A 115,343-nucleotide genomic window follows, 5' to 3' on the forward strand; every position below is an offset into this window, starting at 1 on the left:
ATAGGCATAGCACAAACCGCGTTTATGCCGCCTTTTCGGTGGCCATGATCCAGAACAGGGCACAACCGACAGCATGGTGCAAATCGCGCCCGAATTCGGGCAAAAAAATGGAACCCGTTGATACCGTCATCATTGGCGCCGGTGTGGTGGGCCTTGCCCTTGCTCGGTCGCTTTCTGCGGATCGCTCTGTAATCGTGCTCGAACAGGAACACCAGCCCGGCAGCCACCTGTCCTCCCGCAACAGCGAAGTCATCCACGCGGGCCTCTATTACCCTCCCGGCTCACTCAAGGCGCGTCTGTGTCTGGCTGGCAGTGATGCACTCTATCGTTACTGCGAGACAACAGGCGTGCCTTACCGGCAGTGTGGCAAGTTGCTGGTGGCGCAGAAAGGAGAGGAAACCCGGCTGCAGCAACTTCACGACAATGCTGCAGCGGTGGGTGCCCCCGCACTCAAACCTCTGGCTCGCCGGGAATGGCAACAGCAGGAGCCTTGGCTGAACGCCAGTGAAGTCCTGCTCAGTCCGGGTTCCGGGATCATCGACAGCCACGCATTGCTCTATCAGCTGCAGCAGGATGCGGAAAGCAACGGTGCCGTGGTTGCACTGCATCACAGGGTGGAAAAGCTCCAGTGCGAAACTGACCGCTACATGCTGCGCGTACACGCCAGCGACCACCAACGCTTCACACTCCGCTGCCGACAACTGATTCTCGCAACCGGGCTGTTCACCACCCGGCTTCTTGAGAATGCCGCTGGTTTTCCGGCCGAGCAGATACCGCAGCAACGCCTGGCCCGAGGCAATTACTTTGCCCTTGACGGGCGCAGCCCGACCCGCAGACTGGTTTATCCCATGCCGGAAGCCCACGGCCTGGGTATTCACCTGACAGTGGATATGGCCGGCCAGGCCCGCTTCGGGCCGGATGTGGAGTGGATTGAGCCCACGCTGCCACCGGATTACCGACTCGATGTGGAGCGAAAAGCGACTTTTGTTGAGGCCATCCAGCAGTACTGGCCCGACCTGAACCCGGATCGGCTGCAACCGGGCTATTCCGGCATTCGGCCCAAGCTCTTCCGGCAAGGCGAAGCAGTAACAGATTTTCTGATACAGGATGTGGGCAGTCACGGGCTCAGCGGGATGATCAATCTGCTGGGTATCGAATCGCCAGGGCTGACGGCGGCATTGGCAATAGCTGATGAGGTAAAGGGGCGTCTGGGATAGCGAGTTGCCGCGCAGGCTTTCGAGCAGTTGAAAGTTTAAAGTTCAAAGTTGAAAAGCGCGGGTAAGCTCCCGGTTTTTGGAAGGTCGTGCCCGCGCCCTTACCGGCGCCCGCGGGCACGGCCTTGCAAAACCTACAACCTGATCCGCGTTTCAACTTTGAACTTTAAACTTTCAACTCGATTTACTCATGCCTGCCCATCACCGCACCGGCGAGGCGCACTACCCAGCTGTCGGGAAGGAAGCGGGTCAGCAAGGTCATGGCCCGATAGAGTCGTCCCGGTACCACCACTGCCCTGCCTTTTGCCAACCCCTCAAGTCCTGCGCGGGCCACCGGCGCCACCGGCATCATGGCTTTTTCCAGTGAGGGATCCATCTGCCCCCTGGCCTTGCTGGAAAACTCTGTACGCGTGCCTCCGGGGCTCAGGGTGGTCACGGTGATGCCGGCGGGTTTGAGTTCTTCATGCAACGCCCTGCCAAGCGTCTGCACAAAGGCCTTGCTGGCGGCATACACGGCCATACCCGGAATCGGAAACCAGGCGGACACGGAACTGACATTGAGTATCCACCCCTCGCCTCGCACTGCCATCGGCGCGGCGAAAAGACGGGTCAGTGCCAGCAAGGCACGATCATTCACCTCCACCATGCCCACCTGGTCATCCAGATCCATCTCCAGCAAGGGTTTCTGGAAACCGAAGCCGGCATTGTTAATCAGGATATCCACCTGCCGCCCCAGAGCGGAAACCTGATCGAAAATCCTGGCGGGGCCTTGTGGATCAGCCAGATCCGCCGTGATGACATCCACAGTCACCGCAGACAATTGTGTGGCCAATGCATTCAGGCGCTCAGTACGCCGTGCCACCACAATCAGATGACATCCCTGCGCCGCCAGCTGACGGGCCATTTCTTCACCGATGCCGCTGGAGGCGCCAGTGATAAGCGCGGTTTTTCCTGAAAACATGCATTCTCCGTTTCTACCTAAAGTCGCTGCGGCAGCGTAGCGTAGTGGAGTAACGCACGCGGTCCGGCCCGAAGGAACGAGCGTAGCGAATAACGTGCTTGCACGCGATCCGGGCATTGGCGAGGAGAAGAAGTTTCGAGTTGCGAGGAACGAGTTTCGAAAGGCAAAACCTGATACTCGAAACTCGCTTCTGGAATCCTTACCTCGCCTGGGCTCGGATCGCCCAGGCAAGCTGGGCTCCTACAGCGTCCCGAGGCGTTATTTGTAGGAGCCCAGCTTGCCTGGGCGAATCCGGCCTCAAATACAACCGCGCCTTGTCGGAATTTTTCAGCCTTTCTTAATCCAATCTTGTAGCTTGTAGCTCATAGCTCATAGCTCATAGCTCATAGCTCATAGCTAAAAACAAAAAACCCGGCACAAGGCCGGGTTTTTGGGGTCGGATAGCGCGCTGTTTTTACAGCTTGCCGTCCAGCTCCGGTACTGCTTCGAACAGGTCAGCCACCAGGCCGTAGTCAGCCACCTGGAAGATCGGGGCTTCTTCGTCCTTATTGATAGCAACGATGACCTTGGAGTCTTTCATACCGGCCAGATGCTGGATGGCACCGGAGATGCCCACAGCAACGTACAGGTTCGGAGCGACGATCTTACCAGTCTGACCAACCTGCATGTCGTTCGGTACGAAGCCTGCGTCAACGGCAGCACGGGATGCACCCACGCCAGCGCCCAGCTTGTCAGCCAGCTTATAAAGGATTTCGAAGTTGTCGCCGTTACCCATGCCACGACCACCGGAGATCACGATCTCGGCAGAGGTCAGCTCAGGACGGTCAGACTTGGCCAGCTCTTCACCCACGAAGGAAGAAGTGCCCGCGTTCTTGGCAACGTCCAGGGCTTCAACAGCAGCGGAACCGCCTTCTGCAGCTACAGCATCAAAGGAGGTACCACGCACGGTGATCACTTTCTTGGCATCAGCGCTCTTCACGGTAGCGATAGCGTTACCGGCGTAGATCGGACGCTTGAAGGTATCCGCGTCGATAACTTCAGAGATCTCGGAAACCTGAGCCACGTCCAGCAGAGCAGCAGTGCGCGGAGCAAAGTTCTTGCCTGTGGTGGTGGCAGCAGCCAGAACGTGGGTGTAATCGGCAGCCACTTCAGCAACCAGATCACCAACGTTTTCAGCCAGCTGGTGCTCGTAGGCTTCGTTGTCAGCACACAGGACCTTGGAAACGCCATCAACCTTGGCAGCTTCTTCGGCAACAGCGCCACAGCCTTTACCGGCAACCAGTACGGTGATGTCGCCACCGATAGCTTTGGCAGCAGCAACGACGCTCAGAGTGACCTTGTTGAGCGCGGCGTTATCGTGTTCGGCGTAAACTAATACACTCATCAGATCACCTTCGCTTCGTTCTTCAGTTTCTCGACCAGCTCGTCTACGGAGCCAACGATGATGCCAGCCTGACGCTCGGCGGGTGCTTCAACGCTAACGGTGGTCACACGCGGAGTCAGGTCAACGCCCAGATCAGCAGCGGTCTTGGTGTCCAGCGGCTTTTTCTTGGCTTTCATGATGTTCGGCAGAGACGCGTAACGCGGCTCGTTCAGACGCAGGTCAGTGGTAACCACGGCCGGCAGGCTCAGTTCTACAGTCTGCAGACCACCGTCGATCTCACGGGTTACTTTCACTTTGCCATCGGCAACATTCACTTCGGAAGCGAAGGTACCCTGCGGCATGCCAGTCAGAGCAGCCAGCATCTGGCCAGTCTGGTTGTTGTCACCATCGATGGCCTGCTTGCCCAGAATAACCAGCTCAGGCTTTTCTTCATCAACGATGGCTTTCAGCGCCTTGGCAATGCCCAGCGGCTGAACGTCTTCGTCAGTTTCTACCAGGATGGAGCGGTCAGCGCCCAGAGCCATGGCAGTACGCAGCTGTTCCTGAGCGGTCTTGGGACCGATAGAGACAGCAACGATTTCAGAGACCACACCCTTCTCTTTCAGGCGCACCGCTTCTTCTACAGCGATTTCACAGAAGGGGTTCATGGCCATTTTGACGTTTGCGAGATCAACACCAGAGTTGTCCGCCTTCACGCGAACCTTGACGTTGTAGTCAATGACTCGCTTGATGGGTACAAGAACCTTCATAGGATCCTCGGAATGTTCCATTGGGTGACTTGTAGAAGGAGGCGACATGACGCCGTTGCCGGGTCCACCCCCGCGAAAGAGCCGCTATCTTGAACGCTCGGCCACATGAGGTCAATAGGCCGAAAATCTGTAAGCAGATGATTTTGCTGCAAATAGGTCACTTTTGTTGTGACTTCCCGGTCGGCCATTTTCTTGAAAATCAAGCATCTAGCAAGAGATAATCCAAACGGTTGTTTGAAAAAGTCGCTGATCACGGCCCCATGACACCCGCTTCATATATATAGAAGCTGCCTGTCCTGACAGGATCAACGGTCATCAGGGTCAATCAGAGAAACCCGAGCAGTGGTGCGAAATCCTCTATCTCTATATACTCCGCGCCACCCCAAGTCCGGCCACGGTCGGCTGCTGAGAAAGATTTTCTGTGACAAGGGATGTTTCCCCTCTCCAGAATCTCTTTCTCAGTGGCTTCCGGGCCGAAACGCAATCCGATAGCGAGGAGAAGGCTGTGGAACGCGAATCTATGGAAGTCGACGTAGTCATCGTCGGCGCCGGTCCTTCCGGTCTTGCAACCGCCTGCCGTCTGGGCCAGATCGCCCAGGAAACCGGTCAGGAACTCAGTGTTGTAGTTGTAGAAAAAGGCTCCGAAGTCGGTGCCCATATTCTGTCCGGTGCCGTTCTCGAGCCCCGCGCCCTGAACGAACTGTTCCCCAACTGGGAAGAGATGGGCGCCCCGGTTAACACCAAGGTCACCGGTGACGAGATCTACTACCTGACTGGCGCGGAAAAGGCACAGAAAGTGCCGAACCTGTTTGTCCCCAAGACCATGCACAACGAAGGGAACTACATCATTTCCCTGGGTAACCTGTGCCGCTGGCTGGGCGAGCAGGCCGAGGGTCTTGGCATCGAGATCTTCCCGGGCTTCGCTGCCAACGAGATCCTCTATAATGAAGACGGTTCCGTTAAGGGCATCGCTACCGGCGATTTCGGTATTGGCCACGATGGCGAGAAAAAAGACAGCTATATGCCTGGCATGGAGCTGCACGCCAAGTACACCATCTTCTCCGAAGGTTGCCGTGGTCAGCTCGGCAAGGAACTGATGGAGAAGTACAACCTGCGTGAGGGCACCGATCCCCAGCACTACGGTATCGGCGTCAAGGAACTGTGGGACATTGATCCGGCCAAGCATCAGGAAGGTCTGGTGGTACACACCGCTGGCTGGCCCCTGAGCGAGTCCGGTTCCCCGGGTGGTGCGTTCCTGTACCACATCGAGAACAACCAGGTGGCCCTGGGCCTGATCACCGATCTGGCCTACTCCAACCCGCACGTTTCTCCCTTCGACGAGATGCAGCGCTGGAAAACCAACCCGGAAATCAAGAAGCACCTGGAAGGCGGCAAACGCGTTTCCTACGGTGCCCGTGCCATCGCCAAGGGCGGCCTGCAGTCCCTGCCGAAGATGACCTTCCCGGGTGGTCTGCTGGTGGGTTGTAACGCCGGCACCCTGAACTTTGCCAAGATCAAGGGCACCCACACTGCCATGAAGTCCGGCATGATTGCTGCCGAGATTCTGGCTGAAGCCCTGAAAGGCGGCCGCGGCAGCGACGAACTGACCGAGTACAAGGAAGCCTTCGACAAGAGCTGGGTTTACGAAGAACTGCACGCACAGCGCAACTTCGGCCCTGCCCAGCACAAGTTCGGTAACTTCATCGGCTCGGCCTTTGCCTTCGTGGACATCAACCTGTTCAACGGCAAGCTGCCGATCACCATGCACGACACCACCCCGGATCATGAAACCCTGAAGCCGGCGGACCAGTGCAAGAAGATCGACTACCCGAAGCCGGACGGCAAGATCACCTTCGCCAAGCTGGACAGCGTATTCCTGTCCAACACCAACCACGAAGAAGATCAGCCCTGCCACCTGACGCTGAAGGATCCGAACGTACCGCTGCAGGTCAACCTGCCCAAGTGGGACGAACCGGCCCAGCGTTACTGCCCGGCGGGCGTGTACGAAGTGGTCGAGGACGAGAACACTGGCGACAAGCGTTTCCAGATCAACGCCCAGAACTGCGTACACTGCAAGACCTGTGACATCAAGGATCCCACCCAGAACATCAACTGGGTGGCGCCGGAAGGTACCGGTGGCCCGAATTACCCGAACATGTAATTCGCCACGGCTTTCGTGTCACCAAAAGGCGCCCTTCAGGGCGCCTTTTTTGTGGGTCATCGCGGATTTCCGGAAAAGCCCCACCTTTCCGCAGGAGCGTCGCTGGCGGCGCGATTTCAGACCAGGATCAAAAACGTTTTCACCACAGGGATCACTGAAACCTCCCAGGATACTCATTGTTTTAACCCAGTGATCTGCTGCCTCTGTGGTAAAACCGGCTATGCTGCTTGTGTGGCAAGTTCAGCTTGCTGAACGAATGCAACCTCGGATCGGGACCTGTTGCCTGAACCTTCGTTCAACAAGCTGAATCTCCCACCAGACACGGGTTTCGCCCGTGCGAATAACCCGCTGAACCTTTTTTGTGGCCGCTCTGCGGCTGTAACATGTTTCACGCTGCACACCAAAGGCTACACATCCCCTTTCCTCTGCCATCCTTTTGCAATAGTGACGGCTAATCGACTGCCGCACCCCGCCTGGCAACCCGGATCCAGGCAATTTGTGTGGATCGGTTACACTCACCAAAGTTCAGAAGAAAGGGCTTGTGGTTACTGAGCCAAAATAATGGGTTAGCAGGGCCAACAAATTGCCTTCATATATGTTTTTGTCGACAAAAATATATATGAATACATTCCGTATACTCTTTTAAATTCATCGAAATGAACGACATTTGAGCCGAAAACCCACCAAATAAGGCATAAAAAACAAAAATAAAACCACTCTAACCCCGCGGATACATAAGATTGTTTTTGTATCATTGTGTGATGGAAGCGTCCTCGCTAGCATTCAAATCAAACGAGCGTATGACCGACCTGTCGGCCTTCGAGGAACAAGAGTATGAATGCACAAGCCTCTCCTATTCAGCAGAAGACCCGCATTGAGAATCAATGGCCTGAGCCACTGACAGCCAAGCAACTCGATCAGAGATACCCGGGGATCATGGACCTGACCGTTTTCCTCTCTGCTGGCGCCAATATCATCATGCAGCTGGCAAACCCTGCGGTGGGACATGGCGTGGCTGAAAGCCGTGTACTAAGCGGCTCCATTATGCATCGCCCTTTAAAGCGCACACGGACCACATTTACCTACCTGGCCGTGGCCATGATGGGCACAACGGAAGAAAAGCTGGCCTATCGCCGGGCCGTGAATGGTTCACACCGGCACGTTCACTCCACCGAAAATTCGAAAGTCCAATACAATGCTTTCGACCCTGACCTGCAGCTGTGGGTTGCCGCCTGCTTGTATTGGGGCTTTGTCGATACCTACCAAAAGGTGCATCGCCCTCTTACCCGGGCTGAGCAGGAAGACTTCTACAGAATGGCCCATCCGCTGGGCACTACCCTTCAGGTACGCCAGGACATGTGGCCCAAGGACCTGGATGCTTTTGAGGAGTATTGGCAGGAAGGGCTCAAAAAGCTGCACATTGACGACACCGTGCATGAATTTCTGATGATCATTGCTGATCTGAAATTCCTTAGCCCGGTTAGCCAGTTCCTGTTTGGTCGTTTCAACCGTTTTGTCACAACGGGTTTTCTGCCAGCGGACGTTCGGGAAAAGATGCGCCTTGACTGGGACGATGAACGCCAGCGCAAATTTGACAAGACCGTGAGATTCTTTGGCAAGCTCATGAAGTTCCTGCCTCGCCCGGTTCGTCAGCTGGCGTACACAGCGCCTCTGCGCGATTTCCGTCGCCGCCTGGCCAAGGGTCAGCCGCTGGTCTGATCGGCGATCGTTTGCACCTCATGTTCCGTTAGCGCCCGGCATTCGCCGGGCGCTAACGTCTTATCCAGTACCAGATTCCCCACCGCGACACGGTGCAGGGTTTTCACCTTGTTGCCACGCTGCGCGAACATCCGCCGGATCTGATGGTAGCGCCCTTCCTGCAACCACACGTCCGCCTCTTGCGGGGCCCGTATCAACAGACGCGCCGGTCGCGTAACCAGCCCCTCGAATTCGAACCGCATGCCGGCCGCAAAAGCCTCTACATCACGCTCATCCAGCGGCATCTCCAGCGTCACCCGGTAATGTTTCCAGACCCCGGTTTCCGGCTCACTCAAGCGTCGTGACCAGCTGCCATCATTGGTAAGAATCACCAGTCCGGTACTGTTGAAATCCAGTCGACCGGCAAGATGGAGCTCACCGCGATCCGGGCCGGGCAACAAATCCACCACCGTGGTATGCCTGTCATCGCGGGTCGCACTGACTACCCCGGCAGGTTTATTCATCATCAGATAGCGTGCTTCGCGCTGCTGCAGCACCCTGCCAGCCACCTCAACACGATCGAACGGGCCAATACGGCATTGTCTGTCGCGCACCACCGCGTCGTTCACACGCACCTGCCCCGCCGCCAGCAGCCGGCGTAATGATGAGCGGCTTTGCTGCAAAGCGTTACTGAGAAAACGATCCAGTCGGTGATAGCGGGAAGTCATCCGGCCATGATAACCGAGAACCCGATACCAGAAGGAGGCATTGTTGTTGGCTATCGCGCTCTTCGTTGATAACTATCAACAAAGATAACGATATTGTTTCTCATTACGAATCATATATTTATAATCACCTTCCCGTATTTCAACAAGAAGTGACGTTATGTCCATGCTGCCCTTCCGACTCACCGCCCTGGCGCTCGCCTGCATGGGCGCCAATGCTGCCTTTGCCGAGACCGGCACCACCGCATCGGTCAATGAACTGGAAACCATCACCGTGGAAAGCAGTGCCGATGCCTCCAAAGAAGGTCTCAGCAAGGCCTACGCCGGCGGGCAGGTGGCCGAAGGCGGCTCGCTGGGCATTCTCGGCAAGCAGGACAGCATGGAAACGCCCTTCAATTTCACCAACTACACCGAGGTGCTGATTGAAGACCAGCAGGCAGAAAGCGTGGCCGACATCCTGCTGAACGACCCCGCCGTGCGTGTGGCCCGCGGCTTCGGCAACTTCCAACAACTCTATCTGGTGCGGGGCCTGCCGGTGTACTCCGATGACATGAGCTACAACGGCCTCTATGGCTTGCTGCCACGCCAGTATCTGGCCGCCGAGTTCATCGAGCGGGTGCAGGTTTTCCGTGGTGCCAACGCCTTCCTGAACGGCGCGGCCCCCGGTGGCAGTGGTCTGGGTGGTGCGGTGAATGTGCTGCCCAAGCGCGCCCCCAGCTATGACGTCAACCAGTTCACCCTGGGCGTCCAGACTGGCGGCCAGGCCTATACCGCCGTGGATCTGGCACGGCGCAGTGAAGATAACCGTGCAGGCGTGCGCATCAACGCCGCCCGCCGTGACGGTGACACTGCTGTGGACGGCGAGAACCAGAAGATATCCATGGCACATATTGGTGCCGATTTCCGCGAGGAAAACCTGCGCCTGTCTGCAGATTTTGGTTTCCAGAAATTCAGCATGGATGCCTCCATGCCCAGCATCACCTTTGCTGACGGGGTGCCCATCCCCAAGACACCCGATGCAGACAAAACCGTGGCCCAACCCTGGACCTACTCCAACTCCGAGGACATTTTCGGCACCCTGCGTGCCGAGTATGACTTCACGGACAACATCACCGCCTGGCTGGCGGCCGGTGCCCGCCAAGGGGAAGAGGAGGCCATTTTTGCCAATCCTGTAGGCACCACTGCCTCAGGGGACTACTCCGCCAACAGCTTCGAGAATGTGCGCGAAGATACCGTGGTTACCGGCGAGGCCGGCGTACGCTGGAACATTGACACCGGCTCGGTAGGCCATTCCTTCAGTCTGTCCAGCGCGACCTATGAACTGGACTCCAAGAATGCCTACATTTTCGGTTTCGGTGTGCCCGGCAATATCTACAATCCCACCTACTCCCCCATACCCGCACCCGGCCTGATTGGCGGAGACCTGAACAGCCCGAAAACCACCATCAAAACCCGGATGCGCAGCGTGGCGCTGGCTGACCAGCTAAGCATGATGGATGACAAACTGCTGGTCACCCTGGGTGGTCGCTACCAGGAAATCGAAGACACCAGCTATGACTACAACACCGGCAACCGCGGCAACAAGTATGAAGACAACGCGGTGACCCCTTCCGTGGGCGTGCTCTATCGACTGACCGACTCGGTCTCCCTGTACAGTAACTATATCGAAGGGCTTGTGGCTGGCGGCAATGCGCCAACTACAAATAGCGATAGACCCGGCGATCTGGTTGTTAACGACGGTGAAACCATCGCCCCGTTCAAGACCGAACAGGCTGAAGTTGGCATGAAATTCGATGCCGGCACCCTGGGCGGCAGTGTCTCCCTGTTCCAGAGCCAGAAACCCATCACCGGTTTCGACAGCAACAACAAGTTTGAAATCGTGGACGACCAGACCAACACCGGCCTGGAGTTGATGGCCTACGGCAAGCCGCTGGACAGCCTCACCGTGCTGGGCGGCGTTAGCCTGCTGGATACCGATGTGGACGGAGAAAAAGCCATCGGCGCTCCGGAAACCCAGGCAAACCTGAACGTGGACTGGGCGGTGCCTGGCACCGAAGGGCTGTCTCTGGATGGTCGTATTATCTACACCAGCTCCCAGTACGTGGATGCCGACAACACCACCAAAATCCCTGACTGGACCCGCCTGGATCTGGGCGCCCGTTACCTGATTCCCGTCGGTGAAGCGCAGATGCTGACCCTGCGAGCCCGGGTGGAAAACGTGGCTGATGCCGATTACTGGGCCTCTGCCGGTGGCTTCCCGGATTCCAGCTATCTCACCGTTGGCGCACCGCGTACCGTCGTGCTCTCCGGCACCTACGAATTCTGATACCAGGAAAGCGTCCCGGCCACGGCCGGGACCTGCCAGCCCTATGAAAGCCAGCACTCTGCGTACCTGGTCCGCGTGGCACACCTGGACCAGCCTGATCAGCACGGTTTTCCTGCTGATGCTCTGCATCACCGGACTACCGCTGATATTCCACGATGAACTGGACAGTGTTCTGCACAGCGACAACTGGCAACCGGCCAATCCCGGTGGCGAGCTGTTGAGCCTGGACCAGATTCTCGATCATGCTGCCGCCAACCGGCCCGGCGAAGTCCCACTGTACATGAGCTTCGATATCGACCGGCCGGTGATCAATGTGACCACCGGCCCGGCGCCGGACTCTCCCGGCAGCGACATGCTGATGAGTTCCTTCGATCGTACCAGCGGCGAGCTGGTGCCCTATCACGAAGGCTTCGACATCATGCACTTCCTGCTGCAGCTGCATACGGACATGTTCCTCGGGCTGCCCGGCATGTTATTTCTGGGTGCCATGGGCCTGCTGATGATCATCGCCATCGTTTCCGGGGTGGTGTTGTATGCGCCATTCATGCGCAAACTGGAATTCGGTGCGCTACGCACGCAACGCTCCAAACGCATCAAGTGGCTGGACTACCATAACCTGCTCGGTATCGTCACCGTGGCCTGGCTCACCGTGGTCGGCCTCACCGGAGTCATCAATACCCTGGCCGACCCCATTACGGCCACCTGGCGCAGTCAGGCCCTGGCGGATCTCACCGCCGGTTATGAGGATGCCACCGTGCCCACACCTAACGAAATGGCCTCCCTGGACGACGCTGTAGCACAGGCCGTTGCTGCTGCCCCGGACATGACATTGCAGTTCGTGGCGTTTCCCGGTGGCGACTGGTCCACGGATTATCACTACGCCATCTTTCTCCACGGCAATACGCCACTGACATCGCACATCATCACTCCGGTACTGGTCGATGCACGCACCGGTGAGTATGCCGATATGCGGGAAATGCCCTGGTACAACAAGGCCCTGTCCCTGTCTGGCCCGTTGCACTTCGGTGATTACGGCGGCACGCCGTTGAAAATCATCTGGTTCGCGCTGGATCTATTCGCCATCGTGGTGCTCGTGACCGGCCTGTATCTCTGGTGGGTACGCCGCCGCAACAACGTACCGGGAGAGGCATGATGGGTCACACCTTCGCCCTGCCCCTGCTGATCGCCATCACCAGCATCGCAGGCCTGTTGTCAGCCTTGCTGGGGGATGGCGTCTATGACTGGGTGTCCTGGCTGGGACTGGGCATCCCGGTGGCCGCGGTCATTCATGCGTTCGTCAGGCGCACCTGATACTCACTGCTGTCCCACAGTTTCCTGAATGTCCTGAGGAAGCGGGGGGCGCTTTCTCTTGTGGGAGCTTGCTTGCAAGCGAATAGCCCTTGTCGCACCAACATTCGCTTGCAAGCAAGCTCCCACGAGACAGGCATCTGCGAGCGTCAAAATGCGCCGGTGAATTCCTGTTCCACTAAACAGAAAAACCCGCCGGCTTGCGAGCCTGGCGGGTTCGGACTTCGCTAAGTCAAACGGTAGGACAGCAGCGACCTGATACTGGGCTTTATCGGCGTCAAGAAACAGGGGTTGCAGCTTCTGGCAACGCATTTCGAGTTTCGAAGACCCAAGACAGGGAGAGGATTGTGGTCCAGCGTTTTTTCGTGGCTTGCTTTATGGCTTCTTCGTTCACCCGCAGCCGCTTTCATCCGCCACTGTGGGAGCTTGCCTGCAAGCGATGAGGAACGCGCTCATGGCATCATGAAAGGGAGCCGTCGCAAAGCGCGATGACGTCAATATCCCGGTCTTGGCGCCGGAACAATCCAAACGCGTGCCGCCAAACTCAACCAGCAGCCACATTCCCACACTTCAGCTGCAGAGATCAGAACCGTACTGTCAGTGCCGAGATAAAGGCATCACGGCTGCCTATGAAACCGTCGTATTCCAGCATCAGGGATAAACGTGGTGTGATGTCCCAGTTGGCGCCCGCCACCAGGTTCCAACGATCGGAATTCTTTTGATCTACTTTGTAATCCAGTATCTGTTCTGTGCCCGGGATGGCAAGACTGCCCGTAATCACCGTGCGCACATCAAGATAATTGCCACCGGCAAACAGCGTCACTCGCCCTGCCCGATTCATGGCGAAGCCCCGGCCCAGACGCGGGCTTATGGTAAGTGCCCGCCCTTCCAGTACCGCCTTGTCCGAATCGGTCCACGTCACATTGAAAGGGATCAGCAGGAACCAGTCATGCCAGCCGGACGCGACTACCCCCCCTACCCCATAGTTCATTGGACTGAGGTCGGCGGTCACAGGAAAACGCACCTGCTTGTTCTCAAACAGATAACAAACAGGTGGCCTGATGATGCCGGTACAGTCCTTGCCGATCTGATCAAGCATGGCGTTGCCATCTATCGCGATATCCAGATCCAGATCGCCGTTCACCTGTCCGAACGTACCGTACAGATTCAGGAACGGCAGCACCCAGGCATCCAGTTTCACCTGTTCAGTGATCAGATCACTTTCGGCACCGAAGAAGACAAAGTCATAGGGACGGGTGCCATTACCGTTGAAGCCCACTTCCAGGTGCTCGATGCGCATCTCCTGCCGCACATCAGCGCGCACTACACCAACCCCCAGAGGCATGGGCAAGTTAAAGCCCCGCTCCACCGCCCGCTTGCCCAGAAAAGGGAGGGTATGCCCCCAATATCGGGGCGCCTGCTGGTTCTGTGTATGTGCAGAATTTTTACTGGGAAAGTTGTAGCTGGACTGCGCGGTGTTGCTCAACCGTTGATTGACACTGACCTGGCTGACCTTCATGCCAGCCCCGGCTGATACACCGGAATCACTGGACACAAACAGGGCCAGTTCATCGTTGCGATAACGCAGAGCCCCGTTCTGCGCTCCCACATTGGAAGACGCACCAGGCTTGATCAGCCACTTGCCATGGCGCAACTGAGCTAGCAGATCGGGATCATGGATAACGGCCAGAAACCGGCCGCCCTTGGCCCCCAGGCCAAAACCCATACGCAGGGAATGCACATCAAGGTAAAGGCGACTTTGCTCCCGGTTGTCGTGCAGGACAGCAACCGCGTTACTCCCGCCAAGAGGCCCCAGCAACAAAACATCGCTGGTACCAACCACATAGCCAACCGACTGCTCGAGCTCCTGTTCCAGGCCCGGCACATCCTTCAGGAACTGGTCCAGTGCCTCCCGGGTTTTCCAGTCGACTTGCTCGCGAACCTGCTGCAACTCATTGGCAGGCAGACTCGAGCAACCCGCCAGCACCAACAGCAACAACCCGCCACACCACTTTGTCACCACTGACATAGACGCGATTTCCACAACCGGTTTTGCCCATGGTGGACGCAATACCGAGCGCTGTCACGCAACCAGGAACGATCAGGATTGCAGCAAAGCCTCCACTGCACGGGCCGCACTCTGACAGGCCCCTTCCATGGTGGTGGTCCATTCGGTATCGGTCCAGTCACCGGCAATGGCCAGTCCCTTTACAGAGGTTTTCTGCTGCGGGCGCACTCCGGCCGTACCGGGACGCTGGGCGAAGGTGGAATTGGGCATCCGCACGATATGGCTGTGGATGACCTGCGCGTCTTTGGCCTTCGGGTAGTAGCGGCGCAGCATGTCCATCTGGATAGCGATAATCTCGTCATTGGACTTCTTGATCAGCTCATAGGACGCCGACACCGTGGTCGAGAAGAACCAGTTATCTTTCGGCTGTCGGCCATGCATGCGCTGGCGATCCCATACCTGTTCGAGAATCCCTTCCCCGTTGTAGAGAATCTCACCCCAGTCTTCCATACCGATATCGCGATCCAGATACAGGTTCACGCTGACGATGGGTACCGGCGTCAGGGCGTCTACCGCCTGTTCGATCTTGTGGTACTCCGGCATCTGTACCAGCAGGTCCTTCACCTGCCACACCGGAACCGCACAGATCACCGCATCGGCTTTCAACAGCTCCCCATCGCGAAGCGTAACCCCTGTTATTTTGCCGTTGTTGATGTCCACACTTTTCACCGGCGCACGGGTGCGAACCTTGACGCCATGTTCCCGGAAAAACCGCTCTGCGCTGTCCACGAACAGAGTGTCCAGATCGACGGTGGGATAACCGATGGAAACCGGGGTGCGCATCTTGATGCCTTTGCGAATGCCGGTGACTAACAGATCCGCCGGCACCTTGGCCGAGGAAATATCGGTCTTGTCTCCGGTAAGGCCAATCACGATGCCATCCCACATGGCGCGACGAGCAGACTGCGGAAGGCCACAGCGATCAAACCATTGCTCAGCGGTAATCTGATCCAGATCTGCCGGTTGTCTGAGTGCCTCACGGAACAAGCGGGCCTGAGCACGGGCTGTACGCAGTTTGTCCAGGCCACGAACCCCCGGCAGATCACCTACCATGGCGCGCAACCCTTCCACGCCCCAGAAGCCCGCCCGGCGCGTTTTACCACCGGGCATCCTGGCGGTCATGTGGCCGGGAAAGGCCACATGCTGCCGTGTCCCAACGCTGTCCAGATAGCGAAACAGATTTTCATAACCACTGGCGAAAACATGCTGGCCATTGTCAGGCACATCGTTGATTTCCTTCTGGGGAATGGCAATGGTACGCCCACCCAGAGCACCCCGACGCTCAAGCACCGTCACCTCATGCCCCGCTTCAGCCAACCACACGGCCGAGGCCAGACCCGATAATCCGCCACCCACCACAATGCATTTCATCTCGACACATCTCCGCCACTGTTGTTATCGAAAACAGGGAGGGTATCAGGGGGATATTCAGGCGGGGACACACAAAATTACGGTAGATGAACACCCTGACTGTAATGGCCCCACATGACTACGAGGCCGTTACGTTCTCAAGTGCGCATAGACGACCTGAGACATAAAAAAGGTTCATCGCGGATTAGCGGGAAAGCAGATTGGTCAGACGCCTGAAGTCGGACGTCTGACGCAAAAGACAGAAAACCGGCAGCCCCCAAGCTCTTGCGCAATGCACCTGCCACTACGCTCACAAGCACTGCAAACCCGCAATGCTGTTCACTTAAGCTCAAGGTCTCTGTGGGAGCGTGCTTGCACGCGAATGGCGCGCTCTGAAATAAAGGCTTCGCGTGCGAGCACGCTCCCACAAAAAACCAAAATCACGACCTAAATGAACAGCATGACAGCAAACCCGGGGTTTGATTTGGGCGTCAGACTTCTGACGTCCGACCTTCGACCAGGCCGCTTAACTTTCCCGCCATTCCGCGCTGAACGATAAAAAAAGCCAGGAAAATGCCCCCTGCTCGACTCAACTTCCCGTAGCTCGCAGACGCCACCAGGCCCAGATACCCAATATGGCCGCAATCGCTTCCATGACCAGATAGAGCAGCATGTAACCATTGGGATTGCCGTCTACGGCAATTCCGACACTCCGCCCCAATGCCATGGCCACCATCAACACCGACACGCCCAGGGCTCCGGTCCGCAGCGTGGCTGCACTGCCGGCCAATACCCACAGTATCACCCCCACCCCAACCGAAAGACCGCCATAAGTGGCGCGCAGGTCAATCCAGGCAGAAGATGCAACGGGCACCTCGCCCACAACCTGAGACATCAACACGCCGGGGGCAACGATAAACCCCAGACCATAAAGCAGAAAAACCGCTGCCACGAGACGAACCAGCAACATGGGCATAGATAACTCCAAACAGGATTGAGATGATGTCAATACAATGACTACGTCAAGGTTTCAGTCAACGTGGCAAAGTCACGCCGCGGAAGATTGGCTTGATCCCTGTCTCGCACCCGCCAGGCATCCACTTTCAACACAACCTCGCCCTCGTTATTTCGATGAAATGCCGCGGTCATGAAGTGCTCAGTGGTGCGGTCTCTCGGATAGGCAGACAGCCACCAGCCCTGACGCACACTCACCGCATCCGGGCAATCGACCGGATAGGATGACCAGCCTTGTGGGCGCACTGACGCATGGGGGAAAGGCTCGGGATTTCGCTCCGGGGTTGAGGTGGCAATACCGTCAAGGAATGTGAGGTTGGACAAGGGTGACGCGATCACTTCCACCAACTTGCCGCCGTTGGGCCCCAGCGTGGTGGTAGCAATACGGCCGAAATGCACATCACCACTCATCACCACAACATCGTGACCGGTTTCACCCAGAGCCTCCAGCAAACGGGCGTACTGGCCACGATAGCTCAACAGGTTTCGCTCCAGCGGATTGGGTGCCACGATCAATGGCTGGGGAATCACCAGCACCCCCGGGCCCGTCAAGCCCTTCGCCCAACGGATTAGCCTGTCGAAGTCCCGCTCCGGCAGAAAACGATCGTCACCCCTGTAGGATCGTAAATCCGCAAGACAGAACGACAACACATCAATATCGAACGTTTCCACCCGGGGGCTCTGCTGAATTCGCCGCACTCCATCTTCCGATGCCTTGGACCAGGTCTCACGGACATCATCGATCTTCAGTGCCAGCAAGGTCGGGATCAGCGAATCGTAGAAGGGATAATCGTTCCAGTATTCGTGATCGTCCGGCAGCATCCAGGTCGCCCCCCGATTGAGAATACTGCCCAGCAACTGCCAGTGATGCGCATAGTCATCCGCTACCCGCTCACGGATTTCACTTCGCACAAACGACAGGGAATCGAAACCGATATCCAAATAGACCTGATCCCCGGTGAGAAAGGTCACATGGGGGCGCACCGCTAGCGGACCGCGTTCGTACAGCGCCCGGTAGGAACCCGCCGCCTGGCCGCCATCGCGGTGGGCGTAGAAACAACTGCCCAGCGCCACCGTAAAGGGACGCTCCCCTTCATTGGGCAATCCCGCCGGCAAGGTATCGAACTGGCCATGACGCAACACCTGCCATTCTTCCACCTCCCGGTATATGGCATCGGTACGGCGAATGAACTCCACCTCATAGTGAGTATCTGGCTCCAGATTCTCAAACTCGACGGTGGTGTAGAAACGCTGATAGACATAACGGAAGGGCCGCTGCCAATCCTTCCTCACGATGTCCTTACGAATACGGGTACCGTCCGGGTGGATCAGTTCGACACAGGCCTGGTCTGGCTTTCTCAGCGTATGGAACAAGGTTCCGACCCATACCTTAGCCGTGGTTTGCGACACCCGCAGTACCGCCAGAGACCACTTTCCCTTGCTGGTATTCAACCCCTCAGTCATACCTCATCCTTCCTGGAACTTATTATGATTGTTGATTCCTGGAACAAGATTGCCCTGATCGGCAGAATGCTACAAGCGACCCGGTTGCAGGTTTTATGCTAGCGAATCTCACCACCCTGCCATGTAACCCAAACCATGGGTTTTGCAAACGTCCAAAAAGTCATCGTAGGAGCCTGCCTGCAGGCGATCTCTTTTTATTCAAAGCTGCATCGCCTGCAGGCAGGCTCATACGGCGAGGTGTCTCGTCCTCAGATCGAGAATAAGGGTTCATCACGTATTAGCGGTATAAAGATTGGCCGAAGGCGATTTCCGATCCTGATGCGGCAACGTAGCGGAGCGGAGTAACGCACGGAGTGCGGCCCGAAGGGTGAGCGAAGCGAATAATTTGCTGGCAAGCGAAGCCTTTCCCTGGCTCGACCAAAACCGCTTCGCGTGCAAGCACGCTCCCACAATGTTCCCCTTCCCCGCTTGCCTTTCGCATGTTGCGTGTTGCCTGATGCGTGAAGCAGCCGCAGAGCGGCAATAAAAAGGGGCCGAAGCCCCTCTGATAGTTACTGCTTGATGCCTCAAGCACACTCAGGCAGAAACCGCTTGTTTCTCGGTTTCCTCCACATGCACAAACTCGTAATCGGTACTGCGTACCTGTCGGGTGCGCAACCAGTAACGCCAGGTGGAACCGGGCCAGAGGGCAAAGTTCTTGCCGTCTTCCTGCTGGTACCAGCTGGTGCAGCCGGAAGTCCAGGTGGTGCCTTGCAGGCGGCGTTGTACATCATCATTGAAGGCTTGCTGGGCGGCAGGTTTCACATTCAGATAGTCTGCCCCTTCGGCTTTCAGCAGCTGCATACACTGCATGATGTAGTTCACCTGGCACTCGATCATGAACACAATGGAGTTATGACCCAGACCGGTATTGGGCCCCACCAGCATGTACAGATTTGGATAGCCGCTAACCGTCATACCGTAATAAGCCTCGGAAGACTCCGCCCAGTCCTTGTGCAGATCCCGACCCGGCAGGCCGGTCAACGGGAAGTCCTTCATGTAGATACGTGGGTCCACCACAAAGCCGGTGCCGAGAATGATGCAGTCCGCCTCGTGCTCCACACCATCATCGGTGACCACGCTGTTAGCTTTCACTTCCTTGATGCCGGCGGTCACCAGCTCCACGTTGTCGCGGTTGAACATGGGGTACCACTTGTTGGAAATCAGCACCCGCTTGCAGCCAAAGGCATAGTCCGGGGTCAGCTTTTCTACCAGATTCTTGTCTTTCACCTGGAAGCGGATGAACTGCTTGCACAGCGTGCCCAGCAGTTTTGCTGCACGAGTGCTGGAGGCTGGCGCGACACGGGACTCGTTACTCCAGTAGAGCCTTGTCCGATGCAGTTTGCGCAGGGCGGGAAAGCGCTTGAACAAACGCTGTTGCAACTTTGGGTAGCCACGCTCGTCCCGGGGAATCACCCAGGCCGCAGAACGCTGAAACACCGACAGCTTCTTCACCTTCGGCGCAATCTCCGGGCAATACTGAATGGCACTGCCACCGGTGCCGATGGACACCACCTTTTTGCCCACCAGGTCATAGCCGTGATCCCACTCGGCGGAATGCATCACCTTGCCCTTGAAGCGCGTCAGCCCTTTGATCTTCGGCTTGTTGGGCACGTGCAACGGACCCGAAGCCAGCACAAAATGACGACAGCGGATGGTGGAACCGGCTGCAGTTCGTACCGTCCACTGGCCACTGCCATCATTAAAGTGCGCTTCGTTCACTTCCTCCTGAAAACGGATAAAACGGCGCAGGTCATACTTCTCTACCGTATCGAGGATATAGTTCTCGATTTCGTCCCGGGGAGCATAACGCTTGCTCCAGTTCGCCTTGCCCGCAAAGGAGAAAGAATACAGGTGCGATTGCACATCACAGGCCGCCCCGGGATAACCATTGAAGTACCAGGCCCCGCCCACCTCGCTGGCCTTCTCCAGAATGACAAAATCCTCATTGCCGGCTTCCAGCAACTTGATGGCCATGCACAGGCCACCAAAACCGGCACCGACAATGGCCACTTCCTTGTTCAGGGTTTTCGCACTGATCTTGACTTTACTGTTCATGATTCGCTCCCTGCTCAGGCGGCTTTGGCCTGGTTCACGTCAAAGTTGGCAACTTCATCCATCAGGTCATCGGCCTGTGCAAGAAAATGACGGTTGTCATGCATCCAGGGGTGAAAGCCCGGGCGGAAGAAATCCAGCCAGTCCGGCAAGGCCCGACGCAGAACCCCGGGGCGCCCCAGAGTCAGGTTCAGCACCTTGCCCCAGCCTTTCAGCTTTAGCAGCCCCCCGCCCTTCGTCACCATCACCGTGTAGAACGGTACATACAGACTCCAGAACAGCAGGTTGGCAATCAGGAAGGCCGCCACGCGCAGCCCATAGGCCTGCACGCCTTTTCCCATCACCTGCTCGTAGGCATCGAAGCACACCGCCTTGTGCTCGGTTTCTTCGATGGCATGCCAGCGCCACACCGCGGAGTAATGCGGCTCCACCTGCTCCAGCAGGGTATCGTTACGCAGTAGCACATCCCCCAGTACTGCAGTGAGGTGCTCCAGCGCAACGGTAGCGGCCAGCTGAAAGGAACGTGGGGTTTTCTTGACCAGCTCCAGCAGCTTAACGACCAGCTTGTCCATGGCTTCCACCGGCATCCCTGCAGCCACCAGCGCCTCGTTGTACTCCTCGTGCTCGCGGGTATGAAAGCCTTCCTGGCCGATGAACGCAGAGATCTGTTCCTTCAGTTCGTCCCCCACGATCTCCTTGCGGTAATGACGCACACTCTGGATAAAAAACCGCTCCCCCGCCGGGAAGAAGATGGACAGGGTGTTGAAGAACTGGGTGACATGCAGTCCAGCCGGATTCCAGCTGAGCGCCTGGTCTTTGGGTAAGCCGAATTTGAGGTTTCGGCGGACGGGATCTACCTGAATTGTCATTATCATGCCCCTTCAAAGAATCGGAATGCCCCGATCCTAGAGCGGCAACAATGACACCATCAACAGTTACACTGGTCGATGTCATCTTTTATTGATTCAGGTCAAATTGCGGTCCCCTGAGCCCCGGTTTCCAGGGCGCAGCGTGCACAGATCACTTACCGTAGACCGCACCACCGGCGGTCATTGACCAGAATTCGTCTTGCTGACATCGTGTCCGCATCGCTTAACCCAGAGGAAAACAACAAGATGCGATATATCGGCATACTGATCGCCCTGCTGGCCGTGGGCTGGCTGGTGATGACCCAATTGCAAAGCTCACCAACCGGCCTGAGCACCGACACCACCGAAGCGGTAGAAAGCGTGGATGCCCCGGCCAATGTGCCTGACCAGGTACCGCGTAACACTGAAGAAATGAATGAGTTCGAGGCCAAGATCAACAGCCTGAACCAGGGCCAGAATGCCCGTAATCAGGACGCCTATCAGCAGACCCAGTAACAGACTAGCGGCTCTCGCAACCCGGGAGCCCCTCGCCCGCTCTACTGACTGGCTGCCAGATAGACGATGTACAGGCAACACCCCATCCCCACCACAAAGACCCCAGAGCGAAGCCAGGCCAGATTGGCAATATACAAAACAGGATGCAGCACCCGGGTCGCCAGATACAGCAACGCCACCCCATCCAGCCGGTTCAGATCCAGCCCTGAGGCGTAAGCGATAAAGCACACCATGGTAAAAAGCAGCAATGCCTCCCAGGCATTGGCCTGGGCCGCCTGCACCCGCCCCCCCGTGCCGGTCAACGCCGCCTGTTGCTGACGGGGATGGTGATTATCGAACGTACCAAACTGATTGATGCGGAAGTAAATCGCTGTCCAGGCCATGACAAACGGCAGGAAGGAAATGGCGAAAAGAACGTAGAGAATGATTGGCATGGTGAAGCCCTCGCGTCACATACGGCAAGCTCACAGTTTGAGCGGCCTGTGATAATGAATGCTACAACTTCTGGACAATCATATAGGCATGCAGCTCGGGATACTGATCAAATTCCAGGTGTCTGAGCTCACATCCCAATTCTCCTGTCAGCCGCACGAACCCTTGGGTACCCAATGACGAGTAATACATCTCAGGGCTCATGAAATCATCGTGATGCTCCCCTGGCCCCTCGGTACCGCCGAAGGAGAATATCAGCACACCGCCGCCAACAAGACTTTCAACCAGCCGTGTAATCACGCTTCTCTGCTCGGAAAGAGGAACATGCCAGATGCTGTCCCAGGCTGAAATCAGTGAAAATTCACAAGGCTGCACCCATTGGCAAATGTCTGCATGGTGAAAGGTCACATGTGGATGTTTTTTCCTGGCCAGGAGCAACATCTTTTCAGAAATATCCAGGCCTTCCGGGAGGAAGCCCTCTTCACTGAACAGATCAATGAGGCGCCCGGTACACCCACACCCTACATCCAGAGCCTTGCCCTTTTGGCCGACAAACTGAATCGCCCGGCGGTGCTGCTCGATGCCGTTCTGCCGATTGAATTTAGCGTTATCCCAGAGATGGGTAAGGGTGTCGTAATGTTTGCCTGTATCAACCGGATTCATGCTTTGCCGCGTGGCTAGCTGTCATGAAAGCCCAGGCGAAGAACAGCATGAAGGCCAGGTCGTTCAAACCGTAGATACTGTAGAAAATACCGGCAAACAGATCCATCTCGTACACGGACGCCAGGTCATGGCGTGACAACCACAGCAGCCAAACCACCACATAAATCAGTTTCTCAATCGCAAATACCGCTGCCAGCCAGCGAACGTTGCCGTTGACAAAAGCCGCTCCCAGATAAGCCAATCCCCACACCATGATCATCAGCAGACCAAAATTGGACATCACCACAGGGTCAGCCTGATTGATAGCCTCATTGGTAAAGGCCCGTGAGAACAACAACACACCACTGATATTCATTAGCGCGGCGGCAATAAAACCATTGCGGATAAGATTCGATTTCATGCTTTCTCCCTGTTGCTTACACAAGCACCGCTAGTTTTTCTTCCAGTCCAGGCGGTATAGATCTTCTCTGCGATCACGCAGATTGGTGACCGAGCCTTCCCGATGCAACAGTTTCAATTTCTCAAGATCCACATCCGCAAACATCAGCATCTCGGTATTGGGCACCGATTCGCTGATGATGGCGTCGTGGGGGAAATAGAAATCACTGGGGGAAAACACGGAGGATTGGGCGTACTGGATGTCCACTGCATCCACCCGCGGCAGGTTACCCACCGAACCAGAGATTGCCACGTAGCATTCGTTTTCGATGGCGCGCGCCTGGGCACAATGTCGCACTCGCAGGTAACCATTCTTGGTATCGGTCCAGAAAGGGACGAAGAGAATGTCCATCTTCTCCTCTGCAAGAAGACGGCCCAGTTCCGGGAATTCCACGTCGTAGCAGATCAGGATACCGACACGGCCGGCATCGGTTTCGAATACCTGCACCTTGTTGCCGCCCTGAATCACCCAGTCCCGGCGTTCATGGGGGGTAATGTGAATCTTGTATTGGGACTCCACGGAACCATCGCGACGCATCAGGTAGGCCACGTTATAGACTTTGTCGTCTTCAATCACCGGCATGGAGCCTCCGACGATATTGATGTTGTAGCTCACCGCCATGTCGGCCAGGGCATCACGGACCTGCTCGGTAAAGCTGGCCAGGAAACGCACCGCTTCCACGGAATTGAGTTCCGGACGCAGCCCCATGAGTGGTGCGCTGAAGAATTCTGGCAGCACGGCAAAGTCGGCCCGGTAGTCAGACAGCGCATCAATGAAGAATTCCACCTGATTGAGCAGATCTTGCACATCCCGCGCTTCCCTCATGCGACGCTGCACCACCCCGACCCGGACAACGGTACGGCGGGGCCATTCCGCTTCTTCGTCTTCCGGTTCATAGAGGATGTTGTCCCACTCCAGCAAGGTGGCGTAGCCGTGGGAATCTTCGTCTTCCGGCAGATAGGCCTTCATCAGACGTTTGACATCAAAACCGTTGGACAACTGGAACGACAGGATCGGATCGTAGATGGCGCGAGCTTCCACCTGTTCGATGTACTCGGTGACCTGCATCTGATCCGCGTAATTGGTGTAGCCCGGCAATCGGCCGCCAGCAAGGATGGCGCGCAGGTTTTCTTCCCGGCACAGTTCCTTGCGGGCCTCATAAAGCCGACGCCCCAGCCGGTAGCCGCGATATTCCTTGTCCACGAACACATCCAGCCCGTAGAGCGCATCCCCCTTCTTGTCGTGGGAGCGGACCTTGTCATCGGTGATCAGGTCTTCATAGCGGTGCGGGTTGGAGAAACGGTCGTACTTCACCTTGATGGTGAGCGCGGTGGCCACCAGCTCGCCATTATCTTCGATCACCAACTGCCCTTCCGGGAAAATCCGGATCAGGGTACGGATGGTGTCTTCCGGCCAGGCGCCACCAATATCGTGATATACCTGATCCATGAGTTTGGCCAGTGCGGGGTAATCGTCCTCAGTGAGGGTACGAAGACGAAGGCGAGTGGTTTCTTCGGCCATAAAAAACTCCGTTTTACGCTGCACGCATCACGTGACAGGCAAATAAAAATTTTTGTCGGAAGTCTGAGGTCGGACGTCAGACGCTAAATCCGCAACACCTTTACTAACTGCTCAAGGGGGGAAACGGGATCAACCAGCTCATGTCCCGATTCTGTAGTGCATCCGGGCCGGTGGGATAGAGGGCAATGCCATCGGGGCGGATAAACAGCACCCCGCCTGCGTTCAACCCCACGTATCCGGACTGGTGCTCTCGGACATAGCCACACTCACTCCCCCATTGCGGCTGCAGGGAGGGTGGAATGGTTTCGTAGCCAATGACACCATTAGCCAGGGGGTCGTCAATGGCGATGCGATCACGGTAGAGCCCCACCGCATCCTCCCCTACCAGCAACACCATGCCCTGATGAAAATGCAGCAGGGTGACAGTGCCACGGCCGTTGAGTGTCAGATTTTCCTGGCGATCAATAATGGTATCCATGAAGACGGACTCGAGAACAAGTAAATGGCTGAAAACATTGTAATACTTACCGGCGCGGGAATCTCGGCGGAATCCGGGATCAAGACCTTCAGAGCAGCCGACGGGCTGTGGGAAAACCACCGCGTGGAGGATGTGGCCACGCCGGAGGCCTTCCTCCGCAACCCCCTGCGGGTACAAAACTTTTACAACCAGCGGCGCGCCCAGCTGCTGACGCCGGCCATCAAGCCCAACGCGGCTCATCGGGCGCTGGCAAAACTGGAGGCGGCCTACCCCCGTGGGCATGTGCTGGTGGTCACACAGAATATCGACAATCTGCACGAACGAGCCGGCAGCAGCAACCTGATTCATATGCATGGCGAGCTCCTCAAAGGCCGCTGCCAGACCAGTGGCGGTCTGGTGGACATCGACCACGACCTGACCCCGGCACTGCCCTGCCCCCTGTGCGGCAAGCAAGGCTGCCTGCGGCCCCATGTGGTGTGGTTTGGCGAGATGCCCCTGCAGATGGAAACCCTCTACCGGGCGCTGGCCCAGTGCGACCGCTTCATCAGCATCGGCACCAGCGGCAACGTCTACCCGGCAGCGGGCTTCGTGGAAGAAGCCAATCGCCACGGCGCCCACACCATCGAGCTCAATCTGGAGCCCTCCCAGCGCCTCACCGCCTTCGCCGAACACCGCCATGGTCTGGCCACGGAGCTGGTACCCGGGTATGTGGAGGAGTTGATCGGGCTTTTGTAGCGGCAAGCTGCAAGCCTCAAGCTACAACGCGAGGCCGGGCTTGGGATTAACCGGATAGCAAGCAGTTCCGCGTTGAAAAATCAGGAAAAAAGGAGCGTTACGGCAGCTACCCACGCCTGAGCGCGGGCACGACGCTCGAAACACTTACCGAGCACCCCGCGCCTTGTAGCTTGTAGCTTGAGGCTTGAAGCTGGCAACTTGCTCCTCATAACCCCTACCTATCCTATCAACAGCCCCGCCCGTATTTCTCTGGCGGCCCGTTTCCGCTAGACTCCTGAACCTCTATATATAAGGAGTGCCCGCTATTGCAGCCCGTCACAGAGCGGGCCGGGGGCTCCGGCAACGACAGCTAGTCAGGAACAACATGACCGATAAACAGGTAGACGATCTCAATATCGCCTCGCAGGAACTGCTGATCACTCCCAACGCGCTGAAGGAAGAGCTGCCGCTTTCCCAGAATGCGCGCCAGACCGTGATCGAAGGGCGCGAGACCATCCGCAACATCCTCGACCGCAAGGACCACCGTCTGTTCGTGGTGATTGGCCCCTGCTCTATCCATGACACCAAAGCTGCCATGGAATACGCCCAGAAGCTGAAAGCCCTGGCCGAGGAAGTGAAGGACACCATCTACCTGGTGCTGCGTGTCTATTTCGAGAAGCCGCGTACCACCACCGGTTGGAAGGGGCTGATCAACGACCCCTACATGAACGATTCCTTCAAAGTACAGGACGGCCTGCACATTGCCCGCAAACTGCTGCTGGACGTGGCTGAACTGGGGCTGCCCGCTGCCACCGAGGCACTGGATCCCACCACCCCTCAGTACGTGCAGGACCTGATTGCCTGGAACGCCATTGGCGCCCGTACCACCGAAAGCCAGACTCACCGGGAAATGTCTTCCGGTCTGTCCAGCCCGGTGGGCTTCAAGAACGGCACCGACGGCAGCCTGGATGTGGCTGTTAACGCCATGCTCAGCGTGAAGTCCCCGCACCGCTTCCTGGGTATCGACCCGGAAGGCCGGGTGGCTCTGACCACCACCAAGGGCAACCAGTATGGCCACGTGGTACTGCGTGGCGGCGGTGGCAAACCGAACTACGATTCCGTTTCCGTGGCCCTTGCCGAAAAGGCCCTGGAGAAAGCCGGTGTGTCCACCAACATCATGGTGGATTGTTCCCACGCCAACTCCAACAAGGACCCGGGCCTGCAGCCCCTGGTGATGGAAAACATTGCCAACCAGATTCTGGAAGGCAACCAGTCCATTGTCGGTCTGATGGTGGAATCCCACCTCAAGTTCGGTAACCAGAAGATCCCGGCCAACCTGGACGATCTGGAATACGGTGTGTCCATCACCGATGGCTGTATTGCCTGGGACACCACCGAGAACGCCATCCGCGACATGGCCGACAAGCTGCGCGACGTGCTGCCCAAGCGTAACGGTTGAACCGCAGCACACCCTTCAAAAGCCCGGTCTGTTACCGGGCTTTTTTGTGGGGTTCATCGCGGAATTTCGGGAAAGGGGGCTGGCCAGGGTTGGCTGAAGCCGATTTCGATCTTGATGTGGGAACGTAGCGTAGCGAAGTAACGCACGGAGTGCGGCCCGAAGGGTGAGCGAAGCGAATAACTTGCTTGCAAGCGAAGCTTTTCCCGCAATCGACCTAAACCCCTTCGCTTGCAAGCAAGCTCCCACAGTGACAGTCGGGCAGCGCTTGCGGATACGGGGGCTCAACGGGCTTCCCCGCTAACCCGCTATAAGCCAAAAAGGTTCATCACGGATCATCGGGAAGTTGCGATTACCAAGGCCTTCCCGTAGGAGCGTCGCTGGCGGCGCGATTCAAGACCAGGATCAAAAGCGTTTTCACCACAGAGAGCACAGAACGCCTCACTGTGGTAAGCATGCCTTTAGAGACATAGATTATCGCGCCGCCAGCGACGTTCCTACGGGACAGGCTTTGTGTATAGCAGTCCCGCAATTCCGCGATGAAACCCAAAAAGCCCGGCACTTGGCCGGGCTTTTTAGGGTTGGTTTATCCTGAGGTGCTTACATGAAGGCACCAAACAGGGAGTCAAACAAATCAGTCAACGGGTTGTCTTCCAGTGACGGCGCCTCGCCCTCTTCCTGGTTGAGCAGACAGCCCAGGCCCAGGGTCAGGGAAAGATTGCCTTCCTCATTGAACGCGCTGAGCAGCGGACAGCCCGGCAGGAGACCAATGGCTTCCGTATTGAGCAGCTCGATGCGATCCAGCGTTTCAATAAAGCAGACCGTCGGATCCACCATGCCGGAGGCAGAGGTCTCGGGACACACCTGGTCGGTGAGCGGGTTGGGTTCTGTCAGCGGACCGAGCAGCTCTTCCAGCGCGGCCAAACCGGCACCGGCTTCCGCCAGGCAGTCAGCAGGGGTGGTCGGGCCCAGCGGCAACGCTGCGGTTTCCGGACAGAACTGTTCCAGCGCCGGAGCAAAGGGGTTGTCGCCCCCCATGCCGCCACCGGCTACCGCGTCTTCGAAGCAAGCGGCCGGGTCCACGGTACCCTCTGCTGACGCCATGGGGCACAGGGCTTCGGTCAGCGGGTTGCTGCCACCCAGGATATCTTCGATGTTGCCGAAGGTGCTGCCCGCTTCTGCCAGACAATCTATCGGCGTGGTCGGACCAATCTCGGCGTCAGCCGTGTTGGGGCAGAACTGCTCCAGTGCCGGTCCGAACGGGTTATCGCCGCCCGGCAGCTCACCGCCCATGGCGATGGCTTCCTGGAAGCAAGCCGCCGGATCCACAGAACCATCTGCAGATTCTACCGGGCAAAGCTGCTCGGTGAGCGGATTGGAACCGGAAATCAGATCCTGTACATCACCAAACGCTGAGCCCGCCTCAGTCAGACAATCAATCGGGGTGGTCGGACCCAGCTCACCGGCCGCTGCCTCCGGACAGAATTGCTCCAGTACCGGCGCGAACGGGTTGCCGCCACCCGGCAGCTCACCGCCCATGGCGATGGCTTCCTGGAAACAGGCCGCCGGATCCACAGAACCATCTGCAGATTCTACCGGGCAAAGCTGCTCGGTAAGCGGGTTGGAACCGGAAATCAGATCCTGTACGTCACCAAAGGCAGCACCGGCCTCAGTCAGACAGTCAATCGGGGTAGTCGGGCCCAGGTCCGCCATGGCCGCTTCCGGACAGAACTGCTCCATGACCGGGGCGAACGGGTTACCTTCACCGCCGGGCAAACCGCCGTCACCAAAGTCCGCTGCGGCTTCTTCGAAACAGGCCGCCGGATCCACCGGGCTCTCTTCAGACGCCACCGGGCACAGGGCCTCGGTCAGCGGGTTGCTACCCAGCAGCAGGTCCTGCACGTCCTGGAAGTTGCCGCCGGCTTCGGTCAGACAGTCGATGGGAGTAGTCGGGCCCACGTCACCCGCAGCGGTTTCCGGGCAGAACTGCTCCAGAGCCGGGGCAAACGGGTTTTCCATATCGCCACCGCCCGCGGTCGCTTCCATGAAGCAGGCCGCCGGATCGATCGGCGTGTTCTGGGACGCTTCCGGGCACAGGGCTTCGGTCAGTGGGTTGGCGCCACCGATCAGCTCTTCCACATCACCAAAGGCAGCACCGGCCTCAGTCAGACAGTCAATCGGGGTGGTCGGGCCCAGGTCCGCCATGGCCGCATCCGGACAGAACTGCTCCATGACCGGGGCGAACGGGTTACCTTCACCGCCGGGCAGACCGCCATCACCAAAGCCTGCTGCGGCTTCTTCGAAACAGGCCGCCGGATCCACCGGGCTCTCTTCAGACGCCACCGGGCACAGGGCCTTGGTCAGCGGGTTGCTACCCAGCAGCAGGTCCTGCACGTCCTGGAAGTTGCCGCCGGCTTCGGTCAGACAGTCGATGGGAGTAGTCGGGCCCACGTCACCCGCAGCGGTTTCCGGGCAGAACTGCTCCAGAGCCGGGGCAAACGGGTTTTCCATATCGCCACCGCCCGCGGTCGCTTCCATGAAGCAGGCCGCCGGATCGATCGGCGTGTTCTGGGACGCTTCCGGGCACAGGGCTTCGGTCAGCGGGTTGGCGCCACCGATCAGCTCTTCCACATCACCAAAGGCAGCACCGGCCTCAGTCAGACAGTCAATCGGGGTGGTCGGGCCCAGGTCCGCCATGGCCGCATCCGGACAGAACTGCTCCATGACCGGGGCGAACGGGTTACCTTCACCGCCGGGCAGACCGCCATCACCAAAGCCTGCTGCGGCTTCTTCGAAACAGGCCGCCGGATCCACCGGGCTCTCTTCAGACGCCACCGGGCACAGGGCCTCGGTCAGTGGGTTGCTGCCCAGCAGCAGGTCCTGCACGTCCTGGAAGTTGCCACCGGCTTCGGTCAGGCAGTCGATGGGCGTAGTCGGACCTACTTCACCGGCTGCAGTCTCGGGGCAGAATGCCTCCAGAGCCGGGGCAAACGGGTTCTCCATATCGCCGCCAGGCAGTTCACCACCCGGGAAGGCTTCTGCCGCTTCCATGAAACAGGCAGCAGGATCGATGGGGCTGTTCTGTGCTGCTTCAGGACACACGGCTTCCGTCAGCGGGTTCGGACCGGTAATCAGGTCCTGCACATCCTGGAAATTGCCACCGGCCTCGGCCAGGCAATCAAAGCCGGAGGTCGGGCCCAACGGGGCATCGGCAGTTTCCGGGCAGAATTGTTCCAGCAGGGGGGCAAAGGGGTTGCTGGCATCGCCACCGGCACCACCGTCACCACCATCACCGCCATCGCCACCGCCGTCACCGGGGAAGCCACCCTGGCCCATCAGTGCTTCAGCAAAGCAGGCCGGAGGATCGATTCGGCCATCCGCCGCATCTTCCGGACAGATCTGCTGCGTCAGCTGATTGGACTCAGTGAGCATGTCGTAGATCGCCACATAATTGCGGCTGGCTTCGTTCAGGCAGTTGACCGGTGTTTCTTCATTGAATTCACCGGCACCGGTTTCCGGGCACAGCTGCTCGGTGATCTGGTCAGCACCCGGCAGACCACCACCATCACCGCCCGGCAAGCCACCACTCTGCGCGGCTTCAGCGAAACAGTTGGCCGGATCCACTTCACCGTCTGCGGATTCTTCCGGACAGATCGCGTCGGTCAGCGGGTTGGCGCCACCAATCATGTCACCGAATTCACCAAAGTTACCTGCGGCTTCCTGCAGACAAGCCGCCGGGAAGGTCGCACTGCCATCAAACGAACTGTCGGTGTCGTAGATGAAATCCTGATCCAGCAGCTCACCGTTGAAGGTCAGCGTGGCATCGAAGACTTCCGCCGCTTGCGGACAGAATTGCTGCACCACAGGATTCAGAGAAAGCTCGTAGCCGGTATCTTCCTCGGCATCCTCTTCAGCCTCGTCCATACAGGCTTCTGAATTGATATTACCCAGCTCATCCGGGGCTGCGCTGGTCAGCGGACACAGTGCCTCGGTAAGCGGGTTTTCCTGATCGATGATTGCTGCGATCTCAGGTGGCAGCGCGCGCGCGCTGGCACTTGGCTCCAGAGCCTGAGTGGAGCTACTTCCCCCACCTCCACAGGCTGTCAGCAGTGCCGCCAGGGCGCTGGTGCCGACCATGAGTTTGATTTGATTGGCCAAGATGAACCCCTCCATCATGCTTTGTCGTTATTTCTTCCCCCTACTGTCGGTTATTCGCCTATATGGGGAAGCGTGCATGGTGGACTATGCGGCCGATGTGCAATCTACTGTAGAGCATGGCAGTTGACGGTGTGTAACCAAGCGTAGTCTTCGTAACCACTTGGTGTCTTCCAAGCGCTCAAAACTACACACTGCAAATAAAAGGTTCATCGCGAAATTTCGGGAAAGGGGCCAGGCCAGGGTTGGCTGAAGGCGATTTTTGATCTTGATGTGGGAACGTAGCGTAGCGAAATAACGCACGGAGTACGGCCCGAAGGGTGAGCGAAGCGAATAACTTGCTTGCAAGCGAAGCTTTTCCCGCAATCGACCTAAACCCCTTCGCTTGCAAGCAAGCTCCCACAGTGACAGTCGGGCAGCGCTTGCGGATACGGGGGCTCCACAGGCTTCCCGCTATGAACCAAAAGCGTGCATGTCGGGAATATCAGTTAACACCTGGATTTGAGCCGTTTCCGTACCTGCAGCTGTCATGACTATTACAGGTTTTCCGCGTATCGACGGGCAGGATTCACTGCCGGCCGCGCACGACCTGGGCATGGGCACGGACATGCCCTTCATCATCACGCTGGCTGAGGTGATCATGAACAAAGGCGCCAATTTCCTGCAACGCCCTGCCCGCCTCGGGGACAAACGACGCCAATGCATGAAACACATGGGGCATGTTTTCCCAGATTTGAAGCTCGCAGGGAACTTCAGCCATTCTTGCCTGTTCCGCCACACGCTCCGCATCGCTGAGCAGCACTTCCGTGCTACCCACCTGAAGCAGTATGGGGGGCAAACCCGTGTAATCAGCATAAACCGGTGATATCAGAGGGGATGCCGGATCATGCTCGCGGCTGTAGGAACCGGAAACAAAACGCAAGGCGTCCATGGGAATCATGGGGTCGCGGTCGCCGTTGCTGATTACACTCTCCCCACTGCAGGTGAGATCAGCCCAGGGGCTGATCAACACTGCACAGGAGGGTTGAGGCAAACCCAGCTCACGCAGACGTAACATGGTGACCAAAGACAAATTGCCACCGGCAGAATCCCCGGCAAAAACGATGTGAGCCGGATCGTAGCCCAGCGCCAGCAATGCCTTGTAGGCCTTCACGGCATCATCGATGGGTGCCGGGTAGGCCCAATCCGGTGGCTGGCGGTAATCCAGCGCCAGCACCTTGGCCCTGCAATACTGACTCATGCGCCAGGTCACTGCCCGATGGGAACGGGGTGAACCGAAAAAATAGGCGCCGCCATGGAAATACAGCACCACACGATTGGAACGCACGCCCCTGCCAGCGATCAGCCATTCACCGGGTACTCCGCCAACCAGCGCAGGAGAGATGTGCACATCGGAATGCACCGGTAGCGCCAAGGTCACGGTATCGAATCCCAGCTGGGAGAATTTCATGAAACGACGACTGAAACGAAGCCGGTTTACCACCGGCTTCACAAAGGTACGCAGGGTGCTGGTCACGAGCTTGCCCTGCCAGCTGTTACCTTCGAAACGGGTGTTGTTGTTTTTCTTCATTGCACACTACGCTCACTGGCCTGCTCTTCAGACTAAGTGGTCATCCTGCCGCTAACAAGCCACAATACGCACAGCTTTGTTGATGAAACGAGATCAGAGACCGGCTATGGAAAGTCTGCGACTGCGCTGGCGACATATTATCTTCGGCACCGACACACCGTCTGGCCAACTGTTCGATGTGATCCTGATTGTGGCGATCCTGGGGAGTGTGGTGGCCGTGATGCTGGACAGCGTCGCCAGCCTGCACAAGGACTATGGCACCTGGCTGTATGCAGCAGAATGGTTTTTCACCCTGCTGTTTACTCTGGAATACGGAGTACGACTGTGGGTCAGTGAACGGCCCCTGCGCTATGCCCGCAGCTTCTACGGTATCGTGGACCTGCTCTCTATCATTCCCACCTACCTGAGTCTGGTGGTCGCCGGCTCCAACTACCTGCTTACCATCCGTGCGCTGCGGGTATTGCGGGTTTTCCGGGTAATGAAGCTGGTGAAGTTTATGGGCGAAGCCAACCAGCTGGGCCTGGCGCTGGTGCGTACCCGTCGCAAAATCGCCATCTTCATGTTCTCAGTGTTTGTGGTGATCGTGATTTTTGGCAGCATCATGTATGTGGTGGAAGGACCAAAGAACGGTTTCACCAGTATCCCACGAAGCATTTACTGGGCCATCGTCACCATTACCACCGTCGGCTATGGTGACATCTCCCCGAATACGCCGCTGGGTCAGTTGATTGCCTCCCTGGCGATGATCACTGGCTATGCCATCATCGCGGTACCCACCGGTATTGTGACTGCGGAAATATCAGCCGCCCGCACCAGCATGCAGTACGAGCGCGAGTGCACTGGCTGCCACCGACATTCTCACGACCCGGATGCGAGATTCTGCAAGCAGTGCGGGACAGAATTGCCGAAGTTGTCGTTGAAGGGGAAGGAATGACAGCTGGGAGCTTCGAGCTATTGGCTACGAGTTTCGAGAAGCAGCGTTCAGGAGGGAGTCTAGATTTAAAAAGCGCGAAGTGATGCCATGACAAGCTGCCCTACGCACTTCCAGGTGTGGTCGGGATTACCCGATCTCGTAAGCGGATAGCGGCGCGGAGTTGGATCTTTACGGATGGAACCAACCCTTCCCGCGCCTTTCAACTTTAAAGTTTCAACTCATTCCTCATATCAAACCATGCTCTATGAGCACCTCAATAAACAACGAGGGCTCCGGGCGGACCCGGTAATTGTCTGTCAAGTGCTGATAGATCAACCGCCCCTCCCCATCCAGAATCAGTACCGTTGGCATCGAGGTATCGCTGTCGTATCCCAATACTTCCAACCCGGCCGGGGTACCACCACTGTCGAGAATGCCCAACATCTTTGCCGCCCGGTTGTTGTCATCGCGAAGGAAATCGAACTCCACGGAAAACTGTTTGGCCAATGCCGCAGACTGGGCATGGGACTGCGGGCTCACCAGCGCCACCCGCACCCCTTTTTCCTGCAGGAACTGATACTGCCCAGCGATTTCCCGAATCTGTGCCATGCACAGCGGACACCAGTTGCCGCGATAGAACATCAGTATCACGGGATTACCGGCGAATGCTTGCGGGGTGACATGTTTTCCTTCGAGATCGGTAAAGCTGACACCAGGTAACGGTTTACCCACTTCAGTAGCGATGGAGCGTTGTTGGTAACGGCTGTACCAGCGGATATACAAATGCACACCCACCAGGTTCAGCACCGCCAATGTACTCATCAGCCAGCAGGCTTTACCCACAGCGAACAGAGCGAGCACTACGACCGTGCCCAGCAAGGTTGGCCAGAATACCCACGGCAGGTCAGCGCTGGTACGCGCTGTAGGGAACAGGAAAAGACGCGCCAGAAAAAGAATCAAGGGCACGGCAGGCAGCAGCAGCGTGACCCCATAAGGATTACTACTGACCGTCAGCCAGACGGCAACCAGCACAGTGATCACCGCAAGGGAAATCTGTGCGGAAATAAACAGAGACTTGAGACTTTTCATGGAGACCCCGGCAGACATTTGCAGATTGGATGCCTGCCGGGGCGGGATGTTACAGGGTTATACTGTGCTGGTGGCGAGCAGATCTTTCAGCTCAGGAATACAGGAGCCACAGTTGGTGCCGGCCTTGCAGCATTGGCCTATGGCGTCCACCGAGTCTGCCCCCTCTTCCACGTGGGCTTCGATGGTCTTTTGTCTTACCTGATGACAACTACAGATCACCGGCCCCAGATCCGGGCCGGCGTCTGCGGGTTGCCCTGCCAGGATGGACAGGGGTTGCACGTCCTGTTCATCGGCAAAGCAGCTTGCCAGCCATTCCACATCACACAGCGGCAATTGCTCACCAATCGCCAGCCAGGCGATCAGCTTGCCATCGGCATCCAGCGCTGCACGGCGGAAATGGCCCGTTGAAGGATCATTGAGGGCCAGCCATTGCGCCGCCTCCGGCATCCATTCATGGAGCTGTTGTTCGGTTAGGTCCGCATCGCCGGCCAGCCGATAGCGCTGTACCTGGCCCGCCTGCAAGAATGCATCGACGGGAACTCGGGCCCAGTACTCCACGGCAGGCGGGGTAGCCGCCGTGAACAACCAGCCATGCCAGCGGGGTTGCCAGTCGCTGACATTGACCGGCGTATGCTTGAACGCCGGCTGGCCGGAATGCGGATCCAAACGTGCCGGTACCAGGGCATCCACCCTGGCCCGGCGAGAAAACTGATCAGTCCAGTGCATGGGCATGAAGGCAGTGCCAGGACGTTGCCCGGCATCGCTCTTCACCCGCACCAGTGCATCACCGACCTTGCTGGTGAGACGCACAAAGCCGCCTTCGCTCAGTCGATAACGCTCGATGTCCTTGGGGTGCAGTGCCGTAAAGGGTTCGCTCAGGTGGGCAAACAAGCGCCCCGCACGACCGGTGCGGGTCATGGTGTGCCACTGGTCGCGAATACGGCCACTGTTAAGGATGATCGGAAAGGCTTCACCGATCTTGTGTACCACCGGGTTCTCGCAGACGATGAAACGGGCACGATGATCCGGGGTGGAAAACTGGCCGTCGCCAAAACAGCGGGCGCCACCATTCAACGGCCACTGCTGTGGCTGCCAGTTTTCATATTGGTCGGCGCTCAGTGCCGCAGCGGCAGTCAGGTCGAGCCGCTTGCCATACCGGCCTGCCAGCGCGGTGAGCGCCGAATACTCGGCAAAGATTTCATGTTCGTGTTGGTAGCCAAATGCATTCTCATAACCCATCCGACGGGCGACTTCAGTGATGATCCACCAGTCGGCTTTTGCGTCACCCGGTGCCTGCACGAAAGGCCGCTGCCGCGACACACACCGCTCGGAGTTGGTGACCATGCCGGATTTCTCCCCCCACCCCAGCGCTGGCAGACGGATATCGGCACAGGCCAGGGTATCGCCACTGGCCACACAATCGGACACCACCACGGTATCGCAGGCCATCAGGGCATGGCGCACACGGTCCGCTTCTGGCAGGGAATCCACCGGATTGGTAGCCATGATCCAGACCGCTTTCACCTGACCACTTTCCACCGCGTTGAACAAATCCACAGCGGTGAGACCATTCTCTTTGGCCAGATTTTCGGTCTGCCAGAAGTCGGCTACCGCTGCGTGGTGTTCAGGATTATCAATATCCAGATGCACCGCCAGCTGATTGGCAAGGCCGCCCACTTCCCTGCCCCCCATGGCGTTGGGCTGGCCGGTGATGGAGAACGGACTGGCGCCCGGCTTGCCTACCCGGCCGGTGGCCAGGTGAGCATTAATAATGGCATTACCCTGATCGGAACCATTACGCGCCTGGTTAACCCCCTGGGAAAAGACCGTCACGGTTTTGTCGCAGGCCGCAAACCAGTGATAGAAGGTGGTCAGGTCAACCTTGGAAACGCCGAGATGTGTGGCCAGCGCATCCCAGTCATTGCCCTGTTGCCTCGCCGTAGCCAGCGCAGCATCAAAGCCGTTGGTATGCTCGGCAATGTAGTCGTTGTCCAGAGCGTTGTGATCATCCAGCCAGGTCAGCAGACCATTGAACAACGGCACATCTTGCCCCGGGCGTACTGCAATGTGCAGGTCGGCAAGGTCACAGGTGGCAGTGCGACGGGGGTCAATCACCACCACTTTCATTTCCGGCCGCGCCTGTTTGGCTGCCGCAATACGCTGGTACACGATGGGATGGGCCCAGGCAGTGTTGGAACCGGTGAGAATCACCAGATCGGCAATTTCCAGATCTTCATAACAGCCTGGCACCACGTCTTCGCCAAAAGCACGCTTGTGCGCCACCACCGCGCTACTCATGCACAGGCGGGAATTGGTATCGATATTGGCACTACCGATGTAGCCCTTCATCAACTTGTTGGCGACGTAATAGTCTTCCGTGAGCAGCTGACCGGATACGTAGAAGGCCACCGCATCCGGACCGTGCTCATCGACAATACGGCGAAAACGGCTGGCCACTTCATTCAGGGCATGGTCCCAGCTGGCACGAAGGCCATCGATTTCAGGATGCAGCAGGCGATCCTGATCGCCCAGGGTTTCCAGCACGGAGGAGCCCTTCACACACAGGCGGCCACTATTGGCGGGATGAATCTCATCACCCTGCAGGCTGCTGCCATCGGTACGGATACCGCAACCAACACCACAGTAAGGACAGGTGGTACAGATACTACTCATGCGGCAATTTCCTCCTCGCCGTCACCGCGCTTGCCTGCTGCCTTGCAGAACGCCTCCCCCATCAACAGGATCTGGCGCAACGAGGTAATGTCGGTGCGTTCCCGCCACAGGTTTTCGTAAAAGGCTGCATCGGTGACATCGCCATACAACACCATGCCGACGATCCGGTTTTCCACCACCTGCAGGCGACGATAACTGCCCGGCAGCGCCAGCTGCAGGGTCTCGCCTTCGCCTTCAAAATCGCCGAATGACACCAGGTCGATACCGGAAATTTTGAGTCGGGTAGCACTGTCGGCAAACAGGTAACGACGGTGCCCCAGTTCTGCCAGGTGGCTGGCACAGACCGCTGCCTGTTCATACAGCGGTGCCACCAGACCAAAGGTGCGGTTACGGTGCTCCACGCATTCGCCAATGGCATAAATGGCAGGGTCGAACGTTTGCAAGGTGTCATCCACACGCACACCTTGGTTAACGCTCAAGCCTGCCTGAAAGGCCAGTTCAGTCCGCGGGACAATACCCACGGCCTGAACCACATAGTCGGCTGGCAGGCGCTGGCCATCAGCTAAAATCACTGCCGACACCGCTCCCTGATTGTTTCCTTGAAGAGACGCGGTGCGCGCCTGCATGACGAATTTCACGCCACGCTGTTCCAGGTCGGCCTGCAGACGATGCCCGGCGGCTTCGTCCAGTTGCTGATTCAGCAGATGGCCGCGGCTGTGCACCAGGGTCACATCGTGTCCCTGCTTCACCAGCGCGTCGGCGGCCTCCAGCCCTAAAAAGCCGCCGCCCACGACCACCACACGGGCAACCGGGAGCGACAACAACTTGCGGACGTCATAGAGATCGCGAAAGCTCATGACGCCCTGTAATTCGACACCCTCAACGGGTAACTTGCGGGGCGCAGCCCCGGTAGCCAGCACCAGGCGGTCGTAGTCCAGCTTGTGGCCGGCGGCGGTGACCACCTGACGACGGTGGCGGCGGATAGCCACCACCGGTGAACCGGTTATGAGTCGAATATTCCGGTCCCGGTACCACTGGTGCGGGTGGGTGGTGATAGCGGTTTCATCCGTTCCACCACCCAGCAAGGGCGACAGCATGACCCGGTTGTAACCGGCAAAGGGCTCCTCGCCGACGACGGTGATCTGATACAGATCCGGCGCCAACCGAGTGACCTCTTCCAGCAGGCGGATCGCCGCCATACCGTTGCCGATAACTACCAGTTTCTTCATTACTGCCTGGCCCTCAATGGTCAGTTAGCTGCCGAAGTGGCAACTTCGATGACGTCGCCTTCCACCCGAACCGGATAGACATTCAAGGTGACGGTTTCATCTTCGAGACACTGACCGGTTTCCAGATCAAAATGCTGCTTGTAGATCGGAGAGGCGACCACTTTCCTGTCGCCCAATGATCCCAGCAGCCCACGGCTCAGCACATTTGCGTGGCTGAACGGGTCCATGTTGTCCAGCGCAAAGAACTGGCCATCACGGGTGCAGAACAAGGCGGCCTGACCACTGGGCAGGCGCACACCCACCCCGGTTCCCGGCAACACATCACTGACATGACAAACGGCTTTCCATTCCACCGCTACGGAACTGTTCATGATCAGGCCTCCTCGACCAGTTCGATGCGCTCGTTCTCGTAGGCCGGACGACGCTGGCCACGCTCACGCACATACTTGAGGTTGTCATCGGTGGCATCATCGTTGACGAAGTGCTTGAAGCGTTTCACCGCTTCTTCGTCTTCGATGGTGGTCTTCCATTCGCACTGGTAAGTGCCGATGACATGCTTCATCTGCGCTTCCAGTTCTTCACCGATTCCCAGGGAATCATTGATGATCACGTCTTTCAGGTAATCCAGACCGCCTTCCAGGTTTTCCATCCATACGCTGGTGCGCTGCAGGCGGTCAGCGGTCTTGATGTAGAACATCAGGAAACGGTCGGTGTACTTGATCAGCTCTTCGTCGCTGAGATCGGACGCGAACAGATCCGCGTGACGGGGGCGCATGCCGCCGTTACCACAGACATACAGGTTCCAGCCTTTCTCGGTGGCGATCACGCCCACATCCTTGCTCTGCGCTTCAGCACATTCGCGGGTACAACCACTGACGGCGAACTTGAGTTTGTGCGGGCTGCGCAAGCCCTTGTAGCGTTCTTCAATCTGGATGGCGGTGCCCACCGAGTCCTGTACGCCATAACGACACCAGGTAGACCCTACACAGGATTTCACAGTCCGCACGGACTTGCCGTAGGCGTGACCGGTTTCGAAACCGGCATCCACCAGGATCTTCCAGATCTCGGGAAGTTGATCCACCCGGGCACCGAACAGATCGACCCGCTGACCACCGGTGATCTTGGTGTAGAGGTCATATTTCTTGGCCACTTCACCGAGCACGATCAGCTTGTCCGGGGTGATCTCACCACCGGCCACACGGGGCACGATGGAATAGGTGCCATCACGCTGCATGTTGCCGAGGAAGTAGTCGTTGGTGTCCTGCAGGCCCGCGTGAGGTTTCTCCAGCACATAGTCGTTCCAGCAGGAAGCAAGCACGGAGCCCACGGTGGGCTTGCAGATATCACAACCATCACCGCTGCCGTGTTTTTCCAGCAGCTCATCGAACGTCTTGATCTCGCCGACACGAACCAGGTGATAGATTTCTTCACGGGAATACGCAAAGTGTTCGCACAGGTGGTTGTTCACTTCCACACCGCGCTTTTCCAGTTCGCTATCCAGCACCTGTTTCACCAGTGCCGCACAACCACCACAGGTGGCCGATGCCTTGGTACAGGTCTTCAGGTCACCCACGGTCATGGCGCCATCATCGATGGCGGCACACAGGTCACCCTTGGACACGTTGTTACAAGAACAGATCTGGGCAGTATCAGGTAACGCATCGGCACCCAGCAGCGGCGCGCCATCGGACACCGGCGCCACCAAGGCCGCCGGATCGCCGGGCAGGTCCATCTCGTTGAGGCACAGTTGCAGCAGGTTGCCGTAATCGGCGGCATCCCCTACCAGCACGGCACCCAGCAGTTTCTTGCCACACTCGCTGATCACGGCTTTCTTGTAGATGCCGGCACTCTGGTCCATGAACACGGTGCTGCGGCAGCCCGGAGTGTTGCCGTGAGCATCGCCGATGGAGGCTACATCCACGCCCATCAACTTGAGCTTGGTGCTCATGTCAGCACCCAGGAACGCATTTTCCTGCTTGCCCATCAGGTGTTCCGCGGCCACTTCAGCCATCTGGTAGCCAGGCGCCACCAGACCATAAATGCGGCCATTCCAGAGGGCCACTTCGCCGATAGCGTAGATGTCATCATCGGAGGTCACACAGTGATCGTTGACCACGATACCGCCGCGCTCACCCAGTTCCAGTTCACAGGCACGACCCAGCGCATCCTGAGGGCGGATACCGGCGGAGAACACGATCACATCCGTTTCCAGGTGCTTGTCGTCGCCGAAGTTCATGCGGTGATTGCAGCTTTCACCATCCACAATTTCCTGGGTGCCGGTGCTGGTGTGCACCGTCACGCCCAGTTCCTGAATCTTGTCTTTCAGCAGCGCACCGCCGAAGTCATCCACCTGCACGGCCATCAGACGCGGAGCAAATTCCACTACGTGGGTTTCCAGCCCCAGGTCATGCAGCGCCTTGGCCGCTTCCAGACCGAGCAGACCACCGCCAACCACGGTACCTACTTTGCCGTCCTTACTGGCGGCAATCATGGCATCCAGATCATCGATGGTGCGGTAAACGAAACAGTTATCGCGATCGTTGCCGGGAATCGGCGGAACGAACGGGTAAGAACCGGTGGCCAGCACCAGCTTGTCATAAGAGAGTGTCTCACCGGTGTTGGTCGTCACGGTCTTGGCAGCCCGATCGATGCTGTCTGCACGGGTCTTCAGCTTCAGGCTGATATCGTGCTCTTCAAAGAAACCTTCCGGGACCAGGGACAGGTCATCAGCAGTCTTGCCGGAAAAATAACTGGTCAACCCGACACGGTCGTAAGCCGGCAGCGGCTCTTCACACAGTACGGTGATGTCGAATTGTTCACGGCCACCCTGGGTAACCAGCGCTTCCAGATAACGCTGGCCTACCATCCCGTGGCCGATCAAAAGAAGTTGTTGCTTTGCCATAAGGCTCACCCTCGCGGTGCGTAACTGACACCGCTACATGAGCAAGGCCTGTGCCAACTTTATATCTAATTGTTTTTAAAGTAATTATTGTGATTTTCGCGATTAAAACATCATTTCAATGCATTTATTTAATGCGTTTGTGCACGGCTAAGATGCACTTTTTCGTGCACCCTTATGACTCATTCGCACGCATCAGCCCGGCACACTCTTCACAAATCCCACCCTCAACCCATCTCTCGCCACGCTCGCACCAATGACAGTCACCCTGCTCTGCCCCTACCTTCTATATACCAGCATTTTTTGGTTCATCGCGGATTAGCGGGAAGGGGCGATGAGATGAATGTCCCCGGCTTAATCCCGCTCACAGGCCGCCACATGCTTGAAGCCAGACGCCAGACGCCAGACGCCTGACGACAGGAACACATACCGGGTTGCATCGGACGCCTGTGTGCGATGCGAAGCCGCGTAGGTTGGAAATCGCCGCAGGCGATCTCCGACAGAGCCTTTCCTGTGGTGCGGGACAATGATGGAAAATGCGACGGAGATCGGCTTCCGCCGATTTCCGCCCTACGGTGTTATCTGGGCGTGCTGCAGCCGCAGAGCGGCCCCAAAAAAGGCTCATCGCAGATTTGAGGGAAGTGGCGAAGTCTGGTCGGGCGTCTGACCAACCTGTTTTCCCGCAAATCCACGATGAACCATTTTTTACCCCGAATTTTGCGGCGCCTTTCAACTCACTCTAGGCACTGACAGCCACAACCCCCTCAACCCGGCACTCGCTTCCGGGCACAATTTTTGAGCCTGAACTCGGCACAGATATAAGGCATCTGCCGAAAAAACCCAAAATGCACGAGGTACGTGCATTTTTTTCGCCCCATAATGCAGCCAAAAGCATCATCATCCCGCACAAAACAAGCAAAGGCGACGATGAAATTTTGTTTTTCACTTAAATATCAACAAGTTACCTGTTGGCACAGCTATTGCTATATCCATGGCATCGACCAACCGCCCGTGGATGGAGCCATCATGAGCGCCGACAAACTAAATCTTCTTAATTTTTCTGCACCGCGAATCCGCTTGTTGCATCTGAGCTGGGTCGCCTTCTTTATTACCTTTGTCGTGTGGTTTTCCCATGCGCCACTGATGGGTCACCTGCGTGAGGCATTCGACCTCACCACCGAACAGGTGAAGGCCCTGCTGATTCTTAACGTGGCACTGACCATCCCCTCCCGGGTGATTATCGGTTCTCTGGTAGACCGCTTCGGTCCGCGCAAGGTGTTTGGCTGTTTGCTGATCATCTCCGCTGTTCCCTGTTGGGCGTTTGCCATGTCCACCACCTTCGAACAGCTGGCCATCACCCGCCTTATGCTGGGTTTTGTCGGTGCCGGCTTTGTGGTGGGCATCCGTCTGATCGGCGAATGGTTCCCGGCCAATGAAGTGGGCCTGGCAGAGGGCGTCTACGGTGGTTGGGGCAACTTCGGTTCCGCCGCCGCCGCCATCACCCTGCCCACCGTTGCCATGTTGTTTGGTGGTGAAGACGGCTGGCGCTGGGCCATTGCCAGCACCGGCATGATTGCCGTGCTTTACGGTTTCTTTTTCCTGTGGAAAGCCCGCAACACTCCGAAAGGTTCCTCCTACTTCAAGCCCAAGCGCAGCGCTGCACTTGAAGTCAGCACCAAACGCGATCTGTATTTCTATCTGGGCATGAGCGTGCCGCTGTACGCCGCCCTGCTGGTGATCGTATGGCGTCTTGGTCCGACCAATCTTGGGCTGTTTGACACGACGACCCAGTATGTTCTGGTCTCTCTGGTCATGGCATTGGGCATCGTCCAGATTGGCCAGGCCTGGCGGGTCAATCGCGACCATCTCAAAGAAGGGGTCAGCGAACACGACCGCTACAGCTTCAAACAAGTAGCGATCCTTGATCTGTCCTATATGGTGACCTTCGGTTCCGAACTGGCCGTGGTCTCCATGCTGCCGCTATTCTTTGCCGACACATTCGGACTGGAACCGGTAATGGCCGGTCTGCTGGCCTCCGGATATGCTTTCATGAACCTGGCGGCACGTCCCGGGGGCGGCTGGCTCTCCGACAAATTTGGCCGTAAGAAGTCCCTGATCATTCTGCTGGCCGGTCTGATGGTGGGTTACGGCCTGATGAGCCAGATCGGCAGCACCTGGCCACTGGCCCTGGCCGTGATTGCCACCATGTGCTGCTCTTTCTTTGTTCAGGCAGGCGAAGGGGCGGTGTTTGCTACCGTGCCGCTGATCAAGCGCCGTCTGACCGGCCAGATCGCCGGCATGGTAGGCGCCTATGGCAACACCGGTGCCGTGATCTTCCTGACCGTGCTGACTTTCGTCGACCCCAGCACCTTCTTCCTGGTCATCGCTGCCAGCGCCGCCGTGGCCTTTGTTGCCGTGCAGTTCCTGGACGAGCCTAAAGGCCATATTGCCGAAATCGATGAAAGCGGCGAAGTCCAGCTGATCAAGGTGGGCTGAACCGGGCGGCAGGCACTGTATTCAGTGCCTGCCTGTTCAGGGATAAACACAGGTATCGACCATGGATGCGAACGCAACATTGACGGCCAGCAAACCGGACAGCGCGACAACGGATCCCGAACTCGCTCCGCGGGTGCGCATTGGCCAGTTCAGTGAAAGCGGTGCCAAGCTGCATAATCAGGACGCCCTGGCCATGCAGATTCCCGAGGGTAGCCTGATGCGCACCAAAGGCATTGTGGCGGCACTGGCAGATGGCCTGTCCAGTGCCGGTGCCGCCCGGGAAGCCGCAGAGTCCTGCGTGCTCGGATTCATCAGCGACTACTACGCCACACCGGCGCTATGGAGCGTCCCGCGCTCAGCCCAGAAAGTACTGGAAGCGCTCAACCGCTGGTTGTGCCGACAGACTCTGGCAGGGGAAAGCCATCTGTGCACCCTCTCCTTGCTAATTCTCCGCTCCCAGACTGCCCATCTGTTTCAGGTGGGCGATTCACGGATTTGGCGGCTGCGCAACGACAAGCTGGAATGTCTGACCCGCGACCACAGCCGCATGCTCGGCGACAACCGCCAGGTACTCACCCGAGTGATGGGTGGTGACACCCGTCTGGATGTGGATTACAGCAGCAGTGATTTGCAGGTGGGTGATATCTACCTGCTTACCAGTGACGGTGTGCACGGCTTTCTCAGCCGTTCACGCATGCAGGGCATTCTGCGCGGCAGCAGCACACCGGAAGTGTGCTCCCAGGCGCTGGTAGAAGCCGCCCTTGCCAATGGCAGTGATGATAATCTGAGTTGCCAGATACTGGTGGTGGATGCCCTGCCGGACGCCGGCGCAGATGAGGTACTGCGCCAGCGCGGCAACCTGCCCCTGCCCCCTCCGCTCAGCCCGGGGATGCGTCTGGATGGCTACACGGTGAAACGGGAACTGTACGCCAGTGTGCGCAGCCACCTGTATCTGGTTGAAGACGATACCGGCAACCCTTCCGTGTTGAAGACGCCTTCGGTCAATCTGGAAGACGATCGTTTCTCTCTGGAGCGGTTTGTCATGGAAGGCTGGGTTGGCAACCGTTTGCGCAACCCGCACCTGTTGCGTTACCTGCCCATTGATGACAATCCCAGCTGTCTGTATCAACGCCTTGAGTTCATTGACGGCGTGACGCTGAAACAGTGGTTGAACGATCATCCCGATGCGCCTGTGGAAGAGAAACTCTATCTGGCAGACCAGCTGCTCAACGGTATTCGTGCACTGCACCGTGCGGATGTGATCCATGGCGACCTGAAGCCGGAAAACATCATGGTGGACAGTAACGGCCTGGTGCGTATCGTGGATTTCGGCAGCTGCCATTGCCGTGGTATGGAACAGATCAATGCCGATATCCCCCTGGGCACCCGGGATTACAGCGCACCGGAGCTGGTCGAAGGCAGCCCCCCCTCCGAACAAAGCGACCTTTTCTCTGCCGGCGTGATTATTCATGAGATGCTGACCGGGGCCCTGCCCTGGCAGGGGCGGTATGAAAAAGCCTCCCACCAACCGCTGCCCCCACTGCAGGGACTGAATGCATTCATCCCCCTGTGGATCAACAACGTGCTGCAGATTGCCCTTCAGCGCCAACCCAACCAACGCTTTGCCGACGCCGCCGAATTCCGCGACGCCCTGCGCCGCCCGGTCCGAAACAGCAAGCCGGTCCAGGACAATAGCGTGAGTGAATTGAGGTTGTGGAAAGGGGCGTGTGTGGTACTGGTGATGTTGTTGTTGATTAGCGTCAGCCTGAATCAGTGAACGACAGGATAATTAATAATGAATAGTTAATAATTAATAGCTGCGCGAGCAGCGACTGTCTTCATACAAGCAATGGGGCCGCGCCCAAACTCTGGGCGCGGCCTCATGCGTTTCAAAACACGAAAACCCGTCTCGCGATGTTATTAAGGTACTTCTAAATATTGGTTCATCGCGGATTTGAGGGAAGGTTTTACACAAAGCCTTTGCCGTAGGAGCGTCGCTCGCGGCGCGATTCCAGCACTTTACTTCGCCCTGGGTGAAATCAATGCCTGGAGGGAGATTCAGCTTGCTGAACTTCCCACACAAGCAGCAAAGCCAGTTTTACCACAGAGGTCACTGAGACCACTGAGTGAAAACAATAGGGTTCCTCAGTGGTCTCTGCGATCCCTGTGGTGAAAACGTTTTTGATCCTGGCCTGGAATCGCACCGCGACCGAGCGGAGCGAATAACCGACGCTCCGACGGGAAGGCCTTGGTAGTCGCAACTTCCCGCTAATCCGCAATGAACCTTAATAATTAATACCTGCGCGAAAAGCGACTGTCTTCATACCAAGCAATGAGGCCGCGCCCAAACCCTGGGCGCGGCCTCATGCGTTTCAAAACACGAAAACCCGTCTCGCGACATTATTAACTATTCATTATTAATTATTCATTCTTCCAGAGCACCCAGTTCAAACCTCTCCCCACCACTCTCAACCACTAACCTACCTTCCACTTCCGTACCCCAATCAATCAGCTGATAGAAAGCACTACGGCCGATCAGGGCGTCGAGATTCATGCGTACGGTAATATAGGGGGATGGTTCGCCGGTTTGCGGGTCGGTTTCCACCCGGATCGGGTGTTCTGCAGAGGCCACCACATGGGTGCCCACGTTGGTGGTAAAGACCAGCTTGCCCTCCACTCGCTGGACCTCTCCAGCCACGAAGGGGGCATCGTCCACCTGGATGCGCAGCTTCTCTACCGGGGTGATCAGGAAGTAGTCCTCCCCTTCGCGTAGCAGGATGGTGGAAAAAAGCGCCACCATCCGTTCACGCTCAATGGGCGAGCCTTCATAAAACCAGGTACCATCACGGGCGATACGCATGTCGATATCCGCATGCCGTTCGGGTTGCCATTGCTCTACCGGGGGGAGACCCTGCCCATCCTTATCGGCCTTTTCCAGTAACGACAGCAGCTCGTCAGTCCTGCTCATCGCGGACCTCGTTGCCCCTTGTTGCCCATGCGAATACCGATTTCGATCAGGAAATCCAGAAACTCTTCCTTGTCCTCGATCAGACGCTGATAGAAGGGAGACTCAACCAGTGCCACCGCGCCGTGGGCCAGCGCCCAGGCAGAACAGATGTGGTAAATCGGAGGCACGTCTTCCAGTGACCCTTCTGCCACCCGCGCTTCAACAATATCGGTGAGTCGGGCAAAGTTGGCTTCCCGTATGCTGTGCAGTTTTTCCACCAGTTCCGGCAAGGCATGATCCTTGATCACCTTGTTTTCCAGCCGGTCGAACAACTGATAGCGCTTGGGATCGGAAATACGGAAACGGAAGTACTCGCGAACCAGCTTTTCCTTGTTGTCCGCGTCGGAGATCTGCTTGAACACCTCTGCCAGATCCTCTTCGTAGCGGATCATCAGTAGCAGGTAAATCTCATTCTTGGTCTCGAAATGCTTGTAGATGGTGCCTTTACCAATACCTACCCGGTCGGCAATCATCTCCACCGTCACCCGGTCCTCGCCTTCCTCCAGAAACAGTTCCAGAGCGGCATCAAGAATCTGCCGTTCACGCTGACGAAATTCCTGCGCTTTACGCGTGGCTTTTTCCAGGTCACCCATCCAATTCTCCTTGAGCACAGCAGAGCGTCATCACCGCCCCAAACCATTCCGGATCAGACCCTTTCTGGATGTCCAGGTTTCCGGTATGACTGAATTCTAACGTATTCCCTTTTTATACGCATACGGCACGGCGCAATACCGCGAAACTGTTTACCCGGTGCAAAGGCCGGTAGCATGTCTGCACCGATTATCCCGTAAAGGAGTCGCCATGAGCAGCCCAGCCTCGGATCACCCCGAATTTCCCCAACAGGATGACCTCCTCTACCTGAACCACGCCGCTGTTGCGCCCTGGCCGGAACGCACCCGTCAGGCAGTGCATGCCTTCGCCGACATGAATTGCCGGGTGGGTGCCCGGGACTACCCGCAGTGGCTCAAGGTAGAACAACGTCTGCGCGAACGCCTGGCCTGGTTGATCGGTGGCGTGGATACCGCGGAAATCGCCCTGCTCAAGAACACCTCGGAGGGTCTGTCCGTCATTGCCCAGGGCTTGCACTGGCAGCCCGGTGATCAGGTGGTCATCAGTGATCAGGAATTTCCCTCCAACCGTATCCCCTGGCAGGCATTGGCTGGCCAGGGTGTCGAGGTGGTTGAGGTCAACCTGGATGTGGCCGACCCGGAACAGGCTGTCATTGATGCACTTGGGGAGAACACCCGGCTGGTTTCCCTGTCGGCCGTTCAATACGGTACCGGGCTGTTGATGAATATGGCGCGAATTGGCCGCGCTTGCCGGGAACGGGATATCCTTTTCTGTGTTGATGCCATCCAGATTCTTGGTGCCCTGCCCTTTGATGCCCGTGAGGCCTGCGCCGATTTTGTAGTGGCTGACGGCCACAAGTGGATGCTCGGCCCGGAAGGGCTGGCACTGTTTTATTGTCGCCGGGAGCGGCAATCCGCTCTGACGTTACGCCAGCATGGCTGGCACATGATCGCCAGGGCCGGCGACTACAGCCAACAGGAATGGCAGGTTGCCGACAATGCCAAACGGTTCGAATGCGGCAGCCCCAACATGCTCGGCGTGCATGCCCTGGAAGCGTCGCTGTCTCTGTTTGAAGAGCTGGGCATGGACACCGTGCAGGCAGGTCTTCAGGCCCGCATTCAACATTTGCTGGACGGCCTGCAAGCCCGTGGCGCCACCTTGCTGAGTCCCACAGCCCCGGACCGGCGGGCCGGTATCGTGACCTTCTCCCTGCCGGATGAAACCCCCGCAGAGACCTTTCAGCGCCTCAAACAGGCAGGGGTGGTTTGTGCAGAACGGGGTGGCGGAATCCGTTTCTCCCCCCACTTCTACACAACATTTTCGGTCATCGACCGGGCGCTGGGCCTGTTGTAAGCTGCCAACACTCTGTAACAAACCATGAACAGCGAGCGTCAATGAGCAAACAGCGGGCGGTGTATGAATGGTGCTGTCGCCAGCTCCAGCGAGATGAAAGCCACAGCGGCCAGCCCAGTGCGGATCTGGACAGCCTGCGTACGGTTATCCGATCCTGCGATGTGCTCCTTGTCTCCGGCCACAGCAGCATCGACCGCACCTTCAAGGTCATCGGCGACAGCCGCTATGCCCGTGCCGTGCTGTATGTGGGTAGATTGCATGATGTGGCCGACCCGGCCCTGCGCGCCCTGCTCGCGGATTACACCCCCTGCGAACCCGACACCCAGCTGGTGATTGATGCCAGCCTGGAACGTGGACTGATCGTGGAACCCCTGTCGGCGCTGGAAGGCCGTCAGCTGCGCGTCTGCCGTGCTCAAGGTCTCAGTGACAGTGAAGCTCAGGACGTGTTGCGCTATGCCATCAGCCGTATCGGCGCTGGCGGGGGCCGTTCCTGGGCAGCCCTGTCCCTGATGGCACTGGTGCCCTGGCGCTGGATGCCGTTGCGCTGGCGCAGTGCACTTTACCGGCGCTGGGCGGGAGAACTGATCAAGGCACTGAGCGGCACCGTCATCTCTGATGCCTTCAGCTTTGTACAATTTCCGGTTCTACCCCTGGTCAAGGAAGATGGCTCCGGCGCCAGATTGCTGCGCCTGCAACCACGGGCCGTCACTGCAGCGGACTTCGATCACTCCCCCTACTTTGAAATCATCAAGGCGCCCTTCCAGTTGGGCATGATCCCCAAGGGCATGGATGCCGTGCCCTGGAAAGGCAATCAGGGTGCGCTGGCGCCGGAGCGACAGCGCCACCTGTCACTGGTTGAACCGCCGGCGAGCGGCTCCCCCGGCCAGCAATAGCATCAGCAGTCCGGACAGCGCACCGCCGCCACCGCCAGATCCACCCGTATTTCCCGCCCCGGCCGAAGAGCCGCTATTGCTCGCCACGCTACGTGCCAGAGCCGGATAACTGGCCGCCTGGCTGTCGCCGCTGGGGAAGTCACCGTTATCCGTCCACACCTTGATGGACACCAGGCCATTGCCAGAACCTTCCATGACCAGCTGTTGGACGGCAACGGCGCCGGGCGCCATATCACCCATGCCGCACTGCACCAGGGAAGAACCGTAGCAGTCGTCCGGCACCTGAGCTTGCCAACCGTCCGGCATCTGAAAACCTACCCGGACCCGGGAAGCGGAGCGGTGGGTGGCGGCATTTTCCACGCGAGCGGTCATCACCACCCGGCCATCCGCGCGACGTTGGCTGGAAACCCCCAGCACCACGTCCGGCTGATCGCTGAACACCAACTTGAAACTCTCGGAAGGTACGCTGAAATAATCATAGCCATCACTGGAGGGACGAACGCTCACGTTACCGGCCCACTTGCTGCCATTATTGGCCAGCTTCAGGGTAATGGCGCCAAGATCATCGCCTACATAGAGGTTATTGCCCCCGGAGCAGCGCGTCTCGGAGCTGCCCACAGCTGCGCATTGCCAGCCGGCCACAGAGACTTGCAGACCCGGTTCATGGTTCACAGTCAGGCCCACGTTGGTGGCCACATTGATCACACTGCGGTTGATCAGACCTGCATTGACGGTGAGCGCCGTGCCCGGGACCTGATAATGCTTTTCGGGCAAACCCACGGTTTCAAGATCCACCAACAGCCCGGAAGTGGCACTTTCCAGCCAGTCCAGATAACGGTCGACCCGGGTATAAACAGCCGGCACCCCACTGGTAGCGCAGGTTTCGTGCCCATAGCTGGTGATACCCACCAGCCATTGCTGGCCATCCTGGCGGGAGATCAGGGGCCCGCCACTGTCACCGCGGCAGGTATCCTGCACCTGGGGCGCGGGGTCCATTTCCGCGGCACAGATCTGACCGTTCCACAGCTGACTCCACTGGCTGGCACAGTAGCTGTCAGACACGTAGTCCAGTTGTACTTCCTGCAGGGTGGTAGAGAGCGCAGGGTCATTATTGCTGGTATACCCCCAGCCCAGAGCCTGCAAGGATTCCTTGGGCGCAGCGGCAAGACTGTCGACCACCGCCTTCTTGGCCAGATCCATGGTCTGCTGCTGACTGACTGAATCCAGACGCAACAAGGCAATATCATTGTGATAATTGTCAGAACGGTAGGACGGGTGCACCAGCACGCGGGAAATACCATGCTGCTCCAGCGCACTCCCCAGTCGGTTAGTCCCGCCCAGTGAGACAAACAGCACATCCGCAGATATGGCCCCCGTATCCCCCACCACACAGTGAGCCGCTGTCACCACCCACTGCGGTGCGATCAGCGTACCGCCACACAAGGTGGTGGCATTTGCCGGATTCCCGGATCGGCTGATTTCCACTTCGGCCATCCACGGCCTGACGGTAGTTACATCCTGTCCCCCGATGATGCGGGGCTGAGCGTCGAGTGCCGATACCGTCTGAACGAGCCCCGTCAGAAGAAACAGAACAAACATCAAACGATACATATTCAATACCTATGGCTAGCAATTCATTACGTGGAGATACTAACCAAGGCATAAGAACTTTAAATGTGATCCAGTTCTTCTATTAAGATGTTGATACTACCGCTCGTCGTACTACTTTTTCATGACTGACAAGTCGCGTCAGTTTGGCCCATTTTCGTCGCAGCTTCATGACATATAGCGACACATTCGAACAACATTTGATGCCATTTTGTTTAGTTCAGCTTGTTGCATATTAGTGTCATGTTTTACATTTGCGCTGAATCTTGTTCGACAGACCAGCCGGTCACTCAGGACAAAACGGCAAATCACAAGGAAAGACCACCGCCAGCGGACGCTGACCGACATCAAAAATTCATCGCGCATTAGCGGAAAGGGTCGATGTGAAGAATGGCCCGGTCTTGGTCCAGCGCGGAGGTCGCTAGATGCATGACGCCTGACGAGAACATGGCAACATTGGGTTTCATCGTACGCCTGTGCCTCCCCCACCTGATTTAGGGATAACGGGTCAGGCCAACGCTGATTTGTTCACCATTGGGGCTTTAAGGGGCACAGCCGCCCGGAACCGGGCGGCCGGAGGGGATCAGGACGAGGGCTCGTCCTCATCGGCGCGGGGCAACGCCCGGCGCGCCTTGGCACCCAGATCGATCAACTGGTTGGCCTGCCGTAACAGGTTACCGCGCCCTTGGGTAAGGCGGTTATGGGTGGTTTCCCAAGCACTGTGAGCCTTGTCCAGCTTGTCACCCAGGTCGCCGAGCGATTCATCAATGAGTGAAACCTGGTCACAGATTTTCCCTGCACGATCGGCAATATCCAGTGCGTTGCGGTTCTGGTACTCATACCGCCAGATATTCTGAATGGTCCGCAGGGTCACCAGTAGCGTGGTGGGGCTCACCAGCACGATATTGCGGGCAAAAGCATCGGTATAAAGGCTCGAGTCCTGCTCCATGGCCACCATGAAAGCGCCCTCGATGGGGATGAACAACAGTACAAAATCCAGGCTCTGGATACCCTCAAGGCCACTGTAGTCCTTGATATCCAGCCCCTTGATATGACTTCTCAGAGAAGCCAGATGCTCGCGCAGCGCCTGTTCCCGCTCTTCCTGGGTTGTGGCCGAAGACAGGCGCTCATAGGCCAGCAGGGACACCTTGGCATCCACCACCACATCCTTGTTTTCTGGCAAACGCACAATCGCATCCGGCAGCCGCCGTTGGCCGCTTTCGTCCTTGAAACTCACCTGGGTTTCATACTCCCGCCCGCGGGTCAGCCCGGAAGACTCCAGCACCCGCTCAAGGATCATCTCGCCCCAGTTGCCCTGGGTCTTGACCTGGCCCTTGAGAGCATCTGTAAGGTTTTTGGCATCCTCATGCATCTGCTGGTTGAGCCCCTTGAGCTGACTCAACTGCTCCATCAGGGTCGCCTGGGTTCGCGTCTCATCACTGTGGATCTGGTCCACCCGGCGACGAAAATCGGTGAGCTGTTCACGGAAAGGCTTCAGCACACCATCCAGCCCCTGATGCTGCTGCTCCTGCAACTGCTTGCTGCGCTGCTCGAAGATCTTCGCTGACAGATTCTCGAACTCCTGCTTGAGTAGCTCCCGGCTTTTCTCGGCAAAGGCCAGCTTCTCTTCCTGCCCCGCCAAACGCTCTTCCATGCGCGCTTTCTCTGCCGACAGTTGCCGGGCATGGCTTTCAGCCTCCCGCAGCTGGCGGCTTGCCACCTCCAGCTGATCCCGCAGCAACGGCAACTGGGCCAGTGGCTCGCGTAGCTGGTGCTTTTCTTCCTGCCATTGCATGGCGAGCTGCCCTTGCCGGCGGCGCTCCAGCAGCCATACCAAAAATGCCGCCAGGACAGCGCCGCCAACCGCGGCCAGAGCAGGTATCAGGTAAGGGTTCATCGTTGCGCCTTGTTGAACAGGGTGAAGAAATTATCGGCGGTGATGCTGGCCAGTTCTTCGACACTGACGCCCTTCAGTTCCGCCACACATTCCGCCACATTGGCCACAAAGCGCGGCTCGTTGGGCTTGCCTCGAAAGGGCACCGGGGCCAGCCAGGGAGCGTCCGTTTCGATCAACAGTTTTTCCATGGGCAGGGCCTTGACCGTATCGCGCAGGGATTGCGCATTGCGGAAGGTGACGATGCCGGAAATGGAAATATAAAAACCCAGCTCGATGGCCTGCTGGGCCATATCCAGATCTTCAGTGAAACAGTGCAAAACACCCTTCACATCTCCCCCACCATGCTCGCGGAGCAGATTGAGGGTATCGTCCTTGGCACCCCGCGTATGTACTACCAGGGGCAATCCGGTTTGCCGTGCTGCCTCGATATGGGCAATAAAATAACGCTTCTGCCATTCCCGCTCTTCCTTGGCATAGAAGTAGTCCAGCCCGGTTTCGCCGATGGCAATCACCTTGGGATGCGCCGCCCTTTCCAGCAGCTCCGCCACAGAAGGCTCACGGGATTCCTTGTAGAGCGGATGCACCCCAACGCTGGCAAACACCTGCGGGTACTGCTCAGCCAGCGCCTGCACATCCGGAAAGGTTTCCAGATCCACGCCGATACACAACATGTGGCTGACACCCGCCTCTTCCGTCGCCGCCATCATGGCCGAAAAATCCCCGCCATGAGCCTCCAGATTAAGACGATCAAGGTGACAGTGAGAATCCACAAAAGTGGCAGCAGACATGGGGTGCTCCGAAGTTTCTGACGGCGGGGATTGTAACAGATCCGCATCACGCAACACGCCTCACGCAACAACACGGATCAGGGTTTAGCTGCTTTTAAACGCATGAGGCCGCGCCCTGGTTGCGGGCGCGGCCTCATGCATTGTCAATTAGATACACACTCTTTCCGCGTTGTTGCGTGTTGCGTGAAGCGTGTTGCGTCTCTCACATCGTATGCGTCGGACGATCCGATTCCAGTGAACCGGCCAGATGGTTTTCAATGGTCACGCGGGCAGTGTCATCCTGGTCGGAGAACTGTACGCCGATACCGGCACTGCGGTTACCCTGGGCGCCTCTCGGGGTAATCCACACCACCTTGCCCGCCACCGGGATCTTGTCCACCTCGTCCATGATGTTCAGCAGCAGGAAGATTTCCTCACCCAGCTTGTACTGCTTCTCAGTGGGGATAAACAACCCGCCGTTGGTGATGAAAGGCATGTACGCCGAGTACAGCACCGCCTTGTCCTTGATGGACAGGGAAAGAATCCCGCTACGTCCGCCGGGCATCTTCATAGGGGTTTTCCTCGTGGTCGTTGTGGTCTGCCGGGCCGCAGCCGATACGACTTTATTATTAATAACTTTCAAGAAGATTAGTGGCCCACAGGCGCAGCGTCAACGCCTGTCAGCACCAGCAGCCACTGCTCGTAGAGCAGCTCCTTGTTGGGGTTGGCACCGGACAACAGCGCTCGCCGTCCTTCCAGTACCCGTTGGGCAGCTCGCAGCAGACGGGCGGCAGGTGCTGCCGCCGCCAGTCGTGCCAGCAGCGGCGCCAGCTGGGGATCAGCACTGGCTTCACCGGAGACGGACTGCTTGAGACTTCGCCCGAGCCAGCCGTAGATCACCGTGGCCATCTCGATGGGATCATGCTTTGCCAGCACCGATGACGCCTGGGCAGAAGACTGACGTCCCTCTGCCACAGACACCAGGGTCTCTAGCAGTCGCGAACGTTCAGCAAACCAGTCGGCCTGCTCCAGCGCCAGCGCCTGTAGCGGCGCCCCGTGGGCAGCGTCCAGCAAGGAGGCCGGGTCGCTGGCCTGGCCCTGCAACCACTCCAGCGACTGTTCCCGTGCCGGCAGCGGCAAGGCGCGCTGCTGGCAACGGCTGCGAATGGTGGGCAATAGCAAGGTGGGCTGGTCACTGATCAACATCAACAGGGTCTTGCTCCCCGGCTCTTCCAGGGTTTTCAGCAAGGCATTCTGGGCATTGCGGTTGAGCGCTTCCGCCGGCGCCACAATGGCAATACGGTATCCGTCATACTGCGCGGTACGGGTGGCAAAGCTGACCAGTTGGCGGACCTGATCGATTTTGATGACCTTGCTGCCCTCTTCCGGGCTCAGGCGATGGTAATCGGGGTGGGTCCCTGCCGTGCTCAGCTGACAGCCCTGGCATTTCCCGCAGGGGAAGTCGCTGCCACTGTCGCAAAGCAGGGTCTGGGCCAACGACTCGGCCAGACGCAACTTCCCGATCCCTCTGGGGCCACTGATCAGCAGCGCATGGGGCAAGCGCTCCTGGCGGTGCTGGTCCAGCAGACGGGCCAGTTCGTCCTGATGCCAAGGGAGAGGCACCTGCACCGGGGCGGTTACTGCCATGCCAGCATCTCCTCTACCAACGGACCCAGCTGGTCGCGCACACGCTCCAGAGACTGTGCGGCATCCAGCACCCGAAAACGCTCTGGCTGCTGGCCAGCCCGCTCAAGATAGCACTGCCGTATGCGCTCGAAGAACACCCTGTCCTCCTGCTCGATACGGTCCAGCGCTGCGCGCTTGCCTGCCCGGGCCATGCCCTCGTCCACAGGCACATCAAAGAGGATAGTCATGTCCGGCTGATTAGCGGCCACCACCAGGGTTTCCAGTGCCGCGATAGCATCACGATCCAGGCCGCGACCTGCGCCTTGATAAGCCCAGGTAGCATCCACGAACCGGTCACACAGCACCCACTCACCCCGCGCCAGAGCCGGGCGGATCTTTTCAGCCAGATGCTGAGCCCGGGCCGCAAACACCAGCAACAACTCGGTATTGTCCGCCATGGCTTCATCACCGGGTGCCAGCAGCACCTCACGGATGGATTCTGCCAACGGCGTACCGCCGGGCTCCCGGGTCATCAGTACGGTCTTGCCCGCCGCTCGCAGTCGCTCGGCAAGCCAGGCCATGTTACTGCTCTTGCCCGCCCCTTCTCCCCCTTCCAGGGTAATGAAGTAACCGCTCATTGGGCCGCTCCCGGCGAAGAGCGGTAGCCGTCACGACGCCTCAACTGGTAGTCCCTTACCGCTTTCTGGTGTTCGGCCAGGGTGCGGGAAAAATAATGGCTGCCGTCGCCTCTGGCCACGAAGTACAAGGCCTCGGTGCTTTGCGGATTCACCGCGGCAAGTATCGCTTCCCTGCCCGGCATGGCGATGGGGGTGGGTGGCATGCCGAAAATCGTGTAAGTGTTGTAGGGCGTGTGGCGACGCAGGTCCGAACGACGAATGTTGCCATCGTACTTTTCGCCCATGCCATAAATCACCGTGGGATCGGTCTGCAGGCGCATGCCCTTGCGTAACCGGTTAACAAACACGCCGGCGATCTCGCCACGCTCTTCCGGTACCCCGGTTTCCTTTTCCACAATGGAAGCCATGATCAAGGCGTCGTAGGGATCATCGTAGGGCAGATCATCTGCGCGCTGGGCCCAGGCGTTATCCAGCACTTCCTGCTGTCTGGCCATGGCGCGCTGAAGCAGGGTGAGATCACTGGTACCCCGGGTATAGAAATAGGTTTCCGGGGCAAACCAGCCTTCCGGATGCCGATCCGGATGTCCCAGCTTTTCCATGATTTCCTGGTCAGAAAAGCCCTCAAGGGTATGGGTCACCGTTTCCAGGGCGGCCAGACGGGCGCGCAATTCGCGGAAGTTCCAGCCTTCCACCAACGTCACACTGCGCTGCAATACCTCACCACGGTCCATCTTCTCCAGAAGGGCAAGCAGGGAGTCGCCCTCCTCCAGCTGATACTCGCCCACATGCAGGCGGCCATCCATGCCTGTGAAGCTGCTGTACAGGCGCGCACCCAGACGGCGCAAGGTGGCATTGTGGTCATTGCCCAGCAAACCGTCTCGCTGCAGGTTGTAGAGCACCCGGCTCAGACCGGCTCCCTTCTCGACCACCACTACCTGGGGTTCGCTCACGCCCAGGGGGCGATGGAGGTAACTGGTCACCCAGGCACCAGCCAGGGGAATAGCGGCTACCAGCAGGAGTACCAGCAGACCAAAGACTCGTATTTTTTTTCGCATAGCGGAATTGTAGGGCCTGTTAACAGGAAAGCCACCGGGAATGTTGGTGTTCCTGGAAGATCAACATGAAATCAAGACGCACGCCACTGGCCAGCACTGCAGTCATACAGATCGGGCGCACGCAATAAACTGAAAGCAGGGGTGCCGGATCTTGTCAGCGCGCAACCCGGCAAAGCGGATCAGGCTTCAAACAGTGAATCCACTCTGGCCTGCAGGGCCAGCACCGCATCCGGCACCGGCCACTGCCATTGCGCCAGTTTACGCACCGGGAGCAAACCGACAACACTGTTGACCAGAAACAGTCCACGGGCATGGCGAAGCTGTGACAGTGGTAACAGATCGCTCTGTACACTCTCTCCGCGCAGGACCAGATCCTCTATCAACCACTGCCGCATAACGCCCGCCACGCCCGCGTTGGCGGCAGACAGATCCGGGGTCCACCAACCGCTGTCAAACCTGGCAAACAGATTCATGGCGGTGGCCTCCAGTGGCTCACGGCGGGATGACAGCAACAAACCTTCCTGCCAGCCCTGGCGGGCTACTTCGGTCCGGGCCTGAACCTGTGCAAGGCGATTGAGGTGTTTGAGGCCAGCAAAAGGATCCCGCTGCAGCGGTTGGGAACACAGCCCCATGACAATCCCGTCGCGACGGTCCTGTTCTGACCAGACGGGTAATTGGCCGGTCTGCCACAACAGCGCCGGTTGCGCATCCGCAGGCGGCAGATAGCCCCTGCCGCCCACGCCCCGAGTGAGCATCAGCTTGATCAGCCCGGGCCCCTGAAGCTGCACCCGGGCCTGCGCCAGTGCCTGCTCCAGCTGCGCTGCATCCGGCGCCGGGATTCCCAGCGTCCGGGCCCCGGCGACAAGGCGCTGCTGATGCCAGGTCCACAGCGGAATGCGGCCATCAGCGGCCACACGCAGTGTTTCGAACAAGCCGTCACCGTAGGCCAGGCCCCGGTCACGGCTGTCGATCATGGCAGGATGACAGCGGTTCATTGCTGGCCCCCTGGCACGTGTCAGACCTTCTTGAACAGCAGGGACCCGTTGGTGCCACCAAACCCGAAGGAGTTGGACAGCGCGTAGTGGATCTCGCGCTGCTGGGCCTCATTCGCCACCAGGTTCAGATCGCAGCCCTCATCCGGGTTGTGCAGATTGATGGTCGGCGGTGCAATGGAATCGCGCATGGCAAGGATGGACAAGATTGCCTCAACGGCACCGGCAGCCCCCAGTAGATGGCCGATCATGGATTTGGTGGAGCTCATGCACAGGCTGTTGGCATGATCACCAAACAGGGTTTTCACCGCCGCCACTTCGGCCAGATCGCCCATCTGGGTGGAGGTACCGTGGGCATTGATGTAATCCACCTTTTCCGGTGCTACGCCAGCGTTCTGCAGGGCATTGCGCATGGCACGCATGGCGCCGTCGCCCCCCTCGGCTGGCGCGGTGATGTGATAGGCATCATCACTCATGCCATAGCCCGCCAGCTCGGCATAGATGGTCGCGCCACGGGCCTTGGCGTGCTCGTATTCTTCCAGAACCACAGCACCGGCACCGTCGGCCAGCACAAAGCCGTCCCGGTCCTTGTCCCAGGGGCGACTGGCCCCCTGGGGATCATCGTTTCGGGTGGACAGCGCGCGGGCAGCAGAGAAGCCGCCCAGACCCAGCGGGGTGGAGCCTTTCTCGGCACCACCGGCCACCATCACGTCAGCCTGCCCCAGCTGGATCTGCTGAGCCGCAAAACCGATATTGTGAGTGCCCGTGGTGCAAGCCGTGACCGTGGCGAAGTTCGGCCCCTTCATGCCGTACATGATGGCCAGATTACCGGCAATCATGTTGATGATGGTCCCGGGCACGAAGAACGGACTCAACTTGCGCGGGCTGCTGTTAAGCATCTTGATGTGGTTGTCTTCGATGTTGGTCAAACCACCGATACCGGAGCCAATGGCTGCGCCCACCCGTTCCGCATCTTCCTTGTCCATATCCAGGCCACTGTCACGCACCGCCTGGATGGCAGCAATCAGGCCATACTGGATAAAGATATCCATCTTTCGAGCATCTTTTGGCGACAGATACTCAGAGATATCGAATTCAGGCACGAGGCCGGCAAAGCGGGTGGCAAAAGGTTCGGTATCGAAATGTTCGATGGTACGGATACCACTCTTGCCTGCCTTGATGCCTTCCCAAGTGGAAGCCACATCAGCACCCAGCGGGGTCAGCATACCCATCCCTGTGATAACAACTCGCCGTAATGTCACCCGAATTCCTCCAGTACGTTCAGATGTGGAGCATTAAACTCTATGGAATGCGACAAGATTACTACAAAGCTGCAGTGATCACGCCGCGATTATGTAAGAGGCTATTATGATCTGTGCCAATCAGCCCAGAGTGAAGGCTACCTGAAAACCGGCCACAAAAAAGCCGCAAGTTCGAGGAACCTGCGGCCCTTTTGTGGTGCTCAGCAGCTAACGGATTAGCTGTGGGCTTTGATGTAGTCTACAGCGGACTGAACGGTGCTGATCTTCTCAGCTTCTTCGTCCGGAATCTCAGTCTCGAATTCTTCCTCGAGCGCCATTACCAGCTCAACGGTGTCCAGGGAGTCTGCACCCAGATCTTCAACGAAGGACGCTTCAGATTTTACGTCTTCCGGCTTAACACCCAGTTGTTCCACGATGATTTTTTGTACGCGTTCTTCGATGCTGCTCATGATCCTATAACTCTCCTGATTGATGGTGTGCTAGCACCTGTCAGCGGCTATTCTAGGTGAACGCCGTTTGCGCTTGCAAGCGAACTGACCCGGTGCGATTCCTTCAAGTTTTTCCAAATATTTTTCTCTGTAAAAACAGCACCTTATACTGCCCCACAGAGAGCCACTCTCGTGCCCACTTTTGGGCCTAGCCGGTAAACATGCCACCGTTGACGTGCAAAGTGGTGCCGGTAACGTAGCCGCCACCGTCGCTGGCAAGCCAGGCGACAGCACTGGCAATTTCTTCCGGTTGGCCCAGACGGCCCAACGGAATACCCGACAGCAGAGATTCTTTCTGGGCGTCGGGCAACGCATCGGTCATGTCGGTCTGGATAAAGCCCGGCGCCACCGAATTCACGGTGATATTGCGCGACCCCAGCTCACGGGCCAGGGCACGGGTAAAGCCTTCCACCCCGCCCTTGGCAGCCGCATAGTTGGCTTGCCCCGCATTGCCCATGGTGCCTACCACGGAACTGATATTGATAATCCTGCCCCAGCGCGCCTTGGTCATGCCTTTCAGGCAGCCCTTGCTGACACGGTAGAGCGAATTGAGGTTGGTGTTGATCACATCTTCCCACTCATCATCCTTCATACGCAGCATGATGTTGTCGCGGGTAATGCCGGCGTTATTCACCAGCACCAGCGGCGCGCCGTGCTCATCGGCGATGCTTTTCAGGGTTTCCGTCACGGATTCCTTGTCCGTCACGTTGAGCACCTTGCCCGCGCCATTGGCGCCCAGAGCTTCACCGATGGCGGCTGCGCCGTTTTCGGAGGTGGCAGTTCCCACCACAAAAAAGCCATCCTCGATCAGTTTATTGGCAATGGCCCGGCCAATGCCGCGGCTGGCACCAGTAACCAATGCCACTTTCTTGTCTGACATCCTGTTTTCTCCTGACAGAAGCGTTACAGCCCCAGCGCCTTGTCGAACGCATCGCCGCTTTCCAGCGGGTTGGCTGCTATCTCGCGATCAATCCGTTTGATCAGTCCACTCAGCACCTTGCCGGGACCGCATTCATAGACAGTACTGACACCCTCAGCGCCCAGCGCCTGAATGGTTTCCACCCAGCGCACCGGGGAATAAAGCTGGCGCACCAGCGCATCCCGAATCTTTTCCGGGGCGGTCTCTGCCACCACATCCACATTGTTGAGGACCGGCATTTCAGCCGCGTGGAAATTGGTGGCATTAAGGGTTTCCGCCAGCTGCTCGGCGGCGGGCTTCATCAATGCGCAGTGAGACGGCACGCTCACCGGCAGCGGCATGGCACGCTTGGCCCCCGCCTCCTTACAGGCCGCAATGGCACGCTCTACCGCCTCTGCGGCACCGGCAATTACCACCTGCCCAGGGGCATTGAAGTTCACGGCTTCGACCACCGCACCCTCTGCCGCCTTGTCACAGGCGGCTCGCACCTGGTCGTCGTCCAGGCCCAGTACCGCCGCCATCTTGCCTTCGCCTTCGGCCACTGCCTGCTGCATCAGCTGGCCACGGGTGCGAACCAGACGCACCGCATCACCCAGATTGATCACACCAGCACAACTCAGTGCGGTGTACTCGCCAAGACTGTGACCGGCCAGAAAATGCGGGCGCGGGCCTCCGCTCTGCTCCCACAGTCGCCACAACGCCACGCCGGCAGTCAGCAACAAAGGCTGGGTGTTTTCTGTCTGGTTCATCAATTCCTGCGGACCGTCCTGACACATTGCCCAGAGGTCCAGATCCAGCGCACCAGACGCTTCCTGAAAAGTCTGCTTCACCGCTGGGCGGTCAGCAAAGTCAGCCAGCATTCCCAGTGACTGGGACCCCTGGCCGGGAAAAATAAAGGCGGTTTTGGACATCTCTAATCCTCTTTTCAAGCGCCGCAGTATGCCCGTTTTGCAATCCGCTGTCCGGGCAAGGCTGCAACAAAGTATTGCCGCATCAGGCCCGGGTAGCGTCGCTCGCGTCTGCCGGGGCCAACGCATCCCGAATCAGGTCGGGCACATTCCGGCGCGCTTCCAGCTCGGCCACTTCCAGTGCACTGATAAAGCCTTCCACACTGGTCCCCCCGTGACTCTTCACCACTACACCCTTGAGGCCCACCAGACTGGCGCCGTTATAGCGGTCCGGATCCATGCGTTTCTTCAAGCCGGCCAACACCGGCAGCGCCATCAGGCCACTGAGTTTGCGAAGCCAGGAGGCGCCAATTTCTTCACGGATCATGTTGCCAATCATCTTGGCCACACCTTCCATGGTCTTCAGCGACACATTGCCTACGAAGCCGTCACAGACCACCACATCCGCTTCACCGGCAAAAATACCATTGCCTTCCACGAACCCTACGTAGTTCATGTCAGGCGCCTGGCGCAGCAGGGATGCGGCTTCCTTGATCTGCTCGTTGCCCTTGATGTCTTCCTCGCCGATGTTGAGCAAGGCAACACGGGGGTGGCGCTCACCATCCACAGCTCTCACCAGCGCCTGCCCCATCAGGGCGAACTGCAACAGGTGCGCGGGCTCGGAATCCACATTGGCGCCCAGATCGAGCATGTGGCAATGGCCGGTGGCAGTGGGAATGGCGGTACAGATAGCGGGGCGGTCCACCCCCGGGAGCGTCTTGAGAACAAAACGACTTACCGCCATCAGGGCACCGGTATTACCGGCGCTGACCGCTGCCTGCGCCTTGCCCTCTTTCACCTGATTGACCGCCACCCGCATGGACGAATCCTTCTTCTGGCGCATGGCGACAGCAACCGGGTCATCCATCGCAACCACCTCAGAAGCGGGCTGCACGGTAATTCTGGCGTGATCCTTGAGACCCTGTTTACTCAGGGCCTCCGCCAGCGGCTCAGGCTGGCCGACAAGAATGATGTTGAGATGATCATGGCGGGAAAGCATCTTCGCCACGGCAGGCACGGTAACCGACAGACCGTGGTCTCCCCCCATGGCATCAACCGCCAACGTCACAACCGACATGGGCTGCTTCCTTTATATGCGATTATCGAGGCCGACATTCTGACAAAAAATGCAACGCGGTACAGGTTCCCTTGTATCCGCTTACAAAAAATCCTCCCGGAGGAGGATTTCTGAGGCCATACTGGCCAAAACAAAACGGGAGCCTGAGCTCCCGTTTGCTTGAAGATCTTACTCTTCGTCGTCAGTCTCAACCTGACGAATCACCTGACGGCCACGGTACATGCCGTCCGGAGAAATGTGGTGACGACGATGCACTTCACCTGTGTTGGTATCTTCAGTCAGCGCGGAAGAAGTCAGCGCATCGTGGGAACGGCGCATGCCGCGCTTGGAACGGGTTTTACGGTTCTGTTGAACAGCCATTTCGAGCTCCTCGGGCGTTAAATCAGCCTGAATTTACTTGCCTTGACCCTTTAACTGGGCCAGCACGGCAAAAGGATTATCCGCGTTTTCCTGTTTCTCAGGTTCACCGCTGTCATGCGGTAAAGCTGTCGGGCAAGGGTCATGCAGTGCCACCAATGGCATTGCCAGCAACAATTCCTCTTCGAGCAAATCGGTGAGAACCATGGGTTCATCATCAATCAGCCAGGGGTCCAGTCGCTCCGGCAGCGCCTTTGCCTGATCCTCATTCCAGACAAGCGCCACATCAATCGTGGCTCTGACGTCATAAGTCACCGGCTCCAGGCAGCGCTGACATGGCAGCACCAGTGTCGTGCTGACCTCGCCCTCAATACGCCGATGCCCCTCTTCGTCACGGCCGAACACCAGCGATATGACTACCGGCTGGTCCAGACTGTCCTTGTATTCCTGCAGGCGTGGCAGGTCGCGGACAGTGAGCTGGCCTTCAACGACGCGACCCTGATCCGCGTATTTGCGGGGGTCGAGGAACTGTGGCAGTTGCCCTGAAAACATAAGCGCGCAATTCTAGGGCTGAGACGCCCTTCTGTCAAAGTTAATGTAAGCGGCTAACCATTTGAGGAATAAAGACTTTTTCCAAAACAGCAAAAACTCTTCAGGATTCCTGGGTGTTTTTTGCCCGGCGAGTGGCATTTTACCCCAATTCCACCCCTGAAAACCTTCTTCCGGCAAGCGAAAATCTCTACACTCTGCCCGCTCAGACCGGAGACAGAATCATGACCGCTACCCCCGCCCTGTTACTCGCCTCGTCCTCACCGTTCCGCCGTGAACTGCTGGGCAAGCTGCACCTTGAGTTCAGCCACCAGAGCCCGGACATTGATGAAGCCCGCCATGAGGGGGAAACGCCAACCAATCTGGTGATGCGCCTGGCGCAACAAAAAGCCGCCGCCCTGGCAGAGCAACATCCCGACACCCTGATCATCGGCTCCGACCAGGTAGCGGTGCTGGGAGACCAGGTACTCGGCAAGCCCGGCACCCGGGAGAAAGCCATCGAACAGCTGAGCGCTGCCAGCGGCCAGCGAGTCACCTTCCTCACCGGTCTGTGTCTGCTCAACACCACCACTGGCCGCACCCAGGTGGCCTGCGAGCCCTTCAATGTCCAGTTTCGCACCCTGAAACAGCAACAGATCAAGCGTTACGTAGATCTGGAACAGCCACTCAACTGTGCCGGCAGTTTCAAGTCCGAGGGATTGGGCATTGTCCTGTTCAAGGCCCTGGAAGGCCGCGACCCCAACAGCCTGATCGGCCTGCCGTTGATTGTGCTCACCGAGTTTCTGGCGGCGGAGGGGGTTCAGCTGCCGCTATAGCCGTGAGCCGTGAGCCGTGAGCCGTGAGCTTTCAGAATGGTGATGCGACCAGACTAAAGCGGGATCCTTAAAAGCAAAAACCCGGTGCCCCGGGTTTTTGCTTTTCCTCGTAGCTGAAAGCTCATAGCTCGCAGCTGCTTCACCGAATACTCGGCACCGCGCCTTCAAGTCCGATCTGACTGGCAATGCCCTCACCGATGGAAACACCGAAGTTACGCAGGAATTCTTCCATCGGCGAGCGGCTGGCACTGTAATTCACCAGCTCATCAATACCTGCCACATCCCGGGCCACATCCCCGGGGCTCTTCAGGCCATCAACCAGCCCCATGGTGGCGGCTCGCTCGCCGGTCCAGAACAGGCCGGAGAAGACATCCGGGTTCTCCTCCTCCTTGAGGCGGTCACCACGCCCGTTACGCACCGCGGTGATGAACTGCTGGTGAATTTCGTTAAGCATGGTCTCCATGTGCCGGCGATCCGAGGGGCGGATGGGTGAGAACGGATCCATGATGGACTTGTTGTCCCCGGCGGTGAGCACCCGGCGCTCCACGCCCAGTTTGTCGGCTGCTTCTTCAAGGCCGAAACTGGCCATGATCACCCCGATAGACCCCACAATACTGGCCGGATCCGCATAGATCTCGTCAGCGGCGGAGGCAATATAATAGGCCCCTGATGCGCCCACATCGGTAATGGCCGCATACACTTTCTTGTCCGGGTATTCGTTACGCAACCGCGTGATGGCGTTATACACTTGGTTGGATTGTACCGGTGAACCGCCCGGGCTATTGATCTTCAGCAGCACCGCCTTGCTGTTTTCAGCCTCGAAGGCACGGGTCAGGCCAGTGACGATCAGGTCCGCGCTGGCATCCTGGTCAGGAGCGATCACCCCATTCACCTCGACCACCGCCACATGATCCTCGGCCACGGCCAGGCTGGAAGACGAGCGCCCTCCCGCCATCATCATGCTGAGCAGGGCAAACAGATAGACAAAGGTGAGTATCTTGAAAAAGATGCCCCATCGGCGGGACTTGCGGTGCTCATCCTGGGCCTGGCCCAGCAACTTCTCGATCAGCTTCCACTCTTTATCGCTCGCAGGGCGCTGTGCGGGACTCTGGTTTTCCATCTACGGTTTCTCCATGACCAAATCATCCGCTGCCAATAACGGTAGCAAGTCGTTCAATTTATCAATCACCGCCAAGGGTTCACAAGGCAGCAGCCGCTCCACCGGATGGGCCCCGTAGCTGACAGCCACTCTGTCCACCCCGGCATTGCGCGCCATCTCCAGATCAAAGGTGGTATCCCCTACCACGATCGCCCGCTCGGCCGGCACCGCCATTTCCTCCAGTAACTCCAGCACCATATGTGGCTCGGGCTTGGAGCGACTCTCATCCGCACAACGGGAGGAATGGAAATAGCGATCCAATCCGGTATTCCCCCATACCCGCTGCAGCCCCTTGCGGCTTTTACCGGTAGCAACAGCCAGCTTCAGTTCCTGTTCGCGCAACAGGGTGAGCACATCCTCCGCCCCAGGATAAAGGGCACTGGGGGTGCTTTCTGCCTCGACAAAGTGAAAGGCATAGCGGTCACGCATGCGTTCGATATCCGCCGCATTCAATACCGGATATAGGGTCGCAATCGCTTCAGGCAACCCCAAACCGATAATGTCACGCACCGTCTGATCAGGAAGTGAGGGCAGCGCCAGATCTTCGGCGGCCAGATGCATGCAGCTGACAATGCGACCCGTGGAATCCATCACCGTGCCATCCCAGTCGAAAATCACCAGGTCATATTTCAGGGTCATCGTGAGCTTCCAGATAACTGCAGGGTGAATGGCGCCGGCGATTGCCAGCAAAAGTGGATTTGCTTGATGTCAGGCATCGGACATCAGGCATTACTGCGCCTTCTTTTTGCGCAATGCCGCGAGAATGGCATCAAAGTCCTCATCCACTGGCGCAGTCACTGACACCGTCTTGCCACTGTCCGGATGGGGAAACGTGAGACTTCGGGCATGCAGGCACAATCGGCGGTGGCCAATCCTGTCCAGCAATGCCGCCCCTTTTGCCGTGCCGTACTTGTCATCCCCGAGCAAGGGGAAGCCTCCAAACTGGCCGTGGACCCTGATCTGGTGCGTACGCCCGGTTTCCAGTAAGGCTTCCACCAACTGGGCATCCTCAAGACGCTCGATCATGCGGAAATGGGTTACCGAGGGTTTGCCCTCCCGTGAAACGCGCACAATCCGTTCATTGCCGTTCTGCATCTTCAGCAATGGTGCTTCCAGGGTGCGTTCGCTGCCCTTGAAGCCCTGACAGATCAGCCAGTAGCGCTTTTCCACCTTGCCGCCCTGCATCAGACGCTGCAATTTACGCAGGAAGGCCCGGCGACGGGCCACCATTATCAATCCACTGGTATCCCGGTCCAGGCGATGCACCAGCTCCAGCTCCCGCTCCTCCGGGTAGATCACCCGCAAGGCTTCGATCAACCCCAGGGACACCCCACTGCCACCATGGACCGCCAGTCCGGACGGCTTGTTGAAGATGAACAACTTGTCATCCTCATAGACACAGGCGCGGGACAGCCGCTCAGTGAGCCCGTCACTGACCTTCGGTGGCGCATCCGACTCACTGGTTCGAATGGGCGGAATACGCACCACATCGCCGGTAGCCAGACGGGTGGTCTGCTTGGCACGCCCCTTGTTCACCCGCACTTCGCCGGAACGGATAATCCGGTAGATACGCGATTTGGGCACCCCTTTCAGGTGGGTAAACAGAAAGTTATCAAGGCGTTGGCCGTGTCGACCTTCATCAATGGTCACAAAGCTGACACGGTTCGCGGCGGGAGCATCATTTGGCATGGCGCGATTCTATAGAAAGCGTCAGACAGTGAATAGTTAACAGTGAACAGTTAATAGCTAAAAGATATAAAATCCAGACAATTAATAACCCTGAAGACTGACTACGCGGGCACAGCGCCGCTGTACCCACCTGACAGGCCCGCGCACTGTTCACTATTCACTGTTAACTGTTCACTGCCACAACTAATTGATCCCTCTAACCTTTTATTGCTATAGTCAAGCGTCGACCAGAAGTAAGGCAACGGCGACGCGCAGCGAACATTCGCCGTGTGGCCCACTCCGGCACAGCCGAGTAACTCATGGGCCCAGCCTCATCAAGGTCTGACAGTAAGCGTTACCCGCCTGCCCTCTCCCCACAAGGGCAAGAGCCAGGCACTAACGCTGCAGAGAAACCCATTTAAACAGCGTCCAATGATGGACCCTGAACATTAACAATGGTGGCCTGCAGCGCCGGTCGAATGACCTGGAAAGCAGACAGACAAGAGTTTACATATTGTTGTGAAGCCCCGGAGCAAACATGGTCTCCCGAACGCCACAGCAATCGCGTGAAGTATTACTTGCTGGCCACATTGCCAGCCCGATTACGCACTAAACATTGCAAACAACTCGGAGAGACGCTGACTCAGGCACTGCATCACCCAGGAAAGCGAAAACCCACGCACCGCGTGCGCCCTGGCCGTGACAGGCCTGCAGCCCTCCCCCTGGTCTGCTACCGGTTGTACCCCGGCCCTGCCCAGTGTCACCACTAACGTGTGGTAGCACCATGAAACGTATGCTTATCAACGCCACTCACCCTGAAGAGGTTCGGGTGGCACTGGTCGATGGCCAGCGTCTTTACGATCTGGATATCGAACACAGAACGCGCATTCAGAAAAAATCCAACATCTACAAGGGCAAGATCACCCGCGTAGAACCCTCCCTGGAAGCCGCCTTCGTGGACTTCGGCGCTGAGCGCCACGGCTTTCTGCCCCTGAAAGAAATTTCCCGTCAGTACTTCCAGAAAGACCCGAAAGACATTCAGGGTCGGATCAACATCAAGGAAGTGATCAAGGAAGGCCAGGAAGTCATTATCCAGGTCTCCAAGGAAGAGCGCGGTAACAAGGGCGCCGCCCTGACCACCTTCATCAGCTTGGCCGGTCGCTATCTGGTGCTGATGCCCAACAACCCCCGTGCCGGCGGTATCTCCCGCCGTATCGAGGGCGAAGAACGGGCCCAGCTGAAAGAAGCCATGAGCGCCCTGTCGGTTCCCGATGAGATGGGTGTGATCGTGCGCACTGCCGGTCTCGGCCGCAGCGCGGAAGAGCTGCAATGGGATCTGGACTTCCTGCTCAAGCAGTGGAGTTCCATTGACGAAGCCGCCCAGCAACGCAAGGCGCCATTCCTTATCTACCAGGAATCCAATGTCATCATCCGCGCCATCCGCGACTACCTGCGCAAGGATATCGGCGAAGTACTGATCGATTCCGAAAAAGTATTTGCGGAGGCTCAGGGCTTTGTCCAGCAGGTAATGCAGGACTTCCAGAACAAGATCAAGTTGTACAGCGATGAAACCCCGCTGTTCTCACGGTTCCAGATCGAATCCCAGATCGAGACCGCCTTCGAGCGTGAAGTGAAGCTGCCCTCCGGTGGCTCCATCGTCATCGACCCCACCGAAGCCCTGGTTTCCATCGACATCAACTCCTCCCGGGCCACCAAGGGTGCCGACATCGAGGAAACCGCCCTGCAGACCAACCTGGAAGCGGCGGAAGAGATCGCCCGCCAGCTGCGCCTGCGTGATATCGGCGGTCTGATCGTGGTGGATTTCATCGATATGGGGCCGGCGCGCAACCAGCGCGAGGTGGAAAACCGCATGCGCGACGCCCTGGAGGCCGACCGTGCGCGCATCCAGCTGGGTCGCATTTCCCGTTTCGGCCTGCTGGAATTGTCCCGTCAGCGCCTGCGCCCGAGCCTGGGGGAAACCTCCAGTATCGTCTGCCCCCGCTGTGACGGTCAGGGCCACATCCGTGATGTGAAATCCCTGGCCCTGAGCATTCTGCGCCTCATCGAAGAAGAGGTGATGAAGGAGCGGACCGGCGAGATTCAGGCCCAGGTACCGGTAGCCGTGGGCACCTACCTGCTCAATGAGAAGCGTGAACCGCTGCGCGCTATTGAGCAGAACCACAAGGTGCGCGTGGTGATCATCCCCAACCCGAATCTGGAAACGCCTCACTTCGAAGTGGAGCGCATCCGTGACGATCAGGTGGTCACCCAGCTGAGTCACGAAATGGACCTGACAGAAGGGGCCGCTGAAGGCGAAGCCCCCAACAGTCAGGAGCCCGGCGTGAAGCCCCAGGAGCCGGCGGTCAAGCTGATGTCGCCCGACACCGCCCCACCGCCGCCCAAGCCCGCAGCTCCGGCAGCCGCCACCCCGGCAACGGCACAGAACCTGGGCCTGCTGGCACGCTTCTTCACCTGGCTGGCACAGGTCTTCACCGCCGAGCCCAAGCCGGAGAAGAAGGCCAAGCCGCAGCAGAAAGGCAACAAGGGCCAGCAGAACAACCGCAACAACCGTGGCGGCAACAACCGTAACCGCACTGACAACCGTGGTGGTCGTAACGACAACCGCAACAAGCAGGACGGCGGCCGCAACAACAAGAGTGGTGACAGGGACAACCGCAACACCCGCAACCGCAAGCAGCAGGACAAGGACGATAACCGCAAGGATAATCGCCAGTCCGACAACAAGCGCAACGACAAACGCGATGACAGCGGCAATGAGCAGCGTCGTGGCCGCAATGACAACCGTCGCAACAAGCAGGACGGTGGCAAGGGCGGTGACAACAACGACAATCGCGACAACCGTAACAATCGCAACCGCAACAAGCCGCAGGACAAGAAGCCTGACAACAAGGCCGACAAGTCTGATGGCGACAACAAAGGCAGCAACAACGACAAGGGCCCCAAGGCGCCCCGTCGTACCGATGCCAAGGACGACCGCCCGCTGCGTGAGCGCAAGCGCCCCAACAAGCAGCAAGGCAAGGACCAGAAGGAGCAGCCCGCCGCTCAGCAGCCTGCTGCCAGCCAGGACAAGCCTCAAGCCGAGAAGCCCAAGGCTGCCCCGGCACCGGTAGAAGACAATCACCAGATGCAGGGTGCAGAAAGCCACCCGCCTGCCAAACTGGTACCGGAACAGGAACCGGGCAAGGCCACCGCCGAGCAGAAACCGGCCCAGGCCCAGCCAAAGGCCGCGGAAAAGCCGACCAACGCTCCAGCAGCTGAAGCCAAACCGCAGGCACAAGCAAGCGCCCAGCCAAAGAGCGCTGAACAGGCCGAGGCCGCTCCTGCCCAGCCGGAAAGCAAGCCTGCCGCGGCGCAGCCTGCGGCCGAGCAGACAGAGCAGGCCGCGCCCAAGGCAGACAAGCCTGCGTCCCAGCAAGAAACTGAGGCGAAGCCTGAAACCAAAGCCGATGCAGCACCCAAAGCCCAGCCGGAAGCGGCCAAGGCTGAAGAGAAGCCTGCAGAAGCGAAGCCGGTAACGCCAGCGGCGCCGACAGCAGACGCCAAGCCTGCCGAGCCCGCCGCCAAACCGGAACCGGTCAAGGCCGAAGAAAAGCCTGCTGAGCCGGCGCAAGCCGCCGAGCCGGTACGAGCCAGCAACGACCCGCGCTCGCCGAACTACAAGCCGCAGCAACATGCGCAGCGTGCCAGGTTCGAGAAGCCCAAGCCGGCCCCGCAAGCGGACGCCCTGCCCAGCCGGGCCACGGAAGTGAAACCGGTTGCCGCTGAGGCGCAACCGGCTGCGGCCGAGCAAGGTCGTGCCTCCAACGACCCGCGTGCGCGCCGTCGTCAGCAACAGGCCGAGGCCGCCGCCAAGGCCGCCGAGCAGAACGCCCAGCCATCCGAGGATGTATCCTCAGACAGCTAGGCCGCCCTGCGGCTGCATCACGCAACATTGCAGCACGCCTGACGTAAAAAGGCCCGCCCGGTAACCCGGGCGGGCCTTTTTGCATCAGTACAACACTCGCTATCCCCCGCTGTAGGAGCCTGCCTGCAGGCGATCCGAGCCCAAGCGAGGTAAGGATTCCAGAAACGCGTATCGAACCTCAAAACCCAAACGACGTTCCACGCTTCTGTTCTGCCTTTCGAAACTCGCTTCTCGTGACTCGAAACTCGTTTCCCCGCCCAGGCGAGGATCGCTTGCGGACAAGTTATTCGCTGCGCTACGTTCGTAGAGCGACTTCGTAGATTTGCCGGGGTAGCCAGGAAAGGGGTCACCAAGCGAAGCTCGAGTTTCAGGCGCGGTTAAAAAGAGTAGCCTCTATGCTGCATCAGCAGCGGCCGTGGATCACGGTCATAAGGTAATCGTGAGAAGAGAATTTCGGGATAATCCGCCAGGCTGCCAACACAAAGACGGCACTCCCCGGCAGCGGGTGCAGAACCCTCCACGTAACGAACCCGGTGGCGGCCAGCACCCCGATTGCTGGAAACCTGAAAGACCCGGTCGCGCTCGCTCATGGCATGCCTCTTCTTGGGAACATGTCGATGCTCCCATTCTGTTCAGGGTAGCACAACCGGTTCCTGCTCCAGCTCTACCCCAAAACGCTGCCAGACATCCCGTTTCACCGCCGCCGCCAGCGCCATCACATCCTCAGGGATCGCCCCCCCGTGATTGACCAGCACCAGTGCCTGCTCGCTGTGCATAGCCACCGGCCCAAGACGCTTGCCTTTCCAGCCTGCCGCCTCGATCAGCCAGCCAGCCGCCAGCTTGGTCCCGCTTTCCTGGGGGTAAGCCACCAGCTGTGGAAATGCCGCTTTGAGCGCATCCGCCTTTTCAGCAGACACCACCGGATTCTTGAAAAAGCTGCCGGCATTGGCCAGCACCGCCGGATCCGGCAGCTTGCTCTGGCGGATAGCAATCACCTGCTCGCGCACCGCCGCCGCGGTCACCGCCTGGGCAGGCTTGTCGGCAAAATGCTGGGCCAGTGGCCCATAGCTGATATTGCAGCGCGCCTGACGATTCAGACGCAGCTCGATACCGGTAATGATATAACGGCCCTTGTCCCGCCCCTTGAAACGGCTGTCCCGATAGGCGAACTCACATTGCTCGGCAGGAAAGTGGCTCACCGTGCCGGTGGCGATGTCCATCACCGTCACCTGCTCCAGCACCTGCGCCAGCTCCACACCGTAGGCCCCGATGTTCTGGTACGGCGCCGCGCCGACGGTGCCGGGGATCAGTGACAGGTTTTCCAGCCCCTGCCAGCCCTGCTCCACCGTCCATGCCACCAGGTCGTCCCAGTGCACACCGGCCCCGGCCGCCACCCAAACAGACTGCTCATCCTGCTTTACCTTTGCCATGCCATCGATGCCAAGGGCAATGGTCAAACCGGGTAAATCACCCTGGATCACCAGGTTGCTACCCTCGCCAATCACATGGACCGGGGCATTTGGATCACGCTCTGCCAGTACCTGTTCCAGGGCGTCCAGGGTCTGCGGACGCGCCAGGCAGGCCGCCCGCGCCGGCAAACCCAGAGTATTCAGAGAAGACAGGTCAGCATTGTGTTCCAGCAAAGCGGTCACAGGCGCTCCCGCAAGGCCTCGAGCAGGCCTTCAGCCCCCTCTTCCACCAAATTCAGAACCCGGGCAAAACCGTCTTCTCCACCGTAATAGGGGTCAGGTACCTCGCGGATGCCGGATTGCGGGGCATAGTCCAGGAATCGCTTCAGGACCACATTGGAGCCGGCCGGCTGCATTGCCTGCAGGTCCGCCAGGTTGGCATCATCCATGGCCAGCAGCACATCAAATTTATCGAAATCTGCCACGCCCACTTGCCGTGCCCGCAGACCACTCATGTCATAGCCACGGCTTGCTGCGGCCTCCTGGGTACGAGGGTCTGGCGCTCGTCCAATATGCCAGTCGCCAGTGCCCGCGCTGTCGATGACAATATGCTCCTCCAGGCCCGCCGCCCGGACCCGGTCGCGGAACACCACTTCTGCGGTCGGCGAACGGCAGATATTACCGAGACACACAAACAGAACCGATAAGGTCATCCCTCACCCCTTTTCCTGTGCAGCCAACAAGGCCTGCACCCGTTGCAGATCATCCGGCGTATCGATGCCTCCCGGCACCGGCTCACAAGACGGCGCAATATGTATGGACTCGCCATTGGCCATGGCGCGCAACTGCTCCAAAGATTCCAGTTTTTCCAGTACCGCCGGCGCCCAGGTCACATAGCGATGCAGAAAAGCCACCCGGTAGGCATAGATGCCAATATGCCGCCACCACTCGCCTGCCGCCAAATCACGGCCCCCGTCAGCAAAGGCATCACGGTGCCAGGGGATCGGTGCGCGGGAAAAATACAGTGCCTTGCCACGGGTATCGAACACAGCCTTGACCACATTGGGGTTGAACAGGTCATCACTGTGCTCGATGGGCTCACACAGGGTAGCCATCTGGCAATCCGGATTGGCGGCCAGGTTCTCCGCCACCTGATTGATCACCGCAGCAGGGATCAGCGGTTCATCGCCCTGCACATTGACGATAATGTCGTCGTCTGCCAATCCCAACTGGGCAGCAACCTCCTGCAGACGATCGGTTCCTGAGGGGTGATCATCCCGGGTCATCACCACGGGGACCTGCCCGCCCAGGGCATCGGCAATACGCTGGTCGTCAGTGGCCACATAGACCTTGTCGGCGTCACTGACCTGACAACGTTCCGCCACCCGCGCCACCATGGGTTTGCCAGCCAGATCAGCCAGCGGTTTACCGGGAAGCCGTGTAGACGCATACCGCGCCGGCACCACCACATAAAAACTCATGAAAACCTCGTTAAATGAAACGCTTCATGCTGCACGCAACACGCAACATGCAGTAATGACAATCAGGAGCTAGTTGAAAGTTTAAAATTCAAAGTTGAAACACGAAGGTGGTCTCGAGTTAATCTGAGCGCATGGGTTTCTCGCGCTGGCTAGTACGCGGGCAAGGCCAATCCGGAGTCACCGCCCTTCCCGCGCTTTTCAACTTTGAACTTTAAACTTTCAACTCTCCTTCCCATGTTTCCCCAACGCCCGATCCAGCATCTGATCCAGCAGCCCTTCCGGCAATTCGGCCTCCACCGGCAGGAACCACCAGTGCGGCTCCGCAAACGCGGCACATTTCACCGCGTCTTTCTCTGTCATCAACACCGGCAGCCCATCAGAAAAAGCCAGATCAGAAGGCTGGTAGGCATGATGATCAGGAAAGATGTGGGGCTGAATATTCAGCCCGACGATATTCAGCAGATTGAAATAGCGACGGGGATTGCCGATACCGGCGATCGCATGCACATGGGGATGTGCGGCCAGAAAGGCACGCACATCCAGGCTCTGGCCATCGGCCAGATTCTCAATCTCACCTGGGCGCATGATCATGGGATGGGCGCCGCTCCAGCCTCCCCCCGTGCTGACCACAAAATCCACATCCTTCAGTCGGGTAGCCGGTTCGCGTAGCGGCCCTTCCGGCAGGCAGCGGCCATTCCCCAGGCCGCGCTGTCCATCCACCACCACGATTTCCGCGCTTCGAGGCAGGGCATAGTGCTGCAGGCCATCGTCACTGATGACCAGATCCGGATTGAAACGGTTGATGGCTTCATCCAGGGCATTGCGGCGATCCGGGTCAAGCACCACCGGCACCCCGGTGCGGCGGGCAATCAGCACCGGCTCATCGCCCACTTCCAGGGCGGCGCTATCGGCCTGGACAATTACCGGGTATTGGTCCGCCTTGCCACCATAGCCACGGGAAACCACAACCACGTTCAGCCCCCGCTGCTGCGCGGCATGCACCAGGGCTATCACCAACGGAGTCTTGCCGGTACCGCCCACGGTAATGTTGCCCACCACCAGCACCGGTACCGGCGGTACCTGGCGACGCTTCTGGAAGTGCTGCAGTCGGCGCCGTGCCTCGAAAGACACCAGCAGGGAAAGCGGCCGCAGAGGCTTGAGCCAGACGCTGCCCTTGTACCAGCCTTCCTGTACCCAATCGCTTACCTTACTCATTGGTGCTCTTCCCTGCTTGCCTCATCACCAGCGGTTAGTCTTCGGCGAAGTCCATCCGGTAAAGCTGTGTGTAGATGCCGTTACGAGCCAGTAACTCGTCATGGGTGCCCTGCTCCATCAACTGTCCCTGGTCCAGCACGATGATACGATCAGCCTTTTCGATGGTGGACAGACGGTGGGCAATCACCAGCGTGGTTCGCCCGGTCATGACCCGCTCCAGGGCCTGTTGAATGTGATGCTCGGACTCGGTATCCAGGGCGCTGGTGGCTTCATCCAGGATCAACAACGGGGAATCCTTGAGCAAGGCCCGGGCAATGGCAATGCGTTGGCGCTGGCCACCGGACAGTTGCACACCATCCTGCCCGAGACGGGTATCCAGCCCATGCTCCAGTTGTTCGATGAACCGCCAGGCGTGAGCATCGCGGGCAGCCTTTTCAATGGCAGCATCATCCGCAGTGCGCAGCTCACCATAGGCAATATTGTTTCGTACGGTGTCGTTGAACAGCACCACCCGCTGGCTGACCATAGCGATCTGATGGCGCAGTTCTGTCAGGCTGTACTCAGACAGGGGCACTCCATCCAGCAGGATGCGACCGTGATCGGGATCGAAGAAACGCGGCAGCATGGCGCTGATGGTACTCTTGCCAGCGCCGGATCGGCCCACCAGTGCCACTGTCTCCCCCGCCTTAATCGAGAAAGACAGGTTGCGCAGCACCGGCGATTCCGGCTCGTAGCCGAAGGTGACGCCATCAAACTCCACATCCCCACGAACCTTCTGCGCCGGGACATAACTGCCCAGATCCACTTCTTCAGGGGTATCGAGCAAATCAAACAGACTGGACGCCCCCGTCACCCCGCGCTGCACCTTCACGTTCACATCGGTGAGCTGTTTGAGCGGCTTTTGAATCATGCCGGCAGCGGCAATATAGGACAGGAAACCACCCACGGTCAGATTCTCGCCCATCAGGTGGATATACAGATAGGTAATGGCACCAATCCCTACCGCCACGAACAGCTGCACGATCACGGTACTGGCGATCTTGCTGGCATTGAGCTTTACGTTCTGCTTGGCAAAGCTGCGGCTGACGGTATGGAACCGCGACGCTTCCTGATCCTGGCCACCAAAGATCTTGACCTCGCCACTGCCTTCAATGGCCTCACCGAGAAAATGGGTGATATTGGACATGGACGACTGGATACGCCGGCTGATCTTGCGAAAACGCTTGCTGGTGATATTCACCACCAGGGCTATCAGGGGTGCCACCGCCACCAGAATCAGTGTCAGCTTCCAGTTCTGCCAGAGCAGAAAAGCAAACAAGCCGATGACCGTCAGGCCCTCACGCACAATCACGATGATCGCATCGGTACCGGCACTGGTGACCTGCTGCGCATCAAAGATAATCTTCGACATGATTCGCCCGGAGGCGTTGCGGTGGTATTCGGACTGCGGCAGCTTGAGCACATGCCCAAACACATCGTTACGCAGCACATACACCAGCTGCTGGGCCACCCAGTTCATGCTGTAACTGCCCATGAACTGGCCAAGCCCCTGGAAGATCACCAGTACCAGGGGGGCAATCGCCACCACCATGACCCGGAAATCCGTGGGGTTGACGATGGTATCGCCCAGATAGCCTGCCAGCTGGGCGCCACCCGCCTGGGTGGCGGCATAGAGCGCATAGCCAAGCACACTGATAACCAGCATGAACCAGTAAGGGCGAACGTAGGACAACAACCGTTTATAGGTCGGCCATACGTCATCAGAGGATTGACTCATTGTGCCTCATCGGGGGATTCGCGGGTGGTGAGCGACAGCTTAACAAAACCCAGCTGCCCCGCCACGTCATAGACACGGACCACGGACTGGTAAGCCACATTGGCATCCGCATAGATTTGCAAAGGCATGTCTGCCTTGTCCTGCCCCAATGCCATCAACGCAGTGCGCAGTGTCTTGCTGTCCGTGGCCGCCAGCTTCTCACCGTTCACCAGGTAGTCCCCGGTGGAAGTCACCGTCACGGTGACTTGCTCAGCGGACTGTGCCAGCGCAGTGCCATCCGCTTCCGGCAGGGTAATGGACAGTTGTGTCTTGTCATCAAAGGTGGTCGAGACCATGAAAAAGATCAGCAGCAGAAACACCACATCGATCAGCGGCGTCAGATTGACGCTGATTTCTTCCTGACTGGGCCGCGGGAATTTCACGCCTGCTCTCCCGGTTCGGCTTCACGATCACCGTGCACCAGATCCACCACGTGGACAGCGCTCTGCTCCAGCTCCACGGTAATTTCTTCCACCCGGCGAACGAAGAACCGGTGAAAGAAGATCGCAGGAATCGCCACCACCAAACCCGCCGCCGTGGTCAGCAGGGCCTGGGAAATCCCCCCCGCCAGTTGGGCCGCATCACCGGTGCCGTGGATCATGATGGCCGCAAACACATCAATCATCCCGACCACTGTGCCCAGCAACCCCAGCAAGGGGGTGATGGCTGCAATGGAACCCAGCGTGCTGAGAAATTTTTCCAGTTCATGAATCACCCCGGTGGCCGACTCCTGAATGCTCTCCTTCATGATCTCGCGACCATGTTTGGCATTGGACAGCCCCGTGGCCAGAATACGTCCCAGCGGTGAGCTGTCACGTAACTTGATCAGATTGGCGTCATTCAACAGCCCTCGTTTCAGCAGGGTCTGTACCTGCGGCACCGTATCTTCCGGCGCCAGCTTGCTGGGACGCAATGTCCAGAAACGCTCTACCACAATGGCCAGTGCCACTACTGAACAGATCAGGATCGGGAGCATCATCCAGCCCCCGGACTGCAAAAGATCCTGCACCTTGTCTCTCCCCTTGATCACTACGTTGCCCAATCGGGCACAGTCGGGTTACCAGAAACGCCAGCCGGCCGGTCGTTGCCAGGGCCGTGCATGCTGCTGACGCCATTTTGTTATAAGCGGATCATTATCGTGGCCGTACCCGCGAAACACAATCATGCCGTCCCGGTCTGTACGCAGAACTGTGACTCCGGACCTGACCAAACGCTCCACCACATCGGCGTGGGGGTGGCCAAAATAGTGCCGGTATCCAGCACTGGCCAGCGCCCAGCCGGGTTGCACTTCCCGCAACAGGGCCGCCGAGGTACTGGACTTGCTGCCATGATGCGCCAATACCAGCAGCTGAGCCCGGGGCCACTGCCCAAGCAGACGGTATTCCACTTCCCGCCCGATATCGCCCGGTAACAGCACTCGCCAGCCATTCCCCTCCACCAGCAACACACAACTGGCGTCATTACCGTCCGGCGCGGGCCGGGGTGGCCAGAGCACGGAGAAGCGCACGCCATCCCATTGCCATTGCTGTCCGGCTATACAAGGCTGACTGCCCGGCACCCGTTCCGGCTCGCCACTGAGACGCAACACGTCATCAGGAAAGTCCTGGCTGCCACCGGCATGATCATTATCGCCATGACTGATGATCAGGCGATCCGGGCTTAACCGGTACCGCCTTAGCCAGGGCCTGATCACCGATTGCGCCATGCTGCCCCCCGGCCAGGAGGCACCGGTATCGTAAAGCAGCAGATGGTCGCGGGTACGCACGGCCACCGCCAACCCCTGCCCCACATCAAACGCGGTCAACTCCCATTGCCCATGCACAAGGGGCGGTAACGACTGGGTCAGCCAGGGCAATAACCATATCGGCAGCAATAACCGGGGAAACGGAATCGCCGGCAAGAACAGCAGGAAGGCCCCGGCCATCAGGCACAACCCACTCAGCAGGGAAGGCAGCGGCAGGGCCGCGGCTGCCGGCGCGGAAAACCGTGAAAGCCACTCCATGATCACCACGGACAACTCCACAGCGGTGCCGGACGCCTCCAGCACCCCGCGCAAGCCAGTAACAGCGCCAAACAGGGTGAGCGGGATGATTAACAGGGAGTACAGCGGAATCAACAACAGGTTAGCCAGCGGGGACAGCAGCGACCATTGCCCAAACAGTGCCGCTGACAGCAAGGTCATCAGCAGCGGCAGCAGCAGCATCAACCGCCGGCCGCCATGTCCCATCATCAACAGGGCAATGACCGCCACAGCCGCAAAAGACAACCACAGGCTTTCCGAAAGCGCGGACAAGGGCTGCACCACCAACACCACCAGTAACGCCCAGCCCAGGCTGGACCAGAGACTGGCCTGATAGCGCATGACAGAAGCCAGTGCCACCACCGACAACATGATCACCGCTCTCTGGGTCGGCAGGCTAAAGCCGGCCAGGGCACTGTAACCCAGAGCCACCAGCAACGCAGGCCCCCAGGCCAGCTGTTGCTGGGTCAGTCGTCGGCTGGCCGGCCATACCTTCTGGCAAAGCGGCGCCAGAAATAACCGGCCCAACCACCAAATGGCCCCCGCCACAATGGCCACATGCAAACCGGAAATCGCCAGCAGGTGGGCTGCCCCGGTGGTCTGAAACCCGGCCAGCAAGGGCCCGTCCAGTGCTGCGCGGTCACCCACCACCAGCGCCGGCAGCACGGCCCGGGCCGAGGGCGAGGTGGATACCGCGTCCGCCAACGAACGGGATAGCCGTTCACGCCACGCCACCAGCCCATCGCCCGCCTGAAGCCGGACACTGGATTTCAGGGTCGCCCGTGCCGCCAGCCCTGCGGCAAGGTCATGACGGGCCAGGTCCAGCCCGGTGGCATTGTATATCCCGCGCCCTGCTTTCAGTTTCAAGGTGATCTGCAACCGTTCTCCGGCGCGCACCTGTTGGTCAGGATCATAACTGCTGACGCGGATACGATGCTGCCCTGGCCAGAGCGGATGCTCCTCGACAAGCACGGTGAAATGCTGCTCCTGCTGCCACTGACCAAAACGGAAACGGCGCCGGTTCTCGGGAATGGATACCACGCTGGCGGTGAAAGTGAGTGTGCGCCCCTCCAGTGTGGAAGGAAGACGTTGTTGCACGCCGGACTGCAGCTGCCAGACACCATACAGACAGGCCACCGGCAGCCACCACCACACCGGGCGTCCACGGGATAACAACAGCGCCAGCAACAGGCAAACCGCCACCGGCCAGAGCGCCCCCGACCAGCAGCCGGCCACCAAGGCCAACGCTATTGCCCAACGTTGCATCGCCACTCCCGGAAACGAATCCCGCAACAGGTGTATGCCTTTTCGATTCGAGTCGGCATAATAGCCAGCCGCGGGCAACCGACGGGTAAGCCATTAACCCCGGTTTTTGCCAGCCATTCGCTACAACACCGTTGATCATCACGGCAATACAACCCGGGTCTGATAGTCTTTACAGACACGACCTGACAGTCTTGATCTAAAACCGGAATGCCATCACCCGACAGTGACGGCCAGCAGATGCGAATTCATGCCGAAACGGATTTTTCGTAAATACCTGCCCAAACCGGAACGGCTTCGTGAACACAAGTCGTTGAGCTTTCTGGGCGAGGTACTCTCTGATCCCAACCTGTGGCATATCAACCGCCGCTCCCTGGCGGGTGCTGCCTTTATCGGGATCTTTGCCGGCCTGCTGCCCATCCCCCTGCAGATGGGGCTGGCAGCGCTGCTGGCGGTCCGTTTTCACTGCAACCTGCCACTTTCGGTGATGCTGGTATGGATTTCCAATCCGGTCACTTACGTCCCGATTTTTTATTTCAATTACCGCATTGGCGCCTGGCTGCTGGGCATGCCTCCACACAGCGGTGAGGCCATTACCGTGGCCTGGTTCGTGGAGCAACTGATACCGCTTTGGCTGGGATCCACCCTGATTGCACTGGTGTGTGGCGGTGCGGCCTACATCACGGTGAAGATAGCCTGGCGGCTTGCCGTGGTGCGCAGCTGGAACCTGCGCGCGAGAAATCGCGAACGGATGCAACGCCGCGAAGCCAAAAAGGCGGAAAAGGAAAGAGTGAAAAAGGTAGACGAGCAACCACAACCCGTCCACCAGGAAAGCGACCCGGAGCGTCGCTGAATCCTGGCTCAGAGAGGATTCAGCAAGCCGTCGTGCAATTCGTACTGCTGTGGACAGCGCCCCGCAAATTCCCGGTCGTGGGTCACGATCATGAACGCCGTATCCAGCGACTGATTCAGATCCAACATCAACGCCTGCACTTGCTCAGCCGTACGCTCATCCAGATTGCCGGTGGGCTCGTCGGCCATCACCAGTGCCGGTTCCGTGACCAGAGCCCGGGCGATGGCCACGCGCTGGCGCTCACCGCCACTCAACGCCGAGGGCTTGTGGCTGAGGCGATGCCCCAACCCCACTTTCTCCAGCATGGCTGAGGCCCTTTCCCGGCATACTGCCGGCTTGTCACCGCGAATCAACAACGGCATAGCCACGTTTTCCAGCGCAGTAAATTCCGGCAGCAGATGATGAAACTGGTACACGAAGCCCAGATAACGGTTGCGTAACCGGCCCGTGCCGCGTTCATTCAGGCTACTGAGATCATTGCCGGCAATGGTGACCTTGCCACGGGTAGCCGTGTCCAACCCGCCCAACAGGTTCAGCAGGGTGGACTTGCCGGAACCAGATGCACCGATGATCGCCAGAATGTCCCCCTTCTCCACGGTGAGATCCACACCACGCAACACTTCCAGCTCCGTGGGGCCCTCGTCATAACACTTCACCAAATGCGATGCCTGCAGCACCGGCTCGACGGCATTACTCATAACGCAGGGCCTCCGCAGGTTGCACCCGGCTGGCACGCCAGGAAGGATAGAGGGTGGCCGCGAAGCTGATGAACAGGGCGATGGACACAATGGTGAACACATCTCCCCACTGCAGCTCCGAAGGCAAGTAATTCACAAAATAGGCATCGAACAGGCGGGTATTGAAGGTACGCTCGATCCACTCGGCCAGGTTGCTCACATTGGACGCCAGCAGCACCCCGAGCAGCGTCCCCAGCAAGGTACCCACCACGCCAATCAGCGTGCCCTGCACCATGAAGATCCGCATGATCGCCCCCGGAGAGGCCCCCAGGGTTCGCAGCACCGCAATATTGCCGCGCTTTTCCGTCACCAGCATGACCTGGCTGGAAATGATGTTGAAGGCGGCCACCGCCACGATGAAGCTGAGCAACAGCGTCATCATGGTCTTTTCCATCTTGATGGCCTGGAAAAGATTGCCGTGGGAGCGGGTCCAGTCACTGGTGTAATACCCCGGCCCGAGCTCCCGCTGCAAGCGCCAGCCCAGGGTGGGTGCGGCAAACAGGTCCTCAAGCTTGAGACGCAATCCCTGCACGGTGCCCGCTTCCCGGGCCAACTTGGCGGCGTCTTCCACGTTCACGTAGGCATACAGGGAATCCACCTCGGCCCGCACACGGAAAATGCCTGAAACCGTAAAGCGCTTGAAACGGGGCATCACGCCTGCAGGGGAAATGGTGGCCTCCGGCAGGACCAGGGTGACCTTGTCACCAAGATTCAGCCCCAACCGGCGGGCCAGACCGTAACCGATCACCATGCCGAACTCACCGGGCTGCAGAGATTCCAGAGAACCCCGTTCCATGTAATCCCCCACGATGGACACCTTGCGTTCCGCCTCAGGCTCGATGCCATGAATCAGGGCGCCAGCCACTTCACCGCTGTGGGTGAGCATGCCTTCGAGCTGAACAAAGGGAGATACGGCTTCGATTTCCGAATGGTGATCCAGCCGCTCGGCCAGGACATGCCAGTCCTCAACCGGCTCGCGACCGTGCACAGAAAGGTGGGTCACCATACCCAGAATCCGGGTCTGCAATTCCCGGTCAAAGCCGTTCATCACGGACAATACCGTGATCAGCACCGCCACCCCCAGCATCAAGCCAAGGGCAGAAATCAGTGTGATCACCGAGATAAAGCTGTTTCGGGCTCGAGCGCCGGTGTAGCGCAGGCCGATATATAAGGAGAGAGGTTTGAACATGGAGCGCATTTAACCCGAATCCCGGCACAAATACCACGCCCGCAATCAGGCCCCGGGAGAAGGAATCGCCGGCGCAGGCGTCTTTGTGAACCGGGTCTGCGTTCCTGTGCTGGCAAAATGGTTGAATAAGTGAGCCTAACTTTCTAATATCGAAAGAAAATACCTATCGCCGGGGGAAAGAATGAAAACGAGAATAATGCCGCTGCTGGCCTGTGCAGCGCTGGTGATGCCCGCTGCTGCCCTGTCCGCAGAGGTGCCCCAACGGGGACAGTCCGAATCCCAGGTGCGCAGCCAGTTTGGCACGCCCATGTCCACCAGGGGGCCGGTTGGCTCCCCCGCGATAACGCGCTGGAACTATGATGGCTTCAGCGTCTACTTCGAAAATGGTGTCACCCTGCATACCGTGGTGGATCGCCCGGCGCCGCAAGCACCTGAGGTTGTATCCGGGCCCCAGGCCCTGCCTGAAATCGAGGAAGTGGAATCAGCGCCTGAAGCCACTGCCCCGCCGTCGGCAGAGACTGCCCCCACCACCCCCGCTAACCAAGGCGAGATGGCCTTCGATCCGGTGAGTGGCCGCTTTGTTCCCGCTGGCGACGCCGAGGCGGCCCCGGAAGAGGCCGCGGCACCTGCCGCAGAGCAAGACTCCCCGGCTGAACCAGTGGCTGAGACTGACACAGTGGACGCCCCGACGCCTGAAGAGGAAACGGACGCCCCCGCCACCAAGGCCACCGCCACTGCGGCACCTGCAGCAACCCCTGAGCCCGCGGCGGCGCCTGAGCCCACCCCGGCACCGCAGCCGGAACCTGCGCCTCAGGCAGCCAGTAAATCTGCCCCCGAGCCGGCACCGTCCGCCCCTGCAGAACCCGAGTCTGCTCCAGCTTCAGATGCCGAGTTCCGTTTCGACCCGATCACCGGACGCATCATTATCGCCGGGGAAGAAACACCGGAAGAAGCGGCGGCCAAGGCTCAGGCTGACGCGGCCATCGCCCAGGCCAAAGAGGAAGCAGAACAGGCCTCCGCAGCGGAAGCCGCCGCGGACAAGGCAAAAGCCGATGCCAAAGCGGAAGCTGAGAAGGTAAAGGCAGAAACTGAGAAAGCGCAAGCAACCACCGAAGAAGCTGCAGAGAAAGCCCGTGACAGCGCTGAAGCGGCAGCGGAGAGTACCGCAGAAGCCGTGGATGACGCTGCAGACAGCAGCGGCGATGACGGCGGTTTCTATATTGACTGGGGCGCCCGTCAGTAGCACACTCGCGCGCATGTAAGCCCGTTACCGGAACCCTCCTCCCATGCGCCGATTTCTTCCCGAATGGCACCCCCAGTGGGGGGTGCTACTTGCCTGGCCAGACCCTGACACCGATTGGGCGGATCATCTCGCCGAGGCAGAGCGTTGTTACCTGGACATCCTGGCTGCCCTGCTCGACCACCAGCACGTCCTGCTGGTCTGTCGGAATGACACCCTGCATAACCGTATTCAACGGCTGGTTGCCCAACGGGGCCTTGGCGCGGAGCGGCTGCAGCTGGTGATCGCCGACTACAACGACACCTGGGCACGGGATTTTGGCCCACTGGCCATCGAGAACGATGGCGCCACGGAACTGCTCGACTACACCTTCACCGGCTGGGGCGGCAAGTTCGAGGCCGACAGGGACAACGCCCTGAACCAGCAACTGACATGGTCACTGCCACTTCATTCCCATTCACTGGTGCTGGAAGGCGGGGCCGTGGATACCGATGGCCAGGGCAACCTGCTGACAACACGCCATTGTCTGCGTAACCCAAACCGTAATCCCGCCCTCAGCGAAGACGAGCTGACCGCTCAGCTCAAACAGCAGCTGGGGGTGAAAGACATCTGGTGGCTGGATCACGGTGAACTGGAAGGTGATGACACCGACGCCCATGTGGACACCCTCGCCCGGTTCGTGGATGCGCGCACCCTTGCCTATGTGCAGTGTCAGGATACGGAGGACAGTCACTACCCTTCCCTGCACCGCATGGAGCAGGAATTGCAGTCACTGGCCCACCACCACCATCTGACTCTGGTCCCGCTGCCCCTGCCCACCCCGCAATATAGCCGCGAAGGCCAGCGCCTCCCCGCCACCTATGCGAACTTTCTCATCACCAATGAGAAGATCCTGCTCCCGGTGTATGGCTGCGAAACCGACCAGGCGGCTATCGACGCCCTGAGTGCCGTGGCCGGCGGACGCACCGTTACCCCGGTCAATTGCCGGGTCTTGATCGAACAACACGGCAGCCTGCATTGTGTCACCATGCAGTTGCCCCGCGGCGCTCTGTAAGCGCCCTGCCCCTCAACCTTTCAGGAATGACGCCCATGCGAGTTGCCGTTATCCAGCAGAAAAACAGCGCTGACCTTGACGCCAACCTGGAACACTCCCTGTCGCTGGTTCGCCAGGCCGCCGATCAGGGGGCAGAGCTGGTGATGCTTCAAGAACTGCATCGCAGCCTGTACTTCTGTCAGACCGAAGACACCAGCGTGTTTGATCTGGCAGAAAGCATACCCGGCCCGAGCACCGACCGGCTCGGTGCGCTGGCGAAAGAACTCGGTATCGTTATCGTTGGCAGCCTGTTCGAAAAACGGGCCACCGGGCTGTATCACAATACCGCTGTGGTGCTGGAAAAGGACGGCAGCCTGGCCGGCATTTACCGCAAGATGCATATTCCCGACGACCCGGGCTTTTATGAGAAGTTTTATTTCACACCGGGGGATGCCGAATTCAACGATGGCCGCAGCGGCTTCAGCCCTATCCACACCAGCGTGGGAAAACTTGGCCTGCTGGTATGCTGGGACCAGTGGTATCCGGAAGCGGCGCGCCTGATGGCGCTGGCCGGCGCCGACCTGCTGCTCTACCCCACTGCCATCGGCTGGGACCCAGAGGATGAGCAGGAGGAGCAGCAGCGTCAGCTGAACGCCTGGATTACCATTCAGCGCGCCCATGGCGTTGCCAACGGCCTGCCGGTGCTGGTGGCCAACCGTACAGGGTTCGAACAGAGCCCTGCCGATGAAAGCGGCATCCAGTTCTGGGGTAACAGTTTCATCTGTGGCCCCCAGGGAGAATTCCTCGCCCAGGCGGACAGTGACAGCGAACAGGTATTGATGGCGGATGTGGACATGCAGCGCAGCGAATCTGTACGTCGCATCTGGCCTTACCTGCGGGATCGGCGGGTGGATGCGTACCAGGATCTGAGCAAACGCTACCGGGATTGAGGCGAGCTGTAAGCTTTTAGCTACTAGCTACGAGTTTCGAAAAGCAAAACCGTAACCCACATGCTGGCAATGTGCTTGTGGTTTTCGAAACTCGTTACTCGTCATTCGCTGCTGGAAGTCCATTACCTCGCCAAGGCTCGGATCGCGATCGGACGACCGCTCCTACAGCAGCTTCGTAGAGGCGCTCCCAGCTTGCGATTCTCCCGGTTTTGCGTGCAGCGTGTTGCTTGATGCGTGATGCGGCCGCAGAGCGGCTTCAATTCGCCATGCCGAACTCGTAACCCTCTTCTTTGCGCTTCACGTATTCGCTGACCTGGAAAGCCGGTTTGAGGACGTTATAAAGGTTCTCGTCGGTGGTCTCCATGTACTCGCGACGTTCACGTTCGAAGGAGCGGAAGCTCTGCTTGTAGTTCAGATAATAGTCCTGGATTTCCTTGAAACGCTTGGCAGCGTACATGGAATCCAGTGCTTCCATTGCAGACTTGGGGTGAATGCCAATTGCCGTATTGAACTGGTCGAATGCCCGGTAGATATCCCGATTACGGTTAACGTAGATCAGCGAGTTGGCGTATTCGTAATGCACGATGGCCAGATCATCCACCTGTGCGAAGGACGCTTCAAAACCATCCTCAACCCGGCTCAGTCGCGCACCAAAGGTCAGTCGGCCCAGCAGTTTGCCGACCACACGAATGATGTTGGCGTCCTTGGCCGCCTGCATGGCCAGCGCCACCGGGTGGCCGGGATCAATTTCCACCGCGTCATCCAGGGCACGGCTGACCTTGAAGAGATAGTTGTTCATCAAGGCTTCCATGGGCGTGGCTTCTTCAGCCAGACGGCCAATGGCAAAGGCATAACCGATCCGCAACACCATGTAGTCATCCTGGAATTCCGGTTCATCCTTCATGTCCTGGATTTCATCTACATAGTCGGCGATCTGGTTTGCCACATCGTTGAGCATCTCCAGCTTCACCTCACGGCTTTCAGTCAGATACAGCGCCTGGATACACTGAGCCAGGTACGCCGGCAACTTGCCGTAGGCACCGAGCTGGACACCGTAGTCCTTGGCGGCACGAAAATCGCCGCGGAAGAACAGCCGCCAGGTGTGCAGAATCTGCTGGGACAACACCTCATAGTCACCATCAAAGTCCGGCCCCAATTCTTCCTTGAAGATCGGGAACCGTTCGAAACGCTTCTGCAGGTATTCGGCTGACGGGTACGGCACACTGATCGCGCGGGTCAGCACATCCCATTTTGCCTTGAGTTCTTCAGGTGGGTAATCGAAATAACGGGTCTGAAACGGTACCCGGGCCCACTCCCCCTTCACCAGGTCCTGGTCAACGTAAACCTTCTCGGTCTGCCAGCCATCCGTCTCTTCCACAGATTTGCGGCTTTCCTCTGCCATGGCGCGCAGTTCGCTACGGCTGTAGTCCTCATAATCCTTATCTGCCAGTACCTGGCCAGAGACAACAAACCCGGCGAGGGTCAGCAGGGTGATCCCGACATGACGTTTCATAGTTCCCTTATTCCGTATTGTTGTTGTGGTGATTATTTGGTGACCGATGGGTCAAAAATAGCGGTTCCAGCGTCGGGATTAAATGCTCTGAACTATCTCAAAATGACATCATCGACCACTCACCCGATTAAACGCTTCGTTTATCGTGAGAGGTAAACAACTTTCTGACTTCCATCACGGTAAATGCAGCTCAGTGAGAGCCGCCCTGGCCAGAGACCTCAGGCCGGGAGGAACAAGACGCCATGCGTCTCTCGAAATAACCGTCATAGCAGGCAAGGGTCTCTACCTGCTTGAACAGATTGAAAATCTGCGGGGCCAGGTGAAGGGAAAGATCAAAAGGATGCAGCCCAATCCGTAGCGGTACCCTCTGGCGACGGGCGCGGGAGACATTCAGGGCATTGAACCAGCCGAGGAACAGGGCCCGAAACCGGGTGTCGGCTTCGAAGCCCACCAGCGGCAGGCGGGTGTGCGTACCCGTACCCGTGTCCAGCACGCCAGAGAGGGTTTCCACACAGGCAAAAGGCAATCGTGCAACCTGGGAACGGGACAGACTACCCAACGCCCAGGCGGGCGGCACATACAGCGATGATGCGGTCAGGTCGTGGTGCGCAAACCACTCATGGCAATCCTGCACCAGGCCAACAATCGCCTCCCCACTCAAGGAAAGGTGCTCAGCAACCTGACGGGACAGCAGCGCACTATGGAGTTTGTGGTAAAGCGTCACCGGCGGTTGGCAACGATGGGACCAGCCATGGCCCGCCAACGGATGCCCGGCATTTTGCAGCTCTCGCAACCACGCCAGATCCTCTTCAGACCAGGCCTTGCCCGGCACCACCAGCAAGGTCACAGCCTGGGGAGGCAATGCCAGCTGACCCAGCATCTCCGTGACCTGGGGCCGCGTCTGAGGCATCACGTCATGAATGCTGACCAGTGCCTGCAAACCCGCATTGGCGCCCTGCCCCTGCACTGTCCGTTGCTCAGGCATGATGGCTGCTCAAACGGCGCAACAGTGCCAGGGTCGGGGACGGCAAGCTGGAGGGAGCGGTTTTCATGGCGGCACAATGCGCCAATACACCCCCCCAGTGCGCAATCGCATCCTGATTCATGGAACAGGCGGCAACACGTGCTTGCTCAGCTCTTTCGCGTCGCTCGTTCACGCTCAAGCCATCAAGCCGCGCCAGGGTAGCCGGCAAATCCTCGCCTTCTGCCATGATCCACAGCCCTTGCGCCAGTGCCGGCCATTCATTGATACCGCACGCCGGCGTGGTAATGACCAGCCGCTGACGCGCCATGGCTTCCAGTGCCACAGTACCGAAGGCCTCTACCGAGGAAGGCAGCACCAGCACCTGGCTGCGATCAATCAGCGCCACCACCTGCTCGCGAGTGCACCAGCCCAGCAGTGTCAGGTTATCGCAACGCTTGCTGGCCTCTTCCACCTTGCCGCGCAGGGGGCCATCCCCGGCCACCTCAAATTGCAGGTCTGGCCGGCTTTGCGCCAACGCGATGAATGATTCAATGTTTTTTTCTGCCGCCAGACGGCCCACGTAACAGACTCGCGAAACGGTGTCGGCCAGCGGTTGTATCGGGGTATGAACAAATTCCCGCGCCAGCGGCGTACCGACCAGTTGCGGATTACGGGCGCCAGCGGCCCGGGCCTGGGCAATCATGGACTCACAGATGGTGGCGGCCGTTTCACTACCCTGGAACAGGGTACGGTTCACCCAGTTGAGAAAGCCGCCCGCCAGCCGCGCCAGACGCTTCCCCCAATAGAGTTCCACCAAGCGGTTGTAATCAGTCTGGAAGGTGACACAGACCGGGATGCCCCACTTCTTTGCGATCCAGTAGCCAATCATGGAAAAGATACCGGGGCCGGGAATCACGATAACGTGGGGTTTCATTTCCCACACCAGCGCACTGAGTTCCCGTACCTTGGGAAAGAACAGCCGCTGTGTCGGGTCCCCGGGAATCGGCATGGAGCCCCCCTGACAGGGGTGGGGATCCACCAGGCATGGCTGCACCAGCTCAACCCGTTCAACCTGATCTTCCAGATGCGATACCAGATCCTGGAAATAGGCACCGACGCCATTCCGGCCCTTGATCGCATCCACCACAAACAGTACTCGAAGCGTTTTGGTATCCATGGCCGCGAGTATTACCCGTGCGGATGTCCGAAATGTGACACCGGAAAAACCGGCCTGGGCAAATTTGCGACAGAATGTAACGGTGGGTCATACCCGCCGCGCCCGGCTATGGCGCCGGGCGGGGAAACTGGTAGCGCTCGTACACCCAGCCAAAGGTTTCGTTCAGGGTGTCCGCCGACACGCCCAGTTCATCCAGCGAATAGGTGTGGCCACTCTGATAGCCGCGAGCCCTGCGATCCTGCTCGGCTAGCTTTTCCCGGAAGCGCGCTTCTGCCTGCCAGCCAAACTCATCATAAAAACCCTGCACGGTTCTGGCGGGTTCACTGGCGAGGCTTTCCATCACCGAGAGAGCCCGGCGTTGTGGCGTCATGTCATCCAGAGTGTCCACAAGGTGCCGATAGTAATAGTCCAGCATGTCGAGAAACCCCTGCCGCCAGTAAGCCGTGGTATCCCGACCGTCAAAGATGGCTGCACCGATAAGAATGGAGTTGATCTGGGACGGCACCGACTGGCTGGGGTTACGAATACAACCGATAAAACGGCTATCGGGGAACGCCCCTGCCAGTGTTTCAATCCAGGGCGTGAAAGAGGGATTCTTGGACAGCAACTGTTTGTGCTGACCGTGAAAGAAAAGGTGGCGCTGCACAAAGCGACGATAGGCCGTCATCAAACGCGCCTTTTCTTCTGCACTGCCATCGCGGTCCAGAAAGGTGAGTCGCCACAGGGCCGGCACGGGGACCACCAGCACCATCAGGAAACAGCCCCATACCGGTATCAGTCCCAGGTAATCCTCTTCCGGGTCCAGCAGGCCGGTCTTGTGGACGCCATCCAGCCCTCCCAGCAACCGGCGTTCCGCCCACAGTAACAGCCGCCCGAGCGGTTTCCCCACCGCCCGGTCCAGCGCCGCCATGGCCGTCCAGAAATAACGCTGACTGATGGAAGGGGCAAACAGCAATTCCCACAACGCTGTGGTGGTGAACCTGTCATCCATGGCCAACAACCTGTGCAGAAACGTCGTACCGCTACGGGGCACCCCCACCACAAACAGGGGTTCACGAATCTGCACCCGGCGGAAATCAGGAAACAGCACATGATCCAGCAGCAACCCGGCTGCATTGATGAGTTGAACAGCCATGAACACCGGCCAGAACACGGCCATGACCAGCAGACGCTGCAGCGAAACCCCGCCGACCCGGCCCTGATAATCCGGTAGCCAACTGTTCAGAAAGTACTGTAGGTATCGTGTGAGAACGGACAAACGCTATCTCCTGCACCTGGGTGGCGGTATCCGCAGTGCCACTCTCTGGATGACAGGCAGGTTACGATCACAACAAGTCATAAAAATGACACCAACCCTCTTGCCTGCGGGTCACGGCGCTGTCATCTTTCTCGCCAAGAATAACGGTTATGAATATTGCGATGACAGAACCCCTTTCTGCAGGCCATGGCCCCGCACTGGTGGGCCACCGTGGCGCCCGAGGCGAAGCACCGGAGAATACCCTGGCCAGCTTTCAGGTGGCCGTGGAAGCCGGGGTGACGGAGATGGAACTGGATGTCCGGCTGTCCTCCGATGGCCAGCTCATCGTGCTGCACGACAGTGACATCACCCGTACCACGGGCATCAAAGGCAATGCGCGCCAGTACACCCGAGCCCAGCTCGGGGTCATGGATGCCCGCCGCAATACCCCTGGCTGGCACAGCCCCACCGGCATTCCGTCACTGCAGGAAGTGGTCGATCTGTGCGGTCCGCAGATGCGCTTCCAGTTCGAAGTGAAAGGGGCCGATCGCATTGTGCTGCATCAGCTGGCCCATCATCTCACCCACATGATCCACGAGCAGCAACTGCAATCCCGGGTGGTGGTGACCTCGAGCCATACCGGCTTCCTGCGCATGATGGGTACCATGGCACCGGATATTGAGCGGGGTTACGTTTGCCAGTACCGCTACCTGCAGCCCACCCGGCGGGCACGGGGGCTCGGCTGCAACTGGCTGATCGCCCACTACTCCCTGGTCACGCCAGCCTTGATGCGGCGAGCACGAAAACGTGGCTTGAAGGTGTCTGTATGGACGGTGAACGATCTGACCGAAGCGGACCGTCTCACCCACCTGAAGGTGGACAGCATCATCACCGACTACCCCACCAGCTTTGTCAGCCACTTCCAGAGAAAGCACCGTTACCAGCCAGCCTCTTCGGCCTGACCCTCTTCCGTTTCGGTCTCCAGCAACGGCTCATTGCTGAAAAATGCTTCGATTTCTTCCCTTCGCGCCATGGCATCCCGGTAGCCCATCTCAATCAGCGCGCGGGTAAAGCCGGGCTCAAACAACAGGTAACTCATGGCGCTGGCGCCCGGTGAACGGGTGGCCCCGGAGCCACGCAGGAAAAAGCGCAGCGTGCCTGGCAACTCTTTGAGATGCTCGGAAGCAATTTCATCAATGGGGCGCGAAGGGTAAATCTTCAGGACGTCCACTTCCCTCAGCGTGACGCCGTGCTTACGGCGTTGACGCTCACCCAGTGCAGAAAGGGTATGGTTGATCCGCTCAAGCCTCTCCACATCCCCTTCCAGAGTATCCACAAACACACTGTTCAACACATGGCCCAGCACCTGGGCCATGGAAGGATAACCGCTCAACACCCGCTGACGTGCCGCCGAGGCATTGCCGGAAACACCGATCACCAGCAACCGTGAAGCGCCCAGGTGCACCGCCGGACTCAACGGAGCCAGCTGCCGCAGCGCGCCGTCCCCATAGTAACCGCCATCCACCTTGCCGGCGGGAAACAGGATCGGTATCGCTGCCGAGGCCAGCAAATGCTCTACCCCGATTCGGGAGCGTTTGCCCTTGCGCCGCGCCCGCACCCAGTCAGCAAGATCCGGCGCGCCCTGAAAGAAGCTCTCCGATTCCCCGGTGGCATAGTTGGATGCGGTGATGGACAGTGCGCGCAGGTGGCCGTGATCAATGTTCTGCTGAATGCGCTGAAAATTGATCACCAGCGTCAGCAGGCGTTGCAGCGGTAAATTATCCAACAGGGCACTGCGATCCGGGGTGCGGCCAGTGGCAAATCCGGAAAACAGCCAGCGAACGATACCCTTGAGGCAGGCATAGAGATCCGTTCGGTAAACCTGTTCGGCGGTAAGGTTGGACCAGACCCGTTCCAGGCCGCGCACTGCACTGCGGTAATTACCCGCATTGGCAGAGAGGGCAGCCGCATTGATGGCTCCTGCAGAAGTGCCGCAGATGATGGGAAAAGGGTTGGGCGTTCCACGATCGAGCAATTCTGCAATAGCCGACAATACCCCTACCTGATAGGCCCCACGGGCGCCCCCTCCCGAGAGCACCAGCCCTCTTACCGGATCCTGTTGCGGCATTGCGTCCCTCCTTGATGTTGGAATCAGTATGCCGCGGGGATGACTTCGCTACCAGAGACAAGACGCGAGGTACAAGCTTCAAGCTGCAACGCGAAATAAATCAGAGGGCCAATTGGGGACAGTGCCCGCGGACAGGCGATGAGAGACACCTTCCAACCTGCATTGATTCTCTCTCTTGCTCTGAAAACCGCCTTGTTTTTCAACTCTGGAACGCGGGCAGGGTCTATATGCAGGCACGGCCATTCCCGCGTTGTAGCTTGCAGCTTGAGGCTTGTAGCTTGCTCTCAGATTCCTCTAGCTCGGCATACCGCTGTTGCCTTATGCTGAGCTACTTATCAGGAACAAGGACCATGTGCCCCGTCTGCCTCCGCCCCGCCCTGCCCGCCGATCTGGAAGCGCTGGTTGCGCTGGAACAGCGCTGTTTTGAATCGGATCGTCTGTCCCGCCGCAGTTTCAGAGAATGGCTCAAACGCGCGCATCAGGGACTGATCGTGGCCGAAACCGGGGACGGTCAGCTGGGTGGCTATGCCCTGGTGCTGCTGCAGAAAGGGACCCGGTTAGCGCGGCTGTACTCCATTGCCGTGGATGCCAGCCAGCGCGGAAAAAAACTGGGGGAGCGGCTGATGGCTGCTGCCGAAGCTTACGCCCATGAAGAACGACGATTGTATCTACGCCTTGAAGTCCGCAAGGACAACCTGGCCGCCATCACCCTGTATGAAAAGCGTGGCTACAAACTGTTTGGCCTTTCCCCGGATTATTACGAAGATCATCAGGACGCGCTGCGTTACCAGAAACGACTGCACTACCAGCCCAACAACGACGCGCGCCTGCACCTGCCCTGGGTACAACAGAGTACGCCTTTTACCTGCGGCCCGGCCTGCCTGTTGATGGCGCTGGCCGCCCTGAAGAAACAGATTCCCGACACGACCGAAGAACTGCTGCTATGGCGCGAAGCCACCACCATCTTCATGACCGCCGGCCATGGTGGCTGCCACCCCATGGGGCTGGCCATTGCCGCTCAACGACGGGGACTGGATGCCACGGTCTGGTGTAACCAGACAGGCCCCCTGTTCGTGGATTCCGTGCGAGATCCGGACAAGAAATCGGTGATCACTACCCTGCACCAGCATTTCGTTGCCACCTGCCGACAGCACAGCATCACCGTGAACTATCAGGACGTCACCGCCACCGATCTGGACCGGGCCATCAGCGACGGCAAGATTGTGCTGGTGCTGATCAGCACCTGGCGACTGGATGGCCGCAAGGCTCCCCACTGGGTCGCTATCAGCGGCAGCGATGAAGAATGTTTCTATATCCACGACCCGGACCCCGGTGAAGACCAGGCCCCGCTGGATTGCCAGCACGTGCCGATTAGCCGCAGCAAGTTCGAACAGATGCGCCAATACGGCCAGGCAAAACTGCGTACGGCGGTGGTGTTGGGGGTGAAGCACCGTTGAACGATTAAAGTTCAACGTTGAAAAGCAGGACAAGGCGCAGTACTACTTGCTGTTAACACAGCACCTACCCTGGGTAGAGGAGCCGTTGTCCTGTGGGAGATTCAGCTTGCTGAACGAATGCCATGCCAGATCCTTCGTTCAGCAAGCTGAATCTCACACATAGGGAGCCGGCACTGGTTTGCGTGTTGCGTGAAGCCTGTTGCGGCCGCAGAGCGGCCTCACATCTTCATCACGTCCTTACCAAGTGCAGCCGCTTTCTCGCTGTCCACCTTCTTGCTGTTCTCTTCACACTTGCCGCGATCGCCACCACAGATTTCGCAGCCTTCTTTCAATCCCAGGTTAGCCAGCCCCCCACAGGAACCCTGTAGCGGTTTGTTGGACATAATCACGCCAATGGCCATGCCGGCAAACAGCAGGCCCATGAACGCCACGGCCACCATAATGGTCATCAACATGTTATTTCTCCTCCAGGATTGCCTTGAACGCGGGGGTCATCACTTCCCTGACGCCATCATCGGTTCTGACAAGGAAGAACACCGCCAGTTCCTGTGCCTCGGCGAAGGCCATGCCTTCCTTCGGGCCCAGCACGGTCATTGCCGTGGCCAGCCCATCGGCCATCATGGCGCTTTCGTGCAGCACTGACACCGACGCCAGGGTGTGCTCCACCGGGTAACCGGTACGCGGATCAAGTGTGTGTGAGTACAGTTTACCATCAGATTCAAAAAAGTTCCGGTAGTCACCGCTGGTCGCCACGGCCATATCCCGCAGTGCAACCACCTGCTCCACTTCCCGCACCCCCGGGATGGGCCGTTCCACGGCAATGCGCCAGGGCTTGCCGTAAGGCTTTGTGCCTCGGGCCCGCAACTCCCCGCCCACTTCCACCAACCAGGACTGCAAACCGTGCTTGTCCAGCAGCCCGGCCAGTTTGTCCACCGCAAAGCCCTTGGCAATGGAAGAGAGATCCACATAGGCATTGCCGGGCTGAAGAAGTCGTGACTCATCCAGCAGTAATGCCTGCCAACCCACTCGGGCCATGGCCGCCTGGATCTCCTCACTCTGCGGCGGCTCAAAACGTTGCACATCCGGACCGAAGCCCCACAGATTGACCAGCGGCCCGACCGTCACGTCATAAGCGCCGTCAGTCATACTGGAAATGGCAAAGGCTGCGTTGAGCACCGCCACCGTATCCTCCGGCATGGACATCAGGGTCCCTGCAGGCGCCTGATTGAAGCGGCTGATGACGGAATCCTCGCGGTAGGTGCTCATTTCCGCATTCACCTGCTCCAGCGCCGCCACGATGTCCGCCTTGAGCGCATCAACACTCTCATCCGGCGTGCCGGTGTATTTCACACTCCAGGAAGTCCCCATGGTCGGGCCGCTAAGAACGGACAAGCGGTTCTTGCTGTCATCGCAGGCGCTCAGCAGCAGAGTCAGGGAAAGCACCAGAAGAGAAAGGATGCGGGTCATGGTTTGGTACCGGTATCAGGTCAGGGGAGCAAGCAGTTGAAAGTTCAAAGTTTAAAGTTAAAAAGCGCGTCCGGGCCCAGCCAGATTTTGAACCGCTCTCACCGCGCCCATGACTCAAGCGCGGACTCGGGTCTTGAATTCCAGTCAGACCGTCACCGCGCCTTTCAACTTTAAACTTTGAACTTTCAACTCAAAAACAAAAACGCCGGCCCTGAGGGCCGGCGTTCGGGATCAGCCGCCGAAATCATCCAGCAGGATGTTTTCCGGCTCCACACCCAGGTCCTCAAGCATTTTGATGACCGAGGCATTCATCATCGGCGGACCGCACATGTAGTACTCGCAGTCTTCCGGTGCCGGGTGATCCTTCAGGTACTGCTCGTACAGCACGTTATGGATGAACCCGGTGAGGCCGTCCCAGTTGTCTTCCGGTTGCGGGTCAGACAATGCCAGGTGCCAGTCGAAGTTGTCGTTCTCTTCGGCCAGCTGGTCGTATTCCTCGTTGTAGAAACACTCGCGAACACTCCGCGCACCGTACCAGAAGCTCATCTTGCGCTTGGAATTCAGACGCTTGAGCTGGTCGAAGATGTGACTGCGCATGGGCGCCATGCCCGCACCACCACCGATGAACACCATTTCCGCATCGGTTTCCTTGGCGAAGAACTCACCGAAGGGCCCGAACACGGTGATCTTGTCGCCCGGCTTCAGGTTGAACACGAAGGAGCTCATGATACCCGGCGGGATATCCTTGGATCCCGGGGGCGGTGTGGCGATCCGGATGTTGAACTTGAGGATGCCCTTCTCTTCCGGATAGTTCGCCATGGAGTAGGCGCGGATCACTTCCTCGTTGTTCTTGCAGTTCAGATCGAAGAAGTTGAAACGCTCCCAGTCTCCGCGGTATTCCTCGGCAATATCAAAATCAGAGAAATTGATATCGAAAGGCGGCGCTTCCAGCTGCACATAACCACCGGCACGGAAGTCCACGTTCTCGCCTTCAGGCAGCTTCAGGGTCAGTTCCTTGATGAAGGTAGCCACGTTGTCATTGGAGATGACTTCGCACTCCCACTTCTTCACGCCGAAGAACTCTTCCGGCACCTGGATCTTCATGTCCTGCTTCACGTTGACCTGACAGCTCAGGCGCCAGCCATCGCGAATCTCGCCCTTGGTGAAGTGGCCTTCTTCGGTGGGGAGAATGTCACCACCACCGTCCAGCACCTGGCACTTGCACTGCGCACAGGTACCACCACCACCACAGGCAGAAGACAGGAAGATGCCCTGATTCGCCAGGGTGCCCAGCAGCTTGCCGCCGGCTGGAGCGTCGATGCTTTTTTCTGCATCGTCATTGATATCGATGTGTACGTCACCGGTTGCCACCAGACGGGAGCGGGCAACCAGAATCACCGCCACCAGTGCCAGCACGATGGCAGTGAACATGACGACACCGAGAATAATCTCAACACTCATGATTCAACCCCTCCCTTACAGCTGCACGCCGGAAAATGACATGAAGCCCAGTGACATCAGACCCACAGTAATGAAGGTGATGCCGAGACCTTTCAGACCATCCGGTACATCGCTGTACTTGAGCTTCTCGCGGATACCGGCCAGCAAGGTGATGGCCAGTGCCCAGCCCGTACCGGCGCCGATGCCATACACCATGGACTCACCAAAGGTGTAGTCACGCTCCACCATAAACAGTGACGCACCCAGAATGGCGCAGTTCACGGTAATCAGCGGCAGGAAGATACCCAGGGCGTTGTAGAGGCTCGGCACATACTTGTCGAGCGTCATTTCCAGGATCTGTACCAGCGCAGCGATAACGCCGATATAGCTCAGCAGCCCCAGAAAACGCAGGTCCAGATTGGCCAGGGCCGGTACACCGGTCCAGGCCAGTGCCCCTTCGTCCAGCAGGTAGGTAAGCAGCAGGTTGTTCACCGGCACAGTGATGGTCAGTACCACCACCACGGCAATACCGAGGCCGATAGCAGTCGAGATCTTCTTGGATACCGCGATAAAGGTACACATACCCAAGAAGAAGGCCAGCGCCATGTTTTCAACAAAGACGGCGCGGACGAACAGGCTCAGATAATGTTCAAACATTCCTCGTCTCCGTTAAAACGCGTCGCTGACACGGGTGTTGGGCTTCATCTTGAAATCGTCCTGCTCAACCTGGGCCGGCTTCCAGGCACGAATCGCCCAGATAAACAGACCAATCAGGAAGAAGGCGCTCGGCGGCAACAGCATCATGCCGTTGGTCAGGTACCAGCCACCCTCGGAAACCTTGGGCAGAATCTGGTGACCGAACAGGCTGCCGGCACCCAGCAGTTCACGGGTGAAGCCCAGACCCAGCAGGATCACGGAATAGCCCAGACCATTACCTACACCATCCAGGAAGGACGGGATCGGCGGGTTCTTCATGGCGAAGGCTTCAGCACGGCCCATCACGATACAGTTGGTAATGATCAGCCCCACGAAAACAGACAGCTGCTTGGAAATGCTGTAGGCATAGGCTTTCAGGAACTGGTCCACCACGATTACCAGCGAGGCAATGATGGTCATCTGCACGATGATCCGGATGCTCGACGGAATCGAATTACGGATGGTACTAACGAAAAAGTTGGAGAGCGCTACCACCACCGTCAATGCAATACACATGGTCAGGGTGGTGCTCAGGTTGCTGGTCACCGCCAGCGCGGAACAGATACCCAGGATCTGCAGCGCGATGGGGTTGTTGTCGAAAATCGGACCTAACAGGATGTCCTTGGTTTTCTCCGCCATTACGCGTCTCCTTCCGGCTGCTCGCTGGATTCCACGGCTTCTGTGCTCTCAGCCACAGCCGCGCCTTCTTGCTGCATGCGCTTCAGGTAGGGACCAAAGCCGTTTTCGCCCACCCAGAACTGAAGCAGGTTGCTGACACCCTTGCTGGTCAGCGTTGCACCGGCAAGACCATCCACCTTGTGCTCCGCATCCGGGGTGTTGCTTTCCACGGTACCCTTGATGACCTGGATTTCCACCTCACCCTGGTCGCCGTAGAGCTTCTTGCCCTCCCACAGCGCTTTCCACTTGGGGTTGTCTACTTCGCCGCCCAGACCCGGGGTTTCACCATGCTCGTAGAAGCCCAGACCCGCCACGGTGTTGGCGTCCGGCTCCAGCGCCAGGAAACCGTACAGGGTGGACCACAGACCATAACCGTGAACCGGCAAAATGATACGGCTCAGCTCGCCGTCGTCGCCACGGGCCAGGTAGACCTCAGCCACCTTGGCCTGGTTCTTGATGCCAGCGATATCCACATCACCTTCCAGACGCTCGGACTGGGCCGGGTCTTTGGCAGCGGTGCGCTGGTCATAGCTTTCCGGCATCTCAACGTAATTGCCGCTATCGATGTCGACAAACATGCGCTCGATGGACTGGAACTGCTCGTTCACATCCTGGCTCGCATCGTACATGCCTGCCGCGAGCAGGATGTTCATGCGCTTGTCGATCAGCTTGTTCTCGTTCTGAACCGGGCGCAGGCTTACGGCAGCGGTAGCAACCACCACACCGCAGACCACACACACCAGGAAGGCAACCAGCAGTGTCTTGCTGACGCTTTCGTTATTTCCAGCCATTACACTTCTCCCCCGGTACGACGCAGACGACGGCGAATGTTTGCCTGAGTGACAAAGTAGTCAATCAGCGGCGCACACAGGTTACCGAACAGGATTGCCAGCATGATGCCTTCCGGGAAGGCCGGGTTGATTACCCGGATCAGGACAGTCATCACACCAATCAGGGCACCAAAAATGTACTTGCCGGTATTGGTCATGGACGCAGACACCGGGTCAGTGGCCATGAAGATCATGCCGAAGGCGAAACCACCCACGGTCAGGTGCCAGTACCAGGGCATGTCGAACATGAAGTTGGTCTCGGAGCCCACCGCGTTGAAGATGGCAGACATGCCCACCATGCCCAGGAATACGCCCAGTACGATTCGCCAGGAGGCGATCTTGGTAAGCAGCAGCGCCGCACCACCGATCAGGATGGCCAGGGTAGAAGTCTCACCGATGCTGCCCTGGATGTTGCCCAGGAAGGTGTTCATCCACGCCAGGCTGGAGGTCGCCGCCGCGGCGCCTTCCGTCAGGGCATTGGCCGCCAGACCCACGGAGTAGTCCAGGTTGCCGGAGGCCGCCAGGGACAGGGAGGTCGCGCCGGAGAAATTGTCCACGGCGGTCCATACCGCATCACCGGACATCTGCGCCGGATAGGCAAAGTACAGGAACGCACGGCCGACCAGTGCCGGGTTGAGGAAGTTCTTGCCGGTACCACCGAACACTTCCTTGCCGATCACCACACCGAAAGAGATCCCCAGGAACACCTGCCACAGCGGAATCGCCGGCGGCAGAATCAGGGTGAACAGGATACCAGTGACAAAGAAGCCTTCATTCACTTCATGGCCACGCTTCCAGGCAAACAGGCCTTCCCAGATGAAGCCACCAATGTAGACGGTCAACAGGATCGGCACGTAATACACTGCACCGTGGAGCACGTTGGCCCACAGGCTGGCCGGATCAAAACCGGTCAGCGCAGCCACCAGGTCACTGCGCCAGCCGGGGATGGCACTGTAACCCATCTCGGCGATCTGCATGTTGGCCTGGTAACCGGTGTTCCACAGACCAAACAGGATGGCCGGGAAGGTACAGAACCACACCGTCATCATGATGCGCTTCAGGTCGAGGCCATCACGTACGTGAGCGCCGGTCCGGGTCACGGAATCCGGGCTGTACAGCATGGTGTCGAACATTTCGTAGAAGGTGTAGTACTTCTCGAACTTGCCGCCCTCATGGAAATGCGGGGCAATGTTCTTGTCCAGATAACTTCTCAAGCCCATGCTCAGCCCTCCGCTTCAATGGTGGTGAGGTTGTCGCGCAGGATCGGACCGTATTCATACTTGCCCGGGCACACAAAGGTACACAGGGCCAGGTCTTCTTCCAGCAACTCCAGCGCGCCCAGCGCAGTAGCCGAATCAGTGTCACCCACAATCAGTGCACGCAGCAGCTGGGTCGGCAGCACATCCAGTGGCATCACTTCTTCGTAGGCACCCACGGGCACCATGGCACGCTCGGAGCCATTGGTGGTGGTGGTAAAGTTGAAGCGCTTGCCAGGCATCAGCTTGGACAGATAGATATTCATCAGCGAGAAGCGGTTGATACCGGGTGAAATGTAACCCAGCAGCTCACGCTCATGTCCCTCACGCAGGGCCGTCAGCTGATTGGCAGTGCGGTTCAGCCATGCCAGCGGACCACGGGCGTTGTGGCCGTTGAGTGCAGACCCGGAAATCAGGCGGTTATCGCCGCTTTTCAGCTCACCCTGGGTGAAATCTTCCACGCTGGCGCCCACGCGGGTACGCAGCAGACGCGGCGTCTTGGCCTGGGGGCCACACAGGGCAACCACACGCTCGCTGGAAATTTTACCGGTAGTAAACAGGTTGCCGATGGCAATCACGTCCTGGTAGCCCACAGACCAGACGGTCTTCTTCATGCTGACCGGGTCCAGGAAGTGGATCTGGGTACCCACGTTGCCAGCCGGGTGCTTGCCCGCGAAGGTTTCTTCGCGCACCTGGCCACCCGCGAAACTGGGCAGGTCCGTCTTGGGACCACGGCAGACCCACACCGGCCCGTCGGTAAGACGGCTCAGCACGGTGAGGCCGGCACGGAAGGCCTGTTCGTTTTCCTTGATCACCACGGCCGGCTCCATCGCCAGCGGGTTGGTGTCGAGAATGGAAACGAAAATGGAATTGGGGGTGGTTTCCAGTGCTGGCACCTTGCCAAACGGGCGAGTACGCAGCAGGGTCCACTCACCGGAATCCACCAGCTGCTGTTGGACGGCAGCCCGGTCAAGGCCGGACAGCTGATCAGCACTGTAGGAGGTAAAGGTGACTTCTTCTTCCTGGTCGGCTACTTCAATCACCACCGATTGAAGAACGCGTTTGTGACCGCGATTTACCGCAGTCACCTTGCCCGCCGCAGGAGCGGTGTATTTCACACCCTCGGTTTTCTTGTCTGAGAAGAGCAACTGGCCTTTCTTGACCACGTCACCTTCGCGGACTTCCATGGTGGGCTTCATACCCACATAGTCACCGCCGAGCACGGCAACAGAACGAACCTGATGACCTTCCTCAATCTCCTGGCGCGGTGCACCAGTGATGGGCAGATCCAGGCCCTTCCTGACTTTAATCATAGTTACTCGCCCACGTTGCGTGTTGCTGAAGTCGAGGCAAATCTCCAGAAATCACCCTGAAAACGGGCAATTGCCGGGGATTCACGCAAAATCCGGAATTTGCACTTGGGAACCAGCCATAGCTGGCGGCGCACATTATAAAGACGCGACTGCATATTCGCCAGAGGCTTGGGCACCGACTTTTGTCGCACCGCACCAACTATGCGCACCCAGTGTGCACGCTTTTGACGCCTTTCGGCAGCCGAAAAAAAGCCCGCATGAGTGCGGGCCCTTTTCGCAGGTCAGGATCAGTCCTTCGGATACTGCGGGAATTCCACCCCGGAGATCTGCTGAAGGATACGCAGCACCTGACAGCTGTAACCGAACTCGTTGTCGTACCAGACATACAGTACGCAATGGCGCCCGTTGACAATGGTAGCCTCGGCATCAATCACGGAAGCGTGACGAGAGCCGACGAAATCGGTGGATACCGCATCCGGGCTGCTCACGAAGTCCACCTGGCGCTGCAGCGGAGAGTGCAGGCTCACCCAGCGCAGGTACTCGTTCAGCTCTTCCAGGGTGGTTTCCTTCTCCAGAGTCAGGTTCAGGATCGCCATGGAGACGTTCGGGGTAGGCACGCGGATGGAGTTACCAGTCAGCTTGCCCGCCAGGGACGGCAGCGCCTTGGCAGCTGCGGTCGCAGCACCGGTTTCGGTCAGCACCATGTTCAGCGGTGCGGCACGACCACGACGGGGGCCCTTGTGGAAGTTATCCAGCAGGTTCTGGTCGTTGGTGTAGGAGTGAACGGTCTCAACGTGACCGAACTCGATACCGAACTTGTCTTCCAGCGCCTTCAGCGGGGGCACGATGGCGTTGGTGGTACAGCTGGCCGCAGAGATGATCTTGTCACCGTCTTCGATGATATTGTTGTTCACACCGTGAACAATGTTTTTCATATCACCTTTGCCCGGCGCAGTCAGCATCACGCGGGACACACCCGGACGGTTCAGATGCTGGGTCAGGCCGTCAACATCACGCCATTTACCGGTGTTGTCGATCACCACGGCGTTGTTGATGCCGTACTGGGTGTAATCGATGGTGTTCGGATCGTTGGCGTAGATCACCTTGATGAAGTTGCCGTTGGCAATGATGGCATTTTCTTCTTCATCCACGGCGATGGTGCCGGCGAACGGGCCGTGCACGGAGTCACGACGCAGCAGGCTGGCACGCTTTTGCAGGTCACCCTTGCCGGATTCACGTACCACGATGGCTTTCAGACGCAGACCATTACCGGAACCGACCTTTTCGATCAGAAGACGAGCCAGGATACGGCCGATACGGCCAAAACCGTACAGCACCACATCGGTGGGCTCGGGGGTGGCAGCCTTGTTGCTGGTGGCGTCGGACAGCTCGGCGCGCACGTACTCTTCAACGGACAGGCCGCGGTTGTCTTTCTTGTACTCCACCGCCAGCTTGCCGATATCAATGCGGCAAGGGCCCAGGTCCAGCTTGGCCACTTCCTGCAGGATCGGGAAGGTGTCCACAACGGACAGCTCGGAATCTTCGATCTGCTTGACGAAGCGGTGTGCTTTCAGGATCTGGATAACAGACTTGTTGACCAGGGCGCGGCTGTAAACGGTGGTGGTCACGTTATTTTCGCGCTGCAGGCGGCCAATGACAGGAATCATGGCTTCTGCAATTTCTTCGCGGTTTTTCCAGCGGCCGAAATGGTCTTCCAGTTTGCTCACGGAGATGCCCCTCTCAGTTTGGGTTCAGGTGACGGAAACCGTTGGGTGGCTCTGCAGGGCCCGGCTTCACTGGTCACCAGCGGTGGAGTTTGGGGCGCGGATGATACCGCCAAACGGCGTATTTATCCACCCGGGAAGAGCCTGTTGGGACTTGCAAGTTACAAGTTTCAAGGCGCAAGGCGCGATGTGAGTCAAAACCCGCGTCCAGGCCCCTGCCCGCGCACAGGCGATAATGCGCGAAAAAATGCCCATTGCGGGCTGCTCCAGCCTTTATTCGCGTTGAAACCTGCAACTTGAAACTGGCTTCTCAGCGCCACCTATCCAGACAATGCCATCTCAACCCTCTCACGCAACACCGGCAGCACCGCTTCCTCGAACCAGGGACGCTGGCGCAGCCATAAACGATTACGGGGGCTGGGGTGCGGCAGGGGGAAGAAACCGTGCGCCAGTGCCTTTTGGTATTCCCACACGTTATCGGTGAGCGTCTTCCCCGGCGCTGGCAGGTACTGTGGCAGATAGTAGCGCTGGGCATACTGACCCACCAGCAGGGTCAGCTGCAGGTCCGGCAGTTCCGCCAGCAGCCGCTCATGCCAGAGAGGGGCACATTCCGGTCGCGGCGGCAGATCCCCGCCCTTGCCCCTGCCCGGATAACAGAACCCCATGGGAATGATGGCAATGCGGTTTTCATCGTAAAACGCATCCCGGTCAAGCTGGAGCCAGTCACGCAGCCGGTCGCCGGACGGGTCGTTCCAGGGGATGCCGGTATCATGAACCCGGGTGCCGGGTGCCTGGCCAACAATCAACAGCCGGGCCCCCTCACCCGCCCGCACCACCGGTCGGGGCCCCAGCGGCAGATGCGCTTCGCACAATCGGCAGGCGCTCACCTCCTCCAGCAGAGCAGGCAGGCGTTTCATCAGGCCGGGCTGTCAGAGCGGTGCTGACGAATCAGACCTTCCTGGGCCACGGATGCGACCAGGGTGCCGTCCTGACGATAGATGGAACCGAAGTTCATCCCCCGGGAGCCTCCGGCGAACGGGCTGTCGCTGCGGTACAGCAGCCACTCGTCAATGCGGAAGTCATTGTGGAACCACATGGCATGGTCAATGCTGGCGCACTGGGTGTTGGCCTGCCAGAAGTTCATGCCATGGGGCAGCATGGCGGTGCCCATCAGGCCGAAGTCGGAACAGTACGCCAGCAATGCCCGGTGCATAGCCGGGTTCACATCAACGGTATCGACCACCTTGAACCACACTTCCCGCACCGGCGCCTTGGGCTCGGAGGAAATGGGATCCAGTGGCGTAACAGGACGAAACTCCACCGGCCGCTCGGTGAGGAAGTCCTTGCGGTATTGTTCAGGCAGACGCTCCACCAGCTTCATGCGAATGGCGCGATCCGTATCCAGGGTCTCAGGATCCGGCACCTCGGGCATGGTGGCCTGGTGCGACGCCCCCTCTTCTACCACCTGGTAGGACGCGGCAAGAGAAAAGATCGGGCGCCCATGCTGGATCGCCTTCACCCTGCGAGTGGTGAAACTCTTGCCGTCACGGATGCGCTCCAGGTCATAAACGATGGGCACATTGAAGTCCCCGGGACGCAGGAAGTAGGCATGCAGCGAGTGCACCGGCCGCTCCTCCGGCACTGTCAGTGATGCCGCCAGCAGTGCCTGACCAGCCACCAACCCCCCGAACACACTGCGTTGACCATTGGCCTGGGTCTGGCCGCGGAACAGGTTGTCTTCAAGCTGCTCCAGATCAAACAAATTCAGAAGCTCCTTCACCGGTGCTTTCATAGTTCACCCTCAGCGCAAAGCAAAGGAACATGGTAACGCCAAAATCAGCACGATGTTCAGTCATGCCGGGACGAATGTCAGAAGCGGCCAGTAACGAGTCGCAACTGACCCGGTGAAGGTGCAAGCTGCAAGCTGCAAGCTGCAACACGACCACTGACCCGATGCCACACGTCAAACGCTGGAGCCGCGCCGCAACGATGGCCGCGACGTCTACACCCCGTAACAGCGCGGAGCACCACCTTTTGATCCAATCCCCGGCACATCCTCGTGTTGTAGCTTGTAGCTTGAAGCTTGTCCCTCCATGGCCCCTTGACGCCCACACCGCTACAATACGCCGCCTCAAGCACACGCTAATGACCGTAGACGGCAGGAACCGGGCTGAATGAAGTTACTCCCCGACAGCAATCTCTTCCCCAGTGGACGTGAACACTTCAAGGACTGGTCCGGTCTCGACGCCGGCAGTATGGCCGCCGTACTGGCCGAGCTGGCCCGCAGCGAAGACCACCTCTTTGTGGTGCTGGCCCCGAATACCGGCCGCGCCCAGCAGATCGCCGACTCGCTGAGCTTCTACCTCACCGGCAGTGACACCTCAGTCATGCTGTTCCCGGATTGGGAGACCCTGCCCTACGATCATTTCAGCCCCCATCAGGACATCGTCAGTGACCGTATCCGGGTACTGCACCAGCTGCCCACCACCCACAAGGGCATTCTGGTGGTGCCGGTCAACACCCTGATGCAGCGGCTGGCACCGCCGCTGCACATCACCGGCAACAGCTTCCTGCTCAAGGTCGGCGATGTGTTCGACATGGAGGCCACCCGGGAACGGCTGGTGGCCTGCGGCTACCGCCAGCGTGACAACGTTTATGAGCACGGCGAATTTGCCGTACGTGGCGCCATCATGGATATCTATCCCATGGGCGCACCGCAGCCATTCCGCATCGAGCTGTTCGATGACGAGATCGAGTCCCTGCGCCTGTTCGAAGCGGAAAGCCAACGCTCCACCGGCAAGGTGGAAGATATCACCCTGTTGCCCGCTGCCGAATTCCCGCTCAGCGCCGAGGGCATTGCCCGTTTCCGCAGCAATTTCCGCGACACCTTCGACGTGGACACCCGCCATGTGCCGCTCTATCAGGATGTGACCGACGGCCTGGCCGCCCCCGGGCTGGAGTACTACCTGCCGCTGTTCTTCGAGCACATGGCTACCCTGTTCGATTACCTGCCAGAGGATGTGCGCCTGATCGAGCTGGCCGATTGCCAGCCCGCCATCGAGCATTTCTGGGATGACGTGGAACAGCGCTACGAATCCCGCCGCCACGATATCCACCGTCCCATTCTGGCGCCCTGGCAGCTGTATCTGCGCCCGGAAGAGCTGGGTGCGGCCCTCAAGCAACACCCGCGGGCCCGTCAGAACGACAGTGACACAGCGCTCCAGTTTGATGTGGCTGCGATGCCGCCACTGACCGCGGACGTGCGCGCCAGCAATCCCCTGGCCCTGCTGCATACCTTCTCCGATGCCCACCCGGATACCCGCATCCTGATCTGTGCGGAAACCGCGGGGCGCCGGGAGGCCATGCTGGAACTGATGCAGAAGATCCACATCCAGCCGGTGATGAAGGAAAACTGGCCGGATTTTATCGCCGATCCTGCGCGCTGGAGCCTGACCCGCGGGGAACTGGATGCCGGCTTTTATGCGCCGGACCACCAGTTGCTGGTGGTCACCGAAAACGATCTTTACGGCGAGCGCGTTCTACAGCGTCGACGCCGCAAATCCAGCAGTGACGACGGCGCCGCTGAGCAGGCCTTCCGCTCCCTGGGCGAACTCACCGTGGGCTCCCCGGTGGTCCACCTTGAACATGGTGTGGGCCGCTATCTGGGCCTGACCCATATGGAAGTGGACCGCCAGCAGCACGAATTCCTGCTGCTGGAGTACGCCGGCGGCGACAAGCTTTACGTGCCGGTATCCTCCCTGCACCTGATCAGCCGCTATGGCGGTGGCGATACGGCTCCGCTCAACAAGCTGGGCACGGAACAGTGGAGCAAGGCGCGCCAGAAAGCGGCGGAGAAAATCCACGACGTGGCCGCCGAACTGCTCAACACCTATGCCCGTCGGGAAGCCCGCGAAGGCCGCCAGTTCGATGTGGACATGAGCGACTACGAGCGCTTCAGCGCCGGCTTCCCGTTCGAGGAAACCCCGGACCAGCAGGCCGCCATTGCCTCGGTCGTCACCGACATGCAATCCAGTCGCCCCATGGACCGGCTGGTGTGTGGCGACGTGGGCTTCGGCAAGACCGAAGTGGCCATGCGTGCCGCCTTTGTGGCAGTGGAGAACCAAACCCAGGTGGCGGTGCTGGTGCCCACCACCCTGCTCGCCCAGCAGCACTATGAATCCTTCACCGACCGTTTTGCCGACTGGCCGGTGAATATCGAAGTGCTGTCCCGTTTCCGCAGTGCCAAGGAAAAGACCCAGGTGCTGCAGCGGCTCAGCGAAGGCAAGGTGGACATTCTGGTGGGCACCCACCAGCTGTTGCAGGAAACCGTGGCCTTCGACAACCTGGGCCTGATCATCGTGGACGAGGAACACCGCTTCGGGGTCCGCCACAAGGAGCGCCTCAAGCAGATGCGCGCCGAGTGCGACATCCTCACCCTTACTGCCACCCCGATCCCGCGGACCCTGAACATGGCCATGAGTGGCATGCGCGATATTTCCATCATCGCCACCCCGCCACAGAAACGCCTGTCGGTGAAGACCTTTGTGCAGCAACACAACGACACCGCCATCAAGGAAGCCCTGCTTCGGGAGCTGCTCCGTGGTGGCCAGGTGTACTACCTGCACAACGACATCGACACCATGGAAAAGACCGCGGAGGACATCCGCAAGCTGGTGCCCGATGCTCGCGTCGGTATCGCCCATGGCCAGATGCGTGAGCGAGAACTGGAAGCGGTAATGAGCGACTTCTACCACCGTCGCTTCAACGTGCTGGTGTGTACCACTATCGTGGAAACCGGTATCGACGTCCCCAGCGCCAACACCATCATCATCGACCGCGCCGACAAGCTCGGTCTGGCCCAGCTGCACCAGCTGCGTGGCCGTGTCGGCCGCAGCCATCACCAGGCCTACGCCTACCTGATCACCCCCAGCCCCAAGGTGATGACCAAGGATGCCCTCAAGCGCCTGGAAGCCATCGAGCAGGCCACCGATCTGGGGGCCGGTTTCATGCTCGCCAGCCAGGATCTGGAGATCCGCGGTGCCGGCGAACTGCTGGGCGAAGAGCAGCACGGCAACATCGAAACCATCGGCTTCAGCCTGTACATGGAAATGCTGGAACAGGCCGTGGAAGCGCTCAAGCGCGGCGAACAGCCCGATGTGGAAAAGCCCCTCAGCGGCGGCCCGGAACTGAACCTGCGCATCCCGGCCCTGATCCCCGAAGACTACCTGCCGGATGTGTTCGGCCGCCTGACCCTCTACAAGCGCATCGCCGGCTGCAAGACCCGCGATGGCCTTAAGGAACTGCAGGTGGAAATGATCGACCGCTTCGGGCTGCTGCCGGAACCGGTGAAGAACCTGTTCGCAGTCACCGAGCTGCGCCAGCAGGCGGACCGTCTCGGCATCATCCGCCTGGACGCCCACGCCAGCGGCGGCAAGGTGGAATTCGGCGAACGCACCCCGGTGGATCCGCTCACCATCGTCAAACTGGTTCAGTCCGGCCCCAACCGCTTCAAGCTGGAGGGCGCCAATGTGTTGCGGTTTGTGGAAGGCAGCGAGACCGCGGAAGAGCGCATCGAGGCAGTCAACGCACTGCTGAAACGGTTGTCGGCGCAGAGTATCAAGAAGGACTGAAGGGCGAGTTGAAAGTTAAAAGTTCAAAGTTGAAACGCGGCCCGCAGATGGAGGAGATTCGAACGGTTTTCTCCGCGCACCAACACCGGGGGCGCGGGCACGGCGTGAATCCATCAAGCCACCTGGCCCGCGCTTTTAAACTTTCAACTTTAAACTTTGAACTGAACGCCCACCCCCGTCACAAATTTCTCCAGCCCCACCCCTTCCCCGGTGAATTACCCGCTCACAGTGGTATAGTCGTCACCGTAACAACAACCTGCTGCGTGCAGGACAAGGAGTGTACGCAATGCGTCGAGCTTTACTGCTGATCATTCTGGCCTGCCTGGCCAACCCGGCTTTCGCAGGCTGGTACAAAGTGGAAGTGCTGGTCTTTGCCCGTAATCATCCGGTCAGCGACGAAATCTGGAATACCGGGCTGCAGCCCCGCTATGCCAGTCAGTCGGTCACCATCGGCGCACCGGAGCAGAGTGAATACGTGGCATCCAGTGAGGTGGCTCGCGGTGCCTGGATGCCCATCTCCGAAGAACAAACCTCCCTGCAGTACATGATGGAGCGCATGGAAAGTACCGGCGACTACCGTCAGCTGTATCATGCTGGCTGGCGCCAGACCATCAGCAACAAGGGCGACACCACGCCGGTGTATATCCGTGGCGGCCAGACCATCCTTACCGATGAGGGCGAAGTACCGGAGCTGGAAGGCACCCTGCACTTCAGCGAATCCCGCTTCGTTCACGTTTCTCCCCGGCTGTGGCTCAACACGGAAAGCAGCGGTGAACGTTTCTACGTGGACATTAGCGAAGGGCGCCGTCTCACCGGCAGTGATGTCTACTACTTTGACCACCCCATGTTCGGGATGGTAGTTCGGGTTACCCGTTAACGACACCGTCGTTCAGGCGTAATCTCGGAGCGATAAAATCCAGAAAAACCTGAATGCGGCTAGCGAGTGCCGTATTGCGGTAGTACACCGCATTCACCAGTTCTCTATCATTGGGGCCTTCTACCGACCCCGGCAATAGCGCAATCAACCTGCCCGTCGCCAGGTCACGGTCAATCATGAACGAGGACAACAGGGCAATACCCTGACCTGCAAGGCACAATTGCCGCAAAATGGTACCACTCGTGCAGGACAGAGACGGCCGAATCGTGACCGGTTCAGTCAGTGGCCAGCGATTCAGATGAGGGGCACCCGCAAAACCAATCAAGCTATGCTGCTGCAACGCCTCGATACTCCCGGGGCATCCCTCCCGCTGCAGGTAGTCCGGTGATGCCACCAAATGCAGAGGACTGCGCCCCAGAAATCGCGCATGAAGGTTGGAATCCTGCAGCGCACCAATGCGAATCGCCACATCGGTGCGGTGCTCCAGCAGATCGATAATGGTCTCATGGCTGGTCAGCTCCATCTCGATCCCGGGGTAGGCCAGCCTAAACTCGCTTACAAGGGGAACCAGCTGGTGTTCAATAAACGGGGTCACTGCATCCACTCGCAAACGACCGCGAGGCTCTCCCTGCATATTCGATAAGGCCTGCTCCGCTTCTTCGATGACAGCCAACCCCTGACGTGCCTTGTCGACGAAGCGCCTGCCCTCTTCGGTCAGCTCCAGTTTCCGGGTAGTGCGATTTAGCAAGGTACATTGCAGCTCCTGTTCAAGTCGGGAGACCGCACGAGAAACCCTGGCTACCTGCACGTCCAGCTGCCTGGAGGCCGCCGAGAAACCACCGCAATCCACCACAGCAAGGAACAACACCAGATCTTCAGTACGAGATTTTATTGTCATATTTGCAAAAATCATTTGAGACAATGGCTATTTATACCAAAAATAACAATCTCCATACTTCGCCGCAATTCACCCCTGCGCGGAGTTCCTGCCATGCCTGTCGCCCTGTTAGCGCTTACCCTCAGTGCCTTTGCCATCGGCACCACCGAATTCGTTATTGTTGGGCTGGTGCCCACTATTGCCCAGGACCTGGGGGTTAATCTCCCCTCGGCTGGCCTGCTCGTCAGCCTCTATGCACTGGGGGTCGCCACCGGCGCCCCCGTGTTGACCGCCCTGACTGGCCGCTGGAAACGCAAGACCGTACTGCTCACGATTATGGGATTGTTTGTTATCGGCAATCTGCTGGCATGGATGGCACCGGGCTATGAAGCTCTGGTGGCTGCACGTATTCTCACCGGTCTGGCCCATGGCGTGTTCTTTTCTATCGGCGCCACGATTGCCACCAGCCTGGTACCCAAAGACCGTGAGGCCAGCGCCATCGCCATCATGTTTACCGGGCTTACCGTCGCGTTGGTCACGGGTGTGCCACTGGGTACCTGGATAGGCCAGCATTTAGGCTGGCGTGCGACGTTTATGGTCGTGGCTGTGCTAGGCCTGCTTGCTCTGATTGGCAGCGCCTTGCTGGTTCCCAGGGAACTACGTGAAACGGCACCTGTAAGCCCGCGCCAACAGCTCCAGGTACTCACCCATCCCCGCTTGCTACTGGTCTATGCCATGAGGCTGTGGGCTATGGCGGCACATTTGTGGCTTTTACCTACCTGGCCCCGATTCTCGAGAACGTGACCGGCTTTGCTCCCGGCTCCGTGGCATTGATTCTGCTGGTCTATGGAGCCTCTGTGGCCGTGGGAAATCTCTGGGGCGGCAAAATGGCTGACCGGATGGGCCCGGTCCCTGCACTGTCATGGATCTTCACCGCCTTGGCCATGGTACTGCTTGTTCTTACCTTCACCATGTCCAGCCCAATTCAGTCAGTACTCACCATACTGCTGTGGGGAGCCTTTGCGTTTGGCAACGTACCCGGTCTACAGGTGTATGTGGTGCAACTGGCAGAGCGATTCACCCCGCACTCGGTGGATGTGGCCTCCGGCCTGAACATTGCTGCCTTCAATGTAGGGATTGCTTTTGGCTCAGTACTTGGAGGGGCCATTATTGAGCGACACTCCTTGCAAGACCTGCCGTGGATAGGTGCATTGATCGTGCTGCTTGCATTGCTACTGACGCGCTTCTCCGGCTACCTGGACCGGCGGCAACACAACACCCTGCCGAACGAGTCTGCAGCCAACCCTGACTCTAACTTGTGAAAACCCGCCCTACCATATTTTGAAAACAAGCAGTGGCCCCTACGCTGCAGCACAACCCCCCAGGAGAAAAGTGTGCAACAAATTCCCCCTCTCGGTTTCGGAACTTTCCGTCTCGAACACAACGTCGCCTATCGGTCGGTAAAAATGGCGCTTGAAGCCGGATATCGGCATATCGACACCGCACAAATTTACGGCAATGAAAGAGAGGTAGGCCAGGCTATCAAGGATAGCGAACTTCCTCGCGACGAGATCTTCGTAACCACCAAGGTGTGGACCGACAATCTCACTCAGGAGCGTTTTATTCTCAGCGTGGAAGACAGTCTTGAGAAGCTGCAAATGGCGCAGGTGGACCTGCTGCTGATTCACTGGCCTACCGCCAACAACGCTAGCCTCCGCATCGCACTGGAGCAATTGATCAGGGCAAAAGAGAAAGGGTATTCCCGGCACATTGGGGTCTCCAATTTCACCATTGCCAACATGGAAACCGCTCTTCAGGTAATGCCGGCCAGCGAAATTTTCACCAATCAGGTGGAAGTACACCCCTATCTCACAAATCAGCGATTGCTTCACTGGTGCAAACGCAACGGAATACATGTCACCGGTTACATGCCTTTTGCGGTGGGCAAAGTGCTAAATGACGCCACCATCGGGGGTATTGCCCAAAAGCATGGGGTTAGCCCCGCCACCGTGGTCCTGGGTTGGGAGCTGCAACAGGGACTGGCTACCATCCCCTCATCCACCAGGCGTGAAAACATGGCGTCGAATCTGGATGCATTAAGATTGGTTCTGTCACAGGACGAAATGGCGGCTATCACTCATCTCAACAACAATGACAGACAGGCCGACCCTGACTTCGCTCCAGACTGGGACGCTTAGGAACCCTTTTACGGCAGGCGGCCAACCGTCTGCCGTGGCGATAACGCTGCAAACCGGAAACGGACGCTCAGTCGCTAGCGGGCTCCCACGGATTTCCAGGGGTTAACGACAAAAGCTCAGTCAGAAAATCTTTCCACAGGTCATAGACCATGAAATGGCCATGCTCCGGAAAGCTCCGGAACCTGACCCCGGGTAACGTCGCCGCCAGACTGCGGGCGCTATGAATGGAAACAATCCCGTCGCTTTCTCCATGCCACTGCATAACAGGAATTCGCAGCCGGGAGGCGTCCACCCCCAGAGGCTTCAGATGGTTGAGATATTCTTCCATCATTACCCGCGCGCCCTGGAAATGACTGCGGTGGGTACGATTGATGGTTCGGGCCAGATAATCCGGGTTGGCAAAAAACGCCTGGTCCGGCTTTGACAAACCACGCGCCAACATCTTGTAGAATTTTTCCGGCGCTTTCTGTACGCCACGCACCCCCAGCTTTCCGA

General features: G+C 58.6%; 96 protein-coding genes and 1 pseudogene (1 of these 97 only partly in view). 26 read left to right on the forward strand and 71 right to left on the reverse strand.

Annotated features, from left to right (window positions below):
* Positions 1–107 precede the first annotated feature (107 nt).
* Complete coding sequence (locus HF945_RS08950; protein ID WP_290522269.1) at positions 108–1,217, forward strand: NAD(P)/FAD-dependent oxidoreductase; 1,110 nt, start codon at positions 108–110, stop codon at positions 1,215–1,217.
* Positions 1,218–1,398: 181 nt separating this feature from the next.
* Here HF945_RS08950 and HF945_RS08955 read toward each other — a convergent pair whose 3' ends face one another.
* The 3 genes from HF945_RS08955 to HF945_RS08965 form a co-directional block, all read right to left on the reverse strand.
* On the reverse strand, positions 1,399–2,175 hold the full coding sequence (locus HF945_RS08955; RefSeq protein ID WP_290522270.1) for an SDR family oxidoreductase: 777 nt from the start codon (positions 2,173–2,175) through the stop codon (positions 1,399–1,401).
* A 454-nt stretch (positions 2,176–2,629) separates the two neighbouring features.
* Positions 2,630–3,559 (reverse strand): FAD-binding protein, encoded by a 930-nt coding sequence (locus HF945_RS08960; RefSeq protein ID WP_290522271.1) that lies wholly within the window; start codon positions 3,557–3,559, stop codon positions 2,630–2,632.
* The gene (locus tag HF945_RS08965; RefSeq protein ID WP_022984216.1) at positions 3,559–4,308 is read right to left on the reverse strand and encodes an electron transfer flavoprotein subunit beta/FixA family protein; all 750 of its coding nucleotides are present in this window, start codon (positions 4,306–4,308) and stop codon (positions 3,559–3,561) included. Before HF945_RS08965 ends, HF945_RS08960 begins: the two co-directional genes overlap by 1 nt.
* Positions 4,309–4,813: 505 nt before the next feature.
* Between HF945_RS08965 and HF945_RS08970 the strand changes: the two genes are divergently transcribed.
* A complete protein-coding gene (locus HF945_RS08970) occupies positions 4,814–6,469 on the forward strand; it encodes an electron transfer flavoprotein-ubiquinone oxidoreductase (protein WP_290522272.1) in 1,656 nt (551 codons plus the stop codon).
* 834 nt (positions 6,470–7,303) lie between these two features.
* The gene (locus HF945_RS08975) at positions 7,304–8,188 is read left to right on the forward strand and encodes an oxygenase MpaB family protein (RefSeq protein ID WP_290522273.1); all 885 of its coding nucleotides are present in this window, start codon (positions 7,304–7,306) and stop codon (positions 8,186–8,188) included.
* On the opposite strand, the gene HF945_RS08980 is transcribed toward HF945_RS08975, so the two are convergent.
* Positions 8,173–8,895, reverse strand: a complete 723-nt coding sequence (locus tag HF945_RS08980; protein ID WP_290522274.1) for a 16S rRNA pseudouridine(516) synthase — start codon at positions 8,893–8,895, stop codon at positions 8,173–8,175. The two genes, HF945_RS08975 and HF945_RS08980, sit on opposite strands and share 16 nt — an antisense overlap.
* 157 nt (positions 8,896–9,052) lie before the next feature.
* On the opposite strand from HF945_RS08980, the gene HF945_RS08985 reads away from it, so the two are divergent.
* From HF945_RS08985 to HF945_RS08995, 3 genes are read left to right on the forward strand one after another with little or no spacing between them, the layout of a single operon-like run.
* Positions 9,053–11,218 (forward strand): TonB-dependent receptor, encoded by a 2,166-nt coding sequence (locus HF945_RS08985; RefSeq protein WP_290522275.1) that lies wholly within the window; start codon positions 9,053–9,055, stop codon positions 11,216–11,218.
* A gap of 43 nt (positions 11,219–11,261) precedes the next feature.
* Positions 11,262–12,371 carry a PepSY domain-containing protein gene (locus HF945_RS08990; RefSeq protein ID WP_290522276.1) on the forward strand — a complete coding sequence of 370 codons (1,110 nt, stop codon included), beginning with the start codon at positions 11,262–11,264 and terminating at the stop codon, positions 12,369–12,371.
* The gene (locus HF945_RS08995; protein ID WP_290522277.1) at positions 12,368–12,529 is read left to right on the forward strand and encodes a hypothetical protein; all 162 of its coding nucleotides are present in this window, start codon (positions 12,368–12,370) and stop codon (positions 12,527–12,529) included. The genes HF945_RS08990 and HF945_RS08995 overlap by 4 nt, the downstream gene beginning before the upstream one ends.
* Before the next feature lie 580 nt (positions 12,530–13,109).
* Here HF945_RS08995 and HF945_RS09000 read toward each other — a convergent pair.
* The 6 genes from HF945_RS09000 to HF945_RS09025 form a co-directional block, all read right to left on the reverse strand.
* Positions 13,110–14,555, reverse strand: a complete 1,446-nt coding sequence (locus HF945_RS09000) for a hypothetical protein (RefSeq protein ID WP_290522278.1) — start codon at positions 14,553–14,555, stop codon at positions 13,110–13,112.
* A 72-nt stretch (positions 14,556–14,627) separates the two neighbouring features.
* Entirely contained in the window at positions 14,628–15,965 is a 1,338-nt protein-coding gene (locus HF945_RS09005) for an FAD-dependent oxidoreductase (protein WP_290522279.1), read from the reverse strand.
* A gap of 568 nt (positions 15,966–16,533) precedes the next feature.
* On the reverse strand, positions 16,534–16,920 hold the full coding sequence (locus HF945_RS09010) for a DUF4345 family protein (RefSeq protein ID WP_290522280.1): 387 nt from the start codon (positions 16,918–16,920) through the stop codon (positions 16,534–16,536).
* A gap of 41 nt (positions 16,921–16,961) precedes the next feature.
* Positions 16,962–18,422, reverse strand: coding sequence for a hypothetical protein (locus HF945_RS09015; protein WP_290522281.1), 1,461 nt, complete (start codon positions 18,420–18,422; stop codon positions 16,962–16,964).
* A 576-nt stretch (positions 18,423–18,998) separates the two neighbouring features.
* On the reverse strand, positions 18,999–20,519 hold the full coding sequence (locus tag HF945_RS09020) for an NAD(P)/FAD-dependent oxidoreductase (RefSeq protein WP_290522282.1): 1,521 nt from the start codon (positions 20,517–20,519) through the stop codon (positions 18,999–19,001).
* A gap of 14 nt (positions 20,520–20,533) precedes the next feature.
* Positions 20,534–21,385, reverse strand: coding sequence for a metal-dependent hydrolase (locus tag HF945_RS09025; RefSeq protein WP_290522283.1), 852 nt, complete (start codon positions 21,383–21,385; stop codon positions 20,534–20,536).
* Between the two features lie 246 nt (positions 21,386–21,631).
* Here HF945_RS09025 and HF945_RS09030 point away from each other — a divergent pair, with 246 nt between their 5' ends.
* Entirely contained in the window at positions 21,632–21,880 is a 249-nt protein-coding gene (locus HF945_RS09030) for a hypothetical protein (RefSeq protein ID WP_290522284.1), read from the forward strand.
* 41 nt (positions 21,881–21,921) lie between these two features.
* Here HF945_RS09030 and HF945_RS09035 read toward each other — a convergent pair whose 3' ends face one another.
* From HF945_RS09035 to HF945_RS09055, 5 genes are all read right to left on the reverse strand, one after another.
* Positions 21,922–22,314 (reverse strand): MAPEG family protein, encoded by a 393-nt coding sequence (locus tag HF945_RS09035; RefSeq protein WP_290522285.1) that lies wholly within the window; start codon positions 22,312–22,314, stop codon positions 21,922–21,924.
* A 61-nt stretch (positions 22,315–22,375) separates the two neighbouring features.
* Entirely contained in the window at positions 22,376–22,975 is a 600-nt protein-coding gene (locus HF945_RS09040; protein WP_290522286.1) for a class I SAM-dependent methyltransferase, read from the reverse strand.
* A complete protein-coding gene (locus HF945_RS09045) occupies positions 22,962–23,375 on the reverse strand; it encodes a hypothetical protein (protein ID WP_290522287.1) in 414 nt (137 codons plus the stop codon). Before HF945_RS09045 ends, HF945_RS09040 begins: the two co-directional genes overlap by 14 nt.
* 30 nt (positions 23,376–23,405) lie before the next feature.
* Positions 23,406–24,935, reverse strand: a complete 1,530-nt coding sequence (locus HF945_RS09050) for a bifunctional GNAT family N-acetyltransferase/carbon-nitrogen hydrolase family protein (protein WP_290522288.1) — start codon at positions 24,933–24,935, stop codon at positions 23,406–23,408.
* A gap of 103 nt (positions 24,936–25,038) precedes the next feature.
* Positions 25,039–25,413, reverse strand: a complete 375-nt coding sequence (locus HF945_RS09055; RefSeq protein WP_290522289.1) for a hypothetical protein — start codon at positions 25,411–25,413, stop codon at positions 25,039–25,041.
* 24 nt (positions 25,414–25,437) lie between these two features.
* Here HF945_RS09055 and cobB point away from each other — a divergent pair, with 24 nt between their 5' ends.
* Both cobB and HF945_RS09065 read left to right on the forward strand, forming a co-directional pair.
* Positions 25,438–26,148, forward strand: coding sequence for a Sir2 family NAD+-dependent deacetylase (gene cobB / locus HF945_RS09060; RefSeq protein WP_290522290.1), 711 nt, complete (start codon positions 25,438–25,440; stop codon positions 26,146–26,148).
* Between the two features lie 364 nt (positions 26,149–26,512).
* Positions 26,513–27,586: a 3-deoxy-7-phosphoheptulonate synthase gene (locus HF945_RS09065; protein WP_290522291.1), complete on the forward strand. Its 1,074-nt coding sequence runs from the start codon at positions 26,513–26,515 to the stop codon at positions 27,584–27,586.
* A gap of 597 nt (positions 27,587–28,183) precedes the next feature.
* Here HF945_RS09065 and HF945_RS09070 read toward each other — a convergent pair.
* Both HF945_RS09070 and HF945_RS09075 read right to left on the reverse strand, forming a co-directional pair.
* A complete protein-coding gene (locus HF945_RS09070; RefSeq protein WP_290522292.1) occupies positions 28,184–31,741 on the reverse strand; it encodes a hypothetical protein in 3,558 nt (1,185 codons plus the stop codon).
* Positions 31,742–32,306: 565 nt separating this feature from the next.
* Complete coding sequence (locus HF945_RS09075; RefSeq protein ID WP_290522293.1) at positions 32,307–33,308, reverse strand: alpha/beta hydrolase; 1,002 nt, start codon at positions 33,306–33,308, stop codon at positions 32,307–32,309.
* A 106-nt stretch (positions 33,309–33,414) separates the two neighbouring features.
* Between HF945_RS09075 and HF945_RS09080 the strand changes: the two genes are divergently transcribed.
* Positions 33,415–34,242, forward strand: coding sequence for an ion transporter (locus HF945_RS09080; protein WP_290522294.1), 828 nt, complete (start codon positions 33,415–33,417; stop codon positions 34,240–34,242).
* A 225-nt stretch (positions 34,243–34,467) separates the two neighbouring features.
* Here HF945_RS09080 and HF945_RS09085 read toward each other — a convergent pair whose 3' ends face one another.
* Genes HF945_RS09085 through nirB form a run of 5 tightly spaced genes read right to left on the reverse strand, consistent with a single transcriptional unit; the run spans position 34,468 to position 42,114 of the window.
* Positions 34,468–35,310: a peroxiredoxin gene (locus HF945_RS09085; protein ID WP_290522295.1), complete on the reverse strand. Its 843-nt coding sequence runs from the start codon at positions 35,308–35,310 to the stop codon at positions 34,468–34,470.
* A gap of 57 nt (positions 35,311–35,367) precedes the next feature.
* Positions 35,368–37,983, reverse strand: coding sequence for a nitrate reductase (locus HF945_RS09090; protein WP_290522296.1), 2,616 nt, complete (start codon positions 37,981–37,983; stop codon positions 35,368–35,370).
* Positions 37,980–39,212 carry an FAD-dependent oxidoreductase gene (locus HF945_RS09095; protein WP_290522297.1) on the reverse strand — a complete coding sequence of 411 codons (1,233 nt, stop codon included), beginning with the start codon at positions 39,210–39,212 and terminating at the stop codon, positions 37,980–37,982. Before HF945_RS09095 ends, HF945_RS09090 begins: the two co-directional genes overlap by 4 nt.
* Positions 39,213–39,232: 20 nt before the next feature.
* Positions 39,233–39,583 (reverse strand): nitrite reductase small subunit NirD, encoded by a 351-nt coding sequence (nirD, locus tag HF945_RS09100; protein WP_290522298.1) that lies wholly within the window; start codon positions 39,581–39,583, stop codon positions 39,233–39,235.
* Positions 39,584–39,585: 2 nt separating this feature from the next.
* Entirely contained in the window at positions 39,586–42,114 is a 2,529-nt protein-coding gene (gene nirB, locus HF945_RS09105; protein ID WP_290522299.1) for a nitrite reductase large subunit NirB, read from the reverse strand.
* A gap of 1,023 nt (positions 42,115–43,137) precedes the next feature.
* Between nirB and HF945_RS09110 the strand changes: the two genes are divergently transcribed.
* Together HF945_RS09110 and HF945_RS09115 are read left to right on the forward strand one after the other, a co-directional pair.
* Positions 43,138–44,607, forward strand: a complete 1,470-nt coding sequence (locus HF945_RS09110) for a NarK family nitrate/nitrite MFS transporter (protein ID WP_290522300.1) — start codon at positions 43,138–43,140, stop codon at positions 44,605–44,607.
* 61 nt (positions 44,608–44,668) lie between these two features.
* Positions 44,669–46,384: a bifunctional protein-serine/threonine kinase/phosphatase gene (locus HF945_RS09115; protein ID WP_290522301.1), complete on the forward strand. Its 1,716-nt coding sequence runs from the start codon at positions 44,669–44,671 to the stop codon at positions 46,382–46,384.
* A 648-nt stretch (positions 46,385–47,032) separates the two neighbouring features.
* On the opposite strand, the gene HF945_RS09120 is transcribed toward HF945_RS09115, so the two are convergent.
* A complete protein-coding gene (locus HF945_RS09120) occupies positions 47,033–47,575 on the reverse strand; it encodes a DUF1285 domain-containing protein (protein ID WP_290522302.1) in 543 nt (180 codons plus the stop codon).
* On the reverse strand, positions 47,572–48,207 hold the full coding sequence (locus HF945_RS09125; protein ID WP_290522303.1) for a TetR/AcrR family transcriptional regulator: 636 nt from the start codon (positions 48,205–48,207) through the stop codon (positions 47,572–47,574). Before HF945_RS09125 ends, HF945_RS09120 begins: the two co-directional genes overlap by 4 nt.
* Positions 48,208–48,415: 208 nt before the next feature.
* Here HF945_RS09125 and HF945_RS09130 point away from each other — a divergent pair, with 208 nt between their 5' ends.
* A complete protein-coding gene (locus HF945_RS09130; protein WP_290522304.1) occupies positions 48,416–49,537 on the forward strand; it encodes an aminotransferase class V-fold PLP-dependent enzyme in 1,122 nt (373 codons plus the stop codon).
* A 41-nt stretch (positions 49,538–49,578) separates the two neighbouring features.
* Complete coding sequence (locus HF945_RS09135; RefSeq protein WP_290522305.1) at positions 49,579–50,430, forward strand: hypothetical protein; 852 nt, start codon at positions 49,579–49,581, stop codon at positions 50,428–50,430.
* Here the strand turns inward: HF945_RS09135 and HF945_RS09140 are convergent.
* From HF945_RS09140 to HF945_RS09210, 15 genes are all read right to left on the reverse strand, one after another.
* Complete coding sequence (locus tag HF945_RS09140) at positions 50,386–52,041, reverse strand: serine protease (RefSeq protein WP_290522306.1); 1,656 nt, start codon at positions 52,039–52,041, stop codon at positions 50,386–50,388. The genes HF945_RS09135 and HF945_RS09140 overlap by 45 nt on opposite strands.
* A gap of 580 nt (positions 52,042–52,621) precedes the next feature.
* Positions 52,622–53,935 (reverse strand): DNA recombination protein RmuC, encoded by a 1,314-nt coding sequence (gene rmuC / locus HF945_RS09145; protein ID WP_290522307.1) that lies wholly within the window; start codon positions 53,933–53,935, stop codon positions 52,622–52,624.
* On the reverse strand, positions 53,932–54,723 hold the full coding sequence (locus tag HF945_RS09150; RefSeq protein WP_290522308.1) for a TatD family hydrolase: 792 nt from the start codon (positions 54,721–54,723) through the stop codon (positions 53,932–53,934). The genes rmuC and HF945_RS09150 overlap by 4 nt, the downstream gene beginning before the upstream one ends.
* Positions 54,724–54,925: 202 nt before the next feature.
* A complete protein-coding gene (locus HF945_RS09155) occupies positions 54,926–55,273 on the reverse strand; it encodes a PilZ domain-containing protein (RefSeq protein ID WP_290522309.1) in 348 nt (115 codons plus the stop codon).
* Positions 55,274–55,350: 77 nt separating this feature from the next.
* Positions 55,351–56,349 carry a DNA polymerase III subunit delta' gene (locus HF945_RS09160; protein ID WP_290522310.1) on the reverse strand — a complete coding sequence of 333 codons (999 nt, stop codon included), beginning with the start codon at positions 56,347–56,349 and terminating at the stop codon, positions 55,351–55,353.
* Complete coding sequence (gene tmk / locus HF945_RS09165) at positions 56,340–56,966, reverse strand: dTMP kinase (RefSeq protein ID WP_290522311.1); 627 nt, start codon at positions 56,964–56,966, stop codon at positions 56,340–56,342. The genes HF945_RS09160 and tmk overlap by 10 nt, the downstream gene beginning before the upstream one ends.
* A complete protein-coding gene (mltG, locus tag HF945_RS09170) occupies positions 56,963–58,021 on the reverse strand; it encodes an endolytic transglycosylase MltG (protein WP_290522312.1) in 1,059 nt (352 codons plus the stop codon). Before mltG ends, tmk begins: the two co-directional genes overlap by 4 nt.
* 179 nt (positions 58,022–58,200) lie before the next feature.
* The gene (pabC, locus tag HF945_RS09175; protein ID WP_290522313.1) at positions 58,201–59,016 is read right to left on the reverse strand and encodes an aminodeoxychorismate lyase; all 816 of its coding nucleotides are present in this window, start codon (positions 59,014–59,016) and stop codon (positions 58,201–58,203) included.
* Positions 59,017–59,036: 20 nt separating this feature from the next.
* A complete protein-coding gene (gene fabF, locus HF945_RS09180) occupies positions 59,037–60,275 on the reverse strand; it encodes a beta-ketoacyl-ACP synthase II (RefSeq protein ID WP_290522314.1) in 1,239 nt (412 codons plus the stop codon).
* A 215-nt stretch (positions 60,276–60,490) separates the two neighbouring features.
* Positions 60,491–60,724, reverse strand: coding sequence for an acyl carrier protein (gene acpP, locus HF945_RS09185; RefSeq protein ID WP_035233967.1), 234 nt, complete (start codon positions 60,722–60,724; stop codon positions 60,491–60,493).
* Between the two features lie 187 nt (positions 60,725–60,911).
* Positions 60,912–61,643: a 3-oxoacyl-ACP reductase FabG gene (gene fabG / locus HF945_RS09190; RefSeq protein WP_290522315.1), complete on the reverse strand. Its 732-nt coding sequence runs from the start codon at positions 61,641–61,643 to the stop codon at positions 60,912–60,914.
* 23 nt (positions 61,644–61,666) lie between these two features.
* The gene (fabD, locus tag HF945_RS09195; protein ID WP_290522316.1) at positions 61,667–62,593 is read right to left on the reverse strand and encodes an ACP S-malonyltransferase; all 927 of its coding nucleotides are present in this window, start codon (positions 62,591–62,593) and stop codon (positions 61,667–61,669) included.
* Between the two features lie 82 nt (positions 62,594–62,675).
* Positions 62,676–63,707, reverse strand: coding sequence for a phosphate acyltransferase PlsX (gene plsX / locus HF945_RS09200; RefSeq protein WP_290522317.1), 1,032 nt, complete (start codon positions 63,705–63,707; stop codon positions 62,676–62,678).
* Positions 63,708–63,875: 168 nt separating this feature from the next.
* Positions 63,876–64,067, reverse strand: coding sequence for a 50S ribosomal protein L32 (gene rpmF / locus HF945_RS09205; RefSeq protein ID WP_022984168.1), 192 nt, complete (start codon positions 64,065–64,067; stop codon positions 63,876–63,878).
* Between the two features lie 33 nt (positions 64,068–64,100).
* Positions 64,101–64,616 carry a YceD family protein gene (locus tag HF945_RS09210; protein ID WP_290522318.1) on the reverse strand — a complete coding sequence of 172 codons (516 nt, stop codon included), beginning with the start codon at positions 64,614–64,616 and terminating at the stop codon, positions 64,101–64,103.
* 221 nt (positions 64,617–64,837) lie between these two features.
* Between HF945_RS09210 and HF945_RS09215 the strand changes: the two genes are divergently transcribed.
* Positions 64,838–65,428 (forward strand): nucleoside triphosphate pyrophosphatase, encoded by a 591-nt coding sequence (locus HF945_RS09215; protein WP_290522319.1) that lies wholly within the window; start codon positions 64,838–64,840, stop codon positions 65,426–65,428.
* Between the two features lie 139 nt (positions 65,429–65,567).
* Here HF945_RS09215 and sppA read toward each other — a convergent pair whose 3' ends face one another.
* The 3 genes from sppA to HF945_RS09230 form a co-directional block, all read right to left on the reverse strand.
* Positions 65,568–66,548: a signal peptide peptidase SppA gene (gene sppA / locus HF945_RS09220; RefSeq protein WP_290522320.1), complete on the reverse strand. Its 981-nt coding sequence runs from the start codon at positions 66,546–66,548 to the stop codon at positions 65,568–65,570.
* Complete coding sequence (locus HF945_RS09225; protein WP_290522321.1) at positions 66,549–67,226, reverse strand: HAD-IA family hydrolase; 678 nt, start codon at positions 67,224–67,226, stop codon at positions 66,549–66,551. It lies immediately after the preceding gene.
* Between the two features lie 90 nt (positions 67,227–67,316).
* Positions 67,317–68,276 (reverse strand): RluA family pseudouridine synthase, encoded by a 960-nt coding sequence (locus tag HF945_RS09230; RefSeq protein ID WP_290522322.1) that lies wholly within the window; start codon positions 68,274–68,276, stop codon positions 67,317–67,319.
* Between the two features lie 763 nt (positions 68,277–69,039).
* Here HF945_RS09230 and rne point away from each other — a divergent pair.
* Positions 69,040–72,180, forward strand: a complete 3,141-nt coding sequence (rne, locus tag HF945_RS09235; RefSeq protein ID WP_290522323.1) for a ribonuclease E — start codon at positions 69,040–69,042, stop codon at positions 72,178–72,180.
* A gap of 377 nt (positions 72,181–72,557) precedes the next feature.
* On the opposite strand, the gene HF945_RS09240 is transcribed toward rne, so the two are convergent.
* The 9 genes from HF945_RS09240 to HF945_RS09280 form a co-directional block, all read right to left on the reverse strand.
* On the reverse strand, positions 72,558–72,770 hold the full coding sequence (locus HF945_RS09240) for a hypothetical protein (protein WP_290522324.1): 213 nt from the start codon (positions 72,768–72,770) through the stop codon (positions 72,558–72,560).
* A gap of 42 nt (positions 72,771–72,812) precedes the next feature.
* The gene (murB, locus tag HF945_RS09245) at positions 72,813–73,832 is read right to left on the reverse strand and encodes a UDP-N-acetylmuramate dehydrogenase (protein WP_290522325.1); all 1,020 of its coding nucleotides are present in this window, start codon (positions 73,830–73,832) and stop codon (positions 72,813–72,815) included.
* Positions 73,829–74,302, reverse strand: coding sequence for a low molecular weight protein-tyrosine-phosphatase (locus HF945_RS09250; RefSeq protein WP_290522326.1), 474 nt, complete (start codon positions 74,300–74,302; stop codon positions 73,829–73,831). The genes murB and HF945_RS09250 overlap by 4 nt, the downstream gene beginning before the upstream one ends.
* Positions 74,303–74,305: 3 nt before the next feature.
* Positions 74,306–75,070 carry a 3-deoxy-manno-octulosonate cytidylyltransferase gene (gene kdsB / locus HF945_RS09255; protein WP_290522327.1) on the reverse strand — a complete coding sequence of 255 codons (765 nt, stop codon included), beginning with the start codon at positions 75,068–75,070 and terminating at the stop codon, positions 74,306–74,308.
* Between the two features lie 219 nt (positions 75,071–75,289).
* Positions 75,290–76,285, reverse strand: a complete 996-nt coding sequence (lpxK, locus tag HF945_RS09260) for a tetraacyldisaccharide 4'-kinase (RefSeq protein ID WP_290522328.1) — start codon at positions 76,283–76,285, stop codon at positions 75,290–75,292.
* 34 nt (positions 76,286–76,319) lie between these two features.
* Positions 76,320–78,062, reverse strand: a complete 1,743-nt coding sequence (gene msbA, locus HF945_RS09265; RefSeq protein WP_290522329.1) for a lipid A export permease/ATP-binding protein MsbA — start codon at positions 78,060–78,062, stop codon at positions 76,320–76,322.
* On the reverse strand, positions 78,059–78,484 hold the full coding sequence (locus HF945_RS09270) for a biopolymer transporter ExbD (protein ID WP_290522330.1): 426 nt from the start codon (positions 78,482–78,484) through the stop codon (positions 78,059–78,061). Before HF945_RS09270 ends, msbA begins: the two co-directional genes overlap by 4 nt.
* Entirely contained in the window at positions 78,481–79,110 is a 630-nt protein-coding gene (locus tag HF945_RS09275; protein WP_290522331.1) for a MotA/TolQ/ExbB proton channel family protein, read from the reverse strand. The genes HF945_RS09270 and HF945_RS09275 overlap by 4 nt, the downstream gene beginning before the upstream one ends.
* A 48-nt stretch (positions 79,111–79,158) precedes the next feature.
* Positions 79,159–81,387: a DNA internalization-related competence protein ComEC/Rec2 gene (locus tag HF945_RS09280; RefSeq protein WP_290522332.1), complete on the reverse strand. Its 2,229-nt coding sequence runs from the start codon at positions 81,385–81,387 to the stop codon at positions 79,159–79,161.
* Between the two features lie 247 nt (positions 81,388–81,634).
* Between HF945_RS09280 and HF945_RS09285 the strand changes: the two genes are divergently transcribed.
* Positions 81,635–82,237 (forward strand): DUF2062 domain-containing protein, encoded by a 603-nt coding sequence (locus HF945_RS09285; RefSeq protein WP_290522333.1) that lies wholly within the window; start codon positions 81,635–81,637, stop codon positions 82,235–82,237.
* 8 nt (positions 82,238–82,245) lie between these two features.
* Here the strand turns inward: HF945_RS09285 and lolD are convergent, their stop codons facing one another.
* Together lolD and HF945_RS09295 are read right to left on the reverse strand one after the other, a co-directional pair.
* The gene (lolD, locus tag HF945_RS09290) at positions 82,246–82,935 is read right to left on the reverse strand and encodes a lipoprotein-releasing ABC transporter ATP-binding protein LolD (RefSeq protein WP_290522334.1); all 690 of its coding nucleotides are present in this window, start codon (positions 82,933–82,935) and stop codon (positions 82,246–82,248) included.
* Complete coding sequence (locus HF945_RS09295) at positions 82,928–84,163, reverse strand: lipoprotein-releasing ABC transporter permease subunit (protein ID WP_290522335.1); 1,236 nt, start codon at positions 84,161–84,163, stop codon at positions 82,928–82,930. The genes lolD and HF945_RS09295 overlap by 8 nt, the downstream gene beginning before the upstream one ends.
* Before the next feature lie 181 nt (positions 84,164–84,344).
* Here HF945_RS09295 and HF945_RS09300 point away from each other — a divergent pair, with 181 nt between their 5' ends.
* From HF945_RS09300 to HF945_RS09310, 3 genes are read left to right on the forward strand one after another with little or no spacing between them, the layout of a single operon-like run.
* Positions 84,345–85,406, forward strand: a complete 1,062-nt coding sequence (locus HF945_RS09300) for a hypothetical protein (RefSeq protein WP_290522336.1) — start codon at positions 84,345–84,347, stop codon at positions 85,404–85,406.
* A 43-nt stretch (positions 85,407–85,449) separates the two neighbouring features.
* Positions 85,450–86,457, forward strand: coding sequence for an agmatine deiminase family protein (locus tag HF945_RS09305; RefSeq protein ID WP_290522337.1), 1,008 nt, complete (start codon positions 85,450–85,452; stop codon positions 86,455–86,457).
* A gap of 35 nt (positions 86,458–86,492) precedes the next feature.
* Positions 86,493–87,386, forward strand: coding sequence for a carbon-nitrogen hydrolase (locus HF945_RS09310; RefSeq protein ID WP_290522338.1), 894 nt, complete (start codon positions 86,493–86,495; stop codon positions 87,384–87,386).
* A gap of 256 nt (positions 87,387–87,642) precedes the next feature.
* Here HF945_RS09310 and HF945_RS09315 read toward each other — a convergent pair whose 3' ends face one another.
* The 4 genes from HF945_RS09315 to HF945_RS09330 all read right to left on the reverse strand — a co-directional run bounded on the left by HF945_RS09315 (position 87,643) and on the right by HF945_RS09330 (position 92,298).
* A complete protein-coding gene (locus tag HF945_RS09315; RefSeq protein WP_290522339.1) occupies positions 87,643–88,899 on the reverse strand; it encodes a hypothetical protein in 1,257 nt (418 codons plus the stop codon).
* Between the two features lie 190 nt (positions 88,900–89,089).
* Positions 89,090–89,884, reverse strand: a complete 795-nt coding sequence (locus HF945_RS09320; protein WP_290522340.1) for a polysaccharide deacetylase family protein — start codon at positions 89,882–89,884, stop codon at positions 89,090–89,092.
* Positions 89,877–91,040 (reverse strand): glycosyltransferase, encoded by a 1,164-nt coding sequence (locus HF945_RS09325; RefSeq protein ID WP_290522341.1) that lies wholly within the window; start codon positions 91,038–91,040, stop codon positions 89,877–89,879. Before HF945_RS09325 ends, HF945_RS09320 begins: the two co-directional genes overlap by 8 nt.
* Before the next feature lie 106 nt (positions 91,041–91,146).
* Complete coding sequence (locus HF945_RS09330) at positions 91,147–92,298, reverse strand: sulfotransferase (RefSeq protein WP_290522342.1); 1,152 nt, start codon at positions 92,296–92,298, stop codon at positions 91,147–91,149.
* A 161-nt stretch (positions 92,299–92,459) separates the two neighbouring features.
* Here HF945_RS09330 and HF945_RS09335 point away from each other — a divergent pair, with 161 nt between their 5' ends.
* Positions 92,460–93,239 carry a glycerophosphodiester phosphodiesterase gene (locus tag HF945_RS09335; protein WP_290522343.1) on the forward strand — a complete coding sequence of 260 codons (780 nt, stop codon included), beginning with the start codon at positions 92,460–92,462 and terminating at the stop codon, positions 93,237–93,239.
* Here the strand turns inward: HF945_RS09335 and HF945_RS09340 are convergent.
* Complete coding sequence (locus tag HF945_RS09340) at positions 93,215–94,405, reverse strand: patatin-like phospholipase family protein (protein ID WP_290522344.1); 1,191 nt, start codon at positions 94,403–94,405, stop codon at positions 93,215–93,217. The genes HF945_RS09335 and HF945_RS09340 overlap by 25 nt on opposite strands.
* 350 nt (positions 94,406–94,755) lie before the next feature.
* Here HF945_RS09340 and HF945_RS09345 point away from each other — a divergent pair, with 350 nt between their 5' ends.
* Positions 94,756–95,862 carry a GNAT family N-acetyltransferase/peptidase C39 family protein gene (locus tag HF945_RS09345; RefSeq protein WP_290522345.1) on the forward strand — a complete coding sequence of 369 codons (1,107 nt, stop codon included), beginning with the start codon at positions 94,756–94,758 and terminating at the stop codon, positions 95,860–95,862.
* 218 nt (positions 95,863–96,080) lie between these two features.
* On the opposite strand, the gene nqrM is transcribed toward HF945_RS09345, so the two are convergent.
* The 11 genes from nqrM to HF945_RS09400 form a co-directional block, all read right to left on the reverse strand.
* Positions 96,081–96,317: a (Na+)-NQR maturation NqrM gene (nqrM, locus tag HF945_RS09350; protein ID WP_290522346.1), complete on the reverse strand. Its 237-nt coding sequence runs from the start codon at positions 96,315–96,317 to the stop codon at positions 96,081–96,083.
* Between the two features lies 1 nt (position 96,318).
* Positions 96,319–97,329, reverse strand: a complete 1,011-nt coding sequence (locus HF945_RS09355; RefSeq protein WP_290522347.1) for an FAD:protein FMN transferase — start codon at positions 97,327–97,329, stop codon at positions 96,319–96,321.
* A 231-nt stretch (positions 97,330–97,560) separates the two neighbouring features.
* Positions 97,561–98,790 (reverse strand): NADH:ubiquinone reductase (Na(+)-transporting) subunit F, encoded by a 1,230-nt coding sequence (gene nqrF / locus HF945_RS09360; protein WP_290522348.1) that lies wholly within the window; start codon positions 98,788–98,790, stop codon positions 97,561–97,563.
* Positions 98,791–98,805: 15 nt separating this feature from the next.
* Positions 98,806–99,426: an NADH:ubiquinone reductase (Na(+)-transporting) subunit E gene (gene nqrE, locus HF945_RS09365; RefSeq protein ID WP_290522349.1), complete on the reverse strand. Its 621-nt coding sequence runs from the start codon at positions 99,424–99,426 to the stop codon at positions 98,806–98,808.
* A 12-nt stretch (positions 99,427–99,438) separates the two neighbouring features.
* Positions 99,439–100,104, reverse strand: a complete 666-nt coding sequence (locus tag HF945_RS09370; protein WP_290522350.1) for an NADH:ubiquinone reductase (Na(+)-transporting) subunit D — start codon at positions 100,102–100,104, stop codon at positions 99,439–99,441.
* Positions 100,104–100,934, reverse strand: coding sequence for a Na(+)-translocating NADH-quinone reductase subunit C (locus HF945_RS09375; protein WP_290522351.1), 831 nt, complete (start codon positions 100,932–100,934; stop codon positions 100,104–100,106). Before HF945_RS09375 ends, HF945_RS09370 begins: the two co-directional genes overlap by 1 nt.
* Positions 100,934–102,193: an NADH:ubiquinone reductase (Na(+)-transporting) subunit B gene (locus tag HF945_RS09380; RefSeq protein WP_290522352.1), complete on the reverse strand. Its 1,260-nt coding sequence runs from the start codon at positions 102,191–102,193 to the stop codon at positions 100,934–100,936. Before HF945_RS09380 ends, HF945_RS09375 begins: the two co-directional genes overlap by 1 nt.
* 2 nt (positions 102,194–102,195) lie before the next feature.
* A complete protein-coding gene (locus tag HF945_RS09385) occupies positions 102,196–103,542 on the reverse strand; it encodes a Na(+)-translocating NADH-quinone reductase subunit A (RefSeq protein WP_290522353.1) in 1,347 nt (448 codons plus the stop codon).
* Between the two features lie 287 nt (positions 103,543–103,829).
* Complete coding sequence (locus HF945_RS09390; protein WP_290522354.1) at positions 103,830–105,269, reverse strand: glyceraldehyde-3-phosphate dehydrogenase; 1,440 nt, start codon at positions 105,267–105,269, stop codon at positions 103,830–103,832.
* Between the two features lie 317 nt (positions 105,270–105,586).
* Entirely contained in the window at positions 105,587–106,183 is a 597-nt protein-coding gene (locus tag HF945_RS09395) for a uracil-DNA glycosylase family protein (RefSeq protein ID WP_290522355.1), read from the reverse strand.
* Entirely contained in the window at positions 106,183–107,058 is an 876-nt protein-coding gene (locus HF945_RS09400; RefSeq protein ID WP_290522356.1) for an acyl-CoA thioesterase II, read from the reverse strand. The genes HF945_RS09395 and HF945_RS09400 overlap by 1 nt, the downstream gene beginning before the upstream one ends.
* Before the next feature lie 382 nt (positions 107,059–107,440).
* Here HF945_RS09400 and mfd point away from each other — a divergent pair, with 382 nt between their 5' ends.
* Entirely contained in the window at positions 107,441–110,896 is a 3,456-nt protein-coding gene (mfd, locus tag HF945_RS09405) for a transcription-repair coupling factor (protein ID WP_290522357.1), read from the forward strand.
* Positions 110,897–111,182: 286 nt separating this feature from the next.
* Entirely contained in the window at positions 111,183–111,773 is a 591-nt protein-coding gene (locus HF945_RS09410; protein WP_290522358.1) for a CsiV family protein, read from the forward strand.
* On the opposite strand, the gene HF945_RS09415 is transcribed toward HF945_RS09410, so the two are convergent.
* The gene (locus tag HF945_RS09415) at positions 111,763–112,665 is read right to left on the reverse strand and encodes a LysR family transcriptional regulator (RefSeq protein ID WP_235047209.1); all 903 of its coding nucleotides are present in this window, start codon (positions 112,663–112,665) and stop codon (positions 111,763–111,765) included. The two genes, HF945_RS09410 and HF945_RS09415, sit on opposite strands and share 11 nt — an antisense overlap.
* A 99-nt stretch (positions 112,666–112,764) precedes the next feature.
* Between HF945_RS09415 and HF945_RS09420 the strand changes: the two are divergent.
* Positions 112,765–113,972 (forward strand): annotated as a pseudogene (locus HF945_RS09420) (MFS transporter).
* Between the two features lie 72 nt (positions 113,973–114,044).
* Complete coding sequence (gene dkgB, locus HF945_RS09425) at positions 114,045–114,848, forward strand: 2,5-didehydrogluconate reductase DkgB (RefSeq protein ID WP_290522359.1); 804 nt, start codon at positions 114,045–114,047, stop codon at positions 114,846–114,848.
* Between the two features lie 67 nt (positions 114,849–114,915).
* On the opposite strand, the gene HF945_RS09430 is transcribed toward dkgB, so the two are convergent.
* Positions 114,916–115,343, reverse strand: partial view of an alpha/beta fold hydrolase gene (locus HF945_RS09430; protein ID WP_290522360.1) — the final stretch only. It continues 1,306 nt past the right edge of the window; only the last 428 of its 1,734 coding nucleotides appear in the window; its start codon lies beyond the right edge, outside the window; it ends in the stop codon at positions 114,916–114,918.

This window comes from Alcanivorax sp. (assembly GCF_017794965.1).
Taxonomy (GTDB): Bacteria; Pseudomonadota; Gammaproteobacteria; order Pseudomonadales; family Alcanivoracaceae; genus Alcanivorax.

Bases quoted from the DNA above. Each gene is read 5' to 3' on its own strand.
- HF945_RS09015 (WP_290522281.1), bottom strand. From the start codon at position 18,422: ATGACTGAGGGGTTGAATACCAGCAAGGGAAAGTGGTCTCTGGCGGTA.
- HF945_RS09280 (WP_290522332.1), bottom strand. From the start codon at position 81,387: ATGCAACGTTGGGCAATAGCGTTGGCCTTGGTGGCCGGCTGCTGGTCG.
- pabC (WP_290522313.1), bottom strand. From the start codon at position 59,016: ATGAACCGCTGTCATCCTGCCATGATCGACAGCCGTGACCGGGGCCTG.
- HF945_RS09040 (WP_290522286.1), bottom strand. From the start codon at position 22,975: ATGAATCCGGTTGATACAGGCAAACATTACGACACCCTTACCCATCTC.
- HF945_RS08975 (WP_290522273.1), top strand. From the start codon at position 7,304: ATGAATGCACAAGCCTCTCCTATTCAGCAGAAGACCCGCATTGAGAAT.
- HF945_RS09305 (WP_290522337.1), top strand. From the start codon at position 85,450: ATGCGCCGATTTCTTCCCGAATGGCACCCCCAGTGGGGGGTGCTACTT.
- HF945_RS09130 (WP_290522304.1), top strand. From the start codon at position 48,416: ATGAGCAGCCCAGCCTCGGATCACCCCGAATTTCCCCAACAGGATGAC.
- HF945_RS08965 (WP_022984216.1), bottom strand. From the start codon at position 4,308: ATGAAGGTTCTTGTACCCATCAAGCGAGTCATTGACTACAACGTCAAG.
- HF945_RS09035 (WP_290522285.1), bottom strand. From the start codon at position 22,314: ATGCCAATCATTCTCTACGTTCTTTTCGCCATTTCCTTCCTGCCGTTT.
- HF945_RS09085 (WP_290522295.1), bottom strand. From the start codon at position 35,310: ATGAAAAGTCTCAAGTCTCTGTTTATTTCCGCACAGATTTCCCTTGCG.
- nqrE (WP_290522349.1), bottom strand. From the start codon at position 99,426: ATGTTTGAACATTATCTGAGCCTGTTCGTCCGCGCCGTCTTTGTTGAA.
- HF945_RS08985 (WP_290522275.1), top strand. From the start codon at position 9,053: ATGTCCATGCTGCCCTTCCGACTCACCGCCCTGGCGCTCGCCTGCATG.
- HF945_RS09090 (WP_290522296.1), bottom strand. From the start codon at position 37,983: ATGAGTAGTATCTGTACCACCTGTCCTTACTGTGGTGTTGGTTGCGGT.
- mltG (WP_290522312.1), bottom strand. From the start codon at position 58,021: ATGCGAAAAAAAATACGAGTCTTTGGTCTGCTGGTACTCCTGCTGGTA.
- lpxK (WP_290522328.1), bottom strand. From the start codon at position 76,285: ATGAGTAAGGTAAGCGATTGGGTACAGGAAGGCTGGTACAAGGGCAGC.
- HF945_RS09095 (WP_290522297.1), bottom strand. From the start codon at position 39,212: ATGAAGAAACTGGTAGTTATCGGCAACGGTATGGCGGCGATCCGCCTG.
- HF945_RS09410 (WP_290522358.1), top strand. From the start codon at position 111,183: ATGCGTCGAGCTTTACTGCTGATCATTCTGGCCTGCCTGGCCAACCCG.
- nirD (WP_290522298.1), bottom strand. From the start codon at position 39,583: ATGAACAGTTCCGTAGCGGTGGAATGGAAAGCCGTTTGTCATGTCAGT.
- HF945_RS09010 (WP_290522280.1), bottom strand. From the start codon at position 16,920: ATGCCCATGTTGCTGGTTCGTCTCGTGGCAGCGGTTTTTCTGCTTTAT.
- HF945_RS09125 (WP_290522303.1), bottom strand. From the start codon at position 48,207: ATGGGTGACCTGGAAAAAGCCACGCGTAAAGCGCAGGAATTTCGTCAG.
- HF945_RS09315 (WP_290522339.1), bottom strand. From the start codon at position 88,899: ATGAAACGTCATGTCGGGATCACCCTGCTGACCCTCGCCGGGTTTGTT.
- HF945_RS09225 (WP_290522321.1), bottom strand. From the start codon at position 67,226: ATGACCCTGAAATATGACCTGGTGATTTTCGACTGGGATGGCACGGTG.
- HF945_RS09300 (WP_290522336.1), top strand. From the start codon at position 84,345: ATGAAAACGAGAATAATGCCGCTGCTGGCCTGTGCAGCGCTGGTGATG.
- cobB (WP_290522290.1), top strand. From the start codon at position 25,438: ATGGCTGAAAACATTGTAATACTTACCGGCGCGGGAATCTCGGCGGAA.
- acpP (WP_035233967.1), bottom strand. From the start codon at position 60,724: ATGAGCAGCATCGAAGAACGCGTACAAAAAATCATCGTGGAACAACTG.
- plsX (WP_290522317.1), bottom strand. From the start codon at position 63,707: ATGTCGGTTGTGACGTTGGCGGTTGATGCCATGGGGGGAGACCACGGT.
- HF945_RS09310 (WP_290522338.1), top strand. From the start codon at position 86,493: ATGCGAGTTGCCGTTATCCAGCAGAAAAACAGCGCTGACCTTGACGCC.
- HF945_RS09210 (WP_290522318.1), bottom strand. From the start codon at position 64,616: ATGTTTTCAGGGCAACTGCCACAGTTCCTCGACCCCCGCAAATACGCG.
- HF945_RS08980 (WP_290522274.1), bottom strand. From the start codon at position 8,895: ATGACTTCCCGCTATCACCGACTGGATCGTTTTCTCAGTAACGCTTTG.
- HF945_RS09380 (WP_290522352.1), bottom strand. From the start codon at position 102,193: ATGGGCTTGAGAAGTTATCTGGACAAGAACATTGCCCCGCATTTCCAT.
- HF945_RS09335 (WP_290522343.1), top strand. From the start codon at position 92,460: ATGACAGAACCCCTTTCTGCAGGCCATGGCCCCGCACTGGTGGGCCAC.
- HF945_RS08960 (WP_290522271.1), bottom strand. From the start codon at position 3,559: ATGAGTGTATTAGTTTACGCCGAACACGATAACGCCGCGCTCAACAAG.
- HF945_RS09045 (WP_290522287.1), bottom strand. From the start codon at position 23,375: ATGAAATCGAATCTTATCCGCAATGGTTTTATTGCCGCCGCGCTAATG.
- nqrM (WP_290522346.1), bottom strand. From the start codon at position 96,317: ATGTTGATGACCATTATGGTGGCCGTGGCGTTCATGGGCCTGCTGTTT.
- HF945_RS09115 (WP_290522301.1), top strand. From the start codon at position 44,669: ATGGATGCGAACGCAACATTGACGGCCAGCAAACCGGACAGCGCGACA.
- rmuC (WP_290522307.1), bottom strand. From the start codon at position 53,935: ATGAACCCTTACCTGATACCTGCTCTGGCCGCGGTTGGCGGCGCTGTC.
- HF945_RS09080 (WP_290522294.1), top strand. From the start codon at position 33,415: ATGGAAAGTCTGCGACTGCGCTGGCGACATATTATCTTCGGCACCGAC.
- HF945_RS09000 (WP_290522278.1), bottom strand. From the start codon at position 14,555: ATGTCAGTGGTGACAAAGTGGTGTGGCGGGTTGTTGCTGTTGGTGCTG.
- HF945_RS09215 (WP_290522319.1), top strand. From the start codon at position 64,838: ATGACCGCTACCCCCGCCCTGTTACTCGCCTCGTCCTCACCGTTCCGC.
- HF945_RS09230 (WP_290522322.1), bottom strand. From the start codon at position 68,276: ATGCCAAATGATGCTCCCGCCGCGAACCGTGTCAGCTTTGTGACCATT.
- rpmF (WP_022984168.1), bottom strand. From the start codon at position 64,067: ATGGCTGTTCAACAGAACCGTAAAACCCGTTCCAAGCGCGGCATGCGC.
- HF945_RS09345 (WP_290522345.1), top strand. From the start codon at position 94,756: ATGTGCCCCGTCTGCCTCCGCCCCGCCCTGCCCGCCGATCTGGAAGCG.
- HF945_RS09135 (WP_290522305.1), top strand. From the start codon at position 49,579: ATGAGCAAACAGCGGGCGGTGTATGAATGGTGCTGTCGCCAGCTCCAG.
- HF945_RS09150 (WP_290522308.1), bottom strand. From the start codon at position 54,723: ATGTCTGCTGCCACTTTTGTGGATTCTCACTGTCACCTTGATCGTCTT.
- HF945_RS08990 (WP_290522276.1), top strand. From the start codon at position 11,262: ATGAAAGCCAGCACTCTGCGTACCTGGTCCGCGTGGCACACCTGGACC.
- HF945_RS09005 (WP_290522279.1), bottom strand. From the start codon at position 15,965: ATGAAATGCATTGTGGTGGGTGGCGGATTATCGGGTCTGGCCTCGGCC.
- HF945_RS09025 (WP_290522283.1), bottom strand. From the start codon at position 21,385: ATGACAATTCAGGTAGATCCCGTCCGCCGAAACCTCAAATTCGGCTTA.
- HF945_RS09155 (WP_290522309.1), bottom strand. From the start codon at position 55,273: ATGAAGATGCCCGGCGGACGTAGCGGGATTCTTTCCCTGTCCATCAAG.
- HF945_RS09160 (WP_290522310.1), bottom strand. From the start codon at position 56,349: ATGGCAGTAACCGCCCCGGTGCAGGTGCCTCTCCCTTGGCATCAGGAC.
- HF945_RS09295 (WP_290522335.1), bottom strand. From the start codon at position 84,163: ATGTTCAAACCTCTCTCCTTATATATCGGCCTGCGCTACACCGGCGCT.
- HF945_RS09320 (WP_290522340.1), bottom strand. From the start codon at position 89,884: ATGCCTGAGCAACGGACAGTGCAGGGGCAGGGCGCCAATGCGGGTTTG.
- fabG (WP_290522315.1), bottom strand. From the start codon at position 61,643: ATGTCAGACAAGAAAGTGGCATTGGTTACTGGTGCCAGCCGCGGCATT.
- HF945_RS09250 (WP_290522326.1), bottom strand. From the start codon at position 74,302: ATGACCTTATCGGTTCTGTTTGTGTGTCTCGGTAATATCTGCCGTTCG.
- HF945_RS08995 (WP_290522277.1), top strand. From the start codon at position 12,368: ATGATGGGTCACACCTTCGCCCTGCCCCTGCTGATCGCCATCACCAGC.
- HF945_RS09285 (WP_290522333.1), top strand. From the start codon at position 81,635: ATGCCGAAACGGATTTTTCGTAAATACCTGCCCAAACCGGAACGGCTT.
- HF945_RS09050 (WP_290522288.1), bottom strand. From the start codon at position 24,935: ATGGCCGAAGAAACCACTCGCCTTCGTCTTCGTACCCTCACTGAGGAC.
- HF945_RS09120 (WP_290522302.1), bottom strand. From the start codon at position 47,575: ATGAGCAGGACTGACGAGCTGCTGTCGTTACTGGAAAAGGCCGATAAG.
- HF945_RS09355 (WP_290522347.1), bottom strand. From the start codon at position 97,329: ATGACCCGCATCCTTTCTCTTCTGGTGCTTTCCCTGACTCTGCTGCTG.
- HF945_RS09020 (WP_290522282.1), bottom strand. From the start codon at position 20,519: ATGAACAGTAAAGTCAAGATCAGTGCGAAAACCCTGAACAAGGAAGTG.
- HF945_RS09375 (WP_290522351.1), bottom strand. From the start codon at position 100,934: ATGGCTGGAAATAACGAAAGCGTCAGCAAGACACTGCTGGTTGCCTTC.
- HF945_RS08950 (WP_290522269.1), top strand. From the start codon at position 108: ATGGAACCCGTTGATACCGTCATCATTGGCGCCGGTGTGGTGGGCCTT.
- tmk (WP_290522311.1), bottom strand. From the start codon at position 56,966: ATGAGCGGTTACTTCATTACCCTGGAAGGGGGAGAAGGGGCGGGCAAG.
- HF945_RS09370 (WP_290522350.1), bottom strand. From the start codon at position 100,104: ATGGCGGAGAAAACCAAGGACATCCTGTTAGGTCCGATTTTCGACAAC.
- sppA (WP_290522320.1), bottom strand. From the start codon at position 66,548: ATGGAAAACCAGAGTCCCGCACAGCGCCCTGCGAGCGATAAAGAGTGG.
- HF945_RS09240 (WP_290522324.1), bottom strand. From the start codon at position 72,770: ATGAGCGAGCGCGACCGGGTCTTTCAGGTTTCCAGCAATCGGGGTGCT.
- kdsB (WP_290522327.1), bottom strand. From the start codon at position 75,070: ATGAGTTTTTATGTGGTGGTGCCGGCGCGGTATGCGTCTACACGGCTT.
- HF945_RS09065 (WP_290522291.1), top strand. From the start codon at position 26,513: ATGACCGATAAACAGGTAGACGATCTCAATATCGCCTCGCAGGAACTG.
- HF945_RS09075 (WP_290522293.1), bottom strand. From the start codon at position 33,308: ATGAAGAAAAACAACAACACCCGTTTCGAAGGTAACAGCTGGCAGGGC.
- HF945_RS09340 (WP_290522344.1), bottom strand. From the start codon at position 94,405: ATGCCGCAACAGGATCCGGTAAGAGGGCTGGTGCTCTCGGGAGGGGGC.
- mfd (WP_290522357.1), top strand. From the start codon at position 107,441: ATGAAGTTACTCCCCGACAGCAATCTCTTCCCCAGTGGACGTGAACAC.
- nqrF (WP_290522348.1), bottom strand. From the start codon at position 98,790: ATGAGTGTTGAGATTATTCTCGGTGTCGTCATGTTCACTGCCATCGTG.
- HF945_RS08955 (WP_290522270.1), bottom strand. From the start codon at position 2,175: ATGTTTTCAGGAAAAACCGCGCTTATCACTGGCGCCTCCAGCGGCATC.
- HF945_RS09140 (WP_290522306.1), bottom strand. From the start codon at position 52,041: ATGTATCGTTTGATGTTTGTTCTGTTTCTTCTGACGGGGCTCGTTCAG.
- nirB (WP_290522299.1), bottom strand. From the start codon at position 42,114: ATGGCAAAGCAACAACTTCTTTTGATCGGCCACGGGATGGTAGGCCAG.
- lolD (WP_290522334.1), bottom strand. From the start codon at position 82,935: ATGAGTAATGCCGTCGAGCCGGTGCTGCAGGCATCGCATTTGGTGAAG.
- msbA (WP_290522329.1), bottom strand. From the start codon at position 78,062: ATGAGTCAATCCTCTGATGACGTATGGCCGACCTATAAACGGTTGTTG.
- HF945_RS09030 (WP_290522284.1), top strand. From the start codon at position 21,632: ATGCGATATATCGGCATACTGATCGCCCTGCTGGCCGTGGGCTGGCTG.
- HF945_RS09325 (WP_290522341.1), bottom strand. From the start codon at position 91,040: ATGGATACCAAAACGCTTCGAGTACTGTTTGTGGTGGATGCGATCAAG.
- HF945_RS09385 (WP_290522353.1), bottom strand. From the start codon at position 103,542: ATGATTAAAGTCAGGAAGGGCCTGGATCTGCCCATCACTGGTGCACCG.
- HF945_RS09055 (WP_290522289.1), bottom strand. From the start codon at position 25,413: ATGGATACCATTATTGATCGCCAGGAAAATCTGACACTCAACGGCCGT.
- fabD (WP_290522316.1), bottom strand. From the start codon at position 62,593: ATGTCCAAAACCGCCTTTATTTTTCCCGGCCAGGGGTCCCAGTCACTG.
- rne (WP_290522323.1), top strand. From the start codon at position 69,040: ATGAAACGTATGCTTATCAACGCCACTCACCCTGAAGAGGTTCGGGTG.
- HF945_RS09400 (WP_290522356.1), bottom strand. From the start codon at position 107,058: ATGAAAGCACCGGTGAAGGAGCTTCTGAATTTGTTTGATCTGGAGCAG.
- HF945_RS09110 (WP_290522300.1), top strand. From the start codon at position 43,138: ATGAGCGCCGACAAACTAAATCTTCTTAATTTTTCTGCACCGCGAATC.
- HF945_RS09395 (WP_290522355.1), bottom strand. From the start codon at position 106,183: ATGAAACGCCTGCCTGCTCTGCTGGAGGAGGTGAGCGCCTGCCGATTG.